Annotated in this window: 107 protein-coding genes, 1 other RNA gene and 1 pseudogene (2 of these 109 cut by a window edge); 67 read left to right on the top strand and 42 right to left on the bottom strand. The window is 61.3% G+C overall.

Features of this window, described 5'->3' with window-relative positions:
- The 8 genes from ACQZ6J_RS01870 to murB form a co-directional block, all read left to right on the top strand.
- Window positions 1-1,445, top strand: the 3' portion of a protein-coding gene (locus tag ACQZ6J_RS01870) for a UDP-N-acetylmuramoyl-L-alanyl-D-glutamate--2,6-diaminopimelate ligase (RefSeq protein ID WP_449081538.1). Its footprint begins 19 nt before the window's first position; only the last 1,445 of its 1,464 coding nucleotides appear in the window; its start codon lies off the left edge, out of view; its stop codon occupies window positions 1,443-1,445.
- On the top strand, window positions 1,442-2,902 hold the full coding sequence (locus tag ACQZ6J_RS01865) for a UDP-N-acetylmuramoylalanyl-D-glutamyl-2,6-diaminopimelate--D-alanyl-D-alanine ligase (RefSeq protein ID WP_449081536.1): 1,461 nt from the start codon (window positions 1,442-1,444) through the stop codon (window positions 2,900-2,902). The genes ACQZ6J_RS01870 and ACQZ6J_RS01865 overlap by 4 nt, the downstream gene beginning before the upstream one ends.
- A gap of 11 nt (window positions 2,903-2,913) precedes the next feature.
- Window positions 2,914-4,035, top strand: a complete 1,122-nt coding sequence (gene mraY / locus ACQZ6J_RS01860) for a phospho-N-acetylmuramoyl-pentapeptide-transferase (protein WP_163987711.1) — start codon at window positions 2,914-2,916, stop codon at window positions 4,033-4,035.
- Between the two features lie 7 nt (window positions 4,036-4,042).
- Complete coding sequence (gene murD / locus ACQZ6J_RS01855; RefSeq protein ID WP_449081533.1) at window positions 4,043-5,455, top strand: UDP-N-acetylmuramoyl-L-alanine--D-glutamate ligase; 1,413 nt, start codon at window positions 4,043-4,045, stop codon at window positions 5,453-5,455.
- A 1-nt stretch (window position 5,456) separates the two neighbouring features.
- Complete coding sequence (ftsW, locus tag ACQZ6J_RS01850; protein WP_112797987.1) at window positions 5,457-6,611, top strand: putative lipid II flippase FtsW; 1,155 nt, start codon at window positions 5,457-5,459, stop codon at window positions 6,609-6,611.
- A gap of 180 nt (window positions 6,612-6,791) precedes the next feature.
- Window positions 6,792-7,913: an undecaprenyldiphospho-muramoylpentapeptide beta-N-acetylglucosaminyltransferase gene (gene murG / locus ACQZ6J_RS01845; RefSeq protein ID WP_449081531.1), complete on the top strand. Its 1,122-nt coding sequence runs from the start codon at window positions 6,792-6,794 to the stop codon at window positions 7,911-7,913.
- Window positions 7,910-9,325 (top strand): UDP-N-acetylmuramate--L-alanine ligase, encoded by a 1,416-nt coding sequence (gene murC, locus ACQZ6J_RS01840; protein WP_449081529.1) that lies wholly within the window; start codon window positions 7,910-7,912, stop codon window positions 9,323-9,325. Before murG ends, murC begins: the two co-directional genes overlap by 4 nt.
- Window positions 9,322-10,296 carry a UDP-N-acetylmuramate dehydrogenase gene (gene murB / locus ACQZ6J_RS01835; RefSeq protein ID WP_163987707.1) on the top strand — a complete coding sequence of 325 codons (975 nt, stop codon included), beginning with the start codon at window positions 9,322-9,324 and terminating at the stop codon, window positions 10,294-10,296. Before murC ends, murB begins: the two co-directional genes overlap by 4 nt.
- A 92-nt stretch (window positions 10,297-10,388) precedes the next feature.
- On the opposite strand, the gene ACQZ6J_RS01830 is transcribed toward murB, so the two are convergent.
- Window positions 10,389-11,720, bottom strand: a complete 1,332-nt coding sequence (locus ACQZ6J_RS01830; protein WP_163987706.1) for an MFS transporter — start codon at window positions 11,718-11,720, stop codon at window positions 10,389-10,391.
- A gap of 254 nt (window positions 11,721-11,974) precedes the next feature.
- Between ACQZ6J_RS01830 and aqpZ the strand changes: the two genes are divergently transcribed.
- The 9 genes from aqpZ (at window position 11,975) to ligA (ending at window position 24,375) form a co-directional block, all read left to right on the top strand.
- Window positions 11,975-12,661, top strand: coding sequence for an aquaporin Z (aqpZ, locus tag ACQZ6J_RS01825; protein WP_163987705.1), 687 nt, complete (start codon window positions 11,975-11,977; stop codon window positions 12,659-12,661).
- 299 nt (window positions 12,662-12,960) lie between these two features.
- Complete coding sequence (locus tag ACQZ6J_RS01820; RefSeq protein WP_163987759.1) at window positions 12,961-13,887, top strand: D-alanine--D-alanine ligase; 927 nt, start codon at window positions 12,961-12,963, stop codon at window positions 13,885-13,887.
- Window positions 13,875-14,807 carry a cell division protein FtsQ/DivIB gene (locus ACQZ6J_RS01815; protein ID WP_163987704.1) on the top strand — a complete coding sequence of 311 codons (933 nt, stop codon included), beginning with the start codon at window positions 13,875-13,877 and terminating at the stop codon, window positions 14,805-14,807. Before ACQZ6J_RS01820 ends, ACQZ6J_RS01815 begins: the two co-directional genes overlap by 13 nt.
- Entirely contained in the window at window positions 14,804-16,135 is a 1,332-nt protein-coding gene (gene ftsA / locus ACQZ6J_RS01810) for a cell division protein FtsA (RefSeq protein ID WP_163987703.1), read from the top strand. The genes ACQZ6J_RS01815 and ftsA overlap by 4 nt, the downstream gene beginning before the upstream one ends.
- Window positions 16,136-16,238: 103 nt before the next feature.
- Window positions 16,239-17,975, top strand: a complete 1,737-nt coding sequence (ftsZ, locus tag ACQZ6J_RS01805) for a cell division protein FtsZ (RefSeq protein ID WP_449081525.1) — start codon at window positions 16,239-16,241, stop codon at window positions 17,973-17,975.
- Window positions 17,976-18,303: 328 nt separating this feature from the next.
- Entirely contained in the window at window positions 18,304-19,260 is a 957-nt protein-coding gene (gene lpxC / locus ACQZ6J_RS01800; RefSeq protein WP_163987701.1) for a UDP-3-O-acyl-N-acetylglucosamine deacetylase, read from the top strand.
- Between the two features lie 288 nt (window positions 19,261-19,548).
- Complete coding sequence (locus tag ACQZ6J_RS01795) at window positions 19,549-20,418, top strand: outer membrane protein assembly factor BamD (protein WP_204326612.1); 870 nt, start codon at window positions 19,549-19,551, stop codon at window positions 20,416-20,418.
- A gap of 12 nt (window positions 20,419-20,430) precedes the next feature.
- Window positions 20,431-22,104 (top strand): DNA repair protein RecN, encoded by a 1,674-nt coding sequence (gene recN, locus ACQZ6J_RS01790; protein ID WP_449081523.1) that lies wholly within the window; start codon window positions 20,431-20,433, stop codon window positions 22,102-22,104.
- A gap of 120 nt (window positions 22,105-22,224) precedes the next feature.
- A complete protein-coding gene (gene ligA, locus ACQZ6J_RS01785; protein WP_163987698.1) occupies window positions 22,225-24,375 on the top strand; it encodes an NAD-dependent DNA ligase LigA in 2,151 nt (716 codons plus the stop codon).
- A 43-nt stretch (window positions 24,376-24,418) separates the two neighbouring features.
- On the opposite strand, the gene ACQZ6J_RS01780 is transcribed toward ligA, so the two are convergent.
- On the bottom strand, window positions 24,419-24,955 hold the full coding sequence (locus ACQZ6J_RS01780) for a GNAT family N-acetyltransferase (protein WP_163987697.1): 537 nt from the start codon (window positions 24,953-24,955) through the stop codon (window positions 24,419-24,421).
- 341 nt (window positions 24,956-25,296) lie between these two features.
- On the opposite strand from ACQZ6J_RS01780, the gene ACQZ6J_RS01775 reads away from it, so the two are divergent.
- The 3 genes from ACQZ6J_RS01775 (at window position 25,297) to ACQZ6J_RS01765 (ending at window position 26,787) form a co-directional block, all read left to right on the top strand.
- Window positions 25,297-25,620: a metalloregulator ArsR/SmtB family transcription factor gene (locus ACQZ6J_RS01775; RefSeq protein ID WP_163987696.1), complete on the top strand. Its 324-nt coding sequence runs from the start codon at window positions 25,297-25,299 to the stop codon at window positions 25,618-25,620.
- Between the two features lie 36 nt (window positions 25,621-25,656).
- Window positions 25,657-26,100 (top strand): SRPBCC family protein, encoded by a 444-nt coding sequence (locus ACQZ6J_RS01770; protein WP_449081520.1) that lies wholly within the window; start codon window positions 25,657-25,659, stop codon window positions 26,098-26,100.
- Window positions 26,101-26,292: 192 nt separating this feature from the next.
- Window positions 26,293-26,787, top strand: a complete 495-nt coding sequence (locus ACQZ6J_RS01765) for a CreA family protein (RefSeq protein WP_449081518.1) — start codon at window positions 26,293-26,295, stop codon at window positions 26,785-26,787.
- 268 nt (window positions 26,788-27,055) lie between these two features.
- Here ACQZ6J_RS01765 and ACQZ6J_RS01760 read toward each other — a convergent pair whose 3' ends face one another.
- On the bottom strand, window positions 27,056-27,520 hold the full coding sequence (locus ACQZ6J_RS01760; protein WP_047633896.1) for a chemotaxis protein CheW: 465 nt from the start codon (window positions 27,518-27,520) through the stop codon (window positions 27,056-27,058).
- 451 nt (window positions 27,521-27,971) lie between these two features.
- Between ACQZ6J_RS01760 and ACQZ6J_RS01755 the strand changes: the two genes are divergently transcribed.
- From ACQZ6J_RS01755 to ACQZ6J_RS01745, 3 genes are read left to right on the top strand one after another with little or no spacing between them, the layout of a single operon-like run.
- Window positions 27,972-28,574: an SCO family protein gene (locus ACQZ6J_RS01755; protein ID WP_449081516.1), complete on the top strand. Its 603-nt coding sequence runs from the start codon at window positions 27,972-27,974 to the stop codon at window positions 28,572-28,574.
- Window positions 28,575-28,581: 7 nt separating this feature from the next.
- A complete protein-coding gene (locus tag ACQZ6J_RS01750; protein ID WP_449081514.1) occupies window positions 28,582-29,730 on the top strand; it encodes an FAD-dependent oxidoreductase in 1,149 nt (382 codons plus the stop codon).
- Window positions 29,731-29,750: 20 nt separating this feature from the next.
- A complete protein-coding gene (locus ACQZ6J_RS01745; protein WP_449081512.1) occupies window positions 29,751-30,629 on the top strand; it encodes a 50S ribosomal protein L11 methyltransferase in 879 nt (292 codons plus the stop codon).
- Between the two features lie 199 nt (window positions 30,630-30,828).
- Here the strand turns inward: ACQZ6J_RS01745 and ACQZ6J_RS01740 are convergent, their stop codons facing one another.
- Window positions 30,829-30,969, bottom strand: coding sequence for a hypothetical protein (locus tag ACQZ6J_RS01740; RefSeq protein ID WP_204326611.1), 141 nt, complete (start codon window positions 30,967-30,969; stop codon window positions 30,829-30,831).
- A gap of 343 nt (window positions 30,970-31,312) precedes the next feature.
- Here ACQZ6J_RS01740 and ACQZ6J_RS01735 point away from each other — a divergent pair, with 343 nt between their 5' ends.
- Window positions 31,313-33,148 carry an aminopeptidase P family protein gene (locus ACQZ6J_RS01735; RefSeq protein WP_449081510.1) on the top strand — a complete coding sequence of 612 codons (1,836 nt, stop codon included), beginning with the start codon at window positions 31,313-31,315 and terminating at the stop codon, window positions 33,146-33,148.
- A gap of 51 nt (window positions 33,149-33,199) precedes the next feature.
- On the opposite strand, the gene ACQZ6J_RS01730 is transcribed toward ACQZ6J_RS01735, so the two are convergent.
- Both ACQZ6J_RS01730 and ACQZ6J_RS01725 read right to left on the bottom strand, forming a co-directional pair.
- Entirely contained in the window at window positions 33,200-33,490 is a 291-nt protein-coding gene (locus ACQZ6J_RS01730) for an AzlD family protein (RefSeq protein ID WP_449082734.1), read from the bottom strand.
- A 23-nt stretch (window positions 33,491-33,513) separates the two neighbouring features.
- Window positions 33,514-34,236, bottom strand: a complete 723-nt coding sequence (locus tag ACQZ6J_RS01725) for an AzlC family ABC transporter permease (protein ID WP_449081508.1) — start codon at window positions 34,234-34,236, stop codon at window positions 33,514-33,516.
- Between the two features lie 227 nt (window positions 34,237-34,463).
- Here ACQZ6J_RS01725 and ACQZ6J_RS01720 point away from each other — a divergent pair, with 227 nt between their 5' ends.
- Entirely contained in the window at window positions 34,464-34,715 is a 252-nt protein-coding gene (locus ACQZ6J_RS01720) for a DUF2164 domain-containing protein (RefSeq protein ID WP_163987687.1), read from the top strand.
- 7 nt (window positions 34,716-34,722) lie between these two features.
- On the opposite strand, the gene panB is transcribed toward ACQZ6J_RS01720, so the two are convergent.
- The 3 genes from panB to ACQZ6J_RS01705 form a co-directional block, all read right to left on the bottom strand.
- On the bottom strand, window positions 34,723-35,544 hold the full coding sequence (panB, locus tag ACQZ6J_RS01715; RefSeq protein WP_449081505.1) for a 3-methyl-2-oxobutanoate hydroxymethyltransferase: 822 nt from the start codon (window positions 35,542-35,544) through the stop codon (window positions 34,723-34,725).
- Window position 35,545: 1 nt separating this feature from the next.
- Complete coding sequence (gene panC, locus ACQZ6J_RS01710) at window positions 35,546-36,421, bottom strand: pantoate--beta-alanine ligase (RefSeq protein WP_449081503.1); 876 nt, start codon at window positions 36,419-36,421, stop codon at window positions 35,546-35,548.
- Between the two features lie 175 nt (window positions 36,422-36,596).
- On the bottom strand, window positions 36,597-37,544 hold the full coding sequence (locus tag ACQZ6J_RS01705) for a hypothetical protein (RefSeq protein WP_449081501.1): 948 nt from the start codon (window positions 37,542-37,544) through the stop codon (window positions 36,597-36,599).
- A gap of 211 nt (window positions 37,545-37,755) precedes the next feature.
- Here ACQZ6J_RS01705 and ACQZ6J_RS01700 point away from each other — a divergent pair, with 211 nt between their 5' ends.
- Together ACQZ6J_RS01700 and ACQZ6J_RS01695 are read left to right on the top strand one after the other, a co-directional pair.
- Window positions 37,756-38,307, top strand: coding sequence for a DUF805 domain-containing protein (locus tag ACQZ6J_RS01700; RefSeq protein ID WP_449081499.1), 552 nt, complete (start codon window positions 37,756-37,758; stop codon window positions 38,305-38,307).
- A 172-nt stretch (window positions 38,308-38,479) separates the two neighbouring features.
- The gene (locus ACQZ6J_RS01695; protein ID WP_449081497.1) at window positions 38,480-39,865 is read left to right on the top strand and encodes a hypothetical protein; all 1,386 of its coding nucleotides are present in this window, start codon (window positions 38,480-38,482) and stop codon (window positions 39,863-39,865) included.
- A gap of 6 nt (window positions 39,866-39,871) precedes the next feature.
- On the opposite strand, the gene ACQZ6J_RS01690 is transcribed toward ACQZ6J_RS01695, so the two are convergent.
- The 4 genes from ACQZ6J_RS01690 to ACQZ6J_RS01675 form a co-directional block, all read right to left on the bottom strand.
- Window positions 39,872-40,957 carry a glycosyltransferase family 4 protein gene (locus ACQZ6J_RS01690; RefSeq protein ID WP_449081495.1) on the bottom strand — a complete coding sequence of 362 codons (1,086 nt, stop codon included), beginning with the start codon at window positions 40,955-40,957 and terminating at the stop codon, window positions 39,872-39,874.
- Window positions 40,958-41,038: 81 nt separating this feature from the next.
- Window positions 41,039-41,662: a bifunctional nicotinamidase/pyrazinamidase gene (pncA, locus tag ACQZ6J_RS01685; protein ID WP_449081493.1), complete on the bottom strand. Its 624-nt coding sequence runs from the start codon at window positions 41,660-41,662 to the stop codon at window positions 41,039-41,041.
- Window positions 41,663-41,773: 111 nt separating this feature from the next.
- Window positions 41,774-43,057: a sugar MFS transporter gene (locus ACQZ6J_RS01680; protein WP_449081491.1), complete on the bottom strand. Its 1,284-nt coding sequence runs from the start codon at window positions 43,055-43,057 to the stop codon at window positions 41,774-41,776.
- Window positions 43,058-43,339: 282 nt separating this feature from the next.
- A complete protein-coding gene (locus tag ACQZ6J_RS01675; protein WP_449081489.1) occupies window positions 43,340-43,870 on the bottom strand; it encodes a TetR/AcrR family transcriptional regulator in 531 nt (176 codons plus the stop codon).
- Window positions 43,871-44,120: 250 nt separating this feature from the next.
- Here ACQZ6J_RS01675 and ACQZ6J_RS01670 point away from each other — a divergent pair, with 250 nt between their 5' ends.
- Window positions 44,121-44,858 (top strand): SDR family oxidoreductase, encoded by a 738-nt coding sequence (locus ACQZ6J_RS01670; RefSeq protein WP_449081486.1) that lies wholly within the window; start codon window positions 44,121-44,123, stop codon window positions 44,856-44,858.
- 105 nt (window positions 44,859-44,963) lie between these two features.
- Here ACQZ6J_RS01670 and gstA read toward each other — a convergent pair whose 3' ends face one another.
- On the bottom strand, window positions 44,964-45,599 hold the full coding sequence (gstA, locus tag ACQZ6J_RS01665) for a glutathione transferase GstA (RefSeq protein ID WP_449081484.1): 636 nt from the start codon (window positions 45,597-45,599) through the stop codon (window positions 44,964-44,966).
- Between the two features lie 148 nt (window positions 45,600-45,747).
- Between gstA and ACQZ6J_RS01660 the strand changes: the two genes are divergently transcribed.
- Window positions 45,748-46,110 carry a winged helix-turn-helix transcriptional regulator gene (locus tag ACQZ6J_RS01660; protein ID WP_449081482.1) on the top strand — a complete coding sequence of 121 codons (363 nt, stop codon included), beginning with the start codon at window positions 45,748-45,750 and terminating at the stop codon, window positions 46,108-46,110.
- Here the strand turns inward: ACQZ6J_RS01660 and ACQZ6J_RS01655 are convergent.
- The 4 genes and pseudogenes from ACQZ6J_RS01655 to ACQZ6J_RS01640 form a co-directional block, all read right to left on the bottom strand.
- Window positions 46,090-46,269, bottom strand: a pseudogene (locus ACQZ6J_RS01655) (GIY-YIG nuclease family protein); the annotation flags it as partial. The gene ACQZ6J_RS01660 and the pseudogene ACQZ6J_RS01655 overlap by 21 nt on opposite strands.
- Window positions 46,269-46,988: a type VI toxin-antitoxin system SocB family DNA replication inhibitor toxin gene (gene socB, locus ACQZ6J_RS01650; RefSeq protein ID WP_449081480.1), complete on the bottom strand. Its 720-nt coding sequence runs from the start codon at window positions 46,986-46,988 to the stop codon at window positions 46,269-46,271. The gene socB and the pseudogene ACQZ6J_RS01655, both read right to left, overlap by 1 nt.
- Complete coding sequence (socA, locus tag ACQZ6J_RS01645; protein ID WP_449081478.1) at window positions 46,966-47,505, bottom strand: type VI toxin-antitoxin system SocA family antitoxin; 540 nt, start codon at window positions 47,503-47,505, stop codon at window positions 46,966-46,968. Before socA ends, socB begins: the two co-directional genes overlap by 23 nt.
- Before the next feature lie 43 nt (window positions 47,506-47,548).
- Window positions 47,549-50,014 (bottom strand): ATP-dependent helicase, encoded by a 2,466-nt coding sequence (locus ACQZ6J_RS01640; protein WP_163987673.1) that lies wholly within the window; start codon window positions 50,012-50,014, stop codon window positions 47,549-47,551.
- Between the two features lie 364 nt (window positions 50,015-50,378).
- On the opposite strand from ACQZ6J_RS01640, the gene ACQZ6J_RS01635 reads away from it, so the two are divergent.
- The 4 genes from ACQZ6J_RS01635 to ACQZ6J_RS01620 all read left to right on the top strand — a co-directional run bounded on the left by ACQZ6J_RS01635 (window position 50,379) and on the right by ACQZ6J_RS01620 (window position 56,814).
- The gene (locus ACQZ6J_RS01635) at window positions 50,379-51,545 is read left to right on the top strand and encodes an efflux RND transporter periplasmic adaptor subunit (protein WP_449081475.1); all 1,167 of its coding nucleotides are present in this window, start codon (window positions 50,379-50,381) and stop codon (window positions 51,543-51,545) included.
- A complete protein-coding gene (locus tag ACQZ6J_RS01630) occupies window positions 51,545-54,700 on the top strand; it encodes an efflux RND transporter permease subunit (RefSeq protein WP_449082732.1) in 3,156 nt (1,051 codons plus the stop codon). The genes ACQZ6J_RS01635 and ACQZ6J_RS01630 overlap by 1 nt, the downstream gene beginning before the upstream one ends.
- Before the next feature lie 248 nt (window positions 54,701-54,948).
- Window positions 54,949-55,956 carry a flagellin N-terminal helical domain-containing protein gene (locus tag ACQZ6J_RS01625; protein ID WP_449081473.1) on the top strand — a complete coding sequence of 336 codons (1,008 nt, stop codon included), beginning with the start codon at window positions 54,949-54,951 and terminating at the stop codon, window positions 55,954-55,956.
- 189 nt (window positions 55,957-56,145) lie between these two features.
- Window positions 56,146-56,814 (top strand): OmpA family protein, encoded by a 669-nt coding sequence (locus ACQZ6J_RS01620; RefSeq protein WP_163987670.1) that lies wholly within the window; start codon window positions 56,146-56,148, stop codon window positions 56,812-56,814.
- Window positions 56,815-56,867: 53 nt separating this feature from the next.
- Here the strand turns inward: ACQZ6J_RS01620 and ACQZ6J_RS01615 are convergent, their stop codons facing one another.
- On the bottom strand, window positions 56,868-57,275 hold the full coding sequence (locus ACQZ6J_RS01615; RefSeq protein WP_449081471.1) for a DUF2000 family protein: 408 nt from the start codon (window positions 57,273-57,275) through the stop codon (window positions 56,868-56,870).
- A gap of 14 nt (window positions 57,276-57,289) precedes the next feature.
- On the opposite strand from ACQZ6J_RS01615, the gene ACQZ6J_RS01610 reads away from it, so the two are divergent.
- The 3 genes from ACQZ6J_RS01610 to ACQZ6J_RS01600 all read left to right on the top strand — a co-directional run bounded on the left by ACQZ6J_RS01610 (window position 57,290) and on the right by ACQZ6J_RS01600 (window position 63,750).
- The gene (locus ACQZ6J_RS01610; RefSeq protein WP_449081469.1) at window positions 57,290-58,186 is read left to right on the top strand and encodes an AraC family transcriptional regulator; all 897 of its coding nucleotides are present in this window, start codon (window positions 57,290-57,292) and stop codon (window positions 58,184-58,186) included.
- Between the two features lie 164 nt (window positions 58,187-58,350).
- On the top strand, window positions 58,351-59,763 hold the full coding sequence (locus ACQZ6J_RS01605; protein WP_449081467.1) for an FAD-binding oxidoreductase: 1,413 nt from the start codon (window positions 58,351-58,353) through the stop codon (window positions 59,761-59,763).
- A 249-nt stretch (window positions 59,764-60,012) separates the two neighbouring features.
- A complete protein-coding gene (locus ACQZ6J_RS01600; protein WP_449081465.1) occupies window positions 60,013-63,750 on the top strand; it encodes an AsmA family protein in 3,738 nt (1,245 codons plus the stop codon).
- Window positions 63,751-63,831: 81 nt separating this feature from the next.
- Here the strand turns inward: ACQZ6J_RS01600 and ACQZ6J_RS01595 are convergent, their stop codons facing one another.
- From ACQZ6J_RS01595 to ssrA, 4 genes are all read right to left on the bottom strand, one after another.
- Window positions 63,832-64,044 (bottom strand): ribbon-helix-helix domain-containing protein, encoded by a 213-nt coding sequence (locus ACQZ6J_RS01595; protein WP_163987665.1) that lies wholly within the window; start codon window positions 64,042-64,044, stop codon window positions 63,832-63,834.
- A gap of 104 nt (window positions 64,045-64,148) precedes the next feature.
- Window positions 64,149-64,343, bottom strand: a complete 195-nt coding sequence (locus ACQZ6J_RS01590) for a DUF4169 family protein (protein WP_449081462.1) — start codon at window positions 64,341-64,343, stop codon at window positions 64,149-64,151.
- A 54-nt stretch (window positions 64,344-64,397) separates the two neighbouring features.
- A complete protein-coding gene (locus ACQZ6J_RS01585) occupies window positions 64,398-64,907 on the bottom strand; it encodes an SspB family protein (protein ID WP_449082730.1) in 510 nt (169 codons plus the stop codon).
- 118 nt (window positions 64,908-65,025) lie between these two features.
- Window positions 65,026-65,395: a transfer-messenger RNA gene (gene ssrA, locus ACQZ6J_RS01580) on the bottom strand.
- Window positions 65,396-65,595: 200 nt separating this feature from the next.
- Here ssrA and ACQZ6J_RS01575 point away from each other — a divergent pair.
- Window positions 65,596-66,519 carry a thymidylate synthase gene (locus ACQZ6J_RS01575; RefSeq protein ID WP_449081460.1) on the top strand — a complete coding sequence of 308 codons (924 nt, stop codon included), beginning with the start codon at window positions 65,596-65,598 and terminating at the stop codon, window positions 66,517-66,519.
- Here ACQZ6J_RS01575 and ACQZ6J_RS01570 read toward each other — a convergent pair.
- Window positions 66,516-67,043: an N-acetyltransferase family protein gene (locus tag ACQZ6J_RS01570; protein ID WP_449081458.1), complete on the bottom strand. Its 528-nt coding sequence runs from the start codon at window positions 67,041-67,043 to the stop codon at window positions 66,516-66,518. The genes ACQZ6J_RS01575 and ACQZ6J_RS01570 overlap by 4 nt on opposite strands.
- A gap of 299 nt (window positions 67,044-67,342) precedes the next feature.
- Between ACQZ6J_RS01570 and ACQZ6J_RS01565 the strand changes: the two genes are divergently transcribed.
- The 7 genes from ACQZ6J_RS01565 to ACQZ6J_RS01535 all read left to right on the top strand — a co-directional run bounded on the left by ACQZ6J_RS01565 (window position 67,343) and on the right by ACQZ6J_RS01535 (window position 73,622).
- Window positions 67,343-67,909 (top strand): helix-turn-helix domain-containing protein, encoded by a 567-nt coding sequence (locus ACQZ6J_RS01565; protein ID WP_449081456.1) that lies wholly within the window; start codon window positions 67,343-67,345, stop codon window positions 67,907-67,909.
- A gap of 102 nt (window positions 67,910-68,011) precedes the next feature.
- Window positions 68,012-68,848 carry a DUF1932 domain-containing protein gene (locus tag ACQZ6J_RS01560; protein ID WP_449081454.1) on the top strand — a complete coding sequence of 279 codons (837 nt, stop codon included), beginning with the start codon at window positions 68,012-68,014 and terminating at the stop codon, window positions 68,846-68,848.
- A gap of 110 nt (window positions 68,849-68,958) precedes the next feature.
- Window positions 68,959-69,477: a dihydrofolate reductase gene (locus ACQZ6J_RS01555; RefSeq protein ID WP_163987659.1), complete on the top strand. Its 519-nt coding sequence runs from the start codon at window positions 68,959-68,961 to the stop codon at window positions 69,475-69,477.
- A gap of 177 nt (window positions 69,478-69,654) precedes the next feature.
- The gene (gene hflK / locus ACQZ6J_RS01550; RefSeq protein ID WP_449081452.1) at window positions 69,655-70,779 is read left to right on the top strand and encodes an FtsH protease activity modulator HflK; all 1,125 of its coding nucleotides are present in this window, start codon (window positions 69,655-69,657) and stop codon (window positions 70,777-70,779) included.
- Window positions 70,779-71,717 (top strand): protease modulator HflC, encoded by a 939-nt coding sequence (hflC, locus tag ACQZ6J_RS01545; RefSeq protein WP_163987657.1) that lies wholly within the window; start codon window positions 70,779-70,781, stop codon window positions 71,715-71,717. The genes hflK and hflC overlap by 1 nt, the downstream gene beginning before the upstream one ends.
- Window positions 71,718-71,733: 16 nt before the next feature.
- The gene (locus tag ACQZ6J_RS01540) at window positions 71,734-71,910 is read left to right on the top strand and encodes a hypothetical protein (RefSeq protein WP_449081449.1); all 177 of its coding nucleotides are present in this window, start codon (window positions 71,734-71,736) and stop codon (window positions 71,908-71,910) included.
- Complete coding sequence (locus ACQZ6J_RS01535) at window positions 71,910-73,622, top strand: DegQ family serine endoprotease (RefSeq protein WP_449081447.1); 1,713 nt, start codon at window positions 71,910-71,912, stop codon at window positions 73,620-73,622. The genes ACQZ6J_RS01540 and ACQZ6J_RS01535 overlap by 1 nt, the downstream gene beginning before the upstream one ends.
- A 14-nt stretch (window positions 73,623-73,636) precedes the next feature.
- On the opposite strand, the gene ACQZ6J_RS01530 is transcribed toward ACQZ6J_RS01535, so the two are convergent.
- Genes ACQZ6J_RS01530 through serB form a run of 3 tightly spaced genes read right to left on the bottom strand, consistent with a single transcriptional unit; the run spans window position 73,637 to window position 75,687 of the window.
- Window positions 73,637-74,203 (bottom strand): GNAT family N-acetyltransferase, encoded by a 567-nt coding sequence (locus tag ACQZ6J_RS01530; protein ID WP_449081445.1) that lies wholly within the window; start codon window positions 74,201-74,203, stop codon window positions 73,637-73,639.
- Complete coding sequence (locus tag ACQZ6J_RS01525) at window positions 74,200-74,763, bottom strand: GNAT family N-acetyltransferase (protein WP_449081443.1); 564 nt, start codon at window positions 74,761-74,763, stop codon at window positions 74,200-74,202. Before ACQZ6J_RS01525 ends, ACQZ6J_RS01530 begins: the two co-directional genes overlap by 4 nt.
- A 33-nt stretch (window positions 74,764-74,796) precedes the next feature.
- Window positions 74,797-75,687, bottom strand: a complete 891-nt coding sequence (gene serB / locus ACQZ6J_RS01520) for a phosphoserine phosphatase SerB (RefSeq protein WP_449081441.1) — start codon at window positions 75,685-75,687, stop codon at window positions 74,797-74,799.
- Here serB and miaA point away from each other — a divergent pair.
- Entirely contained in the window at window positions 75,686-76,582 is an 897-nt protein-coding gene (gene miaA / locus ACQZ6J_RS01515; protein WP_449081439.1) for a tRNA (adenosine(37)-N6)-dimethylallyltransferase MiaA, read from the top strand. The two genes, serB and miaA, sit on opposite strands and share 2 nt — an antisense overlap.
- Window positions 76,583-76,592: 10 nt before the next feature.
- Here the strand turns inward: miaA and ACQZ6J_RS01510 are convergent, their stop codons facing one another.
- Window positions 76,593-78,623: an ATP-binding protein gene (locus ACQZ6J_RS01510; protein ID WP_449081437.1), complete on the bottom strand. Its 2,031-nt coding sequence runs from the start codon at window positions 78,621-78,623 to the stop codon at window positions 76,593-76,595.
- A gap of 330 nt (window positions 78,624-78,953) precedes the next feature.
- On the opposite strand from ACQZ6J_RS01510, the gene ACQZ6J_RS01505 reads away from it, so the two are divergent.
- The 3 genes from ACQZ6J_RS01505 to ACQZ6J_RS01495 all read left to right on the top strand — a co-directional run bounded on the left by ACQZ6J_RS01505 (window position 78,954) and on the right by ACQZ6J_RS01495 (window position 82,533).
- Window positions 78,954-80,747: an acetolactate synthase 3 large subunit gene (locus ACQZ6J_RS01505; protein WP_449081435.1), complete on the top strand. Its 1,794-nt coding sequence runs from the start codon at window positions 78,954-78,956 to the stop codon at window positions 80,745-80,747.
- Window positions 80,748-80,836: 89 nt separating this feature from the next.
- Window positions 80,837-81,409, top strand: coding sequence for an acetolactate synthase small subunit (gene ilvN / locus ACQZ6J_RS01500; RefSeq protein ID WP_449081433.1), 573 nt, complete (start codon window positions 80,837-80,839; stop codon window positions 81,407-81,409).
- Window positions 81,410-81,501: 92 nt separating this feature from the next.
- A complete protein-coding gene (locus ACQZ6J_RS01495; protein WP_449081431.1) occupies window positions 81,502-82,533 on the top strand; it encodes a capsular polysaccharide export protein, LipB/KpsS family in 1,032 nt (343 codons plus the stop codon).
- Window positions 82,534-82,543: 10 nt separating this feature from the next.
- Here ACQZ6J_RS01495 and ACQZ6J_RS01490 read toward each other — a convergent pair whose 3' ends face one another.
- A complete protein-coding gene (locus tag ACQZ6J_RS01490; protein ID WP_449081429.1) occupies window positions 82,544-83,389 on the bottom strand; it encodes an aldo/keto reductase in 846 nt (281 codons plus the stop codon).
- Window positions 83,390-83,596: 207 nt separating this feature from the next.
- On the opposite strand from ACQZ6J_RS01490, the gene ACQZ6J_RS01485 reads away from it, so the two are divergent.
- Genes ACQZ6J_RS01485 through ACQZ6J_RS01470 form a run of 4 tightly spaced genes read left to right on the top strand, consistent with a single transcriptional unit; the run spans window position 83,597 to window position 85,875 of the window.
- Entirely contained in the window at window positions 83,597-84,190 is a 594-nt protein-coding gene (locus ACQZ6J_RS01485) for a LysE family translocator (protein ID WP_163987645.1), read from the top strand.
- A gap of 23 nt (window positions 84,191-84,213) precedes the next feature.
- A complete protein-coding gene (gene nthA, locus ACQZ6J_RS01480) occupies window positions 84,214-84,861 on the top strand; it encodes a nitrile hydratase subunit alpha (protein ID WP_449081427.1) in 648 nt (215 codons plus the stop codon).
- Complete coding sequence (nthB, locus tag ACQZ6J_RS01475) at window positions 84,858-85,517, top strand: nitrile hydratase subunit beta (RefSeq protein WP_449081425.1); 660 nt, start codon at window positions 84,858-84,860, stop codon at window positions 85,515-85,517. Before nthA ends, nthB begins: the two co-directional genes overlap by 4 nt.
- A complete protein-coding gene (locus ACQZ6J_RS01470; protein WP_449081423.1) occupies window positions 85,504-85,875 on the top strand; it encodes a nitrile hydratase accessory protein in 372 nt (123 codons plus the stop codon). The genes nthB and ACQZ6J_RS01470 overlap by 14 nt, the downstream gene beginning before the upstream one ends.
- 231 nt (window positions 85,876-86,106) lie before the next feature.
- On the opposite strand, the gene ACQZ6J_RS01465 is transcribed toward ACQZ6J_RS01470, so the two are convergent.
- From ACQZ6J_RS01465 to ACQZ6J_RS01455, 3 genes are read right to left on the bottom strand one after another with little or no spacing between them, the layout of a single operon-like run.
- Window positions 86,107-86,910 carry an anti-sigma factor family protein gene (locus ACQZ6J_RS01465; RefSeq protein ID WP_449081421.1) on the bottom strand — a complete coding sequence of 268 codons (804 nt, stop codon included), beginning with the start codon at window positions 86,908-86,910 and terminating at the stop codon, window positions 86,107-86,109.
- Window positions 86,907-87,461, bottom strand: coding sequence for an RNA polymerase sigma factor (locus tag ACQZ6J_RS01460; protein WP_449081419.1), 555 nt, complete (start codon window positions 87,459-87,461; stop codon window positions 86,907-86,909). The genes ACQZ6J_RS01465 and ACQZ6J_RS01460 overlap by 4 nt, the downstream gene beginning before the upstream one ends.
- On the bottom strand, window positions 87,445-87,825 hold the full coding sequence (locus tag ACQZ6J_RS01455) for a COG4315 family predicted lipoprotein (protein WP_163987639.1): 381 nt from the start codon (window positions 87,823-87,825) through the stop codon (window positions 87,445-87,447). The genes ACQZ6J_RS01460 and ACQZ6J_RS01455 overlap by 17 nt, the downstream gene beginning before the upstream one ends.
- A gap of 151 nt (window positions 87,826-87,976) precedes the next feature.
- On the opposite strand from ACQZ6J_RS01455, the gene ACQZ6J_RS01450 reads away from it, so the two are divergent.
- A complete protein-coding gene (locus ACQZ6J_RS01450) occupies window positions 87,977-89,104 on the top strand; it encodes an ATP-dependent DNA helicase (protein ID WP_163987638.1) in 1,128 nt (375 codons plus the stop codon).
- Window positions 89,105-89,288: 184 nt separating this feature from the next.
- Window positions 89,289-90,041 (top strand): pyridoxine 5'-phosphate synthase, encoded by a 753-nt coding sequence (locus tag ACQZ6J_RS01445; protein WP_449081416.1) that lies wholly within the window; start codon window positions 89,289-89,291, stop codon window positions 90,039-90,041.
- A gap of 249 nt (window positions 90,042-90,290) precedes the next feature.
- Here the strand turns inward: ACQZ6J_RS01445 and ACQZ6J_RS01440 are convergent, their stop codons facing one another.
- The gene (locus tag ACQZ6J_RS01440) at window positions 90,291-91,178 is read right to left on the bottom strand and encodes an SDR family oxidoreductase (protein WP_449081414.1); all 888 of its coding nucleotides are present in this window, start codon (window positions 91,176-91,178) and stop codon (window positions 90,291-90,293) included.
- Between the two features lie 138 nt (window positions 91,179-91,316).
- On the opposite strand from ACQZ6J_RS01440, the gene ACQZ6J_RS01435 reads away from it, so the two are divergent.
- The gene (locus tag ACQZ6J_RS01435) at window positions 91,317-91,733 is read left to right on the top strand and encodes a winged helix-turn-helix transcriptional regulator (protein ID WP_449081412.1); all 417 of its coding nucleotides are present in this window, start codon (window positions 91,317-91,319) and stop codon (window positions 91,731-91,733) included.
- Between the two features lie 10 nt (window positions 91,734-91,743).
- On the top strand, window positions 91,744-92,991 hold the full coding sequence (locus tag ACQZ6J_RS01430) for an FAD-dependent monooxygenase (protein ID WP_163987633.1): 1,248 nt from the start codon (window positions 91,744-91,746) through the stop codon (window positions 92,989-92,991).
- Here ACQZ6J_RS01430 and ACQZ6J_RS01425 read toward each other — a convergent pair whose 3' ends face one another.
- From ACQZ6J_RS01425 to ACQZ6J_RS01405, 5 genes are all read right to left on the bottom strand, one after another.
- Window positions 92,992-94,206: an MFS transporter gene (locus ACQZ6J_RS01425; protein ID WP_449081410.1), complete on the bottom strand. Its 1,215-nt coding sequence runs from the start codon at window positions 94,204-94,206 to the stop codon at window positions 92,992-92,994.
- Between the two features lie 54 nt (window positions 94,207-94,260).
- The gene (locus ACQZ6J_RS01420) at window positions 94,261-94,878 is read right to left on the bottom strand and encodes a TetR/AcrR family transcriptional regulator (RefSeq protein WP_449081408.1); all 618 of its coding nucleotides are present in this window, start codon (window positions 94,876-94,878) and stop codon (window positions 94,261-94,263) included.
- An 88-nt stretch (window positions 94,879-94,966) separates the two neighbouring features.
- The gene (locus tag ACQZ6J_RS01415) at window positions 94,967-95,473 is read right to left on the bottom strand and encodes an N-acetyltransferase family protein (protein ID WP_449081406.1); all 507 of its coding nucleotides are present in this window, start codon (window positions 95,471-95,473) and stop codon (window positions 94,967-94,969) included.
- Window positions 95,474-95,550: 77 nt separating this feature from the next.
- Window positions 95,551-96,480, bottom strand: a complete 930-nt coding sequence (locus ACQZ6J_RS01410) for a bifunctional helix-turn-helix transcriptional regulator/GNAT family N-acetyltransferase (RefSeq protein ID WP_449081404.1) — start codon at window positions 96,478-96,480, stop codon at window positions 95,551-95,553.
- A gap of 71 nt (window positions 96,481-96,551) precedes the next feature.
- Window positions 96,552-97,271, bottom strand: a complete 720-nt coding sequence (locus ACQZ6J_RS01405; RefSeq protein WP_449081402.1) for an aspartate/glutamate racemase family protein — start codon at window positions 97,269-97,271, stop codon at window positions 96,552-96,554.
- Window positions 97,272-97,432: 161 nt separating this feature from the next.
- Between ACQZ6J_RS01405 and ACQZ6J_RS01400 the strand changes: the two genes are divergently transcribed.
- On the top strand, window positions 97,433-97,897 hold the full coding sequence (locus ACQZ6J_RS01400) for an Lrp/AsnC family transcriptional regulator (protein WP_163987628.1): 465 nt from the start codon (window positions 97,433-97,435) through the stop codon (window positions 97,895-97,897).
- 108 nt (window positions 97,898-98,005) lie between these two features.
- The gene (locus ACQZ6J_RS01395; protein ID WP_449081399.1) at window positions 98,006-99,268 is read left to right on the top strand and encodes an NAD(P)/FAD-dependent oxidoreductase; all 1,263 of its coding nucleotides are present in this window, start codon (window positions 98,006-98,008) and stop codon (window positions 99,266-99,268) included.
- A gap of 39 nt (window positions 99,269-99,307) precedes the next feature.
- Here the strand turns inward: ACQZ6J_RS01395 and ACQZ6J_RS01390 are convergent, their stop codons facing one another.
- Entirely contained in the window at window positions 99,308-100,351 is a 1,044-nt protein-coding gene (locus ACQZ6J_RS01390) for an NAD(P)-dependent alcohol dehydrogenase (protein ID WP_449081397.1), read from the bottom strand.
- A 201-nt stretch (window positions 100,352-100,552) separates the two neighbouring features.
- On the opposite strand from ACQZ6J_RS01390, the gene ACQZ6J_RS01385 reads away from it, so the two are divergent.
- Window positions 100,553-101,461 (top strand): AraC family transcriptional regulator N-terminal domain-containing protein, encoded by a 909-nt coding sequence (locus ACQZ6J_RS01385; protein WP_449081395.1) that lies wholly within the window; start codon window positions 100,553-100,555, stop codon window positions 101,459-101,461.
- 26 nt (window positions 101,462-101,487) lie between these two features.
- Here ACQZ6J_RS01385 and ACQZ6J_RS01380 read toward each other — a convergent pair whose 3' ends face one another.
- Complete coding sequence (locus ACQZ6J_RS01380) at window positions 101,488-101,973, bottom strand: hypothetical protein (RefSeq protein WP_449081393.1); 486 nt, start codon at window positions 101,971-101,973, stop codon at window positions 101,488-101,490.
- A gap of 179 nt (window positions 101,974-102,152) precedes the next feature.
- On the opposite strand from ACQZ6J_RS01380, the gene ACQZ6J_RS01375 reads away from it, so the two are divergent.
- The 3 genes from ACQZ6J_RS01375 to ACQZ6J_RS01365 all read left to right on the top strand — a co-directional run bounded on the left by ACQZ6J_RS01375 (window position 102,153) and on the right by ACQZ6J_RS01365 (window position 104,741).
- Window positions 102,153-102,803 carry a TetR/AcrR family transcriptional regulator C-terminal domain-containing protein gene (locus ACQZ6J_RS01375; RefSeq protein WP_163987624.1) on the top strand — a complete coding sequence of 217 codons (651 nt, stop codon included), beginning with the start codon at window positions 102,153-102,155 and terminating at the stop codon, window positions 102,801-102,803.
- 44 nt (window positions 102,804-102,847) lie between these two features.
- Complete coding sequence (ilvC, locus tag ACQZ6J_RS01370) at window positions 102,848-103,867, top strand: ketol-acid reductoisomerase (protein WP_163987623.1); 1,020 nt, start codon at window positions 102,848-102,850, stop codon at window positions 103,865-103,867.
- 118 nt (window positions 103,868-103,985) lie between these two features.
- The gene (locus tag ACQZ6J_RS01365; protein ID WP_449081390.1) at window positions 103,986-104,741 is read left to right on the top strand and encodes a hypothetical protein; all 756 of its coding nucleotides are present in this window, start codon (window positions 103,986-103,988) and stop codon (window positions 104,739-104,741) included.
- 103 nt (window positions 104,742-104,844) lie between these two features.
- On the opposite strand, the gene ACQZ6J_RS01360 is transcribed toward ACQZ6J_RS01365, so the two are convergent.
- Window positions 104,845-105,432 carry a class I SAM-dependent methyltransferase gene (locus tag ACQZ6J_RS01360; protein WP_449081388.1) on the bottom strand — a complete coding sequence of 196 codons (588 nt, stop codon included), beginning with the start codon at window positions 105,430-105,432 and terminating at the stop codon, window positions 104,845-104,847.
- Between the two features lie 158 nt (window positions 105,433-105,590).
- On the opposite strand from ACQZ6J_RS01360, the gene ACQZ6J_RS01355 reads away from it, so the two are divergent.
- Window positions 105,591-106,820, top strand: a complete 1,230-nt coding sequence (locus ACQZ6J_RS01355) for an aminotransferase-like domain-containing protein (protein ID WP_449081386.1) — start codon at window positions 105,591-105,593, stop codon at window positions 106,818-106,820.
- Between the two features lie 94 nt (window positions 106,821-106,914).
- Here ACQZ6J_RS01355 and ACQZ6J_RS01350 read toward each other — a convergent pair whose 3' ends face one another.
- Window positions 106,915-107,973, bottom strand: a complete 1,059-nt coding sequence (locus tag ACQZ6J_RS01350) for an aldo/keto reductase (protein WP_449081384.1) — start codon at window positions 107,971-107,973, stop codon at window positions 106,915-106,917.
- Between the two features lie 173 nt (window positions 107,974-108,146).
- Between ACQZ6J_RS01350 and ACQZ6J_RS01345 the strand changes: the two genes are divergently transcribed.
- The 4 genes from ACQZ6J_RS01345 to ACQZ6J_RS01330 all read left to right on the top strand — a co-directional run.
- On the top strand, window positions 108,147-109,127 hold the full coding sequence (locus tag ACQZ6J_RS01345) for an ABC transporter substrate-binding protein (RefSeq protein WP_449081382.1): 981 nt from the start codon (window positions 108,147-108,149) through the stop codon (window positions 109,125-109,127).
- Window positions 109,128-109,143: 16 nt separating this feature from the next.
- Complete coding sequence (locus tag ACQZ6J_RS01340; RefSeq protein ID WP_449081380.1) at window positions 109,144-110,838, top strand: ABC transporter permease; 1,695 nt, start codon at window positions 109,144-109,146, stop codon at window positions 110,836-110,838.
- The gene (locus tag ACQZ6J_RS01335) at window positions 110,826-111,857 is read left to right on the top strand and encodes an ABC transporter ATP-binding protein (protein ID WP_449081378.1); all 1,032 of its coding nucleotides are present in this window, start codon (window positions 110,826-110,828) and stop codon (window positions 111,855-111,857) included. Before ACQZ6J_RS01340 ends, ACQZ6J_RS01335 begins: the two co-directional genes overlap by 13 nt.
- 77 nt (window positions 111,858-111,934) lie before the next feature.
- Window positions 111,935-112,003, top strand: the start of a protein-coding gene (locus ACQZ6J_RS01330; RefSeq protein ID WP_449081376.1) for an isopenicillin N synthase family dioxygenase. Its footprint extends 927 nt past the window's final position; 69 of the gene's 996 nt are visible here — the first part of the coding sequence; it begins with the start codon at window positions 111,935-111,937; its stop codon lies off the right edge, out of view.

The following is a 112,003-nucleotide window of genomic DNA, read 5'->3' as shown; positions in this document are numbered from 1 at the left end:
CCGGAAATGTATTTCCGGAACTCAACACACAAATTGACGGTGCGCTCGGCGAGCTTGAAATAAGCGGGATCTCCGCCGACAGCCGCAAGGTTTCGCCCGGCATGGCGTTTGTTGCCGTGGCCGGCACGAAGGCTGACGGAGCGAGTTTTATCGCAGATGCCGTATCGCGCGGGGCCTCCGTCGTGGTTGCCGGTCATCAGGCCGACGCCGGCAGTGTGCCCGTGCTGCAGGTTTCAGAGCCGCGCCGGTTTCTCTCCATCGCCGCTTCGCGGTTTTTCGGACGGCAGCCGGAAACGATGGTGGCCGTGACGGGGACAGCCGGCAAGACTTCGGTGGCTTCCTTTACCCGGCAGATCTGGGCTCACGCCGGCCATCCGGCGGCCATGATCGGCACGACCGGCGTCGTTTCGCCGACCCGCAACGAGTATGGTGCGCTGACGACGCCCGATCCGGTGTCGCTGCACGAGCTGCTTGCCGAACTCGCCGAGGAAGGCGTCACGCACGCGGCGATGGAAGCATCCAGCCACGGTCTCGATCAATTCCGGCTCGACGGCGTCAGGCTTGCCGCCGCCGCCTTTACCAATCTCGGCCGCGACCACATGGACTATCATCCGACGGTCGAGGATTACATGGCCGCCAAGATGCGGCTGTTCCGGGATCTACTGCCGAAGGGCTCTCCGGCCGCCATTTTCGCCGACGATGCCTGGTCGGCTCAGGCAATTGCCGCCGCCCGCGATGCCGGGCAGGATGTCCGCACCGTCGGGCGCAAGGGCAGCTTCCTGACGCTGAAGCGCGTCGAACATTTTCGCCACAAGCAGATCGCCGAGGTCCATATCGGCGGCGACATCTTCGAGGTTCACATTCCGCTGGCCGGCGATTTCCAGATCGCCAATGCGCTCGTGGCGGCCGGTCTGGCCATTTCTACGGGCGTTGCGGCACCGGTTGCCATGGCGGCCCTTGAGAAACTCATCGGCGCATCGGGCCGGCTCGAGCTCGTCGGCCACACGCATGACGGCGCGCTTGCTTATGTCGACTATGCCCATAAGCCGGATGCGCTTGAAAATGTTCTGAATTCCGTCCGTCCGTTCACGACGGGCCGCGTGGTTGTCGTCTTTGGCTGCGGTGGGGATCGCGATCGCGGCAAACGTCCGATCATGGGTGAAATAGCCTGCCGGTTGGCCGATGTCGTCATCGTCACCGACGACAATCCGCGCTCGGAAGATCCGGCGGCGATCCGTTCGGAGATCATGGCGGCTGCTGCCTGCGCGACGGAGATCGGCGATCGGGCCGAAGCGATCCGTAACGCAGTCGGGCTGCTGAAATCCGGCGACACGCTGATCGTCGCGGGGAAGGGCCACGAGGAAGGTCAGACGATCGGCGGAGTCACGCTGCCGTTCTCCGATCATGCCGAATTGCGCAAAGCACTGGAGGGTTTGACGTCTTGAACTGGCTATGGACTTCTGAGGATCTGATCGCCGCTATCTCGGGCCGCTTCGTCGGATCGCTGCCCGCGGGCATTACGGGCATTTCCATAGACAGTCGCTCCATCAAGCCGGGCGAGGCTTTCTTTGCCATCAAGGGCGATCGCGTCGATGGGCACGACTATGCCAATCTGGCCATGGCGAACGGCGCCGCGTTCATCGTGATCAGCGAGGCGCGTCTGCCGGCGATGGGCAGCCTCACCGTGCCGAAGGTCGTCGTGGACGACGTATTGGCGGCGCTTGCGCGGCTTGGCGTTGCCGCGCGCAAGCGTAGCCAGGCGAAGATCGTCGCCGTGACGGGTTCGGTCGGCAAGACGACCACGAAGGAGATGTTGCGCCGGGCGCTCACCCCGTCGGGCAAGGTGCATGCATCCGTTGCTTCCTTCAACAATCATTGGGGCGTTCCGCTTACTCTGGCGCGGATGCCGGAAGATACCGATTTCGGGATTTTCGAAATCGGCATGAACCATCCCGGGGAAATTCGCCCGCTCGTCAAAATGGTACAGCCGCATGTGGCGATCATCACCACGATCGCGCCGGCCCATCTCGGCAACTTCAACAGCATCGGTGAAATCGCCGCCGCGAAAGCGGAAATTTTCGAGGGCGTCGTGCCGGGCGGTCATGCCATTCTCAATCATGACAACGACCAGTTCGAGATGCTGGAGCAGGCTGCCGTCGCGGCCGGTATCGAGCATGTGCATAGCTTCGGCCAGCATGCGAAGGCGGACGTGCGTCTCGCGGAATTCAACGCTTCTGAGGAGAATTCGACGCTTTGGCTGACGATCGGCGGCGAGACCATGGAAGTGGCGCTCGGCGCGCCGGGCCGCCATATCGCCGAAAACGCGCTTGCCGTGCTTGGCGCGGTCATGCTCCTGGAGGCCGATCTCGACAGCGCCATCGACGCCCTGGCGGATCTTCAGCCGGAAAAGGGCAGGGGACAACGCCACAAGCGCGCGGTCGGCAGCGGCTATTTCACGCTGATCGACGAGAGTTACAACGCCAATCCCGCATCCATGCGCGCGGCTATCGCGCTGCTGGCGACCACGTCGCCGCATGAGGGACCGGGCGGACGGACGGGCCGGCGGATCGCCGTGCTCGGCGACATGTTGGAAATGGGGGATTATGCCCAGCGCGTGCATGCAAATCTTGCCGGGCCGCTGCTTGCGGCCGGCATAGAGCATGTCTGGCTGGCGGGTCCGGAGATGGCGGCTTTGAGGGATGAGCTGCCGGAAAGTGTTCATGTCGAATATCGGGAGACGACGGAGGAACTCTCGGAATTCGCGCTCAATTCTGTCGCCCCCGGCGACGTGTTGATGGTGAAATCGTCGCTGGGGATGGGGTTTGGAAAGATCGTTGCGGGCTTGCTTGACAAGTTTCCCGCATTTTCCGACACGGGCCCTCACACCCATCAGGGGCTTTAGAAAGGGCTCTTATGCTGATCTGGCTTGCCGAACTGTCGGACCACGTTCATTTTTTCACTACTCATTTCAGATTTCTCAATCTGTTCAGATACATCACGTTCCGTACCGGCGGCGCTCTGTTCACGTCAGCGTTGATCGTCTTTCTTTTCGGGCCGCGAATCATCTCCTCCCTGCGCGTGCGTCAGGGCAAGGGGCAGCCGATCCGTGCCGACGGCCCGCAGACGCACTTCAAGAAGGCCGGCACCCCGACCATGGGTGGCCTGATGATCCTTGCCGGCATCGTCGTTTCGTCCCTGCTTTGGGCGGATCTTGCCAATGTCTACGTCGTCGCCACGCTGCTGGTGACGCTCGGATTCGGCGCTATCGGCTTCTATGACGACTATCTCAAGGTGACGAAGCAGAGCGACAAGGGCTTTTCCGGCCGCGCTCGTCTCGGCATTGAATTCGTCATCGCCGCTATCGCCGTCTACTTCATGATGACCACGGCGCTCGCCTCCGGTCCGGCCGGCTCCACCTTCGGCTCGTCGGTCGCCTTCCCGTTCTTCAAGAGCCTGCTGCTCAATCTCGGCATGTTCTTCGTGCTGTTCGGTGCCTTCGTCATCGTCGCCGCCGGCAATGCCGTCAATCTGACCGACGGTCTCGACGGGCTTGCCATCGTGCCTGTGATGATCGCCGCGGCCTCCTTCGGCGTCATCTCCTATCTGGCCGGCAACTTCGTTTTCGCCGACTATCTGGCGATCAATTTCGTGCCCGGCACGGGTGAACTCGCCGTCGTCCTCGGCGCGGTCATCGGTGCCGGTCTCGGCTTCCTCTGGTTCAATGCGCCACCGGCAGCTATCTTCATGGGCGATACGGGCTCGCTGGCGCTTGGGGGCATGATCGGCTCGGTCGCGGTTGCCACCAAGCACGAGATCGTCATGGCGATCATCGGTGGTCTCTTTGTGCTCGAGGCGCTCTCGGTCATCATCCAGGTCGGCTTCTTCAAGATGACCAAGCGCCGTGTCTTCCTGATGGCGCCCATCCACCATCACTTCGAAAAGAAGGGCTGGACGGAAAGCCAGGTCGTCGTGCGTTTCTGGATCGTCGCCGTCATCCTGGCGATGGTCGGTCTGTCCACCCTGAAGCTGCGGTGAGGCAGAAATGATCCCCGTCACCACGCTGAACGGAAAAAAGGTCGCTCTCTTCGGCCTTGGAGGCTCGGGATTTGCCACGGCGCGCGCACTCGTTGCCGGTGGCGCCGAGGTCACGGCCTGGGACGACAATCCGGACAGCGTGGCCAAGGCGGCTGCGGAGGGAATGGCGGTCGCCGATCTCAGGACGATCGACTGGAACAGCCTGTCGGTCTTCGTCCTGTCGCCCGGTGTGCCGTTGACCCACCCGAAACCGCATTGGACCGTCGATCTCGCTCGCGCCGCCGGCGTCGAGGTTATTGGCGATATCGAGCTTTTCGTGCGGGAGCGGCGGGCACATGCGCCGGATTGCCCCTTCATCGCCATTACCGGAACGAACGGCAAATCGACGACGACGGCTTTGATCGCCCATATCCTGCAATCGAGCGCGCGCGATACGCAGCTCGGCGGCAATATCGGTACGGCCGTGCTGACGCTCGATCCGCCGAAGGCAGGGCGCTTTTATGTCGTCGAATGCTCCTCCTATCAGATCGACCTGGCACCGACGCTCAATCCTTCGGCCGGTATCTTGCTGAACCTGACGCCCGACCATCTCGATCGGCATGGCACGATGCAGCACTATGCCGATATCAAGGAGCGGCTCGTCGCGGGCAGCGGCGTTGCCGTGGTGGGTGTCGACGACAGCTATTCTTCGCTGATCGCCGACCGCATCGAGCGGGCGGGCGGCAAGGTCACAAGAATATCGCGCCGGCATGCGCTGGCTGATGGCCTTTACGCAGAGGGCAGCCGCATCATGCAGGCATCGAGCGGGGCCGCAAGCGAGATTGCCGATCTCGACGGTATCCAGACCTTGCGCGGTGGCCACAACGCACAGAACGCCGCGGCGGCAATTGCCGCCTGCCTGGCGGTCGGTGTCTCCGCCGACGAGATTCGGGCCGGGTTGACATCCTTCCCCGGCCTCAAGCATCGCATGCAGCCTGTCGGAAGACGCGGCCGGGTCGTCTTCGTCAACGATTCCAAGGCGACCAATGCGGATGCGGCGGCGCCCGCGCTTTCGAGCTACGAGAATATCTACTGGATCGCCGGCGGCCTGCCGAAAGAGGGCGGTATCACCAGCCTGGCGCCGCTCTTTTCGCGCATAACCAAGGCCTATCTGATCGGCGAGGCCGCTCCGGCCTTTGCCGCGACGCTCGGCGACCGGGTGCCGTACGAAATTTCCGGCACGCTGGAGCGCGCCGTCGCGCATGCTGCCGCCGATGCGGACGGCGACGAACATGAGGCCGCGGCCGTGATGTTGTCACCGGCTTGCGCAAGCTTCGATCAGTATAAGAATTTCGAGGTCAGGGGCGACGCCTTCGTCAGCCATGTAGCTGCGATCGATGGCGTCACCATGCTGATCGGTTCAGCAGCTGGAGGCAAATGATATGGTAAGCCGCGTTGAACGTGGGGCCTTGGCCGAGTGGTTCTGGACCATCGACCGCGTGTTTCTCGCCCTTTTCATCCTGTTGATCGGCATCGGTTTCATGCTTTCCTTTGCGGCGTCGCCTGCTGTTGCGGAACGCATCGGGCTTGAGCCGTTCCACTTCGTCAAGCGCCATGCGCTGTTCCTCGTCCCGGCGATCGCGACGATGATCGGCATTTCCTTCATGACGCCCAGACAGGTGAGGCGGACGGCGGTCATCCTGCTGATCGTGGCGCTGGCGATGATGCTGTTCGCGCTCTTCTTCGGCGTCGAAGTCAAGGGCTCCCGGCGCTGGGTCAACATCGCGTCCTTGTCCATTCAGCCTTCGGAATTCATGAAGCCCGCCTTCGTCGTCGTCTGCGCCTGGCTGTTTTCCGAACATGCACGCCAGCCGGAAATCCCGGGCAATCTCTTCGCCATCATCCTCTTCGGCATCGTCGTGGCGTTGCTCGTCGCGCAGCCCGACCTTGGCCAGACGATCCTGACCACCGCCGTCTGGGGTGGCATGTTCTTCATGGCCGGCATGCCCTGGCTTTGGATCATCGTGCTTGGCGGTCTTGGCGCCGGTGGTTTCGTCACCGCCTATTACGTCTTCGATCACGTCGCGCAACGCGTGAACAAGTTCCTGACGGGCGAGGGCGATACGTTCCAGGTCGATACCGCCAAGGAAGCGATCGTTCACGGCACCTGGTTCGGCGTCGGTCCCGGCGAAGGCACCGTCAAGCGCATCATTCCGGACGCCCATACCGACTTCATCTTCTCGGTCGCGGCTGAGGAATTCGGCGCCATCTTCTGCATGGTGCTCGTGCTCATCTTTGCCTTCCTCGTGCTGCGCGGCCTGTCGCATGCCTACAAGGAAAAGAACGATTTCAACCGCTTTGCCGTCGCCGGCCTCGTGCTGCAGATCGGCATCCAGTCGATCATCAACATCGGCGTGAACCTGCAGCTGCTGCCGGCAAAGGGCATGACGCTGCCGCTCATTTCCTACGGCGGCTCGTCGATGACCGCGATCTGCGTAACTGCCGGCTTCATCCTGGCGTTGACGCGTCACAGGCCGGAAAAGCGTGCGCAGGATCGCACCATGTTCCGCGTGACGCACGGATTGCCGGCGGAGTGATCGTCTTGGGACCATCGACCATTTGCTCCCGCTATCTCCTGCCTGCCCTTCATTCTGCGGTCGCTTTTCAGAAAGCGGCGAGCTATGAGGGAGGCTTGGCCTGCGTCGATGACGCGGCCGTGGCGACTTCCTATATTAGGGAGATGCCCCGAGTAATGGGGTGTTCGCGGGAGCGAAATTATGAGTAAAGGCATTGTCCTTCTTGCCGCCGGCGGAACCGGCGGTCACGTATTTCCGGCCGAGGCACTGGCCTATAAGCTGAAGGAGCGCGGCTATTCCTTGCACCTCGTCACCGACAGCCGTGCCGAACGCTATGCCGGCAAGTTTCCGGCCGACGAGATCCATGTCGTCCCCTCGGCAACGATCGGTTCGAAGAACCCGTTGAAGGTTGCGCGCGCCCTTTGGACGCTGTGGACCGGCATGCGCGCGGCGCGCAAGCTGATCCAGCGGATCAAGCCCGTTTGCGTCGTCGGCTTCGGCGGTTATCCGACCGTTCCGCCGCTTCTGGCTGCGACGCGCATGGGCGTGCCATCCATGCTGCATGAGCAGAATGCGGTCATGGGCCGGGCCAACAAGATGCTGGCAACGCGCGTTCGCGCGATTGCGGGCGGCTTCCTCACGGAAAACGGCGCGTTTGCCGAAAAGACGGTGACGACAGGCAACCCCGTGCGTCCGGCTGTCATCGAGGCTGCCAAGCGTCCCTATGTGCCGTCCGGTCCGGACGATCCGTTCAATCTCGTCGTCTTCGGCGGCAGCCAGGGTGCGCAATATTTCTCGAAGGCGGTCCCCACGGCGATCAGCCTGCTCGAGGAGCCGCTGCGCAAGCGCCTGCGGGTTACGCAGCAGGTGCGCCCCGAGGATATGGAAACGGTCAACAGCTGCACGAGAAAGCTTGAGATGGGCGCCGATGTCGCGCCGTTCTTCAACGATATGGCCGAGCGTATCGGCGCCGCGCATCTGGTTCTCTGCCGCTCCGGCGCCTCGACCGTCTCCGAGCTTGCCGTCATCGGCCGCCCGGCGATCCTCGTGCCTTATCCGCATGCGCTCGATCACGATCAGGCGGCCAATGCCGCGGCCCTGGCGGCGACGGGCGGCGTCAAGGTCATCGTGCAGTCGGAGCTGACCTCGGAGAAACTTTCCACCATTCTGCGCGGCGCCATGACCATGCCGGAAAAGCTCGCGAAGATGGCTGCGGCAGCCAAGCAGGCGGGCAAGCCGGATGCGGCAAACTTGCTTGCCGACATGGTTGAGGCTATTGCCGCGGGACGTTCAATTCAGCAATTCAAGGGGGCAGGCGTATGAAGCTGCCGAAGGCAATCGGCCTTGTGCATTTTATCGGTATCGGCGGTATCGGAATGAGCGGCATAGCCGAGGTGTTGCATAACCTCGGCCATCGCGTTCAGGGTTCCGATCAATCGGAGAGCGCCAACGTGCAGCGGCTGCGCGACAAGGGCATTCCGGTCCATATCGGCCACAAGGCGGAAAACCTCGGCGATGCTGAAGTCGTCGTCGTCTCCACCGCCATCAAGAAGAACAATCCGGAGCTTGTCGCCGCGCGCGAAAAGCTGCTGCCGGTCGTGCGCCGTGCCGAGATGCTCGCCGAGCTGATGCGCTTCCGCAACGCGATCGCCATCGGCGGCACGCACGGCAAGACCACGACGACGTCGCTCGTTGCGACGCTTCTGGAAGCCGGCGGTCTCGATCCGACCGTTATCAACGGCGGCATCATCAATGCCTATGGCACGAATGCGCGCATGGGAGCCGGCGAGTGGATGGTGGTCGAGGCCGACGAGTCGGACGGCACCTTCCTGAAGCTGCCGGCCGATGTCGCTGTCGTCACGAACATCGATCCGGAGCACCTCGACCACTACGGCAATTTCGATGCCGTTCGCGCCGCTTTCCGGCAGTTCGTCGAGAACGTGCCTTTTTACGGCTTCGGCGTCATGTGCATCGACCATCCGGAAGTGCAGGCGCTTGTCGGGCGCATCGAGGATCGCAAGGTCATCACTTACGGCGAGAATCCGCAGGCAGACGTGCGTTTCTCGAATGTGCGAATCGATGGAACGCGTTCGCTGTTCGATGTCGAAATCCGCAGGCGCCGCACGGGCAAGGTGATCCAGATCAAGGATCTCGTCATGCCGATGCCGGGCCGGCATAATATTTCCAATGCGACCGCCGCCATTGCCGTTGCCAACCGGCTCGGGATTTCCAGCGAGGCGATCGCAAAGGGGTTGGCATCCTTCGGCGGCGTCAAGCGCCGCTTCACGCTGACCGGAGAATGGAACGGGATCAAGGTTTTCGACGACTACGGCCATCACCCTGTCGAAATCAAGGCTGTGCTGAAGGCAGCGCGAGAAGCCTGCAAGGGCCGGATCATCGCCGTTCACCAGCCGCACCGCTATTCACGTCTGTCGAGCCTGTTCGAGGAGTTCGCCGCCTGCTTCAACGATGCCGACAGCATCTTCCTGGCGCCTGTCTATGCCGCCGGCGAGGATCCCATCGAGGGTGTGGATTCGCAGACGCTGGTTTCACGCATCAAGGCCGGCGGCCATCGCAATGCGCGCTACCTGCCATCGCAGGAAGATCTTGCCGCGATGGTTGCGGAGATTGCGCAGCCGGGTGATTTTGTGGTTCTGTTGGGGGCTGGCAGCATCACATATTGGGCAGCATCATTGCCAAAGGAATTGGAAGGCCTCTCGGGTAAGTCCGCATGAAACAGGTAAATGGGGAAAAGCTTCTGGCGTCGCTCGGCGACAGTGTAAAGGACATCAGGGGTCGGCTGACGCCGGACGCACCGATGGATCGTGTTACGTGGTTCCGCGCCGGCGGATTGGCGGAACTGATGTTCCAGCCGCATGACACGGACGATCTCATCGCATTCCTGAAGATCCTGCCGGAAGAAGTGCCGCTGACCGTGGTCGGCGTGGGTTCGAACATATTGGTGCGCGACGGCGGCATTCCGGGCGTCGTCCTCAGGCTTTCTGCCAAGGGCTTCGGCTCGGTCGAGCTTGCCGGCGAGAATCGCATCCTGGCCGGCGCCATTTGCCCGGACAAGCACGTCGCGGCCATGGCGATGGACAACAGCATCGGCGGTTTCCATTTCTACTACGGCATTCCGGGCAGCATCGGCGGCGCGGCGCGGATGAATGCGGGCGCCAATGGCGCCGAGACCCGCGAGCGCGTGGTCGAGGTTCACGCGGTCGACCGGAAGGGCGACAAGCATGTGCTGACCAATGCCGAAATGGGCTACAGCTACCGTCATTCGGACGCATCCGAAGGGCTGATCTTCACGCATGTCCTTTTCGAAGGCTATGCCGAGGATCGGGCCAAGATTCGTGCGGAGATGGACGCCGTGCGCGCGCATCGCGAAACGGTGCAGCCGATTCGGGAAAAGACCGGCGGCTCGACCTTCAAGAACCCTGAAGGCCTTTCCGCATGGAAACTGATCGATGAAGCGGGTTGCCGCGGTCTCGTCATCGGCGGTGCGCAGATGTCGTCGCTGCACTGCAACTTCATGATCAACATGGAGCAGGCGACAGGCTACGATCTGGAATATCTCGGCGAGCAGGTGCGTCGCGAGGTTTTCGAGAATTCCGGCGTCAAGCTGGAATGGGAAATCAAGCGTCTCGGCCGCTTCATGCCGGGCCGGGAGGTTCGTCCGTTCCAGGGCGTCACCACGGAGTAGGCTCGCGCTGCAAGCCGCTCAAACCTCATGAAATGATTCAAGAAAAAGGCCGGGTTAAAACCCGGCCTTTTCAATTGGTTATCTCGACGTCCTCAGACTTCCTCATTGCCCGACAGCAGAATGCCGATCAGCGAGAGCAAGGCGGCGGCCGCCAGATAATAGCCGACATAGACAAGGCCGTAATTCGTTGCGAGCCATGTGGCGATGTAGGGAGCCAGTGACGCGCCGACGATGCCGCCGAGGTTGAAGGTCATCGATGCGCCGGTATAGCGCACGGTGGTCGGGAAGGGCGCGGCAAGTGCTGCGCCGATCGGACCGTAGGTGAAGCCCATCAACGCCAGGCCGATGATCGAGCAGGCGAAGGCGCCGGCAAGCCCGGCCGTCAGCAGCGACGAGTAGAACAGGCCGAAGATAAGGATACCGACGGTCGTCAGGCTCAGAACCAGCCGGCGCGAATAGCGGTCGGACAGCAGGCCGGAGATCGGAATCGTCAGGCCGAAGAAGACGACGCCGACGAGCTGGACGACAAGGAACTGGCCCTGCGAGAAGCCGAGGCCGGCCGGCAATGGTCCATTGCCCGGAGGCCGGGTGCCCCAGCTCAGGGTGAAAGCCGTCATCAGATAGAACAGCACGAAGGTCGCGACGGCGATGATCGTGCCGAGAATGAGGCTGCGGAGATGCGAGCGGAAGATGACCGCGATCGGAACCGAAACGCGTTCTTCCTTCTCGATCGCGCGCTGGAATTCCGGGGTTTCCGTGATCTTCAGGCGGACGTAGAGGCCGACGACGACCAGCACGAGGCTGATGAGGAAGGGGATACGCCAACCGTAGCTGAGGAAGTCCGCATCGGCCATGCTTTCGCGCAGAATCAGGAAAAGGCCGGCGGAGAGGATGAAGCCGATCGGCGCGCCGAGTTGCGGGAACATGGCGTACCAGCTGCGCTTGCCTTCCGGAGCGTTTTCCGTTGCAAGCAATACCGCGCCGCCCCATTCGCCGCCGAGGCCCAAACCCTGGCCGAGGCGGCAAAGCGCCAGCAGAATCGGTGCGAGAACGCCGATCGATTCATACGTCGGCAGTATGCCGATGATGACGGTCGAAAGACCCATGGTCATCAGAGCCGCGACAAGCGTCGCCTTGCGGCCGATCCGGTCACCGAAATGGCCGAAGATCATCGCGCCGATCGGGCGTGCGAAGAAGGCGATGGAGAAGGTTGCGAAGGATTGCAAGGTTGCCGAAGTCGGATCGCTCGCAGGGAAGAACAGTTTCGGGAAGACGATAACCGCCGCCGTCGCATAAACGTAGAAATCGAAGAATTCGATGGTTGTGCCGATGAGGCTCGCGATCAGAACGCGTGCCGGAGAATTTGCCGCAGCGTTGCTCGATGACGAGGGGGGCGGCGATAGGGGAGATATCGCGTCAGTCATGATCCCACCATTTAGAGGGTTCTAAGGTTTGCTTATTAGGTAAGCCGTGTCCTTAGCGTAATTTTTGTTCGACGCAAACGCCAAACGCGCAAGAAATCAGCGGTTGCGTGCTATTATTTAGCCGCAATTGTTGATTCGTGAGCAATTGGGCGGACGTTTATCGTCGAGTGGGCGTATCTCCGGAGAGTCCTTCCCGGATCTTTTTCATCGATGGTCGATCTTCGCTTCGATTGAGGGCAAAGGAGAAGGGTTTAATGCAGAAAAAACTCATCGCTGAGTTTCTTGGGACATTCTGGCTCGTATTTGGCGGCTGCGGCAGCGCAATCTTTGCCGCGGCGTTTCCGGGCCTCGGTATCGGTTTTCTGGGTGTGGCCTTTGCGTTCGGCCTGACCGTGCTGACCATGGCTTTCGCCGTCGGCGGCATTTCGGGAGGGCATTTCAACCCAGCCGTTTCGGTTGGTCTGACGGTAGCCGGCCGCTTTCCCGGCGGGCAGCTCATTCCCTATATCGTCGCGCAGGTCGTCGGTGCCATCGTCGCTGCCGCCGTGCTCTACCTGATCGCGAGCGGCAAGGCCGATTTCCAACTCGGTGGCTTTGCTGCGAACGGCTATGGGGAACATTCGCCCGGCGGTTATTCGCTGGTCTCGGCATTGGTGGCCGAAATCGTGCTGACCTTGTTCTTCCTCGTCGTGATTCTCGGTGCGACGAGCAGCAAGGTGCCTGCGGGCTTCGCGCCGATCGCCATCGGCCTGACCTTGACGCTGATCCACCTGATCTCGATCCCGATCACCAATACGTCGGTCAATCCCGCCCGTTCGACGGGGCAGGCTTTGTTCGTCGGAGGCTGGGCGCTGCAGCAGCTTTGGCTGTTCTGGGTTGCTCCCATCATCGGCGGAGCATTGGGCGGTCTGGTCTGGAAACTGGTCGACGACAGCGAGTGATATCGGCCTCACTTTAACGCTCTCAGGCCCGCATCGACCCCTCGATGCGGGCCTCTTTGTTTAAAAAAATCCAAATGTAGCACTTTCAAAAGTAGCAACTCTCTGATTCCAATGGCAGAATTCTTTAAGTCGATTTGATTCGTATCATCCGGCCATCCGTGGAGCGGCGGAAAGTTAACGAAAGTAAACGCTTCATTAACCTTAATGTCGTTCTAATCGACCTATTGAAAGCGGGGCGAGAATCGCTGTTAGCGATGCCCGGCAAGCGCAGAGCAGAGACCGTGAAGTCGGGGGTATTGATGGGTGGCAAGCATGTGGCTGTCCTTTTGGGCGGATTTTCCTCGGAGAGGCCTGTCAGCCTTTCTTCGGGGAAGGCATGCGCCGATGCCCTCGAAGCGGAAGGCTTTGAGGTTACCCGCGTCGATGTGGATCACGACGTTGCCAGCCGCCTGGCCGAGCTGAAGCCCGACGTCGTCTTCAATGCGCTGCATGGTCCCTTCGGTGAAGACGGGACCATTCAAGGCATCCTCGAGTATCTTCAGATTCCCTATACGCATTCCGGCGTGCTTGCGTCGGCGCTTGCGATGGACAAGTCCCGCGCGAAAACGGTTGCGGCTGCCGCCGGCATTCCGGTCGCAAGCTCGATCGTCATGGATCGCTTCGATATCGTCGGAGAGCATCCGATGAAGCCGCCTTACGTCGTCAAGCCGGTGCGCGAGGGGTCGAGCTTCGGCGTGGTGATCGTCAAGGAAGATCAGGCGCATCCGCCGCAGATCGTTACGTCGGCCGAATGGCGTTACGGCGACGAGGTGCTTGTGGAGCGCTATATCCATGGGCGGGAGCTGACCTGCGGGGTCATGGGCGACAGGGTTCTCGGCGTCACTGAGATCGTGCCGCTGGGTCATAGCTTCTACGACTATGATGCCAAGTATGCCAAAGGTGGGTCAAAACACGTCTTGCCGGCGGAAATTTCACCGAATCTTTACCAAAAGATACAAACATTATCGTTAAGGGCGCATGAAGCTATCGGCTGCCGCGGCGTCAGTCGATCTGACTTCCGCTTCGATGATCGCTTTTCCGAAGAAGGTGAACTTGTCTGGCTTGAGGTCAATACCCAGCCCGGCATGACCCCTACCTCGCTGGTGCCTGAAATGGCCGCGCATGCCGGCTACTCGTTTGGTGAATTTCTCCGGTGGATGGTGGAGGACGCGTCTTGTTTGCGCTGACGCTCAAAAATATGAGGCGGTCCCGCCATCGCGTTCCGCTCGCCATCGATGATGTCGAGGATGCGTTCGTCCTGCCGCGTCCGCTGCGCCGCGCCGTTCGTTTCCTGGTCAGCCTTGGCTCGGGTCGCGTCAATATTCCCGCTCATACGGGCACGGTTTCCGCCTTCGCGCTCCTCGCTGCGACGGGGCTTTACGGTATGTCGGTCGGCGGCCATACGCAGGACGTTGCGGAAGCCACCACGTCTGCTGCGGGGTTCGCCATCGAAGACGTCAAGGTTTCCGGCAACGACGAGACTTCCGAAATCGAGATCCTGCAGCTTCTTGGCCTGGACGGCACGACGTCGCTCGTTGCGCTCAATGCCGATGCGGCCCGGCAGAAGATTGCGAATCTGCCCTGGGTGCAGAACGTCGAAGTCCGGAAGGTCTATCCGAAGGCCGTTGAGGTGAAGCTCAAGGAGCGCAAGGCCTATGCCATCTGGCAGCATGGTTCCGAGCTTTCTCTGATCCAGAAGGATGGCAGCGTGATTGCGCCGTTGCGCGACAACAAGTTTGCGAAGCTGCCGCTTTTCGTCGGTCGCGACGCTGAAATCGCGGCGGCATCCGTGGAAGACGAGTTTGGCAAATGGCCGGATATCCGCAGCCATGTGAAAGCTTTCGTCCGTGTCGCCGGCCGCCGTTGGGATCTCTATCTCGACAATGGCGTCATCATCAAATTGCCGGAGGACAATATCGATGGCGCGCTCGCTCGGCTGACCACGCTCGACAAGGATGAGAACCTTCTGCAGCGCGATATCGCTGCGGTCGATCTCCGTCTCGACGATCGCACCGCGATCGAACTCACCCCGGATGCCACAACTCGCCGTCAGGCCGCCGTCGATGCAAGAAACAAGGCTTTGAAGAAAGCAGGGCAGGATACATGAGCTTATTCGGTTCGTCCCATTTCGGCCTGCCTCGGTTGAAGCCGCTTTCGTCGAAGCGGTCGCATATCGTTTCCGTTCTCGACATCGGCTCGACGAAAGTCGTCTGCATGATCGGCCGGTTGACGCCGCGCGAAGAAAGCCAGGTTCTGCCGAACCGCACCCATAATATCGAGATTATCGGCATCGGCCATCAGCGTTCCCGCGGGATCAAGACCGGTGTGATCGCCGACCTCGATGCTCTGGAAGGTGTCATCCGGCTCGCCGTCGATGCCGCCGAGCGCATGGCAGGCCTTACGGTCGACAGTCTGATCGTCAACGTGTCGGCCGGCCGTCTCGGCAGCGACATCTATACCGCCACCATCGATCTCGGCGGCCAGGAGGTCGAGGCCAACGACCTGAAGAAGGTTCTTGCCGCGGCCTGCCAGCAGTCGATCCGCCAGGAGCGCGCTGTGCTGCATTCGCTGGCGACCGGATACTCCCTCGATGGCGAGCGCGGTATCCGCGATCCGCTGGCGATGTTCGGCGACGCGCTCGGTGTCGACATGCATGTGGTGACGGCGGAGCGGGCGGCGCTTCGCAATCTGGAGCTCTGCATCAACCGTGCCCACCTTTCGGTCGAAGGCATGGTGGCGACACCTTACGCCAGCGGTCTTGCGGCTCTCGTCGATGACGAAGTCGAGCTTGGCTGCGCCGCCATCGACATGGGTGGCGGCACGACGACGATCTCGGTCTTCGCCGAGGGCAAGCTGGTGCATACCGATGCCGTCAGCCTTGGCGGCCACCACGTCACGACGGACCTTGCCCGCGGCCTTTCCACCCGCATCGAGGATGCGGAGCGCCTGAAGGTCGTCCATGCCTCGGCGCTGGCGAACTCTTCGGAAGAACGTGAACTGATTTCCATCCCGCCGATCGGTGAAGATGAGCGTGACCAGCCGACGCAGGTGCCGAAGGCGCTCGTGTCGCGCATCGTCAAGGCTCGTATCGAGGAAACCCTCGAGCTCATTCGCGATCGCATCCAGCGTTCGGGCTTCAGCCCGATCGTCGGCAAGCGCGTCGTCCTGACGGGCGGTGCCAGCCAGCTGACCGGCCTGCCCGATGTGGCGCGCCGCGTTCTTGCCCGCAATGTCCGTATCGGCCGTCCGATGGGCGTGTCCGGCTTGCCGACTGCAGCCAAGGGGCCGGCTTTTTCGACGGCGGTCGGTCTGATGATCTATCCGCAGGTCGCAGACATGGAAACACATGCGCCGAGCAGCGGTCTGCTCTCGTCGCTTGGCGGTAACAACAGCCGGATCGGCCGTGTCGGCCAATGGTTGAAAGAGAGTTTTTGAGTGCCTGACCCGGAGATGTTTCTTCGGGGTAAGCGTCAGACAAGTGAAATCGAGTGAATTGGCCGGCGTGGCGATGCGGCCATAAAGAGAAGGAACGGGTACAATGACTATCAAGCTGCATAAGCCAGATATCACCGAGCTTAAGCCGCGAATCACCGTGTTCGGTGTTGGTGGCGGTGGCGGCAATGCCGTCAACAACATGATCACGGCAGGCTTGCAGGGCGTCGATTTCGTCGTCGCCAACACCGATGCGCAGGCGCTGACCATGACGAAGGCGGAGCGAATCATCCAGCTCGGCGTCAACGTCACGGAAGGCCTCGGCGCCGGTTCGCAGCCGGAAGTCGGCCGTGCAGCTGCTGAAGAATGCATCGATGAAATCATCGATCACCTGAACGGCACGCATATGTGCTTCGTCACCGCCGGCATGGGCGGCGGCACGGGCACCGGCGCAGCGCCCGTTGTCGCACAGGCAGCCCGCAACAAGGGCATCCTGACCGTCGGCGTTGTTACCAAGCCGTTCCACTTCGAAGGCGGCCGCCGCATGCGCCTCGCCGAAATGGGCATCCAGGAGCTGCAGAAGTCGGTCGATACGCTGATCGTCATACCGAATCAGAACCTGTTCCGCATCGCCAACGACAAGACGACTTTCGCCGACGCGTTCTCGATGGCCGACCAGGTTCTCTATTCGGGCGTTGCCTGCATCACCGATCTGATGGTGAAGGAAGGTCTCATCAACCTCGACTTCGCCGACGTCCGTTCGGTCATGCGTGAAATGGGCCGCGCCATGATGGGCACCGGCGAGGCTTCCGGCCAGGGCCGTGCGATGCAGGCCGCCGAGGCCGCCATTGCCAACCCGCTGCTCGACGAAACCTCGATGAAGGGCGCACAGGGCCTGTTGATCTCGATCACCGGCGGTCGTGACCTCACCCTGTTCGAAGTCGACGAAGCCGCGACCCGCATCCGCGAAGAAGTCGATCCCGACGCCAACATCATCCTCGGCGCCACCTTCGACGAATCGCTTGAAGGCATCATCCGCGTTTCCGTCGTCGCAACCGGCATCGACCGCGCGATGAACGAAGCCGCCGACCGGGGCATGGAATTCCGCCCGGCCGCGAAGCCGGCTATGCGTCCTTCCGCGGCCGCCGCTCCGGTAGCGGCCGCAGCTCAGCCTGCCCACGTCGCGCAGGCCCATACCGCACAGGCTGCCGCGCCGGCTCCTCGCACAGTGGACCCGGTCGCCCAGACCATTCGTGCGGCAGAGGCCGATCTCGAGCGGGAGCTGGAAATCCAGATGGCTCGCCAGGCTCATGCTCAGCAGCAGCAGCCCGCGATGCAGCAGGCTGCCGCGCCGGAAGATAACTTCCGTCCGCAGAGCCGCATCTTCGCGGCAGCGCCGGAAGCTCAGCCGGTCCGTCAGGCTCCGGTTCAGCCGCAGCAGCAGGCACCGGTCATGCATCAGCAGCCGATCATCCGTCAGGCTCCCGAGCAGGTCCGCATGCCGAAGGTGGAAGATTTCCCGCCGGTCGTTAAGGCCGAGCTGGAGCATCGCGCACAGCCGGCAGCCGCTCAGGCTACCGAAGAGCGTGGTCCGATGGGCCTGCTGAAGCGAATCACCAATTCGCTCGGCCGCCGCGAAGAAGATCCGGCTTTCGACGACATGATGGCCCCGACGAACAATGCGGCGCCGCAGCGTCGCGCACCGTCGCCGGAAGCCAGCCTCTATGCTCCGCGTCGCGGCAACCTCGACGATCACGGTCGTCAGGCTCCGCAGGCACGCATGACGAGCCATGAGGACGATCAGCTCGAGATTCCGGCGTTCCTGCGCCGCCAGTCGAACTGACCCGAGATAGGGCGACCTTTTAATAGGTTGCTAACCATCCTGATGAAATCCGGGGCCGAAAGACCCCGGATTTCCTTATTTTAGACCTGATGTCGTATCTGAAATTATCCAACGAATTCAACCTGCTGCTTTCGTAACAAAACGAAAGAAACAGTGATTTGGAATGCGATGCCTCGGCGCGTATGTAGTACCCAGCAAGCCTGCGGAATCACATTCAACGATGAATGTATGTGACGTGCGCAGCATAGTTAACAGACTGAACCGGCGATAAGGGTAAGCGTCCGAAGAGACCGCCCGGCCTGGATCAGATAGACGAAGGCAGAATTACATGGCAATCGGATTGCTTGGTTTTCAGACCACCATTGCAAACCCTGTGACACTTTCGGGTATCGGCGTTCATTCCGGCGCCAATGTGTCGATCACCTTTTATCCCGCCGAAGCCGGCACCGGCGTTGTTTTCCAGCGTCTGCACGATAATGGTGATGTAAGCGAGTTTCGCGCCGTTTCCTCCCAGGTCGGCAATACGGATCTCTGCACGGTTCTGGGCTTCTCTCCGGCGCGCTCCGTCGCGACGGTCGAGCACGTCATGGCAGCGATCTACGCGATCGGCCTCGATAACGTCGTCGTCGAAGTGAGCGGCGCGGAAATGCCGATCATGGACGGCAGTTCCTATCCTTTCATCGAAGCGATTGAGCAGGTCGGCGTCGTGCCGCTTGGCGCCAAGCGCCGCTATATCCGCGTTACCAAGCCGGTGCGTATCGAAGCCGGTGGTTCCTGGTGCGAGTTCCGTCCTTATGACGGCACGCGCTTCGAAGTCGAGATCGATTTCGAATGCCCGCTGATCGGCCGCCAGAAGTGGGAAGGCGACCTGACCGCCGAGACGTTCAAGAGCGAACTTTCGCGCGCCCGCACCTTCGGCTTCATGCGTGATGTCGAGCGCCTCTGGGCTTCGGGCCATGCGCTGGGCTCGTCGCTGGAAAACTCCGTCGTCATCTCCGACGACAACACGGTCATCAACGTCGAAGGCCTGCGCTATGCCAAGGACGAGTTCGTCCGCCACAAGACGCTGGATGCCGTCGGCGACCTGGCGCTTGCCGGCGCGCAGTTCATCGGCTGCTACCGTTCCTATCGCGGTGGCCATCGCATGAACGCCAACGCTCTGAAGGCCTTGCTCAGCGATCCTACGGCCTACGACGTCGTCGAAACTTCGGCGCCGCGTCAGCGCGCCCACAGCCGCGAATTCGTTGCGATCAACGCTCCGGAATTCGCTCCCTGGTCGGCGTGATCGTTCAGGACTGGAATGAAAGAAAGCTGCCGCTCCGATGAGGAGCGGCTCTTTTTTTGACGGGCGACTCGCATGGTTTGCCTTCGATCCTTGCTCGATGGCGAGACAGCGCGGACCTCAATGGGAATTCCCTGTCAAAACAGTGATTAAAGGCTGCCGATATGCGGCCTTTGCCACAAAAATGCGTTAATGCATCATCAATGCGTTGCCCTGATGGTGTTTTTGCGGCTAGAAACGCCAGCGAGAGAACGCCGCCTCCGCAACGACGGTTAGTGGGACAGTCATTCGATGGGTTATGCAAGGTCTGAACGCATGAATATCACAGCACGGGCTTTGCTCGTATCGCTCCTTCTGGCAGGCACCGGTGCGGTGGTGACAGGTTGCAATACGAAGAAGGATATCGACATCACCAAGCTCGGTGTCGATACAGATCCGCCGGAAATGCTCTACAACCAAGGCCTTGCCAATATCAAGGCAGGCAACATGACGGAAGCCGGCAAGAAGTTCGACGCCATCAACCAGCAGCAGCCCTTCTCCGAATGGGCGCGCAAGGCGATGGTGATGAGCACGTTCGTCAAGTATCGCACGGGCCGATATGACGATGCCGTGCAGACGGGCAACAGCTATCTCAAGCAGTATCCCGGTTCGGAAGATGCCGACTACGTCCAGTATCTGGTCGGCTCGTCCTATGCCAAGCAGATCGTCGACGTGACGCAGGACCAGCGTGCGGCGCAGCAGACGATCGAGGCGATGACGAAGCTCGTCAACACCTATCCGAAGTCGCAATATGTCAGCGACGCGCAGGAAAAGATCCGCTTTGCGCGCGACCAGCTCGCCGGCAAGGAAATGCAGATCGGCCGCTACTATCTGGAACGCAAGGATTACCTCGCGGCAATCTCCCGCTTCCGTATCGTCGTGGAGCAATATCCGACCACGAACCAGATCGAGGAAGCGCTGGCGCGCCTGGTCGAAGCCTATTATGCGATGGGCATCGTGCAGGAAGCGCAGACGGCAGCCGCCGTTCTCGGCCACAATTATCCGGACAGCCGCTGGTATAAGGATTCTTATCAGCTGCTGCAGAAGGGTGGCGTGGAGCCGAGCGAAAATTCGGGCTCGTGGATTTCCAGAGCGGGCAAGAAACTTCTTCTCGGGACGTGAGATTGAGCGCAGATGCTGATCCAGCTTTCGATCCGCGATATCGTTCTGATCGAGCGGCTGGATCTCGCCTTCGAGTCCGGGCTCTCGGTGCTGACCGGCGAGACGGGTGCAGGCAAATCCATCCTGCTTGACAGTCTGTCGCTGGCCCTTGGCGGGCGCGGCGATGGCGGTTTGGTGCGTCATGGCGAAGACCGGGGCCAGGTGACCGCGGTTTTCGATGTCGGCACGCAACATCCGGCCCGCAAACTCCTGCGTGAAAACGGCATCGACGATGACGGCGACCTGATCTTTCGCCGCGTCCAGTCCGCTGACGGCCGTACCAAGGCTTTCGTCAATGACCAGGCGCTCAGCGTCCAGCTCATGCGCCAGATCGGGCAGCTTCTCGTCGAAATTCACGGCCAGCATGACGACCGCGCGCTCGTCGATACCGACGCGCATCGCACATTGCTCGATGCCTTCGCCGGTCTCGCCGACGAGGCGCAGGAGGTCGGCAGGCTTCACAAGATCTGGCGCGATACCGACCGCACCTTGAAGAAGCATCGGGAACAGGTGGAGAAGGCCGCACGCGAAGCGGACTATCTGCGCGCTTCCGTCGAGGAGCTGGAGAAGCTCTCGCCGCAGGATGGCGAAGAGGACGAGCTGGCCGAAAAACGCTCGCGGATGATGAAGACCGAGCGCATTGCCGGCGATATCGCCGAGGCTTCGGAGTTCCTCAATGGCAATGCATCACCCGTACCGCACATAGCATCGCTGGTGCGCCGGCTGGAGCGCAAGAGCCATGAAGCGCCCGGCCTGCTTGAAGATACGGTGGCGCTGCTCGATGCCGCTCTCGACCAGCTTTCCAACGCACAGATGGAAGTCGAGGCGGCGCTGCGCAAGACGGAGTATGATCCGCGCGAGCTGGAAAAGGTCGAGGAGCGCCTGTTTGCGCTGCGGGCCGCCTCGCGGAAATATTCGGTGCTGGTCATTGAACTGCCGGCGTTGGCCGAGCGCATGGTTTCGGATCTTGCCGATGTCGATGCGGGCGAGGAGAGGCTGGCACGGCTCGACGCCGAGCTCGCCGCCGCCAAGGCGGACTATGATGTTGCGGCGCGCGGCCTTTCGGAAAAACGCCACCGTGCCGGCGAGGCGCTTGCCGGGGCCGTCATGGCGGAATTGCCGGCGCTGAAGCTTGAGCGGGCGCGTTTCATGGTGGAGATCACCAGCGATCCCGAAGCGGGGACCGCGGACGGCATCGACGTGGTCGAATTCCATGTGCAGACCAACCCCGGCACCCGTCCGGGCCCGATCACCAAGGTCGCGTCCGGGGGCGAACTATCGCGTTTCCTGCTGGCGCTGAAGGTGGCGCTTGCCGACCGCGGCTCGGCGCCGACCCTGGTCTTCGACGAAATCGATACCGGCGTCGGCGGTGCGGTGGCCGACGCGATCGGCCAGCGGCTGAAGCGCCTCTCCGACCGCGTGCAGGTGCTTTCCGTCACGCATGCGCCGCAGGTCGCCGCACGCGCCGCCACGCACCTGCTGATTTCCAAGGGACCAGTCGCTGACGGCTCGGAAAAGATCTCCACGCGTGTTGCGACCATGGAGCCGAAGGACCGCACCGAGGAAATCGCCCGTATGCTCGCAGGCGCTTCGGTGACGGAAGAGGCAAGGGCTGCCGCCAAGCGCTTGCTGGCCGGCAACGGCTGATCGCGGCACTCTTTGTATCGCCGATTTTTCCCTTTGTTTTACGCCTTCCAGTTTGAAAACCGCTTCACACTTTTCCTGGAAGTGCTCTAAAACATCTCCAAAATCGGGGAGTGTAGATTCATGAGCACCGAACAGAGACCCGTCGAAGATTTGACCGAAGAGGAAGCGGCTGCGGCACTTGCCTATCTGGCCGCGGAGATCGCGCGCAACGATGCGCTTTACCATGGCAAGGATGCGCCGGAGATTTCTGATGCGGACTATGATGCGCTGAAGCGGCGTAATGACGCCATCGAGGCGCGGTTTCCGGCTCTGATTCGCGCCGACAGCCCGTCGCGCCGGGTCGGTGCCGCGCCGTCGGAGACGTTTGCGCCCGTCGTGCATGCAAGGCCGATGCTGTCGCTCGACAACACGTTCTCGCAAGAGGACGTCGAGGATTTCGTGGCCAGCGTCTATCGCTTCCTCGGCCGTCTTCCCGACAACTCGATTGCTTTTACCGCCGAACCGAAGATCGACGGCCTTTCCATGTCGATCCGTTACGAGAATGGCCGCATGGTGAATGCCGCGACGCGCGGCGACGGCACGACGGGCGAAAACGTCACCGCCAATATCAGGACCATCAAGGAGATTCCCCAGATCCTGCCGGCCGGGGCGCCTGCGGTCGTCGAGGTGCGCGGCGAGGTCTATATGGCCAAGAGCGACTTCCTGGCGCTGAACGCGCAGATGGAAGCTGAGGGCAAGCAGACTTATGTCAATCCGCGCAATACGGCGGCAGGCTCGCTGCGTCAGCTCGACGCGAAGGTCACGGCAAGCCGCAAGCTGAGATTCTTTGCCTATGCCTGGGGCGAGATGTCGGACATGCCGGCCGATACGCAATACGGCATGGTGCAGGTCTTCAAATCCTGGGGCTTTCCGGTCAACCCGCTCATGGAGCGGCTGCATTCGGTTGCCGATATTCTCGGCCACTACGAGGAGATCGGCCTGCAGCGGCCCGATCTCGACTACGATATCGACGGCGTCGTCTACAAGGTCGATAGCCTGGAGCTGCAAGCACGCCTCGGCTTTCGTTCTCGCTCGCCGCGCTGGGCGACCGCGCATAAGTTCCCGGCGGAACAGGCGTTCACGCGCCTGGTCGATATCGATATCCAGGTCGGCCGCACGGGGGCGCTGACGCCGGTCGCGCGACTGGAGCCGATCACGGTCGGCGGTGTCGTCGTGACCAATGCGACGCTGCACAATGCCGACTACATCAAGGGTATCGGCAACAAGGGTGAGCCGATCCGGGATGGCCGCGATATCCGCATCGGCGACATGGTGATCGTGCAGCGGGCAGGTGACGTCATCCCGCAGATCGTCGATGTCGTGCTGGAGAAGCGCGAGACGTCGAGCACGCCTTACGAGTTCCCCAAGGTCTGCCCGGTTTGCGGCAGCCATGCGGTGCGCGACATCAACGAAAAGACCGGCAAGGTCGATGCCGTCACCCGCTGCACCGGCGGCTTCATCTGCCGTGCGCAGGCGACCGAGCATCTCAAGCATTTCGTCTCGCGCAACGCCTACGATATCGAGGGGCTGGGTTCCAAGCAGATCGACTTCTTCTTCGAAAGCGAGGATCCGGCGCTGCAGGTGCGGACCGCGCCTGACATATTCACGCTGGAAAGGCGGCAGCAGGCTTCGCTCGCCAAGCTGGAAAATATCGATGGTTTCGGCAAGGTCAGTGTCGCGAAGCTCTATGCCGCGATCAACGAGCGGCGGCAGATCGCCTTGCATCGCTTCATCTTCGCGCTTGGCATCCGCCATGTGGGCGAGACGACGGCCAAGCTGCTGGCGCGCTCTTACGGCACGTACAACGCCTTCGAGGCTGCGATGAAGGAAGCCGCACCGCTCGCGGGCGATGCCTGGAACGACCTCAACAATATCGAGGGCATCGGCGAAGTCGTGGCGCGCGCCATCGTCGAATTCTACAAGGAACCGCGCAATACGCAGGTGATCGCGAAGCTGCTGGAGGAGGTTCAGCCTCAAGAGGCCGAGCAACCGCTGACCTCGGGCAGTCCCGTTGCCGGCAAGACAGTCGTGTTTACCGGCTCGCTGGAGAAGTTTACCCGCGACGAGGCCAAGGCGAAGGCCGAGAGCCTCGGCGCCAAGGTTTCCGGGTCGGTTTCGAAGAAGACCGACATCGTCGTCGCGGGGCCGGGCGCAGGCTCGAAGCTCGACAAGGCTCGGGAGTTCAACGTCCAGGTCATGACCGAGGACGAGTGGCTGGATCTGATCGGCTGATGATGGATGGCGACGGGCTCACAACCCGCCGCCAGTATCGTTGTCAGACTATCAGGCGCGCCATGGTGAACGCATCGACATATTCGCCGTTACGGAATGCAAAGGCGCGCAGCCGGCCTTCGGTTTCGAATCCGAATTTCTCGTAGAGCCGGACCGCGGGCGCATTGTCGACATAGACGGTCAGTTCCAGGCGCTTGATCGCCAGCCAGTTGTCGGCGCTGTCGACGAGCGCCGCAAGAAGCGCGGAGCCGATGCCGCAACCCGTGAAATCGTCGTGTACGCCCATGCCGATCTGGCCGATGTGGATCCGTCGGCCGGCGAGCCGGTTCAGGCCGGCATTGCCGACGACCTGTCCGTCTACCTCGGCGACAAGGCCGATCGAGTTGGGCGCCGGCTTCTCCAGCCATTGCCGCGTTTCCTCGACGCTTTGGAAGGGCAGGCGCAAGGTGCCGGCGCGGAAGCCGGGGAGGTTGGCGATCGCGGCGATTGCCTCGGCATCGGACGGGCGCGTTGCGCGAATCTCGATTGGACCGATCGTGCCCGATCGTCGTTTAACGGGGTCTTGCTCTTCGAAGGACATGGGCTCTCCTTGATAGTGATGAGGAGAGCAAGGAGCCTTCAACCCTGCTCGCCTCGGCAGGGTTGAGATGGATCGCGGTCAGCTCAATGCAACACGCCGTCCACTCGCCCCGCAAAGGGAGAGATGGTGTGAAGGTGCATTGTGACGATACGCTTTGCCATTATGGCGCGTATGATCCGATGCAGCGTCGTCATTGTCAATCGCCTCTGCCGATTTCCGTTGACGATGCCACCGTGCTTTCGGAGCGGAGCAAGATTGCCGTTCTCTCTCAATATGGCTTGACAGGCAACCATTTGGTTGCCTATAAGAAGGATAATAGGCAACCAAATGGTTTCGTATCTGTGAATGATGATGCAGTCTTCAAGGCGTTGGCGGATGCCAGCCGACGACAGTTGCTCGACAGGCTCTACGAGCGCAACGGGCAGACCTTGAGTGCGCTCTGCGAAGATCTGGAAATGACCCGGCAGGCGGTGGCCAAGCATCTCGCCATTCTGGAGGAGGCCAATCTGGTGTCGGCCGAGAAGCAGGGGCGCGAGAAGCTGCATTTTATCAATGCGGTCCCGATCAACGGCATTGCCGAACGTTGGATCAACAAGTTCGAGCGCCGGCATCTGAGCGCGCTTTCGGCCTTGAAGAAGGCGCTGGAAGACGAGGGCGGTCAGTAGCCGGCAAGCGTGAATATGCAAACAAGGAGCAATGACATGGCTGGAAGCAAATTCGTCTACGTCACCTTCATCCGTACCACGCCGGAGAAACTCTGGTCGGCGCTGACGGCGCCCGAATTCATCAAGCAGTATTGGTTCGACATGACCCACGATACCGAGTGGAAAGTCGGATCATCATGGAGGATGATCTTTCCGGACGGCCGCGTCGCCGATACGGGAGAGATCGCGGAGTTCGACCCGCCGCGACGGCTCGCCATAAAATGGCGCAACGAGTTTCGTCCGGAACTGAAGGCCGAAGGCTGGTCGCGATGCGTGATGGAGCTGGAGCCGGCGGACAATGCCGTGAAGCTGACCGTCACTCACACGATCGAGGTCGAGAATTCCAAGTTCATCGAGGCTGTTTCCGGTGGCTGGCCGAAGATTCTGTCGAATCTCAAATCGCTGCTGGAAACCGGAACGGTCGCAATCAGCCAGAGATAGCACAGGCTGCTAGCGATTTTCCGCGGACGCCGACGCGCCGATGGGCAAAGCCGTGCCGTTTTCCGCCGGCGAGGGTTCGTTTGTCGGCGGCGGCACGCGGCGGGATGGCAATCCTATCTTGCATCGCCCGTCCGTCATCTTACCTTAGCGATGCCGCTCTCGCTCCCGGCGGCCGTAGTTGGAGGATGATTGATGCGTTCACCCAAGTTGTTTACCGCCATTGCCGCGTCCTTTCTGGCCCTGGCGCCCGTTACCGCTTCCGCCGAGGTTGTCGGCAAGGTCGGCGTGGACTGGACGGGCAATGATATTCTGGTCGATGCGGTGGCGGATCCGGAGGTCGCGGGCGTGACCTGCCATGTGACCTATTTCGACCGCAGCGTTATCGACCGGCTGCGCAAGGGCAACTGGTTCGAGGATCCCTCCAACAATTCCATTGATTGCCGCCAGACCGGCCCGATCGAGATCGGCGACATCAATCTCTCCCAGAGCGGGGAGGAGGTGTTTCGCGCCGGATTGTCGCTGATCTGGAAGAAGCTGGTGGTGACCCGGATCTACGACAAGAAGAACGACACTTTGGTCTATCTCATCCATTCGCGTCAGCTGGTGAACGGTTCGGCCAAGATGGCTATTTCGACGATACCTCTGTTCGGTCAGCAGGTTACGTGGAAGAAGGGTAAGCCCGATTAGCGTTACCAGGATACCGCAGAAACAACCCGTAAAGGAATAATACCAAAAAAAGTCTTACTCTTGGGTTGTCGAATTCCTTCTGGTTGCTTTCGGTTTGCACCTTTTTGATGCAATTTTGCAAACGAACAGGGAGGCGACTCTTGCCCCTGTTCACGGCCTGCATACCGGCGTCATTGGCTACACCCCTGCCAAGGCCGGCTACACGAAAAACGATCGCCCTGAAGCTTGGCTCCAGGGCGATCTTCTTTTTATGGCTAACTTGTTGAAATTAGGCGGCTTGTGCCAGCTGATCCGCAATGACCGTATCGAGGTTGAGGAAGCAGACCATGGTCTTTTCCAGCGCCACGATGCCGCGGCAGAAAGCGCGCTGGGCTTCCGGGATGATTTCCGGTGCTGGTTGCAAATCCTCGCTCTTGATCGACATCATGTCCGATACCTGCTCGACCAGGAGACCGACGAGCTTGCCGGCAATATCCGTGACGATGATGGCCGAGCGCTCCGAAGGCTCCGTCATCTTCATGCCGAGGCGGCAGGCCATGTCGATGACCGGGATCACCGCGCCGCGCAGGTTGATGAGGCCGAGCACGTAAGGCGGCGTATGCGGCATCGGCGTCACCGGCGCCCAGCCGCGGATTTCGCGGATGGCCATGATGTCGATGCAGAATTCCTGATCGCCAAGGTGGAAGGAGACGATTTCCAGATAGGCGCCGGATTGCTTGATGGCGTTCGTCATATTCGAAGACTTCCCGGTTGGCATCGCCGGCAAGCGACGCTCTCGATTGAAAAAGAGTGATCGGCTGGAGCAGCTTGGGCAGCGACAGCGTCCGGTGCTTCGGCGCGAGGCGCCTGGCTTGTCCGGCGGGCGTCATGCCCTTCTGAGATAAAGAAGCTTGCCGGACTTTCCGTCGGCGAGCGAAGTGGAGTTCGATCCTTATCCGGAATGTTGGCGCGGACAGGTTAGGATTGGTTTAACATCGATGTAGATTTCGTCCCGCTAGGCCGCGAAGAGCGGAAAAACGGAATGATCGTGCCCTGAAGGACCTCGAAGCTCATGCTGCGACGATTTCGGCCTCTTCTGAACATCTTCTTGAATTGCGTCCTCCACTTCGAGCCGTTACATCGGCTAGGAGGCCGACCGTGCTGCTTTTGAGGCGCGGTCGCCGGGTCTGGTGAGGAATGCAGTCATGAGAAGCGTGCGGATTTTGGTTTGGGTGGCCGTGTTGGTCGTGGCCGGAATATTGGGTTGGCTGAGCTTTGGCGGCGGCAGATCGCCCGAGGTGGCGGCATCCGGGCCCTATGGCGTGCCTTTCACGCTCGTCTCGCAGAGTGGCCAGCCGATCAGCGAGCAGGCGTTTCGCGGCAAGCCATCGGCCATATTCTTCGGCTATACGCATTGCCCGGACGTCTGCCCGACGACGCTGTTCGAGCTGAACGGCTGGCTGGAGAAGATCGATCCGGATGGCAGCAAGCTCAATGCCTATTTCGTGACCGTCGATCCCGATCGTGACACGCCGGCCATCATGGACCAGTATGTCTCCAACGTTTCCAAGCGCATCACCGGCATTTCCGGGGATCCTGCGAAGGTGATGGACATGGTGAAGGGCTTTCGTGTCTACGCCAAGAAGGTGCCGGTGGACGACAAGCAGCCGAATGGCGACTATACGATGGATCATACCGCTTCCGTTTTCCTGCTGGATTCGGCAGGCCGTTTTGCCGGAACCATCGCCTACGAGGAGGATCCGGATGTGGCGGTGAAGAAGCTGGAGAACCTGATCAAGAAGGGATAGGCGCCGCATGGCCGTAGGGATCGGCGAAGAGGGGAAGTCCAGATCCATATTGATTGCAGGGGCGGGGCCGGTCGGCCTTGCTGCCGCACTGGAACTTGCCCGGCGCGGCTTCTCGCCACGCATTGTCGATGATGGAGCAGGCCCGACGCCGCTGGAAGAAAGCCGCGCACTCGGTGTCAACGCGCGTACGCTGACGCTCCTGTCTCCCTCCGGTGTTGCGGACCATATCATCGCTGCCGCGCAGCCGATCGAGCATTTTCGCGTTCACTCGGGCGAAAAGATGCTCATCCAGCTTGATACGAGACAGGTGCCCGGCCGCGTCAGTGCCATTCGTGCCTTGTCGCAGGGCAATACCGAGCGGCTGTTGCTGGAGGCACTCTCCACCCATGGCATCGTGCCCGAATGGCAGACGGCGGTCGTCGCCGGCGCCATAGCCGATTTTCGGAAGCCGGAGGTCGTTTTGCACAAGGCCGATGGGTCGGCGGAGACGGTTCGGCCGGATATCCTGATCGGCGCCGACGGGGCGCATTCGGTCATCCGCAAGGCGCTGGGCGCCGGTTTTCCGGGCGAGGCGCTCGAGGCCTCCTTCTATCTCGTCGATTTTCGTTATGCAGGCCCGGTCGACACGCATTACGGCGAGGTATCGATATTCGATCCCGGCATGGTCGCGCGCTTGCCGGTGGCGGCCGACATCATCCGCTATCTTTCGACGCTGGAGGATTTCGAAAGCCGCATCGTTCATCCGGCTCCGGTTGCCGAGAAGACGTGGACATCGCAATTTCGCATCAACTTCCGGCATGTCGAGCCGATGGCCAAGGGGAATGTGTTTCTTGCCGGCGACGCCGCGCACATCCATTCGCCTGCCGGCGCACGGGGCATGAATCTCGGCATCGAGGATGCTTGCTGGCTTGCGTGGCTCATTGCGGAAGGCCGCGAACAGGAGTATTCGGGCCTCAGAATTCCCGCCGTGAAGCAGGTTTTGAAGCAGACCTACGGCCTGACGCGGCTGGTAACCATGAGAAATCCGCTTGCGATCGCAGCGCGCAATCTCCTTGCGCCGCTGCTTTTGCGTTTCGGTCCGGCGCGTAGGGCTCTCCTTCAGAGCATAGCCGGCTATGACACGAAAAGACCGCCCTGGATCGACTGGGCCGAATAGAAACGAGAAAGAGCGACGAGTTGAGCGAGATTCGCCTTTATGTGACGACGACCGAGAAAAGGGCCGAGCAGATCCTGGATTTGATGACGCCGGTTTTCGAGGACGAAGAGTTTCCGATTGCAACGACGGAAATCGACGAGAAGAACGATGTCTGGGAAGCTTCGATCTATCTGTATGCTACGGATGAAGACGAGGTATACGGCCGGTTCGAAGCTCTTCTAAAGCCTCAGTTTGCTGAACTTGCCATTCAAAGGGAGGTGCTTCCCGATATCGACTGGATCGCCAAGTCGCTGGAAGGGCTGAAGCCCGTGCGTGCCGGCCGCTTCCTCGTTCATGGTTCGCATGATCGCGACAAGGTCGGTGCCAGCGATATCGCGATCGAGATCGAGGCCGGCCAGGCCTTCGGCACCGGCCATCATGGGACGACGGCAGGTTGCCTGGAGACGATCGAGACGGTTCTTGCCAGCCGCCGCGTGCGCAATGCGCTCGATCTCGGCACCGGCAGCGGCGTTCTGGCGATTGCCGTGCGCAAGCTGCGAAACATTCCGATTCTGGCGACCGATATCGATCCGGTTGCCGTCCGGGTCGCCCGCGAGAATGTTCGCGGCAATGGAATCGTTTCGGGTATCGCGTTGGAGACCGCGCCGGGCTTTCACTCCACGGCCTTTTCCCGTCACGGGCCCTTCGACCTGATTATCGCCAACATTCTTGCGCGTCCGCTCATCAAGATGGCGCCACAGCTTGTCGCCCATCTGGCGCCGGGCGGCTCGGTCATTCTATCGGGCATCCTCGCGGAGCAGCGCTGGAAGGTTCTTGCCGCCTATAATGGCGCGAAGCTGCGTCATGTGCGCACGATCTGGCGCAATGGCTGGGTTACCATCCATCTCGACCGGCCTTGAGCCGGTCACTTTCCTGATACGATCGCAGACAAAAAAAGGCGGTGCCGAAGCACCGCCTTGAAGATCGACTTTCGCCGATCTTGCCCGCGAGCGTGTGGAGGAGGAGTGCTCAAGCGGGCTCTAGCGTTCTGATCGCGATCCGGGAGGGAGGAGGAGAACCGGATTGCGGTCGGCTTAGAACGCGTAGCTCATAAATCTCTTAGCGGTGACCGCCACGGCTTGCGCCGATTGCCTTGGCGGTTTCGACTTCGAGCTGACGAAGCGAGCCGACAGAGTGGCGTACGGTGCGACGCTCGCCAGCCAGCGCCGGGCTAACATATGCGGAGCGGGTGATAGGCATTGTTTTCAGTCCTTAGTTTGAGCTGGTTCTTCGTGAACCCCGTTTGATGACGCGGATATAGCGACTCGTCCGTCGGCGTGGCAGGGGGGCGGCCTCATGGGAGCTATGCGCGTTATGCATATTGCCTGCCGTGAAGATGTCATATTTGGCCAGCCATGCTCATGAAATGGGCGGATTCGTTAACGGTGAGAGACCGGTCAGGGCGCTGGAGGAGGGGGAGACGTGGCCCTTGTCGCGCATATTGCCATCGTGACCGAAAATCACGTCGCACTTCGCGCAATCATGCTCTAACATACTGGCAGCATTCAGTTTCGCGGATTCTTCACCAGTCTTGGATCAGGCCATGTTTCAGTCTTTCGACGTCACTTCCACCCCGCAATTCGGTCGCGAGAGGGTCGCCGGTCTGCGCGCCGCTTTCAGCGATCTCGGCATTGACGGCTTCCTCGTACCGCGTGCCGACGAGTATCAGGGCGAGTATGTACCCAGATGTTCGGAGCGCCTTGCGTGGCTCACCGGCTTCACGGGATCGGCAGGTGTTGCTCTTGTGACACAGTCCGAGGCAGTCGTCTTCGTCGATGGCCGCTATGTGACGCAGCTTGCCGAGCAGGTGGACCGAACCGTCTTCACCGGCGGCGATCTGGTGAACGAGCCGCCGCATCTCTGGCTGCCACGCCATGCGAAGAAAGGCTTCCGGCTCGGCATCGATCCGTGGCTGCATACCGGCGCAGAGGTGCGCCGGCTGGAGAAGGCACTGGCTGAAATCGACGGCAAGCTCGTCTTTCTCCCGCACAACCCGCTCGACAAGCTTTGGACGGACCGGCCGGCTGAGCCGCTCGGCGGCGTCATCATTCAGGATATCGCGCAGGCTGGCGTCCTGGCGAAGGACAAGCTTGCGACCATCGCCGCCAATCTCAAGGAAAAGAATTTGAAGGCGGTGCTGATTACCGATCCGTCTTCCGTCGCCTGGATTTTCAACATCCGTGGCAGCGACGTGCCGCATACGCCGCACCCCTTGGCGCGCGCCATCATCTATGCGGAAGGCGAGGCCGAACTCTTCCTCGACAAGCGCAAGACCAAGGTTGAGGCGGAAGCCTATCTGACTCAGATCTGCAAGCAGCTGCCGCCGTCCGAACTCGTCAAGCGGCTGGCCATTGCCGCCGCCAATGGCGGACGCATCCTGATCGATCCGGATCTTGCTTCCCACGCGCTTACGGACCTCATTCGCCACGAGGGCGGCGATGTCGTGGAGGGCAATGATCCGGCCAAGCTGCCACGCGCCTGCAAGAATGCCGCCGAAATCAACGGATCGGCAGCCGCCCATCTGCAGGATGGCGCCGCCATGGTCGAATTCCTCTACTGGCTGGAGACGAGCAAGCCGGGAACCGTGACGGAGATTGCCGCCGCCGAACGGCTGGAAGCCTGCCGCGCCCGAGTCGGCGAAAGCATGCAGAACCCGCTGAAGGACATTTCCTTCGATACGATTTCTGGCGCCGGCGAACATGCCGCCATCATGCACTACCGCGTGACGACGGCGAGCGACCGGCCGATACAGGCCGGCGAACTGTTTCTGATCGATTCGGGTGCGCAATACATCAACGGCACCACGGACATCACTCGCACCGTCGGCATCGGCCTCGTCTCCGAAGAGCAGAAGCGCCTGTTCACGCTGGTGCTGAAGGGGATGATCGCCATCAGCACGGCGCGTTTTCCGAAGGGCACGCGCGGCTGCGACCTCGATCCGCTCGCGCGCATCGCGCTCTGGAAGGCTGGCGTCGATTTCGCCCACGGCACCGGTCACGGTGTCGGCTCCTATCTTTCGGTGCATGAGGGACCGCAGCGCATAGCGCGGCTCGCGGTGCAGGAGCTGCTGCCGGGCATGATCCTCTCCAACGAACCCGGCTACTATCGCCCCGGCCATTTCGGCATCCGCATCGAGAACCTGATCTATATCCGCGATCCCGAGGAGATCGAGGGCGGCGATATGCCGATGCTGGGTTTCGAAACGCTGACCTTCTGCCCGATCGACCGCAGTCTCGTGCTTGTCGAGCTGCTGACGCATGAGGAGCTGCACTGGCTGAACGAGTACCATGCCCGGACGCGCGAGGCGCTCATGCCGTTGATCCACGATCATGACATCCGGGCCTGGCTTGAAAATGCCACGCTCGAGCTCAGCCACTGAGAAACGCTGACCCCATTCGGCTTTGAAAGCCGGATGGGGTCCTGGAACGTCTCAAGCGCCGATGGAATGGCGCCATGCCATCACGACGACCCAGCCCGCGACCAGCATATAGGTCGACGGATAGCGCAGGCCGACGAGAAGGGCTGCCAGCATCGCTACCTTGGTGTCCCAGCCGCCGATGAAGAAGGCGGGCGCGACGAGGGTGGTGAGCACGGCGGCGGGAACGGCATTCAATGCCGCTTCGACGCGCGGCGGAATGCGGGTCATCTTGACGATGAGGATGTAGCCGCCGATGCGGGTCAGGAAGGTCACCACGGCCGCGGCCGCAATCAGCAGGACCATGTGCGGGTTGAAATCGAGCACGGTCAGACCTCGTGGTTTTCGTGAGCGAGGTCTGGCTTGCGGTTGGCTTTGATCGGCGGCAGCATGGCGGCAAGCGCAACGCCGGCGAGCGCGCCGATGCTGACATGCCAGGGCGAGCCGACATAACGATACGCGATGGCCGATGCCACGGCGCTGGCGGCCACGACCGGCAGGAAGTTGTCGCGCTTGCGGAAGCCCAGGACGATGCCGAGGAAATAGATCGGCAACAAGATATCGAGGCCGATGGCCCTCGGATCGCCGATCAGGCTGCCGAGGAGGCCGCCGATCAGGCTTATGAGCACCCAGGGAATGTAGACCATCGTCGCAAAGCCCATGTACCAGACGAAGGTGATGGGCTTGCCGCTTTCATGGCGTTTGATCGTTTCTGCAAATTGCGGATCGACCAGCAGGAAGAAGGTGAAGAATTTTTCCACCAGGCTAAAGTGCCTGATATAGCGCGCGATTGCAGCCGAATAGAGCACATGGCGGAAGTTCACCGCAAGGATCGACAGCACGATAAGCCAGGCCTGGACATTGTGGCCGAAGAGATCCAGCCCGACCATCTGGCTGGCGCCGGCATAGACCGTGCCGCTCATCAAAGTCAGCTCGCCGAGCGACATGCCCTGATCGCGCGCCAGCGCGCCGAACAGGGCGCCGAAGGGCGCTGCGGCAAGGCCGACGGGAATGCCACCCTTCAACCCTTCAAGAAATTCCGCGCGACTCATGGTCCGCTCTGCCCTTCATGGAAAACCCGGCATATGCCGGATGCTATATTTGCATTCCGTGGCGCGAATCGTGTGCGGCAGGGGCGCAGCCCCGCGCACCGGCTCCTCCCGCCGCTCAATGGCCGGAGCAGTAAGCCGTGCGTACAAAGCCGGCAATTGAATTTCCTTGATGGATCAATTGATTTCCTTGAAGCAGTTCCCTGAACGCATCAGAAAGTGGAGCGAGGATGAAGAAGATCACGTTTTCGAAGGAAGAGAAGGCTGCCATCGTCGCCCGTCTTCAGCGTTATTTTGCCGATGAGCTCGACCAGTCGATCGGCGCGCTGCCTGCCGAATTCCTGCTGGATTTCTTCACGGCGGAAATCGGCCCGTATTACTATAATCAGGGCCTGCGCGATGCCCATGCCGCCCTGGTGAGCAAGATGGAAGATTTCGGCGAAGCGATCTATCTCTTGGAGAAGGAGCCGGCCAAAGGCTGACTGAGCCTCATTTCTTCGGCTGGAACGTATGCTCCAAAGCCGGGAAGGTGCGAGCCCTCACGTCCTCGGCATAGGCCTCGGCCGCCTTTGAGACCAAGGGTGCCAGCTGCGCGAAATGCTTGACGAAGCGCGGCTTGAAATCGTTGAACAGGCCGAGCATGTCGTCGGAAACGAGGATCTGCCCATCGCAAGCCGCAGAGGCGCCGATGCCGATGGTGGGGATAGGGACTGCGGCGGTGATCTCGCGGGCGAGCGGCTCAATCGTGCCTTCGATCACCATTGCGAAGGCGCCGGCCTCGGCGATCGCCCTGGCATCGCGCCGGATCTTGTCGGCTTCCTTGTCCGTGCGTCCAAGGGAGCGGTAGCCGCCAGTCGTATTCACCTGTTGCGGCATCAGCCCGACATGGCCGAAGACCGGAATACCGCGGCTGGTCAGGAAGGTGACGGTTTCGGTCATTTCCTCGCCGCCCTCCAGCTTGACGCCATCGCAGCCGGTTTCCTTCAGAATGCGCGCAGCGCTGCGAAAGGCCTGCTCCTTTGATTCCTGATAGGAGCCGAAGGGCAGGTCGACGATAACGCAGGCGTGCTTCGCGCCGCGCATGACGGCCTGGCCGTGGCCAATCATCATCTCCAGCGTGACGCCGACGGTCGTTTCCATGCCGTAGAGCACCATGCCGAGTGAGTCGCCGACCAGCAGCAGGTCGCAATGCGGATCGAGCAGGCGGGCGATCGGCGTCGTATAGGCCGTCAGGCTGACGATCGGGCGTGTGCCCTTCATCGCTTCGATCGCTGCAGGCGTTACACGCTTGGTCTGTCCGACGGTGCTCATCTCAGACGGTCCTTTCATTGGCGGCCGGCCGGCGGCCGATGACGCGATTGTCGAGCAGGCGGGTGCTGCCGATGCGGACGAAGAGCGCGATGAGCACGGGATGGCCCTGCAATGTCGTCAATGGTTCCAGCGTATCGGGATGGCGAACGGCGGCCACTTCCGCTGTCGCGAGCGGTTCTTTGTCAATGAAGGCGCGCAGCGCCTCTTCCAGCGCCGCAGGGTCGTTCGCGCCGAGATCGTAGAGCCTTTCCGCCTCCGCCAATGCCCTGGGGACGATGACGGCGGCTGCACGTTCTTGCTTCGAGAGATAGACGTTACGCGAAGAGAGCGCCAGGCCATCCGCATCGCGAACTGTGGGCACCGGCACCACACGAACAGGCTGTGCCAGATCCTCGACCATCCGGCGGATGATCGCGACCTGCTGATAATCCTTCTCGCCGAAATAGGCGCTGTCCGGCTGGACGATGTTGAAGAGCTTGGTGACGACGGTGGCAACACCGGCGAAATGACCGGGGCGAACCGCGCCCTCCAGCTCACCGCCGAGCTTCGGCACGTCGACGACCGTTTCCATCGGGCGCGGGTACATGTCGCTGACGCCGGGCGCAAAGAGAAAATCGACGCCGGCTTCGCGCAGCATGGCGCTGTCGCGCTCGAGATCGCGCGGATATTTCGCCAAGTCCTCATTGGCGCCGAACTGCAGCGGATTGACGAAGATGGATGTGACGACGATATCGTTCTCGGCCTTGGCGCGGGAGACCAGTTCCATATGGCCGGCATGCAGGAAGCCCATGGTCGGCACGAGACCGACGCGTTTCCCGGCCTTGCGGTGCCCGCCAAGCTTTTCGCGCAAGGCCGCTATCGTGTTGACGATCTCCAAATTCGCTCCTCCGCCGACAACGCCTTCCCACGCCGCCTGCTTCCATCCCATGAATTTTGCGGGGTCTTCTAACGTGTGCAGTGCAAAAAAGCAATTCGAGGCGCGGGCGAGCACCCGATGGGGCTGACGATATGAGGGAGCGAAAGGCCGCTCACCCGCGCGCAGCCACTATACTTCAGAAGGAAACGCTTGGCCGCATGTCAGACTTCATATCCTGTAGACCGATCTCACCCCGGCGTTTGCTTGCTGGTTTCCATTCGAGATCGAGCGCCTTTGCGACCAGCGCCGTTGCATCTTTCGCCGCGCCGAGCGCGGGCATCGAAAAAATGCGCAAGGGACCGAAAAAGCAGGTCGGCTTGTGCCGCCCTTCGCCATAGAAGCAGCCGCCAATCGGCATGGGAATCCATGTCCACGGCGTTGCCTCCGCGTACGAAAGTCTTGCCGCATTTCCCGTCTCGTCGGCGATGGTGATGATTTGCGTCTTATACGGCAGGAGAAAACTCTGATGCTCTATCGGTTCGGTAACTGTGAGGGTCACGATCCGGCCTGCTGGCTTTTCGACCAGCCGATACATGCACATACCGGCAACGAGTTTGCCGTTCTCGAGCAATCCGAACGGAACGATGCGAAGATTGTTTCCGTTCCTGTCCGCCCAAAGCTTGCTGCACAAGGGGTCCGTGCCGATTTTCCAGGCCCTGATCGGCTCATCATCAGACTCGGATTTTTCGTACACTTTCGAAACAACGAAATTCTTTACGAGCGATACCGGCAGCCCGAGAACGGGCGCTGTTTCGGTGTTGACGACGAGCGCATCGCTTCCTGAAAATGCAAATGCTTGATTGGCATTTTTTGCTTGGATTTCGCGAGACAGCTGCAGAAATTTATACTCGCTAATGCCTGCGAGAACGAGGTTTCCGCCGAAATAGAGAAGCGGCAGAATGAGCCAGACGCGATAATCCCTGTCAGTCAGAGCCTCCATCGCAAGCGAGGCAAATGCAAGGTTGATCGTAAGGATTGGCCAGACCGAAGCGCCCAGGATCATCAATATCGGGCCTATGATCGGCACGTACTGCAGGACGAGAACGATCCAAGTAAAAGCAAAGAGCCAAAGGGATTTCGTCATATGCGACCTCACTTTGTTTCGCTTTTCTCTCACGTCTGTTGATTAAGTCTTAATGTGATGGGCTCCGCTTTACCTGTTTATCTGCAAGTTTGCCGGGCTCGTTGCGATCAAAAAAAGAGCGTTCTTCAGGTAAAATTTGAAAAATATCCTTCATGGAGCTTAAGGGTCTGCGTGCTGTATTGCCGTGGGATAACGGTTCGTGGGGGATCGCGTGATTGACATTCTTTTCGGATTCCGGGGGCAACTGGGGAGACGGCAGTATTTTTTATGGCATATTTGCGGGGGTTTTCTTGCGGGGTTCCTGCTCTCCCTCGTTTTCATCGCCATGGCGTTCGCCGATAAGGGGAGGCAAACGCTTATCCATCCCGCGATCATGCTACCTTTCCTAGTATTCTTTCTTCCGTTTATCTGGATGGGTTTCAGTATCCAGTCCGCAAGAATACGAGACATCGGGTTGCGGGCCCTTGGTGTCATGCTGACGGTTGCGTTGATTTTCGTCGTTGCCGCAGTTGCCGGGATCGTCATGCCTGACGGCGCGGTGCCGAGGGCGCTTACTTTGCTAAACCGCGGCGTAGGAATTGTTTATTCTGTTTTGCTTCTCTTCGCGCCCGGTGGTTTCGTCTCGCAGCGGACGTCGCCTGCTCCCGAGGATACGGATAAAAACGGACGGCGGGCTCCAGTTGCGGCCTATGTTGCCCCGACCAAGGTCGCAGCCGGCAGCAACAAGAACAGCTTCGGTCGGCGGGGATTGAACGGAACCTGATCCCACCCGCACCGGCTCTCCGGCGCGAAGCAGCTCGCAGGGGGGCGTCGCCGGGTTTGAAGTAATATGATGGCAAGTCAGCGTCGCGACTGGTGTCGTCTGCAGAGATATGCCGCTTGCGATTAGCGCTTTCCTCAATCTTTTGCTGTTAGCTGCCGCCATGGCGAAGATCGTGGCATTGGCTGCATATTTCTATCAGGCGGCGGTGGCTTTCGGGCTGCTGATCGCGGTCGCGCATCTGCTGACACCGGCGGATTATGCGGCCTATTCGCTGTTCATCTCGATCAGCCAGTTCGCAGCGATCTTCTGTTTCGAATGGGTTCGCTTTGCCTGCAGTCGTTTCTATCCCGGGCAGGGGGCCGGTAGCGAAGCGCTGGAGCGCAAGGCGCTAGGCGTGGAATTTGCGGCCTGCTCGGTGATCTGCCTGATTGCCGCTTCCGCTTCGATCCTCTTTTCGGTGCCGACAGAGATTGCCATGCTTGGCGGCCTTGTCGCGATTTTCCAGGGCGGCAGCGACCTGCATCTCACCATGCTCCGCTTCCGTCAGGAGTTTCGCATTTTTTCGCGGCTGCAAGGCTCGCGCGCCACCATTCTCGCGGTCGGCACGCTCGCGGGCGCTGCCGTCGCCCCGACGTTCACATGCACCGTCATCGGCCTGATGGCCGGCTATCTCGCTTATGGGCTGCTGGCCTTGTTCCTGACCCGCAACAGCCTGCGCGAGGCCGCGCGTTTCGAGCCGCCGCTGGTTCGCAAGCATTTCGTCTATGGCAGTGTCGCCGCCTCGGCATCGGTCATCGGCCTTCTGACACCATTGGGGCTGAAGGCGATCCTGACCGCCGTGCTTGGAGCAGGGGCCGCCGCCGGCGCGTTGCTCGCCCTCGATTTGCTGCAGCGGCCGTTCGTTCTGATCGTCTCCGCCTTGCAGGCGATCCAATATCCCGACGTCGTTTCGACCTATGATCGTGAAGGCGCGACGCCGACCTTCAGACGGCAGCTCGGAGAGTATTATTCGCTGCTCACAGGCTTAACACTGATGACGGCTGCCGGCATTTTTGCGCTGCTGCAGCCCATTGGACAATTCGTCATCGCGGCCGGCCTGCGTGACGGATTTCTGGCGGCGGCGCCTTTCGTCATCGGCCTCGCCACATGCCGGGCGCTGACGTTCAACATGCTGCCGACGCCGGCGCATCTGCAGCATCGGCTGTTGGCGATCTTCCTGCTCGCGGTCCTGGATTGTGTGCTGCTGAACATCGGCGTGCTGGCCGGCGGTCATCTCGGCTCCTACAATGATGCGGCGCTCATGGCCGGCGGCATGATCGGCGCGCTTTGCGCGATGGCGATCGGCCTGAAGGTCATGATGTCTCTTTCCTTCGACTTCGTCTGGCCGCCGGTCGTCTTCTCCGCCATCGGGCTGGCCGTGCCGGTGCTGGCGACGGCCGGTTTCGGCTATTCGCTCTGGATATCGGTGGCGGTCGGCGTTGTCGGCGGCGCGCTCTTCTGCCTGCTCGGTCTCTACAGCTACTTCATCACCATGTTCCGGCCGCAGGCGCGGTCGTGAAATCTCTCAGAGATCTTCCAGAATGGTCAGCACGCGGTCGGCGCTGCCGTCCCAGGAAAAACGGGTGACGTTCTCGTAGCCGCGCCGGCGCAAATCCTTGCGCAGCGCGTCGTCCGTCGCGATCCTGCGCATGGCCGCAATGAGCTCATCCTGCCGGAAGGGATCGAAGTAGAGTGCGGCATCGCCCGAGGCTTCGCGCACGGCAGGAATATCGGCCGCAAGCACCGGGCATCCCTGTGTCATCGCCTCCAGCGGCGGGATGCCGAACCCTTCATAGAGGCTCGGGAAGACGAAAGCGGTGGCGTGCCGCTCCAGGGCCGCGATCTCCGCATCGCTGAGCCGGCCGGGAAAGAGCAAGCTGCCGTTGGACGTCTGCCCATCCGATTTGAACACCGTCGGCGCGGAACCGCCGACGACCACCAGCTTTTGGTTTTCGTCATTGAGCGCCTCGAAGGCACGGATGGCGAAGTCGAGGTTCTTGTTGGGCTTCATCGTCCCGACGAGCAGGAAAAAGCCGTTCGTCTTCAGGCCAAGCCGCTGTATCACCGCATCCTCGGGCTCGATGGCGGCGAAATGATCGACGGCATTGTAGACGACGTCGATGCCGGCTGAAGAAACCCGGAAAACGGAAGCGAGTTCCTGCCTCGAGAATTCTGAGACCGTGCCGATCTTGGCAGTGCGCGTCAGCACCGTACCCAGTGCGCCGTGCAGCAGGCGGTAGCTGCGCTTGAAGGATTGCGGGTGGCGGAAGATCGTCACGTCATGGATGACGACGGCCTGGCGGCGGTGCAGAAGCGGGCCGCTGCCGCCGAAGCCGATGAGGCGGCTGCCGCGCGAGCGCGAAAGCAGCGACGTCTGCTCCCAGACGTGGCCGGGACCGGACCCGAAACTGTCGATCTCTATGGCGGAGAGCCTGATGTCGATGGGCGTATTGCGCGGTACGGCCAAGCGCCAGCGCGCGCCTTTCAAGGAGGCGGGAAGAGCGCCCGCGGAGATCTTGCGGTCGAGCGCCAGCGTCAGTTCGCGCGCGAAGCGCTGCACGCCGGAGAGCGGCTGGCCGAGGAAACGCCCGTTGATGACAATCGACTGCACGCGAGAGGTCCCGATATTTCTTTGATCGGGAACAGCTTGCACCATTTTGTTTAGAGAAGGTTTAGCTTGGCTCGCGCGATTTTACGCAAGCGCATCCTTACTGTCGATCACGGTGACGCCGCGGGTTCGCATTTCGTCGATTGCCGCCTTGACGCCGGCAGGGTCGATGCCGCGGCTCGCATCTTCGATGAAGCGAACGGTGACGCCGGGCAGCATGTCCACGGCGTCGAGGGCCGAGAATTTCACGCAGTAATCCGTTGCCAGCCCGCAAAGATCGAGCTCGGTGACGCCTTTGTCGCGCAGATAGGCCGCCAGGCCGGTAAGGGCCGCCTGATCGTTGTCGCGGAAGGCGGAATAGCTGTCGACCGAGGGGTTCTGGCCCTTTTGCTGGATGAAATCGATGTCGCCGACATGAAGGTCGGGGTGCAGTTCGGCATCTGCGGTGCCCTGGACGCAATGATCCGGCCACATCATTTGCGGCTTGCCCGAGAGCGTGCCCATCTCGAACGGCTTCTTGCCGGGATGGGCGGAGGCGAAGCTGCCGTGACCGGCCGGATGCCAGTCCTGCGATGCGACGATGAGATCGTACTGGCCGCTGTCGATGAGGGTATTGGCGACGGGCACTACCTGATTTCCATCCGGCACGGGAAGGTTGCCGCCGGGGCAGAATCCATTCTGGATGTCGATGAGCAGCAGTGCTTTCATGAGGCCTGTCCTTCTGTCTTGGTGCGCCGCACGATGCCAAGCGGCGCGCCTGGGATCAAGCCCTTTGCGCCCCGCCGGGAAACCAGGCGGGGCGCGATGGTTGGCGAAGGCTTACGCGGGCTTGTGGCCCTTGAGGCCATAGAAGGCGATATAGACGTAGCAGATGATCGGCATCAGGAAGGCGAGATGGATGCCGATCGTATCGGCAAGGCCGCCCTGGATCACTGGAAGGATAGCGCCGCCGACGATGGCAAGGCACAGAATTCCCGAGCCTTGGCTGGTGTATTTGCCGAGGCCGTGCAGAGCCAGGCTGAAGATCGTCGGGAACATGATCGAGTTGAACAGGCCGATCGCCAACACGGACCACATGGCGACATGGCCGGTGGTGAGTACGGTGACGATGAGCAGGACGATGGCCACGGCGGCGTTGAAGGCAAGCGCCTTGCCGTCATCGATATGCCGCATGATCAGCGAGCCGACGAAGCGGCCGATCATGGCGCCGCCCCAGAAGTAGGAGACGTAGTGCGCGGCATCGGCTTCGGAGAGATGGGCGATGTCGGGCTGGCTGAGGAAGTTGACGAGGAAGCTGCCGCCGCTGACTTCTGCGCCGACATAGACGAAGATGCCGACAGCGCCGAGCACGAGATGGCGATATTGCCAGGCGGAGCCGCCGCCGCGCATCGGCTCGACCGTTTCCTCATCCTCGACCTCGGGAAGCTTGAGAGCCGCGAAGACGGCGGCGAGGACCAGGAAGGCCACGGCGAGAAGCAGATAGGGGAATTTCACCGCGCCGGCTTCGGCAAGCCGCATGGCGTCGAGTTGCTCCGGCGTCGCATTGGCGGCGGCGACCGTCGCGGCGGACAGGATCAGCATCGCGCCGAAGTAGGGGGCAATGGTCGTGCCGAGCGAATTGAAGGCCTGCGTCAGGTTCAGGCGGCTGGCGGCGGTATCGGGCGGTCCCAACACGGTGACATAGGGATTGGCGGCGACCTGCAGGATGGTGATGCCGGTGGCGAGCACAAAGAGCGCGCCCAGGAAAAGAGCATAGACGCGATAGCTGGCGGCCGGAATGAAGAGGGCGCAGCCAACTGCCGCGATTGTCAGGCCGACGACGATGCCCCACTTGTAGGTGATACGCTTGACCAGTGCTCCGGCCGGCAGCGATACGATGAAATATGCGCCGAAAAAGCAGAGCTGGATGAGCATCGCTTGAGTGTAGTTGAGCTGGAAGACGCTCTTCAGGTGCGGGACCAGAATGTCGTTCAGGCAGGTGATGAAGCCCCACATGAAAAAGAGTGAGGTGAGTGCGATAAGCGCGAATTGGTAATTGCCCTGGCCATGGTGTGCGGATGCACGGGCGCTGGTGGGCGCAGAGCTTGTTGCTGAGCCAGCCACTTTTTTATCCTCGGTTCTTGTTGTTGCCAGGCTTCGAGATTCGATCCGGGCGAAAGCCCGAATGGGCCAGAAGAACAGCTGGCAGCGGCTTGCCGAGATGCCCGCAGGAAATGCAGAATCCCGAAGCCGTTTAAATCGATATAATCGATTGGATCGCTATTGGTAGCTTGCTAGGGATGCGGATTTTGCAATGCTGCAATGCAATCATTTGCAGCAGGGGCATACCAGGCGAAGCTCGCCAGCTTTGTGGTGATGCGTTCGATTTGCCGCCAGCCGCCTGTATCAGCCGTCGTTGTTCAAATAGCCGAGCACAGCTCGCTTTACGCGTAGCGCCAATTGGCTTCTGTCCTGGTCGCCATGTTCTCCTGCTGCGTCGATCATCCCCTTGATGATTGCCACCACGTCGCGGCTTGCGACATCGACATCGGGCTGCGGCGGCAGATCCGATCGCAGAAGCGTTGCCCGCGTGAGCTCGAAAAATCGCATCTTGACCTCTTGGGTGGCAGCGTCGAGCGGCAGGCGCGCTTCCTCGAAGTCGAGCAAGCGGGCAAGGGCGGGGCGGCGAAGCTGCTGCTCGACGCAGGGAAGAATGAGGGCCGACAGTGCCTCGCTGCCGGTGAGCCTGGTGGTTGCGCTTTCCGCCTCTTCGACGAGGCGGGACGTCTCGCGAAAGATCAGGGCTCCGATCAATGCGTCCTTGCGCGGAAAGTATTGGTAGAGCGAGCCGACGCTGACGCCGGCCCTTTCCGCGACGGCGTTGGTGGAGAAAGCTTCATGGCCGCGCTCTTCCAAAATGCGAGCCGCTGCCTCCACGATCGCCTCGACGGTAGCGAGCGAGCGGGCTTGCTTTGGTGCTTTTCTCGGCGCGGGGCGGCTCTTTAGAGGGCTTTCGGACATGTTCCTGGAATGCGAGTAGCGAAAAGCGAATTATCGCTCATATTACAGGTCAAGGCCCAACGAAACAAGCGTTTCGGCGACGTCAGGGGATTGAGTTCTCCGGCGAGCGCGAGAGCGCGTGCGCGCGATGCTGCTCGTTCGGGTCGGATGACAAGGAGATCCATGCATGACCAGTGAAATCAGAACCGCAATCGTAACCGGCGCATCGAAGGGCATCGGGGCCGCCATTGCGAGACAGCTTGCCGCCGATGGCTTTCAGACCATCGTGAATTACGCATCGAGTTCCGATGAGGCGGCGGTAATCGTTTCGGGTATCGCGGAGGCCGGTGGCCGAGCGCTTGCGGTCCGCGCGGATGTTGCCGATGCCCGAGCGCTAACCGCATTGTTCGATCGCGCCGAAGCGGAGTTCGGACGGATCGACGTGCTCGTCAACAATGCCGGGATCAGCAAATTCTCGCCATTGGCCGAGGTTTCGGATGAGGACTTTCAGCAGCAGGTCGCCGTCAACCTGACGGGCACCTTCAATGGAATGCGTGAAGGAGCGAGGCGGCTGCGCGATGGCGGCCGTATCATCAACCTGTCGACGAGCATCATCGGCCATTATTCCCCCGGTAATGGCGTCTATGCGGCGACGAAGGCGGCGGTGGAGGCGATGACGTATACCCTCGCGAAGGAACTCGGCACACGCGGCATCACCGTCAATGCGGTGGCGCCGGGGCCAATCGCCACGGAGCTGTTGTTCAAGGGGCGGTCCGAGGAGCTGATTCAGCGCCTGATAAACGATATCCCGCTCGGCCGCCTCGGGTTGCCGGAAGACATCGCCCGGATCGTGTCGTTTCTCGCCAGCGCCGAGAGCGGTTGGATCAACGGCCAGATCATCCGGGCAAACGGCGGGCGCAATTGAAATCGGGTCGTGGCGGAGCTCGAGCCTTTGTGGTGCTACGCGTGGCGCTGCCGCGAGACCGACAGCGTCTCGCGGCAGTCCGCCCATTGCTCACCGCTGCTGAGGTCAGTCGAAAGCCAACCCTTCTTCCGCGATGGATTTCCGCACGGCATCGCGTTGCCTCATGCGGGCGTACCAGTCCTTGAGATTGTCGAGTTCATCGAAGTGGATGCCGGCCTTGTAGTAGGATTTGAGCCACGGAGCCTGCCCCCATCCCGTCAGCGCAAACAGATAGGCGTCGGCAACCGTGAAGCTCTCGCCCATCAGGAAGGGGCGGTCGGCAAGATGGGCATCGATCCATCGATATCGCGCTTCGAGTTTCGGTCTCGCTGTCTCGACATAGTTTCCCGCCAGCCGTGCATAGAGAAGCGGAATGAAACCCTTGTGGATTTCCGTCGACAGGAAGCCGAGGATCTCCTGCAGCTGGTAGCGCTCCATCGTGCCGGCGGCGGGCGCCAGCCCGGATTCGGGCCTCAGATCCGCCAGATATTGGACGATGGCCGGCCCCTCACGCAGAAGATTACCGTCGCCGAGTTCGAGGACGGGGACATAGCCGTGCGGGTTGATGCCGTAGAAGTCCAGCCCCGTCTCGGTCCTGTGGCTGGTGTGATCGACCTTGACCAGGTCTACGTCCAAACCGAGTTCGTTGATGACGATATGGGGCGAGAGCGAGCAGCTTGCGGGCATATAATACAGTTTCACGAGAGGTCTCCATGGCGTTTCCGGTGCCAGCTTTCGCTTGGAAAGACTGTCGCTGAACCATGTAGTCTGCTCGGTATGGAATAGTAAGAACGGAAAAGTTTGACATCTAGGTACAAAAACTATACCGCCTCGACATGAGGTATGCGCGATGAAGAAGACCGTGACTGGATGCTCCGTCGAGGAGGCCATGCATTTGCTGGGAGGCCGCTGGCGGCTGCTGATCGTGTCCTATCTCGTCGATGGTCCCCAACGCTTCAACGAGCTTCGACGGCTGATGCCGGGCATTTCGCAGAGAATGCTGACGCTTGACCTGCGCGCGCTGGAAGAGGCGGGCCTTATCAGGCGGACCGTTTATCCGACCGTTCCTGTCAAGGTAGAGTATTCGCTGACGGAGGATGGGCGTCGCCTGGAAAAGGTGGTGGCCGTGGTCAAGGAATTTGGTCTGTGGCTGAAAGATCGGGATGCACGGGTGCTCGGAGAGCATGAGCCTTCACCAGAGCTCATAGTATAAATCCCGCCAATCGGGATTTGTTTTTTCAATCAGCTCGATCTTTCACCGGCGATACCAGCGTTTCAGCGATTTTTCGTGCTGTATGGCCGAAGTGATGTCGGCGTGATCCTCATGCCAGACGAGCCGCGTGCAGCTATACTTCCACGCGAAGCCGGGTGTCAGAATCTCATTGGGTTACTGTTACTATTCGCCGCTCTTCTATCATCTTCTTCTCTCTCGATAAGTATCTGTTCCCATATGCGATACGTCGTCGAGATCATTTCGTTAAGCTGATCAAAGCTAAATAATTCCAACCCATCATCGGTACGGCGCTGCAGTATCCGGGTTCCATCATCCAATTTTCTAAACTGATAGATGGCCAGGGCTACATTCTGTAGGTCTGGATCAAGAGCCCGCGTGCGCTCATGCATAACGGAAAACGCAAAGCGCCTAGCTTCTTTATTCAAACGCTTGGTAAGGCGATAATCGTGAAAACTGACCTCTGGCTGCTCGCCTACAATTGAAATGTAATCCGCCCAAAAGCGTACGGACTGTCCGAAACCAATCGCCCAGTTGGGCATCAAGCGGTCGCGTGAGAATACCCGTTCATGCTGAGCAAAATCGTAGAGGGCCTTTGCGACACTTAAATTATGCTCATACTCAGCAGTATGACGAGAGTGTTTCTGAATAATCTCGCAAACCTTCTGCCAAGGCGTAGGCTCGGCTCTGCCAAATAGAGGTATTTGACGATTGAGAATATCCGGCTGCGCCCTTCGAACGGGATCATAAGTATGAGGAGGGCGTCCAAACTTATGTTTTCGCAAAAGAACCCATTGGTCGGCGACCGGTAGAACAGCGATCCGCGCGAGGTCAGTTTCAGCCAAACGGCGCGTCTTCATCGGGTTCCCTTTGTGTCGACGATTTTCCAATTGCCAATTTTAAGAACTTGAATCTCTTCTTTGTAACATCGTCCGTGATTCGTAACCCAAGATTTGCGTTAATTTTTGAGTTTTCCACAGTATAATGCCAAGGCCCATTTGGCGCGTGCGATAGATCGACTAATTGCCCTGCTGATAAACTAGAGAAGTTCACCATTACCGATCTAATTACTCTTCGTGCAGATTTGTCCGAAATTGGCTCGATCACGAAGCTGGTCCCAGAAACAATGTCATATCTGGAAGCCCTACCTTTAATTGGACTGGCACCGAACTCTTTGAAGGATTTGTATAAAGCTGGATGAACCGGGCCGTAAGTCCAAGCCTCAAAGTAACCGCTTACCAGCGGCCTCTCATGTTCAAGTAAGAAAAATGCGTGACAAAAATATATTAGTTTTTGCAGAACAATGTTCGTCACCGGGCGCGCATCTTCCTCTGCGAGCTCCAGAACGTAGTTAGCGATAGCTCTCGGATCATGCATTTTATATATCTTGCGGTAGTCAGCTAAAAATGAGATCGCTCCCTTATACCCTCTCCACGAACCCGTCCAGCACACGCTTCTGGCCAGCGCGATCGAATTCGATGGTCAGCTTGTTGCCCTCGATCCCCGAGACGTTGCCGTTGCCGAACTTGATGTGGAAGACACGGTCGCCGATGGCGAATTTGGAGGGTTCGGAGGAGGTGGATTTGGCCACCAGCTCGCCATCGATGGTGCGCACCTTCGGGCCGCTTTCGCCGTAGCCGATGCGCTCGACGGCATGGCCGGAGCGGCTGCCCCAGTTGTCGCGCGTTGCGTCGTTGCGGTTCGCCTGCGCGCGTTTCCAGCCGGGCGTGGAATAGGAGTTGGCGAAGGGTTCGGCCTTGTCGAAGCGCGACTGGCCGTAGCCGCCGCGGCCGTAACCGCCATAGGACTGCTCGACCTCGGCGACTTCGACGTGGGTGACCGGCAGTTCGTCGAGGAAGCGGGACGGAATGGTCGACTGCCATAGGCCGTGGATGCGGCGGTTGGAGACGAACCAGATGTGGCAGCGGCGCTTGGCGCGGGTGATGCCGACATAGGCGAGGCGGCGCTCTTCCTCCAGGCCGGCGCGGCCGCTCTCGTCGAGCGAGCGCTGGTGGGGAAACAGGCCTTCCTCCCAGCCGGGCAGGAAAACGGTTTCGAATTCCAGGCCCTTGGCCGAGTGCAGCGTCATGATCGAGACGGCATCGAGATTTTCATTTTGCTCGGCATCCATGACGAGCGACACATGCTCGAGGAAGCCGCGCATGGATTCGAAGCTGTCCATCGAACGGATGAGTTCTTTAAGGTTTTCCAGCCGTCCGGGCGCTTCCGCCGATTTGTCGTTCTTCCACATGTCCGTATAGCCGGACTCTTCGAGGATCTGCTCGGCAAGCTCGGTATGCGGCGTGTTTTCAAGCAGGCCCTGCCAGCGGCGGAAGGATTGCACGACGTCGAACAGCGCCTTGCGCGCCTTCGGCTTCATCTCGTCCGTTTCGATGATATCGGCCGCTGCCGCCAGCATCGGAATGTCCCGAACGCGGGCATAGTCGTGCAGGGCGCGGACCGTGGTGTCGCCGAGGCCGCGCTTCGGCGTGTTGATGATGCGCTCGAAGGCGAGATCGTCGGCCGACTGGCAGACGAGGCGGAAATAGGCCATGGCATCGCGGATTTCGAGGCGCTCGTAGAAGCGCGGGCCGCCGACGACGCGGTAGTTCAGGCCGAGCGTCACGAAGCGGTCTTCGAACTCGCGCATCTGGAAGGAGGCGCGCACGAGGATCGCAATGTCGTTGAGATTGTGCTTGCCGCGCTGCAGCTGCTCGATCTCTTCGCCGATCGCGCGGGCTTCTTCCTCTGAATCCCAGGAGGCATGCACCTGCACCTTGACGTCGTCGGGATCGGAGCGGTCGGTGAACAGGGTCTTACCGAGACGGCCCTCGTTATGGGCGATCAGATGCGCGGCGGCACCGAGAATATGCTCGGTGGAGCGGTAGTTGCGCTCCAGCTTGATGACCTTGGCGCCGGGAAAATCCTTTTCGAAGCGCAGGATATTATCCACTTCGGCGCCGCGCCAGCCATAGATCGACTGGTCGTCGTCGCCGACGCAGCAGACATTCTGCAGCTCGCCCTTCGGCCGCTGCGCCAGCAGGCGAAGCCACATGTACTGCGCCGTGTTGGTGTCCTGATACTCGTCGACGAGGATATAGCGGAAACGCTGGTGATAGTCCTTCAGGATATCGGGGTTCCGCCGGAACATATTGATCGGATGCAGCAAAAGATCGCCGAAGTCGCAGGCGTTCAGCGTCTTCAGGCGGCTCTGATAGGCGGCATAGAGTTCGCGGCCCTTGCCATTGGCAAAGGCGCGGGCGTCACCCTCGGGAATATCGGCAGGGCTGAGGCCCTTGTTCTTCCAGGTGTCGATCATGCCGGCGAATTGCTTGGCCGGCCAGCGCTTGTCGTCCAGCCCCTCCGCCTGGATCAGTTGCTTGATCAGGCGGATGACATCGTCGGTATCGAGAATGGTGAAGCTGGAGGTAAGGCCGACCAGCTCCGCATGGCGGCGCAACAGCTTGACGCCGATCGAGTGAAAGGTGCCGAGCCAGGGCATGCCTTCGACTGCGCCGCCGACGAGCAGGGCGATACGTTCCTTCATTTCGCGCGCCGCCTTGTTGGTAAAGGTGACGGCGAGGATCTGGCTGGGGAAGGCGCGGTTGGTGGAGAGTATATGGGCGATGCGGGTGGTCAGCACGCGTGTCTTGCCGGTGCCGGCACCGGCAAGCACCAGAACCGGCCCGTCGAGCGTTTCGACCGCTTCAGCCTGCTCCGGATTGAGGCCGGAGAGATAGTCCGGCCGGCGACCGCTGTCGCGTGCCGCCATGGCGCGGGCCGCAATGCCGCCGCCGATGCCGCCGGCAGCCGGCGCGGAACGGCGCGGCGCCATGTGCTCCGGCTCCTCGTCAAAGAAGGGAATGTCGTCATGTCCAATGGTCATGCGGCCCAATGTAATGATTCTACCCTGAAAGGCAAAAGAAACGGGCCGAAATTAGAACAAAAAGTGCACATTCACAGGCGTGCCGCGCCTGCGGAAAGTTCGATTCGGGGCCTGAACGGGCTTGCGGATGCGCAAATGAAACGCCTCGTTGTCCACTTCAAGATTACAACTTTGTCATAATCCGCCCCAAAGCTTGCCGCATATGCTCAAAAACACGATATTGCAGCAAATCGGGCACAATCTTGCGTTATAGAACCGCCCGACATGAAATTTGGTCCCTTTAAGTGCGCTGGGTGTGACAGGGACCATACCAAAATCAACGACGCGATTTCATCGCCTCTGACACAACGAGCCGGAGACGTGCATGACCGCCTGGAAGCAGCTTTCCTTGTCTTTTCTTTTGCTGGTGGCAGGCATTGCCGCTGTCGTGGCTTTCGTGCCCGGCGCGACGGGCCTGCTGCAGAAAGCCGGGGTCCCCGAGACGCTCGTGGCAGCCATCACGCGCAACGGGGATGCCAGCGCCGGGAAGAGTGGCGATGCGGCCGGTGGCGGCGCGCGACGCGGTCAGAACATACCGCTCGTGGTGACGGAACCTGTCGTGAGCGGCATTGTCAACGACCGCCTCAGCGCGATCGGCACCGGCGATGCCATCCGCTCGGTTGCCGTCATGCCGCAGGCGGCAGGGACGATTCGGGAAATTCTCATCAAGTCCGGCGACAGGGTCAGGCAGGGGCAGGTGCTGGCGCGTCTTGACGATGACGAGCAGATCATCGCTCGTGGCCAGGCGGAAGTGGCGCTGAAGAGCGCTGCCGAGAAGGCGCAGCTCTACCACACCATCAAATCCAGCGTGTCCCGCATGGATGTCTTCGATGCCGAGATTGCCGAGCAGGGGGCGAAGCTGGCCCTGCAGTCGGCGGAGCTGGCGCTCTCGCGCCGCAACATCGTCGCGCCGATCGATGGGATTGTCGGCATCGTGCCTGTCGTCATCGGCGACAACGTCACGACGACGAGCAATATCGTGACGCTGGACGACCGTTCCGAAATCCTGGTGGACTACTGGGTGCCGGAACGCTTTGCCAACACCGTCAAGGTCGGCCAGCCGGTCGAGGCGACCTCGGTCGCACTGCCGGGGCGCGTCTTTTCCGGCGTCGTGGAAGCTGTCGACAATCGCGTCGATGGCGCCAGCCGGACGCTCCGCGTGCGCGGCCGCATCGACAACCCTTCCGACGAATTGCGGGCGGGCATGTCCTTCAATGTCGGCATGCGCTTTTCCGGTGAATCTTATCCCTCGGTCGATCCGCTTGCGGTCCAATGGGATGGCGCGGGCGCGCATGTCTGGCGTGTCGTCGACGGCAAGTCGTCGAAGGTGCGTGTCAGCATCGTGCAACGCAATCCGGATGCGGTTCTGGTTCGCGGCGATCTCCGCAACGGCGATCTTATCGTTATCGAGGGGTTGCAGCGCGTGACCGAAGGCGGTGAGGTTCGCTTTGCCCGCGATGTCGCGGAAGCCAAGGAGGTCGTCATCCAATGATGTCCCATGGCGGTAATGAGACGACGGATGCTGGCGCGACTGCGGGCAAGCAATCCTTCACGGCGCTTTTCGTACGCCGGCCGATCCTGGCACTGGTCTTCAATACGCTGCTGGTCGTCGCCGGTCTCGCGGCCTATTTCGGCGTCGAGGTTCGCGAGCTGCCGGATGTCGATCGCCCCGTCGTGACCGTGCGAACCGTGTTCGACGGTGCATCGCCCCAGACGGTGGATCAGGAGCTGACCAAGATCATCGAAGGGGCGGTGGCCCGCGTCAGCGGCCTGAAATCCGTCTCTTCCAGCTCGTCCTTCGGCCAGAGCAGGGTGACGCTCGAATTCTCCGACGCCACGGATCTCTCGGTCGCCGCCAACGATGTCCGCGATGCCATCGGCCGTATCACCGAGCAATTGCCGGATCAGGCGGACGCGCCGCAGATCGTCAAGGCGGATTCGGATTCGCAGCCGATCATGCGCCTTGCCGTCACATCGAGCACCATGACGATGGACGACCTGACGCAGCTCGTCGACAAGGAAATCACCGACCGGCTGGCCTCCGTCGAAGGTGTTGCCGATGTCGAGCTTTACGGCGATCAGGAAAAGGTCTTCCGTATCGACGTCGACCAGGCGGCCCTTGCCGGCCGCGGCCTGACGATCGGCGATCTGACGACGGCGCTTGCGACCTCGGCGCTCGATGTGCCGGCGGGATCCTTGAAGAGCGCGCGTCAGGATATCGTCGTGCGCGCCACGGCGGCATTGCAGACCCCGGAGGATTTCTCCCGGCTGATCATCAAGGATCGCGTGCGGCTCTCCGATGTCGCGACCGTCACGCTTGGGCCAAGGGACGGCACGACCGCGCTGCGCTCGAACGGCGTGCAGGGCGTCGGCCTCGGCATCATCCGCCAGGCGCAGTCGAACACGCTGAATATCTCCGAAGGCGTGAAGGCCGTTGTGGCGCAGCTGTCGAAATCATTGCCGGAGGGGACGCGAATCGTCATCACCAGCGATGACGCGCTGTTCATTCAGGGCGCGATCCATGAGGTGGTGCTGGCGCTCGTGCTGTCGGCGCTGATCGTCACGGTCGTCATCTATCTTTTCCTGCGTGACTGGCGGGCGACACTGATACCGGTCGTCACCATGCCGGTGGCGCTCATCGGCACGCTGGCCGCGCTCTATATGGTCGGGTTCTCGGTCAACATCCTGACGCTGCTGGCCATCGTGCTGGCGACCGGCCTCGTGGTCGATGACGCCATCGTCGTGCTCGAGAACATCGTGCGCCGCAGGGCTGAGAAGATCGGTCCGCGCGCCGCCGCCGTGCTCGGCACCCGCGAGGTCTTCTTTGCGGTCATCGCCACGACGGCGACGCTCGCCGCCGTATTCATTCCGCTGTCCTTCCTGCCGGGGCAGGTGGGCGGGTTGTTCCGGGAGTTCGGCTTTGTGCTGGCCTTCTCCGTCGGACTGTCGTCGATCGTCGCGCTGACGCTCTGCCCGATGCTCGCCTCGCGGATGCTGACCAAGGAGATGCGCGAGGAACACGGGGCGCTCGGCCGTTTCGGAGAGCTCTTTGCCGCCGTCTATCGCCGGACGCTCAGAGCCTGCCTGAACGCGCCGTTGGTCGTCATCATCTTCTGCGCCCTGTTTTCGGCTGCCGCCGTCCTGGCCTTCGTCAATGTCAAAAGCGAGCTGACGCCGAGCGAGGACCGGGCAATGGTCATGCTGCGCCTGACCACGCCGCAGGGTGCCGGCCTTGACTATACGAAGGATCAGCTGCAGCGCGTCGAGGAGCGGTTGCAGCCGCTGCGCGACAGCGGCGATATCCGCAACATCTATGCGATTTCGGGTATGAGCAGCCAGAAGAACAGCGGCTTCATGGTGTTGACTCTGGCACCCTGGAGCGAGCGCCATCGCACGCAGCAGGACATCGTCGCCGATATCAACCAGGCCATGGCTGACGTTCCGGCCCTTCGCGGCAACGTCGTTCAGGCCAACAGCCTGCGCATTCGCGGCGCCGGCAGCGGCGTGCAGATGGCGCTTGTCGGCAACGATCACGAAGCGCTGACCGAGGCGGCCCTGAAGCTGGTGCAGGCGCTTGACGCGACCGGACGGTTCGACACGCCGAGGCTCAACAACGAGCCGACGCAGGCCCAGGTCTCCGTCACCATCGACCGCGAGCGTGCGTCCGACCTCGGGGTCGATATAACAGGCCTTTCGGTCGCGCTGCAGTCCTTGCTGGAAGGGCGTTCCGTTGTCGATGTTTTCGTCGCCGGCGAATCCTATCCGGTGCTGCTGACCTCGACCATGCGCCCGATCGATGATCCGACGGACCTTGAAAACGTCTATCTGAAGACCGGCGACGGCAAGATTGTGCCGATGTCGGTGATCGCAGCGCTGAAGGAGAATGCGGTGGCGCCGCAGCTGACCCGCGAGCAGCAGCTGGCGTCGGTCGCGATCACGGCCGGTCTCAAGAACGGCATGTCGCTCGGGCAGGCGGTCGAGGACGTTACCCGGATCGCGACACCGCTCTTGCCGCCGGGATCGCGGTTGATGCCACTTGCCGAAGCGGCGACGCTTGAGGAGAATTCCAGCGGCATGGCGCTGACCTTCGGTTTCGCCATCGTCATCATCTTCCTGGTGCTCGCAGCCCAGTTCGAAAGCGTGCTGTCGTCGCTCATCATCATGTCCACGGTGCCGCTGGGCCTTGCCTGCGCCATTTTTGCTCTCGTCATCACCGGCTCGAGCCTCAACATCTACAGCCAGATCGGCCTGGTGCTGCTGGTCGGGGTCATGGCCAAGAACGGTATCCTGATCGTCGAGTTCGCCAACCAGCTGCGCGACAAGGGCGAAGGCGTGCGCGAGGCGATCGAGAAGGCGTGCGCCCTGCGCCTGCGCCCGGTCATGATGACGATGATCGCGACCATCCTCGGCGGCGTGCCGCTAGTCTTTGCGGAAGGCGCGGGCGCGGAGGCGCGTATCGCGCTCGGCTGGGTGATCGTCGGCGGCCTTGGTTTCGCGACCCTGGTCACGCTCTACATCACGCCGGTCGCCTATCTCCTGATTGCCCGCTTCGCCAAGCCGCAGACGCATGAAGAGCAACGGTTGCATGAGGAAATGTCCGATGCGGCGCTGCGCTCGAAGCTGACCAATCTGCGCGCCGCGGAGTAGGGCGAGCACGGGCGGGTTGCGCCCGCCGCATTTAATGCGCTTATTTATGGTAAATCATGCGTATCGCTTAGCGCTTTTTTAAGCATGTTTGCTAATCATAGCGGCATGTAACCGATGGAGCGCAGGCGTTGTTTTTGCCTGTCTCCCTGTTTGCCGACACGGTCGGCCCGCGCGCATGAGCGCCCGCGGCAAGGTTTCAATGTCTTCTTGTATTTGTTGCGTATTGTTGCGTCCGGAGTTCGTGTGCCGTGAGTATTTTTTCGACCTTCATCAGGGTCAGTCCCTCTGTGAATACAGCACTGGAAGTGCTGAAGGACACCCAGACCAAACTGACCAACGCGGAACGGCAGATGTCGTCGGGTCTGCGGGTGCAGACGGTCAAGGACAATGCCACTTACTGGAAAATCTCGACTTTGACGCATACCGACATCGGCGCGATTTCGTCGGTGCAGGATGCGCTCGGTCTTGCCGCCTCGACGGTCAGTACGGCCTCCACGGGCGTCAGCAGCGCGATCGACGTCGTGACGGAAATCAGGACGAAGCTCGTCAGCGCTTATGAGACAAGTATCGACAAGTCCAAGCTCAACGACGAGATTACCCAGCTCAAGCAGCAGCTGCGCAGTATCGGGGAGTCGGCGACCTTCAATGGCGTCAACTGGACCGTGTTGCAGGACGGCGCGGACCCGACCGCTCCGCACGAGGTTCCGGGCTCCCTCATTCGCGGTTCCAATGGCACCGTCAGTATCGGCATGCTGAACTACGCAGGTGTGAGCTCGACGACCGGCCCCATCATGTCAAGCGACGCGCGTTATCTGATCGACGATCAGTCTAGCGGCACGGGTGGATATGGGGTGCTGACCTCAACCGCCTTTGCGACCGAGGCCGGTTCCGCGAAGAACTATGTGTTGATCGGCACCAAGAACGGGGACACCAGCGGACAGGTGGAAATCTCGCTCGATGCGAATACGACCCAAGGCGCCATCGTCGACATGGTCAATACCGTGACGGGGATGCTGAACCAGCTCAAGACGATCGGATCGGCCTTCGGCTCTCTCGAATCGCGCATCAACCTTCAGACCGAATTCGCCAAGAATCTCAGCGATTCGCTGACCAGCGGCGTCGGCAAGCTGGTGGATGCCGATATGGAGCAGCAATCGAGCAAGGTTCTGGCGCTGCAGGCCCAGCAGCAGCTCGGACTGCAATCGCTCTCGATCGCCAATGCGAGCTACAACACGGTGCTGCAGCTCTTCAAGTGATCGCGGATGGGGGTATCGCGGAGCCGCGTTGACGGGCGGCTCCATGCATCCGGCTGACACGTTCGCGGGCTGAAAGCTTTGCTGCGGCTCTATGCACAGGGGACAAAGGCCTCGATAAGATTTCTCTTCTTGATATTGCCGCAATGCTTCATATCTGCTGCGGCCATCGAACCGGAGAGCGACGATTCTATGATCAAGAAAATTGCCATGCTTGCCCTAGCGGCAGCCTTTTTGAACGCATGCACGACCACCGATCCCTATACGGGGGAGCAGAAAGTCTCCAACACGGCCGGCGGTGCAGCGATCGGCGCCGGCGTGGGTGCGGTTGCCGGCCTTCTCATCGGCCACTCGCCGGCCTCGCGCCGCAATGCCGCGCTGATCGGCGCCGGCGTTGGCGCACTCGCGGGTGCCGGTATCGGCAACTACATGGACCAGCAGGAGTCCGAACTGCGCGCGCAGCTGCAGGGCACCGGCGTTTCGGTGACCCGCGTCGGCGACCGTATCATTCTGAACATGCCGTCGGCGATTACCTTCGATATCGACCAGGATGCGATCAAGCCGGAATTCTTCGCGACCCTCAATTCCGTCGCCATCGTTCTGCGCAAGTTCAACCGCACGCTGATCGACGTCAACGGCCATACGGATTCGACGGGCAGCCTGCAGCATAACCAGGATCTGTCGGAACGCCGCGCCGGCTCGGTCGCGTCCTATCTCGGCAGCCAGGGTATCGATCAGCGCCGCATGTCGGCTATCGGCTTCGGCCCGTCGCAGCCGGTCGCATCGAATGCGACCGAAGCCGGCCGCGCCCAGAACCGCCGCGTCGAGATCCAGATCGCGCCGATCACGCAGAACGGCTAGGCTTTTTCAACAGAGGCGGCCGGATCCAACGATCCGGCCGCTTTCCAGTCCGATCATCGATGCATGCTCGCGCCCTTGGTGATCTTGTCGACGATTTTCTTGTCCGCGCGCAACGCGATGCCGACGACCTTGGCGTCTTCGGGCGCAAATTCGGAAAAGACGGCGCGATTGGCTACGTCATGGCCGGTTGAAAACATTTCCTCGATGAAGACGGAAGAGATGACGCCGCGCTCCAGCGAGCGGCGGTGAATGGCGGCGATATCGTCCGGATCGGCCGCAAGGACGATTACCGGCTGGACCGACAAAGCGTTGTAGACGTTGCCGGCCCGATCGCGATAGGGTTCGCCGATGATTTCCGGATGTTGTCCGGCAATGCCTGTCGACAGGAACGCGGTTACATTCAGCTTCTGCCAGGACTGAAGGTCGCTTCGCAGAACGATTGCGATTTTGGTATCGAACATCGGTGGTCACTTTCATGCAGTCTGGGAATGGGACGTTGCGCGAGGATGTAGCCGGACAGATCGCCACGGGTCTTGAACGTTTGTGCGTGACGCACGAAGCCAACCGCATCCTGTCCGCGCCGGCCTATCCGGGCATCGAGCGCATCCAGGCGCAGTTTCGGGGCGATGCGTTCGATCTGCATCGGCACGATACCTATGCGCTCGGCGTTACCCTGCGTGGCGTGCAGACATTTCGCTACCGCGGCGAGCAGCGCTATAGCATGCCGGGGCGGGTGATTATCCTTCATCCGGACGAGTTGCATGATGGCGGGGCCGCGACCGAGGACGGGCTTGTCTATCGCATGCTGTATCTGGAACCTTCGATGCTGTTCCAGTGCCTGGAGGCGGCACGCATCGGCCTGCCATTCGTCGACGATCCGGTCGTGGAGGATGATCGTCTCGCAGGCTTGTTGCTGGCGGCGCTGGGGGAACTCGATCGCGAGCTGGATGAACTCTTCGTCGACGATTTCGTTTCGCGTCTGGCCGATGGCCTCGTGCAGCACGCCCGCCTACCGCAGAGGCCCCTGGGCAGCATCGCCTGGGGTCAGGTGAAAACCGCCCGCGATTATCTCGAGGCGCATGTCATGCGCGGCGTGCGGTCTCAGGAGCTGGAACGGATCACCGGCCTTGACCGCTTTGCACTTGCCCGGCATTTCCGCGCTGCCTTTGCCACCAGTCCGCATCGTTTCTTGCTGATGCGCAGGTTGCAGCAGGCAAAGACGCTGATCGGCGAGGGCGAGTCGATCGCCGAAGTCGCGGCCGCAACCGGATTTGCCGATCAGAGCCATTTGACGCGACATTTCAAGAAAGCTTTCGGTATTCCGCCGGGCGCATGGGGCAGCATGGTGCGCGGCGCGCAAGCGCACGGCTGACCGCTCGACGACGGGTAGCAGGCCCGCTTGAACCTATCGCGTGCGTCGTGGTCGGGACCGCGCCAGGTGCGGCCTTTTCTTGACTGGACAGCGCCGCGCCGATGTCCCATAGAACCGATTAAAAGGTTAACGCCTTTTGGTGATCGCGATGGGAGATTCGGACTATGGTTCTGGCTGATGCGAAGGCGGGAACACGCAACGAGGCGGGGATATCTGCCGTTCTCGGCGTTCTGAAACAGGCTTTCGGAGAACGTTTCCAGACTGGCGAGAGTTTTCGCGCCCAGCACGCGCATACGACGACCTATATTCCCTCGCAGCTACCGGACGGTGTGGTTTTTGCCGAAACGCGCGAAGACGTGCAGGCCGTCGTCAAGGCGTGCGCCGAACACAGGGTTCCCGTCATTCCCTTCGGCACGGGTTCGTCGCTGGAGGGGCAGGTGAATGCACCGCAAGGCGGTATTTCCATCGATTTCAGCCGCATGAACCGTATTCTCGAAGTCAATGCCGAGGATCTGGATTGCACGGTCGAGCCTGGCGTCACGCGCGAACAGCTCAACACCTATCTCCGCGATACCGGATTGTTCTTTCCGATCGATCCGGGCGCCAATGCCTCGATCGGCGGCATGGCGTCGACGCGCGCTTCGGGAACGAATGCCGTGCGTTACGGTACGATGAAGGACAACGTGCTCTCCGTGACCGCCGTCACCGCCAATGGCGAGGAAATCCGCACCGCCCGCCGCGCCAGGAAATCCTCGGCCGGCTACGATCTGACGCGGCTTTTCGTCGGCGCCGAAGGCACGCTTGGCGTTTTGACCTCGATCACGCTCCGCCTGCAGGGCATTCCCCAGAAGATCGCCGGCGGTGCCTGCGCCTTTCCGGATGTCAAGTCGGCGTGCGATGCCGTCATCATGACGATCCAGATGGGGGTGCCCGTTGCGCGCATCGAGTTGCTGGATGCCATGCAGATGCGGGCCTGCAACCGCTACTCCGGCCTCACATACGACGAGAAGCCCACGCTTTTCCTCGAATTTCACGGCACGGACGAAACCGTTGCGCTGCAATCGGCACAATTTGCCGAGATTGCTGCGGAATGCGGTGGCGGCGAGTTTCTGTGGACCAGCAACGCGGAAGAGCGCAACAAGCTCTGGAAGGCCCGCCACGACGCCTATTGGGCCTGCCGCGCGCTGGCGCCTGAACTGAACGCCCTGTCGACGGATGTGTGCGTGCCGATCTCGCGCTTGGCCGAATGCGTCGCGGAAACCCAGGCCGATATCGAGGCGCATGGCCTGCTGGCGCCGATCGTCGGCCATGCCGGCGACGGCAATTTTCATGTGCTGGTGCTGTTCGACGACAAGACCGCCGAAGGGATCGCCGTCGTCGAGAATTTCGTTGCGCGCCTCAATGCGCGCGCGCTGGCGATGGACGGCACCTGCACGGGCGAACACGGGATAGGGCAGGGCAAGATGGCGTTTCTCGAGCAGGAGCTCGGCGATGCCGTCGATTTGATGCGCCAGATCAAGGATGCGCTTGATCCGGATGCTATCTTCAATCCCGGAAAGATATTCCGTGGGCACTGAAAGATGGAATATTTTCATGATCTTGGCTTGCTACGCACGCGAATGACGCTAGGCTGCAGCCGCTCTTTTCCGGTTTTTGTCATGAAAAGCCGCATGTGTGCCTTAGATGGGTGGCAAGCCTCTGAAAAAGAGCTGCTGTCGCGGGCAGGGATCGGGTAGAACTGTGCATATTCCAGGCTATGTCGTGTATGTGCCTGGATAAACGGCAGCTTGGCATGTGTTGGGAATGAAGATTGGAGACGGTGCGCGTTGTTAGGTAAGGTCCTGGTTTTTCTGGGTGGATTGCTCGTGGTGGTGCTCTTCGTGGCGCTGCTCGCTCCGCTCTTCATAGACTGGACCGATTTTCGCAAGAATTTCGAGGATCAGGCGAGCCGCATCATCGGCAAGAAGGTGACCGTCCACGGCACCGTCGATGCCCGTCTTCTGCCGTTCCCGTCCGTGACGCTGCACGATGTCCGTGTCGGCCAGGAGGCGGATGGTACGCCGCTGGTGCAGATTGCCGAATTCTCCATGGATGCCGAACTTGCGCCTTTTCTTTCCGGCGAAGCGCTGATCTTCGACATGCGCGTGTCCAAGCCCCAGGTCCGCCTGCGTCTGCTGAAAGACGGTACGCTGGACTGGATGCGCGGCAGCCAACCTGAGATTCCCGCCAAGTCGGTGGTGCTCGAAAGCGTTCATGTCGAAGACGGCGATGTCCTCTTTATCGACGAGCAGACAGGCCGGACCCGGCATGTCACCGGCCTGAACGCACAGATGTCGGCAAGGTCGCTTGCCGGTCCCTGGCGCATCGAGGGCGATGCGGCGCTCGACAGCGAGCACGGCAATTTCACGATTTCCAGCAGTCAGCCCGACGACAACGGCGTCTTGCGCGTCCGCACCCGGCTGATGCCGGACCGCCATCCTCTCAATGTCGATCTCGACGGCGAATTGAAGCTCGTCAACAGCAAGCCCGATTACATGGGCTCCTTCACGGCCGGCGTCAGCGACAAGCAAGTCCACGATGTTGCCGATCAAAAGGCGCAGCCACGTATCAAGGGCCGCTTCGAGTTGACGAATGATCGCATTCGCGTGCCGGAATACCGGCTCGAAGTCGGTGCCGATGACGATCCCTATGTGGTAACCGGCGAGGCGACGCTGGATACGGGCTCAAAACCGGAGTTTCTGTTGACTGCCGATGGCCAGCAGATCGATGTCAATCGGCTCGGCAACAACAAGGGCGCCAACGGCAAGACGAACCGTAACCCGACAATCTCCGCCCGCCAGCGCCTGAACAGCCTGATCGCGATCGCCGCCGAAATCCCGGTGCCGCAGGTTCCCGGCAAGGCGACGTTCCGGCTGCCGGCGATCGTCGCCGGTGACACGACCATCCGTGACGTGCGGCTCGATCTCGAGCCGGCGGGGACGGGATGGAAGATCGACCATGCCGTCGGCACGCTGCCGGGGCGCACGCAGGTCGAGGCGCGCGGCAATCTGATGCTGCAGGGCGAGCCGAACTTCATCGGCAATCTGGTCGTCGCATCCAACCAACCCTCTGGATTGGCTTCCTGGCTTGTCGGGTCCGTGGATCCGGCGATCCGCCAGCTGCGGCAGGCCGGTTTTTCCGCCGATGTCAGCCTGCGGCATGAGGAGCAACGCTTCGAGAATCTGGAAATCGCAATCGGTTCGGCCACGCTCAAGGGCCGGCTCGATCGTCAGGGCGCCGCGGACAAGAACCCGCCGAAGCTTGCCGTCGATCTGACCGGAGACGCCCTCGATCTTGACGCGCTGCGGGCACTGACGGGGCTCTTTACGGGCCAGGACAACGGCGAGGCCCTGTTCGATCACCGGATTACTGCGCATCTGCAGGCCGGCAAGTTCATGGCCTTCGGCGTGCCGGCCGACAATGTCGATACATCGTTTTCGGTAGCCGGCGGCGCGCTGACCCTCGACAAGCTTTCGGTAGGCAACGTCGCCGGTGCTGAAATCACCGCGACGGGTCGTGCTGACGGTTCGCCTTCCGACTATAAGGGGTCGGGAGAGATTACCTTCAAGGCCGCTGATCCCGGACCGTTCTTCGAGATGCTGCGCCAGCATCTGCCGCATCATCCCGTCATGGACCGCCTGGTGCGCAACGCCGCCTGGTACGGAAATACGGCCCTTCGCGGCGCGGTGACGCTCGGCGGCGATCAGGACAATGCGTTGACGGTAACGCTGGCAGGCGTCTCCAACGGCAGCCGTGTCAATTTCGACTATCGCATGTCCGATCTCTCGGCTTTCGCGGGCAAGGGCACGACGACCCTCGAAGGCACGCTGGAAAATTCGGTCACGTCGATCCTGTTCGGCCAGGCTGGCCTCGATCCCTTGCCGGTCGAGGCGGACGCCAATGGCCGTTTGACGTTGAAGGTATCCGCCAGCGGCACCGATCCGGCGGATGCGGCGCTGACCTTTGCGACGGATAAGACATCGTTCACCGCGAACGGCAAGGTCGACGTGCGACCGGATACTTTCCTCAACGGCAACATGGCGCTATCGCTCGAAAGCGCCGATATCGATCCCTATTTCGTCATGAACGGTATCGGCGTCCCGCAGATGGGGGCCGGCCTGCCGGTGAAATTCCAGGCCAATGCCGCGCTGAACCCGGACAAGATCGTGTTTTCCGACATGAAGGGAGTGTTTGCCGACAATAACATGTCCGGCACGCTGACCTTCGATCGAAAGGCGCCGAACCTCAAGGCAACGGGCGAGCTGACGCTCGACAAGGCGGATCTCGATTGGCTGGCGGAAGCGATCTACGGGCCGATGACAGACCCGAAAACAGGCGCCCTTAACCAGGAAAAGCTCGGATTGCCTGCTTTCACCGGCATGGATATCGGCGTCAAGCTTTCTGCAAAGCAGGTATGGCCCGGCATATTCGGCCCCATTTCGAACTTCACCGCCAATGCGGCCTACAAGGGCGAGGAACTGCGGCTGAACGATCTGACCGGCGGCTGGAACGGCGGTACGCTGAACGGCAGCGTGATGCTCGCCAATTCGGATGGCACGGGCCTGCTGCAGACGAAGCTCAATCTCGCCAATGGCGATCTTGCCGCCGTTGCCTGGCAGCGTGACGGAGCGCCGCTTGCGAGCGGCCGCTTCGGTCTCGCGATGAATGCCGAAGCGAGCGGCAAGAGCATCGCCGAGCTTGCCGCCAATGCGAGCGGCTCGGGCGAGCTTCAGCTTGGCGAGACGCATGTGCGCGGACTTAATCTCTCCATTCTGCCGCCGTTATTGTCGGCAACGGACCAGATCCAGGGCGACATTACCGCCGCCAACGTGCTGCCGATCGTGCAGACTTTGCTCAACAACGGCGAAGCGGTCCTTCCGGCGACGGCCATCCCCTTCAACATTTCGGCGGGCGTCGCCCGGGCGACGAATATCGCAGCCGGCAACGGTGTGGCGAAGCTCTCGGGCAATGCCGAAATCAGCCTGCCGGATGAGCGCCTGCGCGGATCCCTCGGTATCGATTTCAATGCCGGCGCGGAAGCGCAGAGCGGTGCAGAGCCGGCCTTGCGCCTCGATTTCGGCGGGCCGCTGGCGACACCGGGCCGTACGATGGACGTGACCGACGTAACCAGCTTCCTGTCGGTTCGCGCATTCGAGCGGGAACGCCGCCGTGTCGAGCGCTTGCAGGCCAATGTGCTTGAAAAGCAGCGGCTCAGGCGGGAGGTGGCACTCTACAAGTATGTAGCAGGCGTTCGCGAGGCCCAGCGCCAGCGGGATGCCGCCATCGAGCAGCAGCGTCGCGCCGAAGAGCAGCGCCTGCGCGATCTGGCACGGCAGGCAGCTGCGCAGAAGCAGGCGGAAGAAGAGGCGCGAGCCAAACAGGCAGCGGAAGAGGCGGCAAAGGCCAAGGCGGCTGCGGAGGCCCGAGCCAAGGCCGAAGCCCAGCGCGCGCCTTCGCCCAACAGTCCTGTTCCACAAACGGCAGCGCCGTTGAACTTCAATGAATTGCCGGGAGTTGCCCAGTAATAGACCGGGCACTTGCGAGCCGATCCTTGCCGGGTCGGTCGGACGCGCCTGCAAGACTGCGGTGCGCCTTCCTGCAATCGCTTAATTGCGATCCTTCAGCCATCTGAGGACATAGAGGCGCAGCGCGGAGGAGAGATTGCTGCCGGCCTCGCGGCCGTCGTCGATCTCGGAGATCAGCGCTGCAAGCGATGTGCCGCGCGCATTGGCGATAGCCTTCAGTTCTGTCCAGAAGGCATCCTCAAGGGAAAAGCTCGTGCGATGGCCATGCAGCGTCGCGGAATGTTTGCGGATCATCGGCGGATCGATCAAAAATCGTAAATGGAGGGATATTTGTAAAACTGATTCAAAATGCAGGAGTAAGCAACTGATTTCGGAAGATTTTTATGTCGGGCAAGTAACTAGTCGTCGGTCTCCGGGGTTTCGATCCGGCCTGCTTCATGGTTTTTTGCAGTCTTCTCGTTGAGTGCTTTCGTCAAGTTCTTTTCCGTCTTGGTCCGCCCGAAGCTGATGCGATTCTGCTCAGCCTGTTTTTCCTTGTCCGAGCGGGCCTGCTTCTTGCGAAACTGCCGCAGATTGACGATTTCGGCGCTCATCGATCTCCCCGTGGCTGATATGCGAAGGGGAAGCGAATGCTCCCCCCATCATGCCTACTGCTTCTTGCGGAATGCGTCGAGAGAGACGACAGATCCCGGCTTCTTTTCCTCGCCTTCCTTGGCGGCTGCCACCGGCGCTTCTTCGCCCTCGGCCGGCACTGGATAGGCGGTGATTTCGCTGGAGGAGACTTCGTCCTCGTCGGCCAGCGGCACGTCGAATTCCAGCTCGAAGTTGACGGAAGGGTCGTAGAAACCACGGATGGCGTTGAAGGGGATTACCAGCTTTTCCGGAACGTCGGAGAAAGACAGGCCGATCTCGAACTGGCTCTCGGTAATTTTCAGATCCCAGAACTGATGCTGGATGACGATGGTCATCTGCTCCGGATACTTCGCCTTGAGGTGCTGCGAAATGCGCACGCCGGGAGCGCCTGTCAGAAAGGTGATGAAGAAATGATGGTCGCCGGGCAGTCGGCCTGCGGCGCCGACCTCGGTCAACACCTTGCGGATCACTCCACGCAGGGCGTCCTGTGCCAAAATGTCGTAGCGGATATGATCCTGCCCCATGCTTTCCTGTCTTTCGTTGGCCATGTTTTTTTAAGGCTTATGCCACGCTGAACGCCGCCGGAAAAGCCCTATGCGCGAGTCATCGCTTGGTCACCTATAATATAGCACTGGAGAAGAAGGTGAAGGCTTCTGTTGCCAGGTGCCTTCGAACCCCGCCTAAGAGTGCGACCCCTTAGGACTTTATTTGAAGTGTCACACCGCGATTAAGCAGCGAGACGAGCTTCCGCATAGTTGTCGTTTGCAACTACAATTTTAGCCCGATAACGGTGGTACAATGCCGAGCAAAAAGTCGATCTTTACACCCTTGTCGATCCTGTTTCGCCCCCATCAAAAGCCGGTCTGCCGCAAGCTTGCCGGCCGGTTTTTGGTGGAGGCGCCGGGTACCGCCCCCGGGTCCAATAGGTTTATTACACCGCTCATTTATCGCCATAGCCGGCCCGAAGACCGGCATGGCTGATATAGTGTTTTCCGCAGGCGAAGGGAAGGGGAATTGTCATAAATGCTTCGCGGAAACATCGGTTTGAGTGCGAGGCTGCGAGATTTGCCTGTATTATGTAGCGGCGCGGTTGGTTTTGTGCCGGCTTGTCACTAAAATCGCCAAACAAGGAATCGGCCGGGCACGCGGCGGCGGGCAGCCGTTGGCGGCAACCGCGCCATCCGGAAACTTCAAGCGATTTCGGAGCGGAAGATGGCTCGTCACCCGGAGTATCAATATCTCGACCTGATGGCGCACCTGCTCGAGCATGGTGACCGCCGGATCGACCGGACCGGCGTCGGCACGCTGAGCGGCCTCGGCGCGATGATGCGCTTCGACCTTTCCAAGGGGCAGATCCCGATCTTCACGACGAAGCGCGTCTACTGGAAGCTCGCCGTCAAGGAAATGCTCTGGTTTCTGACCGGCGATACCAACATCCGCAATCTCCTGAAGGAGAACGTGCGGATCTGGACGGACTGGCCGCTGGCGAAATATCGCAAGGCGACCGGTGAGGATATCGATCAGCTGGCCTTCGAGAAGCGGGTTCTGGAGGATGAGGCTTTCGCGCTTCAATGGGGCGATCTCGGTCCGGTCTACGGCAAGCAGTGGCGGCAATGGCGCGACGCCGAGGGGCGGGTGCATGACCAGGTCGCCTCGGTAATCAGCGATCTCAAGACCAATCCCAGCAGCCGCCGCATGATCTTTCATGCCTGGAATGTCGGTGAGCTGGCCGATATGGCGCTGCATCCGTGCCATATGGTCTATCAGTTTCATGTGTCGAACATATCGGCTGCCGCGGAAGGGAAGCGCCCGCGACTGAGCCTGATGGTCTTCCAACGCTCCTGCGACCTGTTCCTGGGCAATCCCTTCAATATCTGCCAGCAGGCGGCCTTGCTGGCCATGGTTGCGCAGCAGGTCGATATGGATGTCGGCGAGGTGGTTTGGTCCGGCGGCGACGTCCACCTCTATCTCAACCACCTGGATGCGATCCGCGAACAGCTCAGCCGCGAGCCGCGGCCGTTCCCGACCTTACGCCTGCTGCGCCGGCCCGACAGCATCGACGGCTATCGCATAGAGGATTTCGAGGTTCTGGGATACGAGCCGCATGCCGCGATCGCGGCCGAAGTCGCGGTCTAGGCGGTCGGCCTGGAATCGGGCTCCGTGCGCCGATCGAGGAGCAGCTGCAAGAAGGCCAGGTCGAGCCAGCGGCCGAATTTGGTGCCGACCTCCGGAAGAAGGCCCACCTGCTGGAAGCCGAGCTTTTCGTGAAGCCTGATCGAGGCGGCATTGCCAGCCTCGATGCCGGCGACCATGGCATGTTTTCCGATCGCGCGGGCGCGCTCGATCAGCTCGATCATGAGCGCCTTGCCGATGCCGCCTCGGTGTTGGTCGTTGCGGACATAGACGGAATGTTCGACCGTATGGCGATAACCGTCGAAGGCGCGCCAGTCGCCGAACGAGGCGTAGCCGACCACATCGCCGTGATCGCCGACAGCCACCAGCACCGGATAGCCCAGTTTGTGCCGATCCTGCAGCCATCGCCTGCGGTTGTCGATATCGACCTGCGTCTCGTTCCAGATCGCGGCGGTATTGGCGACGGCATCGTTGTAGATCGCGGTTATTCCGGCGAGATCTTCCTCTCTCGCATCGCGAATTTGCATCGGCGGCTCCGTTGACCATCCACTAAACTGGATGGATCTGTCGTTTCTGGTGTCGCCTGTCATACACCGATTTGTATGTCTGTCCACTATATTGTTACATGGGCTTTGGCGAGTCAAAAGCCGGCCTGATGGTTGAGGTCATTCCCATGTTTGCGAAATATCGCGTGATTTCAGCAGAGTATGATTTCTCGATTGGATGGCAAGTTTGCCTTTGTGCCGTCGAGTTTGTCCGCGCGAGTTGCTCAACGAGGTAGTCGGGTCGATTGCCATTCTCATGGGCGTCTACTATAGTAACACGCATGTCTCAACTTGATGATATCGACAGGCGCATCGGCGCCCGCATCCGCATAGAACGCGAGAGCCGAGGCTGGTCGTTGACGGAGCTGGCCGGGCGCTCAGCCGTTTCCCGCGCCATGATCCACAAGATCGAGCGTGGCGAGAGCAGCCCGACGGCGATGCTGCTCGGCAAGCTTTCCGGCGCCTTCAGCTTGAGCATGTCGGCCTTGATGGCGCGCGCGGAGATGCAGCAGGGCCGGTTTCTCAGGAAGGAAGAGCAACCCGTCTGGGTCGATCCGCAGACAGGCTATGAGCGCCGGCACGTCTCCCCGAAATCCGATCTGCCGCTGGATCTCGTCCGCATCGAATTGCCCGCGGGAGCGGAAGTGCCCATGCCCGCATCGGCTTACGCGTTCATGCGGCAGCTCATCTGGGTGCTGGAGGGACGGCTGACCTTTCTCGAAGGCGATGTCAGTCACTTCATGACGGCCGGCGACTGCCTGGAGCTCGGTCCGCCGACGGATTGCGTCTTCAGGAATGAAAGCCAAGAACCGTGCACCTACGCCGTCCTCGTTCTTCGCAACGGATAAGGATGGACGCTAAACTTAGCGTTACTGCACGGCATTCTGCTCGTCCGGTCGAGGGATAGACGATATGCTGCCGACTTCCCCATGCGAAGAAGGAGATTGGCCGTGGAGATCGCAGTCATCGGAGCCGGCGCGATGGGCAGCGCCATCGCCGGACGCCTGGTCGAAAATGGGGCGAGGGTGGTCACCTATCTCGAGGGGCGATCGGCTTCGACCATAGAGCGGGCGAAAGCGGCTGGCATGGAGCCGGTCGGCCTGGATGCCGTGGCCGCATCACGCCTCGTTCTGTCCATCGTGCCGCCCGCCGAGGCCGTTGCCGTGGCCGAGCAGATCGCCGTCGAGCTACGCCGGACAGGTAGACGGACGACGTTCATGGACTGTAACGCGATTTCCCCGAGGACCATGGCCGAGGTTGCGGCGATCTTCGGCAGCGACTGTGGCGTGGTTCTCGACGGCTCCATTATCGGCGGACCGCCGAAACCCGGGCAGAAAGGGCCGAAACTCTACGTCAGCGGCGATGAGGCCAACGATAGCAGCGTGCTGGTGGAGCACGGACTGCGGGTCCGCCGCATCGAGGGGTCGATCGGCGCGGCCTCCGCATTGAAGATGTGCTATGCCGGTATCAACAAGGGCGTAACCGGTCTCGGCACGGCCATGCTGCTGGCCGCGATCCACTCGGGCGCCGATGAGTCCCTGAAACGCGAGCTTCAGGAAAGCGTGCCCGATCTCTATGCGAAGCTGGTCCATGGCATTCCGGACATGTATCCCAAAGCCTATCGCTGGGTTGCGGAGATGGAGGAGATTTCGGATTTCCTCGGCAAGGACGATCCCGCCGCGCTGATATTCAGGGGCATGGCCGGGCTCTATAGGAAGATGGCGAAGGATCGGGAAGATGGAGGGCTTTTGGCCGGCCAGCTCGATGAGCTCAATAGCGGCGCCTAATGCGGCGGTGCTTGGGACGGGACGCCTTTCACCTCCCGTCGTGACCATCATGATGTAAAGTCTTCGCGCCGACTCGCTTCGGCGCCGGTGAGATAGCCTGAGGGAGACGCATGACCCAACCGATCAAAACCATCGTCGTTGCCGTATCGCGCAACGGCATCATCGGGCGCGATGGCGATATGCCCTGGCGGTTGTCATCCGATCTCAAGCGTTTCAAGGCGATGACCCTGGGCAAGCCGGTCATCATGGGGCGCAAGACCTTTCAGTCGATCGGCAAGCCGCTGCCGGGCCGGCCAAATGTCGTCATCAGCCGCGATACCGGTTTCTCTGCCGAGGGGATAGCGGTGGTGCATTCGCTGGCCGAGGCGATCGAGGCTGCGTCCCGCCTTGCCCGGGAGAGCGATGTCGACGAAATCTGCATCATTGGCGGCGGTGAAATCTATCGGCAGGCGATCGGTCTGGCCGACCGGTTGCTGGTGACCCATGTCGAGGCGGATGTGGAGGGCGACACGGCCTTTCCAAAGATCGATCCCGGCATCTGGCAGGCCGACAGCGAGCTGGCCGTGCCGGCTGGAGAGAAGGACACTTATCCGACGCGGTTCGTTAGCTATTCCAAGCGAAAAACATAAAAGCTGCCCCCGAAAAGCAAATATTTTCCAATGAATCCGACGAACTTCCTGAAGTCGCGTTGAAAGCAGGTGCTTCGATACCTATAACGGGAAACAATCGCTGCCGCCTGCGGATTTCGAGCCATGAGGTCCGTGGATTCGGCGCGATGCTGGGAGTCAACAAACAAAGAGGTTTTGATGCCTTGGAGCAATCAGAATGGCGGCGGCGGTGGCCCATGGGGCGGCGGTGGCGGCGGAAATAATCAGGGACCTTGGGGGCAAGGACCGAACCGGCCGCGGGGAAGCGGCAACGGAGGGCCTCCGGATCTCGAGGATATTATTCGTCGCGGTCAGGACCGATTGAAAGGCTTTGTGCCTGGTGGCTTCAATGCGGGCGTCGTCCTCATCATCATCGCTGTAATCGCCGTTTTCTGGCTGATTCAGTGCATCTATACTGTGCAGCCGGACGAGCGCGGCGTGGAACTGCGCTTCGGCAAGCCGCGCGAAGAAGTCTCGATGCCCGGCCTGCATTTCCATTTCTGGCCGATAGACCGCGTCGAATTCGTGAAGATCACGGAACAGCAGCGAAACATCGGCGGACGCTCCAGCGCCGGTTCGACTGCCGGCCTGATGCTGACGGGCGATCAGAACATCGTCAACGTGCAGTTCTCGGTCCTCTATGCCGTGACCAATCCGCAATCCTATCTCTTCAACGTCGAAAGCCCTGACGAAACACTGCAGCAGGTGGCCGAAAGCGCCATGCGCGAGATCGTCGGTCGGCGTCCTGCACAGGACATCTATCGTGATAACCGTCAGGAAATCGCGGTCCAGGTGAGAAACATCATCCAGGATACGATGGACCGCTACGGTGCCGGCATTTCCATCAATGCCGTGCCGATCGAAGACGTGTCGCCGCCGCGCGAGGTCGCAGACGCGTTCGACGAAGTGCAGCGTGCCGAGCAGAACGAAGACCAGCAGGTGGAAGAGGCCAATCAATACGCCAACCAGAAGCTCGGTCAGGCGCGCGGTCGCGCGGCGCAGATTCGCGAAGAAGCTGCGGCCTACAAGGATCGTATCGTGAAGGAAGCCCAGGGTGAGGCGCAGCGCTTCATCTCCATCTACGACGAATACGTCAAGGCTCCGGGAGTGACCCGCAAGCGGCTGTTCCTTGAAACCATGGAGTCCGTCATCGGCAATTCCAACAGCATCATCATCGACGACAAGCAGGGCGTCGTGCCTTACCTGCCGCTGAATGAAATCGGCAAGCAGCCCGCGACGCAGGCAGGCACGCCCGCCTCTGCAACTCAGCCGGAGGCCAAATAATGACGTCCAGCCGTTTGCCAGCCATTCTCATCGCGCTTGCGGTGATATTGCTACTCGTCTATTCGTCGGTGTTCGTGGTCAATGCCCGCGAACAGGCCATCGTCCTGCGCTTCGGCCAGATCCGCGAGGTCAAGACGGAGCCGGGCTTGTACTTCAAGCTGCCTTTCGCCTTCATGGATGCCGATCGCGTTCAATACATCCAGCAGCAGGAACTGCGCTTCGATCTGGACAACATCCGCGTCCAGGTCTCGGGCGGCAAGTTCTACGAAGTCGATGCTTTCGTCGTCTACAAGATCGCCGATGCCCGGAAGTTCCGGGAAACGGTGTCGGGTGACCGCGATGCGGCGGAATCTCGTCTCAGAACCCGCCTCGATGCCTCGCTGCGCCGTGTCTACGGTCTGCGCAGCTTCGATGCGGCTCTCTCCAGCGAGCGTGCGTCCATGATGACGGAAGTGCGTGACGACCTGCATCGCGATGCGGAAACGCTCGGCCTCAATATCGAGGACGTCCGCATCCGCCGCACCGACCTGACGCAGGAAGTGTCGCAGCAGACCTACGATCGCATGAAGGCCGAACGTCTGGCGGAAGCCGAACTGATCCGCGCCCGTGGTAACGAAGAAGGCCAGCGCCGCCGCGCGATCGCGGATCGTCAGGTCGTCGAGATCGTCGCGGATGCGCAGAAGGATTCGGAAATCCTTCGCGGTCAGGGTGAAGCCGAGCGCAACGGCATCTTTGCCGATGCATCGCAGCGCGATCCGAACTTCTACGAGTTCTATCGCTCGATGGCCGCCTACAACAAGGCGCTTGGCTCGGGTGGCAAGACGCTGGTTCTGCCTCCCAGCAAGTCGGACTTCTTCAAGTTCTTCGACAGCCCTGCGGGCTCCGCGCCCAATTCCGCGGCGCCGGCGCTTGCCAATCCGACGGCGCCTGCGAACTAAGCCGTCAGTTCAGGAAATGAAAGGGCTGCCTTCGGGCGGCCCTTTTCTTTATGACGGCTTGCATCACCTTTACCATGCCGGCAGCAACGGCGCCGAGGTCCGGGGATTTCGCAAAAAGGTGATTTCACGCTTCATCATTCCGCCTTATGTTGATGCTTATACAAGTTTTCCCTTTCTCGATGAGGATGCCTGATGGCTTCGACCAATCGCCTGCCTTTCGGCCGTTCGTTTGCCTTGCTCGCGAGCATTGCGCTGATTGCTGGCCCTGTTGTGGGCGTCACCGAACAGGCTTACGCACAGGCGCAGAATAGCGGGGCGGCCGCAGGTGCTCAGGCGCCGGCTACCACCGGCAACCAGACGCCGCCGGCAGCATCCCCCACGGTCACGATGAACCCGGCGATGAGCGCCGGGCCGGCTTCGGTTGCCGATCTCGCTTCCGGATTGCTCGACGCGGTCGTCAATATTTCCACATCGCAGAAGGTGAAGGACGAGGGCGACGGGCCGGCGACGCCGAAGGTGCCGGACAATTCGCCCTACCAGGACTACTTCAACGACTTCTTCAACAACAAGAAAGACGACAACAGCAACCGTAAGGTGAGCTCGCTCGGCTCCGGCTTCGTCATCGATCCTGCCGGCTACATCGTCACCAACAATCACGTCATCGAAGGCGCCGACGATATCGAGGTCATCTTCCCCAACGGCACCAAGCTGAAGGCGAAGCTCATCGGCACCGATACGAAGACCGATCTTTCGGTCCTCAAGGTCGAGTCGAAGCATCCGTTGACGGCAGTGAAGTTCGGCGATTCCTCGAAGATGCGGATCGGCGATTGGGTGATGGCGATCGGCAATCCCTTCGGTCTTGGCGGCTCCGTGACCATCGGCATCGTCTCGGCGCGGGGCCGCAACATCAACGCCGGCCCCTATGACAACTTCATCCAGACGGACGCCGCGATCAACAAGGGCAATTCCGGCGGTCCGCTCTTCAACATGAAGGGCGAGGTGATCGGCATCAACACCGCCATCATCTCCCCGAGCGGCGGTTCGATCGGCATCGGCTTTGCCGTTCCGTCCGAGCTGGCTCAAGGCGTGGTCGATCAGCTCAGGGACTTCGGCGAGACGCGCCGGGGCTGGCTCGGCGTGCGTATCCAGCCGGTGACGGACGATGTCGCCAACAGCCTCGGCCTTGCCGACGCCAAGGGCGCGCTGGTGGCCGGGGTCATCAAGGGCGGCCCCGTCGACAACGGCTCGATCAAGGCGGGCGACGTCATCCTGAAATTCGACGGCAAGGATGTGGACGAGATGCGCGATCTGCCGCGCGTTGTTGCCGAAAGCCCTGTCGGCAAGGAAGTCGATGTCGTTATCTACCGCGACGGCAAGGAGCAGACCGTCAAGGTCACACTGGGCCGGCTGGAGGACAGCGATCAGGCGGCCGCTGCCAGCACCGACAAGAACAAGAAGCCGCAACTCGCGCCCGACGACAACGGCAACAACGGTGGCGTCATCAATCCCGACGACGGCGACGAGGGCAGCGATGACGGCATGGATGGACAGGATCAGGGCGAGGACCCGCAGCAATCTCCTCAGGCTCAGCCACCGGCCCAGGCGACCTCGAACATACTGGGCATGAAACTCGCGACACTGTCGGCCGAGAACCGCAAGAGCTTCGGTATTGCCGATAGCGTCGACGGCGTCGTCGTCACCGAAGTGGCGCCGGGTTCCGCTGCGGCCGAAAAAGGACTGAAGCCCGGCGACGTCATCGTCGAGGTCGCGCAGGAATTCGTGCAGACCCCGAGTGCCGCTTCCGAGAAAGTGGCTTCGCTGAAGCGCGAAGGCCGCCGCAACGCACAGATGATGATCGCATCTCCGAATGGTGACTTGCGTTTCATCGCCGTTGCGCTGGAGTAAATTCAGGCCTTGCCTTATTGCCCGTGCTGCGCGCGCCATTCGGCGGCGCTCAGGCGATAGACGCGGTGCGGCTTCAGGTGCGGGTGCGTATCCGGAATTTGCGGATGGTCGAAATCGCAGGCAGGATCGGGCTGCATGCCGATCCTGCGCATCACCGCCAGAGCGCGCTTGTTATCATGCACGGCGATCGACAGAATTTCTTCGAGCGTCAGGACATCGAAGGCGTAGCTCAAAAGCGCCATGCCGGCCTCGGTCGCATAGCCTTTGCCCCAATGGCATGCTGAGATCCGCCAGCCGATTTCGACGGCATCTTTCGGTAAAAGAGGCTCGATCCGCAATCTGGACAGCCCGCAGAACCCGATTGCCTCGCCGCTATCCCTCAGCACCATGACGAGAAGATCGAAGCCAGGTTCGGGTGTGGCGTTCCTGATCAGGTCGAAGACGGCATCGGCATCCTCGCGGCTGCGGCGGAAGGGAAAGAACTCAAGGACGGCCGGATCGGCGCTGAGTTCATGGAACAATCCGCGATCTTCTTCCAGGCATGGCCGCAGCATCAGTCGCGGCGTTTCGATGAAGGTCATCGCCCGGAGCGCCATTCCGCGGCCGTGAGGCGATAAAGCACATGGCGCTTCAGATGAGGGTGAGTATCCGGGACGTTCGGGTGATCGAAATCGCCGCCCTCGACGCGATGCATACCGATCCGCTCCATCACCGCCGTCGACCTTACATTGTTCCGGACGGCGAAGGAAACGATCTCGCCGGCGCCGAGCCGCTCGAACGCATGGGCGAGGAGCGCGCGTGCCGCCTCGGTCACGAAGCCCTTGCCCCAGAAACGCGCGGCCAGCCGCCAGCCGATTTCCAGTGTGCCTTTGGCGACGTGGGGTTCGAGATGATCGACACGCGCCAGCCCGCAAAAACCGATCGTTGCGCCGGTCGCCTTTTCCTCCAAAGCAAAGAAGCCAAGCCCGGTTTCGGCGATCATCGCGTGAACGCGATCGAAGAAGATGTTTGCTTCCTCACGATTGCGGCGAAACGGAAAGAATTCCATGACGGCTTCGTCGGAGTTGATCTCGTAGGCCAGATCGCGATCCGTCTCGCGCCAGTTGCGGATGATGAGCCGGTCGGTTTCGGTGATGATCATCTTTGTACCCCGATGTCAGCGACCTGCGCCGGTCTATGGTTTGATGAAGTCCGTCTTGCGATAGCCCTGGATGTAGAGCAGGGCGGTCAGGTCGCCGTGGTCGATACGCATTCCGGCCTGCGCCGAGACCGTCGGCTTGGCGTGAAGTGCGACGCCGGAGCCGGCAAGCTGAAGCATGCCGAGGTCGTTGGCGCCGTCGCCGACGGCCAAAGCGTCATCCGCGGAAATGCCGAGCTTCTCGGCGATGTCGTTCAGCGCGTCCACCTTGGCCTGCTTGCCGAGGATCGGCTCCTCGACGAAGCCGGTGAGTATGCCGTTTTCTTCCAGCAGGATATTGGCCCGGTTTTCGTCGAAGCCGAGCGTGGCGCCGATCCGGGTGGTGAAGACGGTGAAGCCGCCGGAAACGAGCGCCGTGTAATGGCCCTTCGCCTTCATGGTGGCGATCAGTTCGGGGCCGCCCGGCGTCAAGGTGATGCGTCTGGCAATGACATCGTCGACCACGGACAGCGGCAATCCCTTCAACAGGGCCACGCGCTCGCGCAGGGCCGGCTCGAAGGCAATCTCGCCATTCATGGCGCGGGCGGTGATATCGGCGACCCTGTCCTTCAGGCCGACCTCGGCTGCCAGTTCGTCGATGCACTCCTGGCCGATCATGGTGGAGTCCATGTCGGCAATCAGCAGCTTCTTGCGGCGGCTTTCCGTTTCCTGGATCACGAGGTCGATCGGTTCCCCGCCGATCGCGGCCAGAATGTTGGCCTCGGCTGCCTGCAGATCTGTATCGTCGCGTAGCGCGATATCGCAGGCAATGCCGTCGGCCAGCCAGTAGAGCCCGGACGCCTTGACGGCTTCGGCCGCCTGTTCGGCGATGGCCGGAACAAGAACGGGGTTTGACGGATTGGCAATAAGCGTGGCAACGAAGGCCATGAGCAGAAACCTTATGAGCAATATCGACGCGATCCTGATAACCGGGCCGACCGCGAGCGGCAAGTCCGCGCTGGCGGTTGAATTGGCTCGTTCGCATGATGGCGTCGTCATCAATGCCGACAGCATGCAGGTTTACGACACCTTGCGCGTACTGACCGCGCGGCCCTCCGAAGCCGATATGGAAGGCATTCCGCACCATCTCTATGGCCACGTTCCGGCGGGGCAGGCTTATTCCACCGGCGCCTGGCTGCGCGAGGCGGGCGCACTGGTCGAGCGCCTTCGCGGCGAGGGGCGCATGCCTGTGTTCGTGGGCGGTACGGGACTCTATTTCAAGGCGCTGACGGGCGGACTTTCCGACATGCCCGAGATTCCGCCCGAGGTTCGCAATCGTCTTCGCGGCCGGTTGCTGGCGGAAGGGGCGGAAACGCTGCACCGCGAGCTTTCGCAACGCGACGGTGCCGTTGCCGAAACGCTGAACCCGCAGGACGGGCAGCGCATCGTCCGCGCGCTCGAAGTGGCCGAGGCGACGGGCCGGTCGATTGCGGCCTTTCAGGGCAAGACCGGGCCGATGGTCATCGATCCGGATCGCGCGCGAAAGATCGTGGTGCTGCCGGAGCGGGCCTTGTTGCACGAGCGCATCAACAGCCGCTTCGAAAAGATGCTGGCGATGGGTGCCGAAGATGAGGTGCGGGCGTTGCTGGCTCTCGATCTGCCGCCGGAAATGCCTGTCATGAAGGCAATCGGCGTATCGCAGATCGCTGCGATGCTGAAGGGCGAGATGACGCGCGCCGACGTCCTTGAAACCGGAGCGGCCGCGACGCGGCAATATGCCAAGCGGCAAATGACGTGGTTCCGCAATCAGATGGACGAGAGCTGGGAGCGCTTGAGCCCGTGAGCCCGATGCGTCATTCCTTGTCGTAGAGGCTGCTCAGCGGCTTCTTCAAGATGCTGTCGCGCAGCGAAAGGCCGGGTTCCCGCCGCAGCGACGGCAAGGGCTCCCTTGTCGGCATCGGGCGTGGGCTTGTCGCGTCGTCGCTGCGGAATTCGCGACGCAGTTCGGCAAGCCTGCTGTCGATCGACGTCGGTATCGAAGCAGTGGCCTGTGGCGGGGTGCGGGGCAGCATGTCGGGACGATAGGGTTCGCTCGATGGCAAGTCAGGTTCCGCCCGATATTGCGCTGCCTGTTCGGCGGGCAGATCATCGAACTCGTTCCTGATCTCGGCTATGGCCTCCGCGGCGGCACTGTAGTTTTGTTGCAAGCCGCCGATATCGGGCGTTGAAATCGAGCGCATGCGACCAATGATGGTGCGCAGATCGACGGTATCCGGCGAATCCTCGCTGATCTTTGCCGCGCTGCCGCTGGCCTTTGGTACGAGATACTCGTCGACGCGAGCGAAGCGCATGCGCATCGGCACGGCAATGGCTTCGCCGAAGGCGATCGCTTCGCCATTGCCTATCGATGACAGGAAGCTGGTTGTCGAGATCGAGGAGTTCGGGATGGCCGAGCGGATGATTTCCTGGTCGTGGTCGTTGGCGAGACGCATGGCGAAAAGCGTCGAGCACTGCGACAGGATCGTCTGGTCGAGTTCGCCCGGGCGCTGGGTGATGATGCCGAGCGATACGCCGTATTTGCGGCCTTCCTTGGCGATGCGGGCGATGGCCTGCCGCGTCGGAAGGAAGCCGAGGTTCGGATCGGCGGGAATGTAGCGATGCGCTTCCTCGCAGACGACGAGCATATGGATCGCGCCTTCGCTCCAGAGCGCCAGTTCGAATGCCATGCGGCACAGTACCGAGGCGACGGAATTGATGACTTCCGAAGGAATGCCGGCAAGCTGGAACGTGCAGATCGGCTTACCGTCACCCGGAATGCGGAAAATCTTGGCGATCGTCTCCATGATCGTATCGGTGATCGTGTTGTTGGAGAACATGAAGTGATAGCGCGGATCGTTGATCGCCGAGATAATGCGCATCTTCAGTGAACGCAGGTGCGGCTTTTCCTGCCGGCCCTCAAGCCGGCCGATGCGCTCGTCGATGAGGGCGAGAAGGTCGGCCATGCGGTAGGGGATCGGCGTATCGGCCGTCACGGAGGACTTTTCCGTCTGGCGGCGCATCAAGGCTGAATCGCTGCCCCGGAACGCTCGCCGCGCTTCCGGAATGAGATCGCGCAGCGCGTCGAGCTCTTCGGGCACCGCCGGGCGGCCGCGGAAGACGACTTCGCTGAATTCCTCCAGCCGCATCAGCCAGAAGGGCAGGTCGAGCGTATCGGTGTCGATGACGATAGCATGCCGGGGAAAGGCGGCGGCGAACTCGTTGTGCGGGTCGAGGATCAGCACGCGCAGCTTCGGATCGGTGCTGATCGCCTTGTGCAGCAGCAGCGAGACAGCGGTGGATTTGCCGACGCCGGTCGAGCCGACGACGGCGAAATGCTTCGACAGCATCGAGGGAATGTGGATGGCGGCGTCGATGCTCTCGTCCTGCGTCAGCTTGCCGATGACGCAGCTGCTGCTCTTGCCGGCATCGAAGATACGCATGAGGTCGGCGGCGCGGATGCGATGCGCGATGGCGCCGAGATAGGGGTATGCGGAAATGCCGCTCGAGAACTCTTCCCGGCCGTCGGGTCCGATGCGGACTTCGCCCAACAGCTCGACTTCGATGCGGAAGAGGTTGTCCTGTCCTTCGCCCCAGCCTGTATTGTCGGTATTCATGGAATAGACGAGGGCGGCAACGCGGTTCTTCCCGACACTGATGGAAATCAGCCTGCCGACCGACCAGAGCTCCGTGAGATCGGTGCCCCCTGCCTCGGCGACGGCGGCAATCGTCGCCCGCGATCCGCTGCACGCGACAACGCGGCCAAGGAAGCGATTTCCCGGCTTCAACTTGTCACGGCGGTCTAAATCTCCAGCCTTGCCGGACGTCTGCAGATCGTTGTTCAGCAAACAGCTACCCCAAGCGTTTAGGGGCCGGAGCATAGAGGCGGTGGCTTAACAAAACCCTGTCGGTTACCCGTGCTTTTTATGGGGTTCCGCAACGGCGGCGATTTTTTATTGCTTGACGCGTTGACGCTTCGAAATTTTCTGTCTATCACTTCGCCCCATGAAAAACTCGATTATTCTTATCGTGGTGGGAAAGCGCATGGGCAGGATGGTGTAACCATCCGGCGATAGCCACCCATGCGCTAGATGACAGGCTCCCCAAGGGGCCTTTTTTTATGCCCGAAATCGAGATTTCATCTTTTCCAAACCTCCAGCAGACAGCGGAACAAACGTATGACCGGCACAGATAATCAGGCGAGCGGCAATCGAATGACAGGCGCGGAGATCGTGTTGCAGGCGCTCAGGGACAATGGCGTCGAACATATCTTCGGTTATCCGGGCGGCGCTGTGCTTCCGATCTACGACGAGATCTTCCAGCAGGAGGACATCAAGCACATTCTCGTCCGCCACGAGCAGGGCGCCGGCCATGCGGCCGAAGGCTATGCCCGCTCCACCGGCAAGGTCGGCGTCATGCTGGTCACCTCGGGTCCGGGTGCGACGAATGCCGTCACGCCGCTGCAGGACGCCTTGATGGATTCGATCCCTCTCGTCTGCCTGAGCGGCCAGGTTCCGACCACGCTGATCGGCTCCGACGCTTTCCAGGAATGCGATACGGTCGGCATCACGCGGCCCTGTACCAAGCACAACTGGCTGGTCAAGGATGTCAACGAACTGGCTGCCGTCATTCATGAGGCGTTCCGCATCGCGCAGACGGGCCGTCCCGGTCCGGTCGTCGTCGATATCCCGAAGGACATCCAGTTCGCGACCGGCACCTACACGCCGCCGGAAGCGCACAATGTCCAGAAGAGCTATCAGCCGAAGGTCCAGGGCGATCTCAACAAGATCACCCAGGCGATCGAGCTGATGAAGAACGCCCGTCGTCCCGTCATCTATTCCGGCGGCGGCGTCGTCAATTCCGGGCCGGAAGCCTGCAAGCTGCTGCGCGAGCTGGTTGAGCTGACCGATTTCCCGATCACGTCGACGCTGATGGGTCTCGGCGCCTACCCGGCCTCCGGCAAGGGCTGGCTCGGCATGCTCGGCATGCATGGTTCCTACGAAGCCAACATGGCGATGCATGATTGCGACGTCATGGTCTGTATCGGCGCGCGCTTCGACGACCGCATTACCGGCCGCCTGAATGCCTTCTCGCCGAATTCGAAGAAGATCCACATCGATATCGACCCGTCCTCCATCAACAAGAACGTCCGCGTCGATGTCGGCATTCTCGGCGATGTCGGCAATGTTCTGGAAGACATGGTTCGCCTGTGGCGGGCGCTGCCGCAAAAGCCCGCTGCGGAGCGGCTCGGCGACTGGTGGAGCGATATCGCCCGCTGGCGCGCGCGCAACTCCTTCGCCTATAAGCCGAGCGACGACGTCATCATGCCGCAGTATGCGATCCAGCGTCTCTACGAGCTGACGAAGCATCGCGATACCTACATCACGACCGAAGTCGGCCAGCATCAGATGTGGGCGGCGCAGTTCTACGGTTTCGAGCAGCCGAACCGCTGGATGACCTCGGGCGGCCTCGGAACCATGGGTTACGGCCTGCCGGCCGCGCTCGGCGTGCAGATCGCACATCCGGAAAGCCTGGTCATCGATATTGCCGGCGATGCCTCGATCCAGATGTGCATTCAGGAAATGTCGGCGGCGATCCAGCACAACGCGCCGATCAAGATCTTCATCCTGAACAACCAGTATATGGGCATGGTTCGCCAGTGGCAGCAGCTGCTGCACGGCAATCGCCTGTCCAATTCCTATACGGAAGCGATGCCTGATTTCGTCAAGCTCGCCGAGGCCTATGGCGCTGTCGGCCTGCGCTGCGAGAAGCCGGGCGATCTCGATGCCGCTATCCAGGAGATGATCGACGTCAACAAGCCGGTCATTTTCGATTGCCGCGTCGCCAATCTTGCCAACTGCTTCCCGATGATTCCGTCGGGCAAGGCGCACAACGAAATGCTGTTGCCGGACGAAGCGACCGACGAGGCCGTCGCCAACGCGATCGACGCCAAGGGTCGCCAGCTGGTCTGATCGGATGGCCGGGGCACGGCGGAAGCAGCGCCCCGGCCGCCCATCGCGCTGGCATACCGAACAAGAACCGAGGAAACGGAACAAGGATCATGAACGCACACCTTCAACCCACCGGCTCCGCCTATTTCATTTCGCCGGAAACCGCGATGGCGGAAAGCCATACGCTTTCCGTGCTTGTCGACAACGAGCCCGGCGTTCTCGCACGCGTCATCGGCCTCTTCTCCGGCCGGGGCTACAATATCGAAAGCCTCACCGTCTCGGAGACCGAGCATCAGGCCCATCTTTCGCGCATCACCGTCGTCACGCGCGGCACGCCGCAGGTGCTGGAACAGATCAAGGCGCAGCTTGAGCGCATCGTTCCTGTCCACCGCGTCGTGGATCTGACGGTACGCGCCCGCGAACTCGGCCAGGAACGGCCGATCGAGCGCGAAGTGGCGCTGCTCAAGGTGACCGGAAGCGGCGAGACCCGCGCGGAAACGCTGCGGCTGGCCGATGCCTTCCACGCCAAGGTGGTGGACGCGACGGTCGAGCATTTCATTCTGGAGATCACCGGCAAGTCCTCGAAGATCGATCAGTTCATTGCCATCATCAAGCCGCTCGGTCTCATCGAAGTCTGCCGCACCGGCATTGCTGCGATGAACCGCGGTCCGCAGGGCATGTAAGAAACCTCCGTCGTTGACCGGCCTGCGGGCGTCGCTTAGCTTTCGCGACGCCTGGTCCGGATTGCCGGCCTCATTTGCAGCGGGGGAAGAAGGTGGCAGTCGTTGCCGGCGAGATTTTGCCCGATACCGGCGCCAAGCCGTGGCATCCGCCGGCCGGGATGCGTCTTGGCGCGGCATTCTTCGTGCGCGGCGATTTCCCCTGGCTCGGGCACTATTTCGGCTCGCGGAAGCTGGCATCGATCCTTTCTCCTGATATAGGCGGCATCGTCTCGTGGGGCGGCCGCTCGCCAGCGAAGATGGCGGCGCGGATCGCGCGGTTCCGCCGATTGCCGCATTGGCATCTGGAGGACGGCTTCCTGCGATCCATGGGACTTGGCAAGACCGGCGCCATCCCGCTTTCCATCATCATTGACGATCTTGGCCTGCCCGTCGATGCCAGCCGGCCGTCGCGGCTTGAGCGCCTGATTGAGGAAGGCGCGGAAACGGCGGAGCTCGGCCGCGCCATTCGAGAGCAGATCGTCCTCAACAGGCTGTCGAAATACAATCATCTTCCTCATCAGCCGCCTCGCATCGAACGAACGGCAAAGCGTCGTATCCTGCTGGTCGATCAGGTCGTCGGCGATGTTTCCGTCGGCAGGGCTCTCGGCTCAAAGGCCTCGTTCGAGAAGATGCTTGCCGATGGGCTGGCCAGCGATGCCCAGTGCATCATCCGCACCCATCCGGATGTGATGGCGGGACTTCGTAAGGGTTATCTTACGAATGGCGTGTCGACGGGCGATGTGCTGTTGCTTGACGACGCTGTGTCGGTGGCGTCGATCCTCGATGTCGTCGACGAGGTCTGGACGGTATCGAGCCAGTTCGGTTTCGACGCATTGCTGCGCGGTATTCCGGTTCGCTGCTATGCCGCGCCTTTCTATGCGGGCTGGGGCGTGACCGAAGATCATTTCGGTGTTTACACGAAGGCCGCGCTTGCCGGACGCCGGACGAGACGGCGGACCGTCGACCAGATCGCCGCCGCTGCCTTTTCGCTCTACCCGACCTATCGCGATCCCGCGGACTGGCGGGAGATCGACGTCTTTCGGGCGATCGAGCTTATCGTCGCGCAGCAGAAGGCGGCCGCGTAATATCTAAAGGCTACAGCATCTCCAGCGACTTCTTGCGCGATGGCGGCGGGAAGGCGGCGTCGATGACGGCCCAATCCTCGTCGGTCATGTCGATGTCGATGGCGTCGCGGTTTTCCTCGACGCGCTGCGGGTTCGAGGATTTCGGGATCGATATCACGCCGTCACGTTCCAGCAGGAAGGCAAGCGCGATCTGGGCCGGCGTTGCCTGATAGGTCTTGGCGATGCGGATCAGCTCGGGGTGATGGAGCAGGCGTCCCTGTTCGATCGGGGAATAGGCCATGATGGGAATGCTGCGCTCCTGGCACCATGGCAGCAGGTCATATTCGATGCCGCGGCGCGCGAGGTTGTAGAGCACCTGATTGGCCGCGACGTTGCCGCCGTTCGGCACGGAAAGCAGCTCGTCCATATCGGCTACGTCGAAATTCGATACGCCCCATGCCTCGATCTTGCCGGCGGCCTTCAGGCCTTCGAAGGCTTCCACCGTCTCCTCCAACGGATGGTTGCCGCGCCAATGCAGCAGATAGAGATCGATGCGATCGGTGTTCAGGCGCTTCAGGCTGCGTTCGCACGCCTCGACCGCGCCTTTGCGGCTGGCATTGGCGGGATAGACCTTGCTGACGAGGAAGACCTCGTCGCGCCGCCCTTCGATCGCCTTGCCGACGATCTCTTCGGAGCCGCCATCGGCATACATTTCGGCCGTGTCGATCAGCGTCATGCCGAGGTCGAGACCGGTTTTGAGGCTGGCGATCTCGTCTCGGGCAGTCGCGGCATTCTCGCCCATGTTCCATGTCCCCTGGCCGAGCGCCGGAACCATGATGCCGGAGGGGAGGGTGACGGTGGGAATGGGCTCGCGCATGGTCTGTCCTCGCTGCAGAAAGCCGAAGGATAGGTCCATCCTCGCGGAATTCAATCGATGTCCTTCATGTCACTGTGACAAACGTCCTATGGCTTTCCGAATACCGGCGAATTATTGTCGCCCCCGGATGTGCGTCGCCGGATCTGGCGCGCACGAGACATATTTTGGATGCCGCCCTTTGTCACATACGGTGTCCAGGGAGGCATTATGGCGCTGGATACATTTCTGGCTCTTTTACTATTCGCATTCACGACCTCGATCACGCCAGGGCCGAACAACATGATGTTGTTTGCTTCGGGCGTGAATTTCGGTTTCCGGCGCACGATTCCGCACATGCTCGGCATCGGTGTTGGCTTTCTCTCGCTGCTGCTCGGCGTTGGCCTGGGTCTGGGCGCGCTGTTGCATACCGTGCCGCTGCTCTACACCGTGCTGAAATTCGCCGGCGGCGCCTATCTGGTCTGGATCGCCTGGAAGATCGGCACATCCCGCAGCCTTGCGGAAAGCGAAGGCTCGGCGCAGCCGATGAGCTTCATGAGCGCTGCCGCGTTCCAATGGGTCAATCCCAAGGCCTGGGTGATGGCGGTCACCGCCATGGCGACCTACACCAACGAGCAGCTCTATCTGCTCACAGTCCTTCTCGTCGGGCTGGCATTCGCCGCGGTGAACTTGCCGAGCGTTTCGACCTGGGCCGGTTTCGGCTCGGTGCTGCGCGACTGGCTGGCCGATCCCGTTCGGCTCAAATGGTTCAACATAACCATGGCCGTCCTTCTGGTGCTCAGCCTCTGGCCGATGTTAAAGTAGTCCGGAAGAGACAGGAGGCAGCCATGTCCCACGGACACTCCCACGATGACGACGATCATCATGACCATCACCATCATGACAACCACTATTCGGACATGCAGGCGCGCGTGAAGGCGCTCGAGACGCTGTTGACGGAAAAGGGGCTGATCGACCCGGCCGCGATCGACCGGATCGTAGAGACCTATGAGACGAAGGTCGGGCCGCGCAACGGGGCGCAGGTGGTGGCGAAGGCCTGGAGCGATCCCACCTTTGCCGACTGGCTGCGGCGCGACGCGACGGCGGCGATCGCGAGCCTCGGCTTCACCGGCCGTCAGGGCGAGCATATGCGCGCGGTGTTCAACACGCCGGAAACGCACAACCTGATCGTCTGCACGCTTTGCTCCTGCTATCCGTGGGCCGTGCTGGGGCTGCCGCCGGTCTGGTACAAGGCGCCCGCCTACCGGTCCCGCGCGGTGATCGACCCGCGCGGCGTGCTGGCCGAGTTCGGACTGACGCTGCCGCGGGAAACGAAGATCCGCGTCTGGGATTCGACGGCGGAACTTCGCTATCTGGTGATTCCGCAGCGGCCCGCCGGTTCCGAGGGCATGGATGAGGCGGCGCTGGCGGATCTCGTCAGCCGCGACGCCATGATCGGAACCGCGGTCGCCAAAGCACCGGAGGCTGCGCTATGAACGGCCCGCACGACCTCGGCGGCCAGATGGGATTTGGCCCTGTCGCGCCGGAACCGAACGAGCCCTATTTCCATGCCGAATGGGAAAAGCGTGCGCTCGGCATCACGCTGTCCTGCGGCGCCTTCGGTGCCTGGAGTATCGACGAAAGCCGGCATGCGCGCGAAAACATTCCGCCGGCGAGCTATCTTGCCGCCAGCTATTACGAAATCTGGACCCGTGCCGTCGACACGCTGCTGGAGCGGCACGGCTTTGCGACCGCCGAGGAGTTGCGCACCGGCCACGCGCTCGAACAGGGCAGGGCGCCGAAGCGGATTCTGAAGGCGGATATGGTCGATGGCGTGCTGGCCAAGGGCGGTCCTTGCGACCGGCCGGTCGCTTCAGCGCCGCTCTTTGCCGTCGGCGACCATGTGCGCACGAAGAATTTCAACCCGACCGGCCACACGAGATTGCCGCGTTATGCCCGCGCCAGGACAGGGGTCGTCGAGGCCGTGCAGGGCTCCTTCGTCTTTCCCGACGACAACGCGCACGGCCGGGGCGAGAACCCGCAATGGGTCTACACGGTGGTCTTTGACGGCGCCGAGATCTGGGGCGAGGGGGCCGATCCATCGCTGACGGTGTCGATCGATGCCTGGGAGAGCTATCTTGAGCGCGTGTGAGGTCGTCTCGCCTCTGGCGCAATCGCCTGAACTGCCGAAATCCGCCGATGGCGAGCCGGTGTTTACCGAGCCCTGGGCGGCAGACGCCTTTGCGATGACCGTTCATCTGCATGAGAAGGGCCTGTTTGCCTGGAGCGAATGGGCGGAGCGGCTGTCGGCCGAATTGCACAAGCCCGGCCGCGCGCCCGACGGCAGCGACTATTTCGATTGCTGGGTGGCGGCGCTTTCCGGTCTGCTTGTCGCGAAGGGCATTGCCGATGCCGAGGCGATCCTGGCGCTGCAGCAAAGCTGGCAACGGGCGGCGGAGGCTACGCCGCACGGCAAGCCGATCACGCTGGAAAACGATCCCCGGCGTTAAAGGACTGGCTCCCTTAGGACCCTCCTCGTCCTTCGAGGCTTCGGTCTGCGACCTCCGCACCTCAGGATGAGGATGGATCGGGTGCCATATTCGATGAGCGTCATCTTATCGACATGCGCAAAAGACCAGTCCTCATGTTGAGGTGTGAGCCCGTGGGGCCGTCTCGAACCACGAGGGCGGGGGGCTGGTCTCCCAATCTTCATGTCGTATGCAAGTGTTTCTAAAGGAAGGCTAGGACGAGAACTGCTTGTAGCACTCGTCCGCCACCTGTCGCAGCATGTCGCGGGAGATCTCGCCGGTGACGGCATAGCCGAGATCGCCGTCGATCCAGTAGAAGGTTTCGACGTCGCCGCTGCTGGCGAAACGGAAGCTGGTCGTGCTGTTGCCGCTATTGCGCCCCACCAGCACGGTCAGGCGCTGGCCGCTGGCATTTTCATACATGAACAGCGCTCCCGGTGTGCCGTTGATCGGCAGCAACCGGCCGCCGACCAGCTGGAAGCCCAGCGTCTGCAGGCTCGGCACCTTGAGGCCGGCGATATTCATGCGCTTGCCGAGCCAGGTGGCGAGATGCGCTTCCTGATCCGCACCAACTTCGACGGGATGGCGGACATCGCTGGCATAAACGACGAAAGCCGAATGCGCCTGCTGCGGCAGTGCCTCGATCGCGGTCAGCTGCAATTCGGGCCTGGCGAAAAGATCGGGGCCAAAGCGACCGGCGGCTGCACCGGCGAAGAACAATGCGAGCGAGGCGGCAAGCATCATCAGCCTGCGGCTTCGTTGCGGCGTAGCCGTTCGCCCAGCGGAGATCTTTCTGCCTTTCAGGACAAGGTCCGCGTCGCCATCCTGCGCTGTCGCGTAGGGTGCGAACATGGCGCGGATGTCATCGTTCTGGGCCTGCCATGCCGCAACCGCGGCGGCGTCTTCCGGGTTCCCGGCCAGCCATGCTTCCAGCTCCGTCCGCTCTTCCGGCGGCAGAAGGCCGTCGGCAAAGGCGTGAAGATCCGCTTCGGTCACGGTCGGTTTGCGGTCGTTCATCTTGGTCTCCGAAGCGTGACGACATTGTCGGAACTCAACAGGCTGGTCATCTTCTGGCGGGCGCGCGACAGGCGCGACATCACCGTGCCGATGGGGATATCGAGCATGTCGGCGACATCCTGATAGCTGTAGCCCTCGACGACGACGAGCATCAGCACCACCCGATAGTCTTCACCGAGGCTGTTCAGCGCCAATTCCAGGCGTGAGCGTTGCAGCGGGTCGTTGTCCGTCTCGGCTGCGGGCAGGTGGTCGTTTTCATCGATACCGACGAAACTGCGGTTGGCCTGCTGACGCCGCCCGTTGCGATAGAGATTGGTCATGATGGTGAGGACCCAGCCGCGCAGGTTCAGGCCGCGCCATTGGCCGCGCCGGGTCAGGACCTTTTCGACGCAATCCTGAAGCAGGTCCTCGCCATCGGCGTCCGAGCGGGTGAGGCTGCGCGAATAGCGTCGCAACGAGGGGAGGAGCGCGAGCACCTCCGCCTCGAAACTATCGGGCGCGGGGGCGGCTCCCGCCGCGCCATTTCCGGTCCGGTCAGGGCCGTGCGGCATCCCAAACGCCCTTGAAGCCGTCGCCGGCGACATCACCGGACTTTGCGTCCTTGACGAAGAAGTAGAGCGGCATGCCGTCCTTTGCCCACTGTTTCATCCCGTCCTTGCGGGTAATGATCGAATATGCACCCTCCGCCTTGGCTTTGTCATCGGCCATGAGCGGCGGCCAGGCCTTCTCGCAATCGCCGTTGCAATTGGATTCGCCAGCCTTGTCGTTCTTGAAGGTGTAGAGCGTCTTGCCGTTTTCGCCGGCGAGGACCTTGCCCTTGGTGCTGTCGACCGTCTTGACGGGGGCTGCGGCGAAGGCGGCCGTGGCAAAGGCCGATGCCGCGGCGAACGCGGCCAGGAATCTCATAGTCTTCATGATGTCTCTCCTCGGGTGGTGAGCGGTGGTAGCCCAGGCGTCGCATTTTGCGTTGCCGGACATGAGACACGGGTACGCCGGATTTTATTCCCCGCGTGCCGGGTATTTTTTACTGCTTGCTTCCTGCGGCCGAATCCTGCCAATTCGGCCCATGCAATTCGCGCCGCAACAAGATGAAGCGCTCAAGGCCGTCGCCAAATGGCTGAAGGAAGGGCGTACACCGCTGTTTCGCCTCTTCGGCTATGCCGGCACGGGCAAGACGACGCTTGCGCGGCATTTTGCCGAGAATGTCGATGGCGAGGTGCTGTTTGCGGCCTTCACCGGCAAGGCGGCGCAGGTGCTGCGCTCGCGTGGCGCTTCGAATGCCAAGACCATCCATTCGCTGATCTACCGGCCGCGCGGCGAGGAAGCCGTCGAGGACGAAGAGACGGGCAAGACATCGATCGCCCCGATGTTCACCATCAACCGCCAGAGCCCGGTTGCCAAGGCCGCGCTGATTATCGTCGACGAATGCTCGATGGTGGACGAAGCGCTCGGCAAGGATCTGATGAGCTTCGGAACGCCCATTCTGGTGCTTGGCGATCCCGGGCAGCTCCCGCCTGTTTCCGGCGGCGGTTTCTTTACGAACGAGGAGCCGGATTATCTGCTGACGGATATTCATCGTCAGGCCCGCGACAATCCGATCATCCAGCTTGCCATGCAGGTGCGCGAGGGCAAGGAGATCATGCACGGCGACTATGGCACCGCGCAGGTCATCTCGAAGAACGAGGTCACGCAGCCGCTGGTGCTGGAGGCGGATCAGGTCCTGGTCGGCACCAACAGGACGCGGCGGCGCTACAATCAGCGTTTGCGCGAGCTTAAAGGTTTTACGGCCGACTATCCGCAATCCGGCGACAAGCTGGTCTGCCTGCGCAACGATCCGGCCAAGGGGCTGCTCAACGGCTCGCTCTGGCAGGTCATGACCTCTTCCAGAGAAACCACGAAGCCGGGCATCAACCTGCTGGTGCGGCCGGAAGACGACGACATGGATCGCGGCGCGGCCAAGATCAAGCTGCTGAAGCAGGCCTTCGAGGATGTCGAGGGGGAGATTCCGTGGTCGACCCGCAAGCGCTATGACGAATTCGACTATGGCTACGCGCTGACGGTGCACAAGGCACAGGGTTCGCAGTGGAACAATGTCGTCCTGTTCGACGAGAGCTGGGCATTTCGCGACACGCGCGAGCGCTGGCTTTACACCGCGATTACCCGCGCCGCCGAAACGCTGACGATCGTTCGATAGGGCGGCGCCTTCGGCAAAAATATCCGAAAAAGGTCAGCTCGTCGCCAGGTCATCGCATGGTGATGCCGATGAAGGGTGCCCATCAAACTTTTGCATGGGTTGATGTCGGAATCTCGTTGGTTTTGCTGGCCATAATGGCATAAAACGGCGCTATCATCCGCTTTGAAAATCAGGGATTTCGATCATGCCCGCCAAGCTTTCCGTGAACCTCAACGCCATCGCGATGCTGCGCAATCGGCGTGATCTTCCCTGGCCGAGCGTCACGGGCTTCGGGCGCATCGCACTGGCTGCCGGCGCAAGCGGCCTGACGGTTCATCCGCGTCCCGATCAGCGCCACGTCCGCTTTTCCGACCTGCCCGAGATCCGCGCCTTGATCGATGACGAATTTCCGGAGGCCGAGTTCAATATCGAGGGCTATCCGACCGATGAGTTTTTCGATCTCTGCGCTTCCGTCGAGCCCGAGCAGGTGACGCTCGTGCCGGACGATCCGACGCAGGCGACGTCGGACCATGGCTGGGACTTCCGCAGGAATCGCGAGCTGCTGGTCGATGTCGTCGCCAGGTACAAGAAGATCGGCTGCCGCGTTTCGCTGTTTGCCGATGGCGACGGCGATGCCGAGGCCGTGAAGATCGCCAGGGAGGTCGGGGCCGACCGCATCGAGCTCTATACCGGCCCCTATGGCGGCTGCTACGACGCCCCTGAGAAGGCTGCCGTCATTCTCGAAGCGCTCGGCAAGACCGCCGATGCCGCGTTTGCCAACGGCCTCGACGTCAACGCCGGCCACGATCTGACGGTCGCCAATCTGCCTGCGCTTCTCAAGCGTATTCCGAAGCTCGCCGAGGCTTCGATCGGTCACGGACTGACCGCCGATGCGCTGGAATATGGCATGGCCGAGACGGTGCGCCGCTTCCGGCGGGCTTGTGGGCAGGCGGTTTGAACGGGATAGTTTTAGGGCTGGTCAGGCGAGAATGTCGCTGACGCGCCATAGTGCCTGGCCCCTCATCCTAGCCTTCTCCCCGTATCGCGGGGAGAAGGGACGATAGCGGACAAGCGGGACCTATCGCACCAATTGGAGTTCATGCGTGAGGCATGAAAGCTCCCTCTACCCGCAAGCGGGGAGAGGGTTGGGGGTGAGGGGCCATGCATGAACGTGCGGCAATGGCGCACCGACCTGACCTTCGCAAACTCAGCCGAGCAACGCGGCCTTGTGTTCCTCGATGAAGCTGCGCAGCGTCTGCGGCTCCTTGCCGGTCAGCTTGTTGAAGTCGTTCGAGAGGAGGTCGAAGTTGCCGGCGCGGGTGTTGGCGTCGGCGGAGACGAGCATGTCGACGACGAATTTCGGCAGGCCGGCGCCGGTGAGGCCCGCGGCGAACTGTTCGTCGTTGACCTGCACGACCTCAAGCGGGCGGCCGGTGATCTTGCTGACGACGCTTGCCACGTCCTCAATGGTGAGAGCGGTAGAACCCGTCAGCGTATACGTCGCGTTATCGGTCGTATCGGATGCGAGCGCTGCAGCGATGGCAAGCGCGCAATCGTTGCGGCTGATGTTGCTGACGCGACCGGTGCCGGCTGCGGTGTACCACTTGCCGACTTCGAGGCTGTGCGGCAGACCCATCAGATAGTTGTCGAAGTACCAGGCGTCACGCAGGATCGTGTAGCCGATGCCGCTTGCCTTGATGGCGTTTTCCGTGCCGAGGTGGTCGGGCGCGAAGGTGACGAGCGACGTTTCCGGAGCGGGCATGGAGGTATAGAGAATGTGTTTTACGCCAGCCTTCTTGGCGGCCTCGATGGCGGCCGTGTGCTGCTTCAGCCGCAAGCCGGGGACGGCGAGCGCATCGGTGCTGATGATCAGCAGGCGATCGACGCCGGCAAAGGCGGCCGACAGGGTGGCGGCATCGTCGAAGTCGGCCTTGCGGATGACGACACCCTTCGCGGCGAGATCGGCAAGCTTCTCCGGGCTGCGCGTTGCGGCGATGATGCGGCCGGGCGCGACCTTGTATGTCTCCAGCAAGTGATGGATGACGCGCTGGCCGAGCTGACCGGCGGCGCCGGTGACGAGAAGAGTGCTGCTCATGTCTTTATCCTTGTTTGACCGCCACGTATTTGCGGGGGCCTGGTTGCTCTCAAAAAGAGACTAGCACTAGAATAGGAATTGACTTCGCGGTGTAAAGGAGGCAGTTTTTCGGCTCCAAGTTACCAAAAGGGAACCGGCATGAGCGCCAGCACCGTCGTCAACCTGCGCAGCATAGACCCGCCATTGCGCGACGTCGACCTCAGCAATCTCGATTTCGGCAACTGTCCGGTGCGTGACCTGATCTCGCAGATCGGCGGAAAGTGGTCGGTGCTGCTGCTGGAAACATTGGCAAAGCGGCCATATCGCTTCGGCGAATTGCGCCGGCTGGTGCCCGATATTTCCCAACGCATGCTGACGCAGACTTTGCGCGATCTGCAGCGCGACGGCTATGTCGATCGCGAGGTGTTTCCCACTAAGCCGCCGAGCGTCGAATATCGGATGACGGAGCTCGGGCGTTCGCTCTATGTGCCGCTGGCGCAACTTCTGAACTGGGCGGAAGCCAATCACGAGGCCGTCAGGGCCGCGAGAACGCGTTTCGATCAATCGCCGAACTGAGCATCGCAGAGTGAAGCCTTTCAAGATTGCCATCGTCGGCGCCGGGCCTGCCGGTCTTGCCGCTTCCCTTCTTCTCTCCCGCGCCGGCCATGCGACCGACATTATCGAGCGCTTTGACAGCCCGGCTCCTGTCGGCTCCGCTTTGATGCTTCAGCCGACCGGATTGACCGTCCTTGAATCGCTTGGGCTCGGCCCGGCCATTCACGCTGCCGGCAACCGCATCGACCGCTTGTTCGGCACGGAAACCACCCATGGCCGCATCGTGCTCGATGTGCGCTACAGCGCCTTGCCCGGTGGCCGCTACGGGCTTGGCGTGCATCGCGCCGCCCTGTTCGACACGCTTCACGACGAGGTCTCCGCCCGGCGACATCCAATTCACACCGGGTTGCGTGTCATCGGCGTGACGGAGGAGGCGAGCGGCAGCTATCTTTCCGTCGAAGGGGGCGACCGTCTCGGACCCTATGATCTCGTCATCGATGCCAGCGGCGCGCGCTCGGAGCTGGTGGCGTCGTCGCCCGTGGCGCCGCGTGCACGCAATCTCGTCTACGGCGCCTTCTGGGCGACGCTCGAGTGCCCGGACGGTTTGGTGGATCAGGCGGCGCTGACGCAGCGCTATGACAAGGCGAGCGTGATGATCGGTGTTTTGCCGGTCGGCAGCAGACGGCCGCAAATGCCGAAACAGGCGGCCCTGTTCTGGAGCCTGAAGGTCGCGGATGCGGACGACGTGCGCAAGCGCGGGCTCGATCGCTGGAAGCAGACGATCCGCGGCTATTGGCCGGAATGTGAGCCCTTGCTGGAGCAGATCACCGATTGGGATCAGTTGACGCTGGCCCGTTATGCTCACCGTACCGTGAGAACGCCCTTCAGCGGGCGAACGGTTTTTGTTGGCGATGCGGCTCATTCCACCAGCCCGCAGCTGGGGCAGGGCGCCAATATGGCGCTGCTCGATGTGGCGGCGCTGGCGCACGCCCTTGCCGGACATGAAAGCATCGAGGCCGCGCTTTTGGCCTATGCCAGAGCGCGGCGGATGCATGTGCGGCTATTCCAGCTGCTCTCGGCAGCATTCACACCTTTCTATCAATCGGATGCGGCGGCTCTGGCATGGATCCGGGACCGGCTGGTCGCCACCATCGCCAAGGTGCCGCCGGCCCCGCAAATTCTCGCGGGCATCGTTTCCGGCACGCTGATCGATCCGTTTAACGGAGCGGGTTTGCGGGAATGCGACTGGCTGCGGCGAGCCGCGCCGCAGCCGTCCTGATCAGTTCTTGCGCTCGGTCAGGAAGGCAAGTAGCGCAATGACCGGGAAGGCGACGCCGATCCAGGACGCCATGGTCCAGCCGCCGGTCGCATAGGCCCAGCCGCCGAGCGCGGAACCGAGGGCGCCGCCGCCAAAGAAGGTCGCCATATAGAGGCCGTTGAGGCGGCTGCGGTGTTCGGCGCTGAGCGCGAAGATGGCGCGTTGGCCGAGCACGAGGTTGGTCTGCACCCCGAAGTCGAGCATGATGCCGGAGAGCGTCAGCGTGATCAGCGCCAGCAACGAGCCGCTACCGGAAAAATGGCCGATCAGGAAGGCGACGATCGCCAGCACCAGGGCGAAGGTGGTGGCAAGCTTCGTCCAGCCACGGTCGGCAACGCGCCCGGCGATCGGCGAGGCGACCGCGCCGGCCGCACCGGCAAGGGCGAAGAGAGCAATGCCGTTCTGCGTCAGCCCAAAGGCCGGGCTCGCCAGCAATAGCGGCGTCGTTGTCCAGAAAAGGCTGAAGGAGGCGAACATGCAGGCCTGATAGAGCGCGCGACGCTGCAGGACCGGCGTGTGAAGCGCGAGATGCCCCATGGAGGACAGCAACTGTCCATAATGCAGCTTGGTGTGCGGTATGCGGGTCGGAAGGACTGCGCGCAGGATGACGATCAGCCCGACCATGATCCCGGCCGAGATGATGTAAACCGCGTGCCATGACAGAAGCTCGGACAGGAAACTCGCGGCCGGACGGGCCAGCATGATGCCGCAGAGCAGGCCGCTCATGACATTGCCGACCACCGCGCCGCGGCTTGCGTCAGGCGCCATATGGGCCGCGAAGGGGACGAGGACCTGCACTGCGACGGAGGCCAGGCCGATACAGAGGGAGGCCAGCAGAAACAGCGACGGCGACCACGCGAAGGCCGCGCCGACCAGCGCGACGGCGGCAAGCGCCACCAGCGTCAGCACCAGCCTGCGGTTCTCCAGAAGGTCTCCCAGCGGCACGATCAGCAGCAAGCCGAGGCCGTAGCCGATCTGCGTCAGCGTCACGATGAGGCCCGTGGCGGCCGGCGTGAAGCCGAGCGATTGGCTGATCGGGCCGGCAAGAGGCTGCCCGTAGTAGAGATTGGCGGCGACCAGCCCGCAGGCGGCGGCGAACATGAATGTCAGCAGCGGCGAAATGGTCTTTTCAGGGAGCGGCGTGCTCTCCCGTCTGGCGGCGGCAGTTACGGGCATGACTCGTCCTCGATGTGGGCAGGGGGATGCGTTCCCCGAAAATTTGGATGAAAATCAGTTCAGCAGTTTCATGGCCGCCTCGGCGACGGCGAGCATATGTTCGGTCTTGCGGCCGGTCTTTCCGATCACGCGCATGCCCTTGGTGAGGGCAAGCAAGGCGCAGGCGGTGCTTTCCGGGTCGACATGCTCGGCAATGGAGCCATCAGCCTGACCCAGGCGGATGAGATCCAGAATGCGGCGTTCGTCGAAATCGAACGCCACGCCGACGCGGCTGGCGACTTCCTCATCGAAAAGCGCAAGCTCGGTCGCGCTGCCGACCACGAGGCAGCCTCGGCGGCCGATCTCGCCACAGGAGGCTTCGGCGAAGAACTTCACCAAGGCGCGCAGCTTTTCATAACCGTTCGGAGCCTCGGCGAGAGTGTCGTCGATCATGTGCTGACGGACGTGGCGATACCGTCCGAAAGCGGCGAGGAAGACGCCGCGCTTGTCGCCGAACGCCTTGTAGACGCTGCCGGCGGTCAGGCCCATGGCCTCGGTCAACTCGCTGATCGAGGCGGCGTAATAGCCGCGCTCCGAAAAGACGCACAGCGCTTCGTCGAGCGCGGAATCCATGTCGAATTCGCGCGGGCGTCCACGAAGCTTCGGTGCGATGTCGAGCGTGCCTGTTGTCATGCGACTCTTTTAGGAAATGATCGTTTCCAAATCAAGCGAATTTTTGCGATGCAAAAAAATCCGATCGAAATTGTGGGTATTGATCCTGTTATTCCTGGAGCAGCGCCATATGGATCGCGTCCTTGTAACGACCATCTATGCGAACGGATTTGCGGGCCAGACCCTCGCGGACGAAGCCGATTTTCTCATAGAGCGCTATGGCCCTTTCATTGTCGGCATGTACGCTGAGTTCGACGCGTTCCATTCCCGCATCATGGGCAGCCTGCAGAGTGGCTTCTATCAATCGACGGCCCAACCCCTTTCCGCGATAGGTCGGGATGATGCCCATGCCGAGACGACCGGCATGGGCGTGGGAAGGAAATGTGTGGCGGCTGATGTCGCACCAGCCGACCACCGTCCCATCGGCCAAGGCAACGAATTGCGGATTGCCGTTCTCGATCATGCCGAGCACGAAGGCGCGGGTTTTCTCCAATGGAGAGGCCTCGAGCAACGTCAGATATTCCCGCTCGCGCGCGACCGTATCGAGCGCCTTGTGAAAGCCTTCGATATATTCGGCGGCAATCGGCAGTATCCGGATTTCGGCATTCGTCATCATCAGCTGATATCTCGACACAAATGTGGGTGTATCGAGAATATGGCTCAACCCTGGGCTTGTCTATGCGCCCGACAGGTTCACAGGTCGAGCACCCATGTCTGACCGTTCAGCTCGGGGCCGAACATGCGATGCCTTTCCTCCGCGACGAGCTTGAATCCCGCCCTGATATAGATGGCTCGCGCGGCGTCGAGGATGTCGTTGGTCCAGAGCGAGAGCTTCTTATAGCCGGCATCGCGCGAGAAGCGGATGCATTCGTCGACCAGCAGCTTGCCGAGGCCGAGGCCGCGTGCGGCCTTGTCGACATAGAGCAGCCGGAGCTTCGCCACGCCATCGCCGCCATCGGCGATCATGGCGGAGCCGACATTCAGGCCGCCTCTTTCGGCGATCCAGCATCGGTCTTTCTGCGGATTGAAATTGGAGAGGAATTTTCCGGCGACTTCGGCCACCAGTCCTTCGAAGCGATGATCCCAGCCATATTCCTCGCTGTAGAATCGTGCCTGGCTTTGCACGATCCAGCCGATATCGCCGATGCGGTGATGGCGGATAATGGCGGGAGCGGCGGCGGTTTCGTCGGTGCCGAGCGTGTCTTGAATCGTCCGCATCGCCGCAACGACGCGTTCGGGTTCGCCGATTGCGAGCTTTTCGAAATATCCGGCGATCTGCGCGCGCGAGCGGCGGACGAATTCCTCGAACTGCGCCTGTCCCTTGTCGGTGACTTTTATGATCTGGCTGCGCGCATCGATCGGGTCCGGCGTCGTTTCGATCAGCCCGTCCTCGCGAAAGCGCTTGACGATGCGGCTGAGATAGGCGGGATCGAGGTGGAGGTCGCGGGTCAGAGCCGAGGCCGCGACGCCGCCGCGAAAGCCGACTTCGAACAGCACGCGCACGTCCGTCAGCGTGTAGGGGCTGTCGAGATAGGCTTTGTTCAGAACGCCGAGAAAGTTGGTGTAGAAGCGGTTGAAGTCGCGGACAGCATCGATGGTCGCAAATTCGGCGGCAGGAATCATGACATCGTCTCCTCAAATATAGGAGACGATGTCCATCATTTATTGGACTCAGTCAAGTAAATTGATCGAGATCAAGCGGCGCAACTGCTGCTGGCTGTTTCATTCGCCAGCGCAAAGTCGACGGCGGCTTCGGCGTGGATCGTCGTGGTGTCGAAGCCGGGCAGGATCAGCGCTTTCGGATCGAGGATGAGGCAGATCTCGGTGCAGCCGAGAATGACGCTATCGGCGCCTTCGGCCTTGGCGCGCTCGATGATGGCGTTCAGCTTCCGGCGCGACTCGTCCTTGATGATGCCGGCGCAGAGCTCGTTGAAGATGATGTCATGCGTCACGGTGCGATCTTCCGCGCCCGGGACCATGATCGAGACGCCGTTTCTCGCCATGCGCTCGGCATAGAAGCCATGCTCCATGGTGTAGCGCGTGGCGAGCAGGAGGGGCTTTGCACGACCGGCGGCCTTCAGCGCCGCAGCGGTTTCATCGATGATGTGGATGAGCGGCGCGGATACCCGTTCGGCAACCTGGGGCGCGATCAGGTGCATGGTGTTGGTGCAGATGAGCACGCATTCGGCGCCGGCCGTCTGCAGGCGCTGCGCGGCATCGGCAAGCCGGTCGGCGGCGTCGTTCCAGCGCCCAGCCTTCTGCAGGGCGACGATTTCCTCGAAATTGACGGAGTACATGACCATTTCGGCCGAGGAGAGACCGCCCAGCCGCTCGCGGACCATTTCATTGATCAGGCGATAGTAGACGACCGAACTCTCGAAACTCATGCCGCCGATCAGGCCAATAGTGCGCATAATGCTGTTCTCCGCTCCTGGATTGTGGTTGGAGCAATAGTGCTGCGATTCAGCCGCCGCGTGTTTGCATTTTTCGAAACTTATCAGAGCTTGGCTGCAATAGTTTGCGCATTTTTCGAATTATATGCAAAATAGAGGCGCACGGAATAGGATTGCCGCACATGCTTGACGACCGCGACCGAAAGATTCTCGAGTTTTTGCAGGCGGATGCCGGCATATCCGTCACCGAACTGGCCGACCGCGTCGCCCTGTCGGTCTCTGCCTGCTCGCGCCGCATCCAGCGGCTGGAGGAAAGCGGGCATATCGCCCGGCGCATCGTCGTGCTCGATCGCGAGAAGATGGGCGTGCCGACGACGGTCTATGCCCTCATCAAGACGGCGCATCATGCCGACGAGTGGATCGAATCCTTCCGCAAGGCAATCGGCGACATTCCCGAGATCGTCGAGGCGCACCGTCTCACCGGTAATTACGATTACATCCTGAAAATCGTGCTGCCGCGGGTGGAGCATTACGATGTCATCTACAAGATGCTCGTGCGCAAGATCGAGCTTTTCGATGTCTCGGCCTCGATCTCCATGGAAGAGCTGAAAAGCGGAGCGTCAATTCCGGTGAGTTATGCGCAGTAGATGTTTCGCAGTATCGTGGCCGCGCACGGGTGCCATGCATAAAAGAGTGTTGCTGCTTACTCTTCTCAACCCTACGTTTTCGGCGAAACGTAGCCATGAGGTGTTGCCATGCAGGATCATCACGTTGTCGTTGTCGGGGGCGGTTTCGGCGGGGTGCAGCTCGTCAACGATCTGAAAGGCGCACCCGTTCGTGTCACGATGATCGACCGGCGCAATCATCATCTGTTTCAGCCGCTTCTCTATCAGGTCGCGACGACCTTGCTGGCCACCTCCGAGATCGCCTGGCCGATCCGCAATTTCTTCAGGGACAGGCCGGAGGTGACGACGCTGCTTGCCGAAGTCGTCGGTGTCGACAGCGAGGCGCGTCAAGTTCTTCTGAAGAACGGGCAAAGGATTGCTTACGATACGCTGGTGCTGGCGACCGGGGCCACTCATGCCTATTTCGGCCATGACGAATGGGAGCCGGTGGCGCCGGGATTGAAGACGCTGGAGGACGCCACGACCATCCGCCGCCGCGTGCTGCTGGCCTTCGAACAGGCCGAGCTGGAAAAGGACCCGGCCATCCGCGACGCGCTCCTGACCTTCGTCATCGTCGGCGCCGGTCCGACCGGCGTGGAGCTTGCCGGGATCATCTCGGAGCTGGCAAGGACGACCTTGCCGAAGGAATTCCGCAATATCGATACGAGCAAGGCGAGGATCATCCTCGTGGAAGCCGGCCCGCGGGTGCTGGCGGCTTTCGCCGAAGACCTGTCCGACTATGCGCGCAGGGAGCTGGAATCGCATGGGGTCGACCTCCGCTTCGGCAAGCCTGTCACGTCCTGCACCGCGGAAGGGGTGACGATCGGCGATGTCTTCGTGCCGTGCCGCACCATCGTCTGGGCAGCGGGCGTCCAGGCATCGCCGGCTGCAAAGTGGCTGGATATCCCCGCCGACCGTGCCGGCCGCGCCGTGGTCGACAAGGAGTTGAGAGCGCCGGGCAAGGGAGATGTCTTCGTTATCGGCGATACGGCAGCCGTGATGCGTGACGACGGCAGCCCCGTGCCGGGAATCGCACCGGCCGCCAAGCAGCAGGGCGCCTATGTCGCCAAGGTAATCAAGGCAAAGCTTGCCGGCAAACCGGCGCCCGGTCCGTTTCGCTATCGCCATCAAGGCAGCCTCGCGACGATCGGCAAGAGCGCCGCGATCATCGATTTCGGCTGGCTGAAGCTCAGGGGATGGCTTGCCTGGTGGGTTTGGGGTCTCGCCCACATCTACTTCCTGATCGGCGTGCGCTGGCGCATCGCCGTCGCCTGGAGCTGGCTGTGGATCTACATCAGCCGGCAGCACAGCGCCCGGCTGATCACGCAGAGAGAAAGCATACGCGAGGAATGAAGAAGGGCGGCGTCCGACACGACGCCGCCCTTTGTCCGGTTAGGCCAGCGAGGCGATATCGATGACGAAGCGGTAGCGGACGTCGCTCTTCAGCACGCGCTCATAGGCCTCGTTGATCTCCTGAATGCTGATCTTCTCGATCTCGGCGACGATGTTGTGCTCGCCGCAGAAATCGAGCATCTCCTGGGTTTCCTTGATCGAACCGATCATGGAGCCGGAGAGGCTGCGGCGGCCGGGGATGAGCGAGAAGGCATGAACCGGAACCGCATGTTCGGGAACGCCGACCAGGACCATGTTGCCATCATACTTCAGCAGGTTGAGGTAGGCGTTCCAGTCGATGGCGGTGCCGACCGTGTTGATGATGAGGTCGAAGCTGCCGGCGAGCTTGGTGAAGGTCTCGGCGTCGCTGGTGGCGTAATAATCCTTGGCGCCGAGCTTGAAGCCGTCTTCCTTCTTCGACAGCGTCTGGCTGAGAACGGTCACATCGGCCCCCATGGCGTGAGCCAGCTTGACGCCCATGTGGCCGAGGCCGCCCATGCCGACGATCGCGACCTTCTTGCCCGGACCGGCCTTCCAGTGGCGCAGCGGCGAATAGAGCGTGATGCCGGCGCAAAGCAGCGGCGCGCCCGAGTCGAGCGGGATGTTGTCGGGGAAGGAGAGGACATAGCCTTCCTTGACGACGATCGAGTCGGAATAGCCGCCGAAAGTCGGCGTCTTGCCGTCGGCTTCTACGTCGTTATAGGTCTGGACCAGACCCGGCATGTAGTGCTCGTAATCCAGGTCGCGCGTGGCGCAAGTCGTGCAGGAATCGACGAAGCAGCCTACGCCGACGCGGTCGCCGACCTTGAACTTCGACACCTTCGAGCCGACAGCCGTCACGACGCCTGCGACTTCGTGGCCGGGCACCATCGGATATTTCGAGCCGCCCCATTCGTTGCGGGCCTGATGGATGTCGGAATGGCAGACGCCGCAATACTGGACCGAAATGACGACGTCGTCGCCGTTCGGTTCGCGGCGCTCGAAGGTGAAGGGGACGAGCGGTTTGGACGCGTCGGTTGCTGCATAACCCTTTGCGATAGGCATGGGAAACTTCCTTATCTTTTCGGATGGTTCGGGAGTGGAATTGGGATGGCCGACTATGCATCGGGACCGGACCACTGCGTTAGAGCGATCCTGCAAGCTTTATGTACGATCCTGCGAATCTAAATAGGCGGATGCTCTTTTGCCGGCGGCAGAGGCCACCTAGATAAGTGTCGACAGGCTCTCAAAAACAATCGGTTGCGCATGACACTGCCCTTCAATCCCAATCAGGAACTCGCTTCCATCGTTGCACGTTTCGCCGTGGAGGACGGGGAGTTCGCCACGCCGATCCCCAGCGTCACTCTGCATCGGCAATCGGCGGATACGCCGCTGCAGCACAGGGCCTACCGGCCGGCTTTTGCCGTGGTCGTTCAGGGCCGCAAGTCCCTGACGCTCGGCGCCGACACCTTTCACTACGGCGCCGGGCAATATGTGCTGACCGCGCTCGACCTGCCGGTATCGACGCAGATCACCGGCGTTGCCAATGCCACGCCCTATCTCTGTTTCGCCATGTCGCTGGAAAGTGACCGCTTGAACGAGTTGCTGTCACGGGTCAGCATTCCGCGCCAGGCGTTGACCGGGGATGCGATGCGCGGCCTTGCCGTCAGCCATGCCCCGCCGGAGCTTCTCGATGCGACCCTGCGGCTGATCAGGCTGCTGGACACGCCGGACGACATACCGGCCATGGCGCCCTTGATCGAACAGGAAATCCTCTATCGTCTCCTGACCGGTCCGGATGGGCCGCGGTTGCTGCAGATCGCCACGGCGGAAGGGCAGAGCAACAGGGTGGCGCGTGCCGTCAGTTGGCTGCGCAGCAACTTCGCCCAGCCGTTGCGCATCGAGGAGCTGGCCGAACGCGTCGGCATGAGCGTTTCGTCGCTGCATCATCATTTCAAGGCGGTAACCGCGATGTCGCCGATGCAATATCAGAAGCAGCTTCGGCTTCATGAGGCGCGGCGGTTGATGGTCGTCGAGCAACTGGACGTCGGATCGGCCGGTCACCGCGTCGGATATCAGAGCCCTTCGCAGTTCAGCCGCGAATACAGCCGTCTCTACGGCCTGCCGCCCTTGAAGGATGTCGAGGCCATGCGCAGCGCGGCGGCAGCGGAATAGGCTTCGACCCTATCTCCGGCCTTCGATCAACTGATGGGAGTACCGCATTCGCCGCCATCCCAGGTGTAGCTGGGAGCGGCACCCTGCGATCCCCACAGGCCCTCGAAGCGTTGATAGTCCGATGTGAAGCGGATTATCAGGGACCCCATTCCGTATTTGTCGAACCAGCGTAGCGTTCGCGTCGTGCCGCTGGCCGTCCCGACTTCGGACAGCGTTCCGATTGTCGTCGTTCCATCGTCGTCGAAGCGATAAGTCCCTGAGATGTGACCTTGCCCGTCGACTTGCATGGAGGTTTCGGCCTCGAGCAGTTCTCCGCTCGATAGAAGCTTGCCGCAGTAGCGTCCGGCGGGTCCGGCGCCCAGCTCTACCGTTGAGTGGCCTGAGGCGGGCAGGGGAAGCAGGCCGGCTGCAAGGCAAATTCCTGTGATGCGGACGAATATACGCCGCTTGTCTCCAACAGGCCGCGCGAGGCTACCGGATGTTTCGGAGGGAAGCGATTGCTCTATTTTCATCGGGGTTTTCCAGCGGACAAGCAGATGCGTCGCAAGCTCTAGCTGCCGCATGCATCCGCCGACAAGCACTCTCATTTTTTGGCGCAGTGCAGCAACGAATTCCGCTTGACGACCGCTTTGCCGTATAGCATAAAGCGTCGCGAACCGTACGGTACGGTACGCATTTGGGAGTGGCCATCGTGCTGAGCGAAGTAGGACAGTCGAGCGAGTTTTCGCCGCGCCAGAACGCCGTTCTGGAACAGGCGCTGCGTCTGCTCGTCGATGGCGGCGAAAAGGCGCTGACGACTTCGGGCGTCGCACGCGCCGCCAATTGCTCCAAGGAAAGTCTTTACAAGTGGTTTGGCGACCGCGACGGTCTGCTGTCGGCAATGATCGCCTATCAGGCGAGTAAGGTCCGTACCTTCGAGCGCAATGGCGAGCGGCTGAATGCAGCGAGCCTGCACGACCATCTCGTCATTTTCGCCCGCGATCTGCTGGAAGTGCTGGCCGGCGACGTGTCGCTCGCATTGAACCGCCTGGCGATCGGCCAGTCCAATCGCGACGGCTCCAAGCTCGGCAAGCTTTTGCTGGAGCGCGGCCGCCGGCAGATCGACCGCCGCGCCAGCGGTCTGATCGACGCCGGCAAGCGGGCAGGGCTGCTGCGCTTTACAGATGCCGACGAGGCATATCATACGCTTTACGGGCTCATCGTTTCCGACCTGCATGTCCGCATGCTGCTCGGCGAGCCCGGTTTGAAGGATACCAGCCGTCAGGCGGAAAAGGCGGTCAGCGCCTTCCTCCGGCTTTACGGCACGGAAAAGGTACTGGCGGACGCGGCAGCGACCGTCTGACAATTCGAAATCTGTACCCAGACAAGCAAAGGGAAGGACAAACAATGCGCGTCTATTACGATCGTGATGCCGATCTCAACCTCATCAAGTCGAAGAAGGTCGCCGTCATCGGCTACGGTTCGCAGGGCCGCGCCCACGCGCTGAACCTGAAGGACAGCGGCGCACAGAACGTTGCGATTGCGCTCAAGGCCGGCTCGGCTACCGCCAAGAAGGCTGAAGCCGACGGCTTCAAGGTCATGACTGTTGCGGAAGCCGCCGCCTGGGCCGACCTGATGATGATGGCGACCCCGGACGAACTGCAGGCCGACATCTACAAGTCCGAAATCGCTCCGAACATTCGTGACGGCGCTGCGATCGCCTTCGCACACGGCCTCAACGTTCACTTCGGCCTCATCGAGCCGAAGGCTTCGGTCGACGTCGTCATGATCGCGCCGAAGGGCCCGGGCCATACGGTTCGCGGCGAATACCAGAAGGGCGGCGGCGTTCCCTGCCTCGTTGCCGTTCATCAGAACGCTTCCGGCAACGCTCTTGAACTCGCTCTCTCCTACGCCTGCGGCGTTGGCGGCGGTCGTTCCGGCATCATCGAAACCAACTTCCGCGAAGAGTGCGAAACCGACCTCTTCGGCGAACAGGTCGTCCTGTGCGGCGGTCTCGTCGAGCTCATCCGCGCTGGTTTCGAAACCCTGGTCGAAGCCGGCTACGCACCGGAAATGGCCTATTTCGAATGCCTGCACGAAGTAAAGCTCATCGTCGACCTGATCTATGAAGGCGGCATCGCCAACATGAACTACTCGATCTCGAACACGGCCGAATGGGGCGAATACGTCTCCGGCCCGCGCATCATCACGGCTGAAACCAAGGCTGAAATGAAGCGCGTCCTCAAGGACATCCAGACCGGCAAGTTCACCTCGGACTGGATGCAGGAATACCGTTCGGGCGCTGCCCGCTTCAAGGGTATCCGCCGCCTGAACGACAGCCACCAGATCGAAGAAGTCGGCGCCAAGCTGCGCGGCATGATGCCCTGGATCGGCAAGAACAAGCTGGTCGACAAGGCCGTCAACTAAGATTTCTATACAGTGAACTATTGAGTACGGGCCGAGGAGGGAAACTTCCTCGGCCTTTGAGTTTCTGCTGCCTAATCCGAGCTGGCGAGCTATTCGTGAATTCGCTATAGAGTTGTATATGAGAGCGGATGAAGCTAATTTGGTCGGGGCGGCGACCAGGCTGCAGGGGTGCTGGCAGGTAGCCTATGCAGCGTTTGCTGGATATCCATCCCCTGAAAATCTGGATGCATCGCCACTAGGTGATGCAGAGAAGATCTTTCACGACTTGCGTTCGGCACCGCTGGCGAACTTGAGTGGAAAAGCGCTTGGCGGCTATGCCATGAGTGCAATGACCACCGTTGGGGGTGCCGACGACTACAGGCATTATCTGCCGCGCATTTTGCAGCACGCTCTTGCGACACCAGGTGAACCCGGTTTTGATCCGCTGATGATCCTCTCGAAGCTGGAATATGCTGACTGGCGCCAATGGCCGGCAGCAGAGCGCCTCGCAATCGGGAACGTTTTTCACGCGTCGTGGGTTTATGCGCGGTTGCAACATCCCGATGAACTCGACGCGATGAATTGGTTCATATCCGCAATTCGCCTCGAAGAGGATGTCAGATCCGTTCTGGACGCGTGGCTGTCCAATCTGACACCGAATTCCGTCCTACAACTCGCCGATGTCATCAGTCGGTCGGGCGATCTGCCTTATGGCCGCACTTTCTGGGAAGATCTTGATTTGGCGACCAGGCGCACGATTGTCGACTGGCTTTGCGGTGATGCATTGCAAGCTGCCATGATGGCCGTAGTCGACGAGGTAGCCGAGAGAGATATGTGGCGCATCGATTCCATCGAGGCTGCCCTGGTCTTTTTGCGCAGCACGCCCTGCCGCTAACTCGGGTTTGGAGCGGCTGGCAGGGTAAGTTTCGCCTGGGCCAGCGGAGCCGGCTCCAGGCGACTTTGGGTGATGAGAGCAACAATTAAGGTCGCGCCACCCTCTATTTTTGTGCGGAGACATAGAGCCATTTCGTCGGCTTGCCGTCGAAGCCGCCGCCATCTGCTTCGGTCATCGCTATGTCTCGCCAGCCGCCTTTGCTGAGGAGAGCGGTCAGCCATTTGGCCGAGGGATAATTGTAGTAGCGGCCGAGGGTATCGTGCCCTTCTGCATCGCCGGCCTTGAAACTGCTGTGGAAGATGCCGCCGTCCTTCAGAGCACGCAGAATTCGGCCGAAGATATTCGGGAGGTCGGATCGCGGTACATGAAGGAGACTGGCCTCAGCCCATATGCCGTCGAACGCGGCACGGGCGTCGAGCGTCTCGAACCGCATGATCCGGACCGGTCTGCCGATCAGCTTCTCGGCTTCACTTGCAAGCTCCGCCGAACCATCTGTCGGGGCGATGTCGAAGCCGCGCGACAGCATATAGGCCGCATCCTGACCGGCTCCGCAGCCCAGTTCCAGGATGGATGCACCAGCGGGAAGGGCGGCAAGAAAGGCATCGAGCCGGCTTGTCGGGAGGTTGCGTTCGCGTGCCGCATAGATGCTGGCATTGTCGGCGTAGAACGATGATGTCGGGTCCGCGCTCATGATCTCTTTTGTCTCAGTTACTCGGGCTTAGAGGCCCATTCCTATCAGGAAAATTTGTGATTTTCAGAGGCAATGAAAACAAATTAGGTCAGCATTGTTGACTTATCTTTTGTTGCGTGATTTTGTGTCAGAAAGACCAAAAATTACGAGGAAGCCCCATGTTGAATTGGGAAAATATCTTTGCGACGCGCTCGAGCCGTATGCGCGCCTCCGAAATCCGTGAGCTGCTGAAGCTGCTGGAGCGGCCGGATATCATCTCGTTCGCAGGCGGCATTCCCGATCCCGCATTGTTTCCGGATGCGGAATTCAAGCAGGCCTATGCCGACATCTTTTCAGGCCCCACGGTGAACGCGGCGCTGCAATATTCGGTCAGCGAAGGCTACAAGCCGCTGCGGGAATGGTTGGTCGGACAGATGGCCGCGCTCGGTGTGCCCTGTGAGCTCGAAAACGTCTTCATCGTTTCCGGTTCGCAGCAGGGTCTCGACTATCTCGGCAAGCTCTTCCTGTCGCCGAAGGATACGGCACTGGTGACGGCGCCGACCTATCTCGGCGCGCTGCAGGCCTTCAATGCCTATGAGCCGACCTATGACCAATTGACGCCGAACGGCAACCGCACGCCGGATTCCTATAGCGCAGCCGCCACGAAAGCGGGGGGCAGGGTGAAGTTCGCCTATCTCTCGGCCGATTTCGCCAACCCGACCGGCGAGACAGTCGATCTGGCCGGCCGCGAGAAGCTGCTCGATCTTGCCGAAGAGCTGGATATCGCCGTCATCGAGGATGCCGCCTACCAGTCGCTGCGTTATGACGGCGAGGCGATCGCGCCGATCCTGGCGCTGGAGATCGCCCGCAAGGGCCATATCAACGACACCCGGACGATCTATTGCGGCAGCTTTTCCAAGACTTTGGCGCCGGGTCTTCGCGTCGGCTTCGTCGTCGCCAATGCGCCTGTCATCCGCAAGCTGGTGCTGATGAAGCAGGCAGCCGATCTGCATTCCTCGACCATCAACCAGATCGCCATCCATCAGGTTGCCGAACGTGGTTTCGATGCGCAGGTTGCCAAGGTCCGCAAGACCTATAGCCACCGTCGTGACTGTATGCTGGCGGCGCTCGCCAAATATATGCCGGACGGGGTCAGCTGGACGAAGCCGCAGGGCGGCATGTTCGTGTGGATCACCCTGCCGAAGGGCATGGATGGCGCGAAGCTGCTCGCAAGATCGCTGGAGACGGCGAAGGTTGCCTTCGTTCCCGGCCAGGCCTTCTTCGCCGACGGCACTGGTGCGAATACGTTCCGCGTCAGTTTCTCCTGCGCCAATGACGAGATGATCGAAGAGGGCATTTCGCGGCTTGGCAAGTTGATTGCCGGCGAGATCGGGGCGATGGCGGCCTGATCTCAACCTTCTCCCGGAGGGGAGAAGGGCAATCGTATGTGAAATGAAATCGTTGCCGCGCAACTCCTTCTCCCCGAGGGGAGAAGGAGTCTCTTTATTTTGCCAGATGCGGGCCGATCAGCGAGAGATCTGCCTCGCTCAACCTGTCGCCGGCGGTGTTGCGCTGATGCCAGTATGGATACATCAGCGGCGGCAGGCTGATATCATCGAGCCGCTTGCGCTCCTCGTCCGTCAGCTTGAGCTCGGCGCTGGCGAGATTGTCCTTGAACTGGGCTTTCGTGCGGCCGCCGATGATGACCGAGGTCACGCCCTTGCGGCCGATGAGCCAGGCAAGCGCCACCTGGGCAGCCGAGACGCCACGGCCTTCGGCGATTTCCACCAGCGTATCGACGATATTCCACAGGCGATTTTCATCGCGGATCGGCGGTTCCGTCCAGCCGGCGAACTGGCGCGTGCCTTCCGGCGTTGCCTGATTGCGGCGATGCTTGCCCGAGAGGAGGCCGCCGGCAATCGGGCTCCAGACGAGGATGCCAAGACCCTGGTCGATGCTGATCGGTACCAGCTCGTTTTCCGCGTCGCGCGCTTCCAGCGTGTAGTGGATCTGCTGGCTGACGAAGCGTTCGCGCCTGTCGCGCTCGCTGACTCCGAGCGCCTTCATGATGTGCCAGCCGGAAAAGTTCGAGCAGCCGATGTAGCGGACCTTGCCTTGGCGAACCAGTGTGTCGAGCGCTTCCATCGTCTCTTCCAGCGGGGTCTGGCCATCCCATTCATGCAGCTGATAGAGGTCGATGACATCGGTCTTCATGCGCTTCAGGCTCGCTTCGCAGGCCTGAATGAGATGCTGGCGGGAAGAGCCGGTATCGTTGACACCAGGGCCCATCGGGAAGCGGGCCTTGGTGGCGATGAGCACGCCGTCCTTGCGCGGGCCGCCGATGATCTCGCCGAGGATTTCCTCTGAGGCGCCTTGCGAGTAGACGTCGGCCGTGTCGAGCAGGTTGACGCCGGCATCGACGCACATATCCACAAGCTTCTTGGCTTCCTTGACGCCGAGATCGCCGACGGTTTTTGCCCAGCCGACTCCGCCGAAGGTCATGGTGCCCATGGTGATGGTGGAAACTTTGAGGCCGGAGCGGCCAAGCAGGCGATATTCCATCGATCTATTCTCCTCGATCCCATTCTGAAATACGTGCCTCAGAAAATAGCGCCGGATGACGATGGTCAAGTTTCAATCATCATATGAACAGCAATCTGTTCAAATTCAACTGTCACAATCATGTTAAGCCGCGCGTCTACAGAACCTTCCTACAACTCAGCCGAGGACGTTTTATGAAGACCTTTGTTTCCGCCTTTGCCGGCCTGTTGGCCATTGCCCTTTTCTCCGGCGGTGCCAATGCCGCCGATCTCGTTCTTTATACCAGCCAGCCGAACGCTGACGCGCAAGCCACCGTCGACGGTTTCATGGCCGCCAACCCCGGCATCAAGGTCGATTGGGTTCGCGACGGCACGCCGCAGATCATCGCCAAGCTTCAGGCTGAAATGCAGGCCGGCGCTCCCGTTGCCGATGTTCTGCTGATCGCCGATACGGTGACGCTGGAGCGCCTGAAGGAAGCCGGCAAGCTCCTGGCCTACAAGTCGCCGGAAGCCGCGAACTACGACGCCTCGCTCTACGACGCAGACGGCTATTACTATTCCACCAAGCTGATCACGACCGGCATCGTCTACAACACGGCTGCCGCAATGAAGCCGGCAAGCTGGCAGGACCTGGTGAAGCCGGAAGCCAAGGGCCTCGTTTCCATGCCGAGCCCGCTTGCTTCGGGTGCCGCTCTCATCCACGCGCAGACGCTCGCCGGCGTCAGCAGCCTCGGCTGGGACTACTACAAGAACCTTGCCGACAATGGCGCGGTCGCTTCGGGCGGCAACGGCGCGGTTCTCAAGGCCGTCGCTTCGGGCGAGAAGGCCTATGGCATGATCGTCGATTACATGCCGATCCGCGAAAAGGCCAAGGGCGCCCCGCTGGAATTCGTGTTCCCGAAGGAAGGCGTTTCGGCCGTCACCGAGCCGGTCGGCATTCTCGCCGGTACGCAGCACGCCGATGCGGCCAAGAAGTTCGTCGATTATGTCCTGTCCGAAAAGGGCCAGGAAGGCTTCCTTAAGCTCGGCTATATTCCGGCCCGCAACGGCACGCCGCTGCCGGAAGGTTTTCCGGCGCGTGACAGCATCAAGGTTTTGCCGTTGAATGCAGCCGATGCTCTCAAGAATACGGATCAGGACCTGAAGACCTTCTCCACCTACTTCACGTCGAAGTAATCCGCCCGGATTTGGAATGTACGGATATGTGCGTAAGGGAAACAGCCAGCCGGCCTGGCTGTTTCCTTTTGTTGTTGCTGTCGTGCTGCTGCTCAGCGTCCTGCCGCTGGCGCGGCTGGCGCTTGCCGGTATCGAGGCGCTGTTGCGCGGCGGCACCTATGAACTCATCACCGATCCCGCGCTCTGGCGCTCGGCTTGGTATACGATCGAAACGGCCGTGCTCGGCACCATCGTTTCCGTGGCTCTCGGCTGCCTCTTTGCTTTTCTGCTGACATTGACCGATCTTTCCGGCAGGGGGCTTCTCGGCTTTCTTTTCGTGCTGCCGATGATGATCCCGCCGCAGGTGACGGCGCTTGCCTGGGTGCAGATGTCCGGCCCATCGAGCCCCCTGCTGAAAGCGCTGCACATCGCGCCGCCGCTCGGCTCGCCGCAGCCGCTCTATTCGGTCGGCGGTATTGCGCTCCTTTACGGCGTTCAGCACGCGCCGCTGGTCTATCTGGCGCTGCGGGCGGGGCTGATGGCGCTGCCGCGCGACGGCGTCGAGGCTGCGAGGCTCTCGGGCGCGTCCGGCCTGCGCGTCTTCCGCGATATCATCCTGCCCTTGTCGCTGCCCGGTGTCATCGCCGGAGCCGCGATTGCCTTCGTCTCTTCCATCGGCAATTTCGGCATACCCGCGATCCTCGGCATACCCGCCTCGATCTATACGCTGTCGACGCTGATCTTCACCAAATTCTCCAACTTCGGCCCGCGCACGTTCGGCGACATCGCCGTGCTGTCGATGATGATCGCCGTCATCGCCGTGGCTGGGCTTGCCGTGCAGGGCAGGGCCCTGAAGGGGCGGGACTATCGCGTCATCGGCATTTCCGGCGCGACGGCCGCCTTTTCGCTTGGCCGATGGCGCTATCTTGCCATGCCGGTGCTTTGCGGCATCCTGTTCGTGATGCTCGTCGCTCCCTTTCTGGCGCTGGTCGCCGGTGCGCTGGTGCCGACCTATGGCGTGCCGCTGACCTTCAAGACAGCTTCGCTGAACGCGTTTACGGAAATCCTGTTTCGGCAGAGCATAACGCGCATCGCCTTTTCCAATTCCCTGTTCCTGGCGGGCATGACGGCGCTTGGTCTCCTGCTGGTTACAGTTCTCGCCGCCTATGCGTTGACCCGGCGCAAGGACATGCTGAGCCGCATCGTCGGCGGCATGATCGAGATCCCATATTCGCTTCCGGGCATCATCATCGCCGTCTGCTTCATTCTGGTGTTTGCAGCCCCGCTGCCGATCCTCAACGTTACGCTTTACGGCACGATCTGGATCATCCTGCTCGCCTATTTCTCCGCCTACTTCGCCGTCAGCCTGAAGCCGGTCATGAGCGCCTTCCTGCAGCTCGACCCGGCGCTCGAGGAGGCCGCGCGTCTCTCGGGCGCAGGGTTCTTCCGTCGCCTTGCCGATATCATCGTGCCGCTGATCGCGCCGGCGGCCGGCGCATCGGTGATCCTGGTCTTCCTGATTGCCTGCAACGAGCTGACCGTTTCGGCGCTGCTCTGGTCGGCGGGCACGCAGACGCTCGGCGTCGTGATCTACAATCTCGACGATGGCGGCAGCGCCGATCTTGCCTCCGCCATGTCTGTCATCGTCATCGCCATGGTCGTCATCATGATGGTGCTTCTGGAAATCATGGCCAAGCGCCTGCCGAAGGGAGTGGTGCCTTGGCGAAGCTGATCCTCAATCACATCAGCAAGGATTTCGGCACGGGCGGCCGTGCTGCCGTCAACGCCTTGTCGCTCGACGTCCGTGAAGGCGGCTTCCTGGCGCTGCTCGGTCCTTCCGGCTGCGGCAAGACGACCGTTCTCAGAATGATAGCCGGCTTCGAGCAGCCGACGGACGGCTCCATCCATCTCGGCGAGCGGCTGCTGGCCGATGCCGCGAACATGCTGCCGCCGGAACGACGCAACATGGCGATGGTGTTCCAGTCCTACGCGCTTTGGCCGCACATGAACGTCGCCGACAATGTCGGCTATCCGCTGAAGGTGCGCGGCATCTCTGGCGAGCGCTACCGCGAAAAGGTGCGCGAGGCGCTCGTGACCGTGCGGCTTGGCGACTATGCGGAACGCAGACCCGCCGATCTCTCCGGCGGCCAGCGCCAGCGCGTGGCGCTCGCTCGCTGCCTGGTGACATCGCCCGATGTCGTGCTGCTCGACGAGCCGCTCGCCAACCTCGACCGCCATCTCAAGAAGGAGATGGAGGAGACGTTCCGCGAGTTTCACCAGCGCTCGGGCGCAACCATGGTCTACGTCACGCATGACCAGAGCGAGGCCATGGCGCTCGCCACCGACGTCGCCGTCATGTCCGAGGGGCGGCTGTTGCAGGTGGCGCCGCCGGCCGAGATCTATGCGCGGCCCGAGGGGCGGATGGTCGGCGGTCTTGTCGGGCAGGGCGCCATCCTGTCGCTGGCTTTTCGCGATGGCGAGTCGCGCCGCATCGACTGGCCAGCCTTCAGAGGCATGTGGGATCAACAGTCGGAAGCCTGTGGGCAGACGGATATCCTCGTGCGGCCGGAGGATGTGGTTGCCGATGCTGAGGGTATCGCCTGCCGGGTCGTTTCCGTTCTCTATGAGGGCGAGCGCTATGCCATACGGCTGTCGATGCCGGATGGGCAGATGCTGCGGGCCTATAGCCGTGAGGCAGTCGCCGCGGGCGATGTCTATCCGGTCGCCATCCGTTCGGCCTGGCGGCTTTGAGCTGGCGGGGGACAAGAAGGTTGTTCCCTGTCGTCTCCTATGCTTGATTTGCTCGACGTCACGAAGGGGAGTCGCGCATGTCCGATCATAACTTTCCGATTTTCGATCTCGGCGCCTTCGAGGCGGCCGGTCACGACGAAAAAAAG

It is taken from the genome of Rhizobium sp. A37_96 (assembly GCF_053521765.1).
Note: the sequence above shows the minus strand (reverse complement) of the source record. Positions and strands in the feature narration are given on the sequence as shown.

Coding starts and splice junctions, on each gene's coding strand:
- ACQZ6J_RS01730 (WP_449082734.1), bottom strand. CDS start 33,490: ATGGTCCTGCTGATTGCGGCCGCGGCCGTGGTGACCTTCCTGACCCGC.
- ACQZ6J_RS01465 (WP_449081421.1), bottom strand. CDS start 86,910: ATGAACGACCGCAAACCGACCGTGACCGAAGCGGATCTTCACGCCTTT.
- panB (WP_449081505.1), bottom strand. CDS start 35,544: ATGAGCACCGTCGGACAGACCAAGCGTGTAACGCCTGCAGCGATCGAA.
- ACQZ6J_RS01405 (WP_449081402.1), bottom strand. CDS start 97,271: ATGCGCACTATTGGCCTGATCGGCGGCATGAGTTTCGAGAGTTCGGTC.
- ACQZ6J_RS01415 (WP_449081406.1), bottom strand. CDS start 95,473: ATGATGACGAATGCCGAAATCCGGATACTGCCGATTGCCGCCGAATAT.
- ilvC (WP_163987623.1), top strand. CDS start 102,848: ATGCGCGTCTATTACGATCGTGATGCCGATCTCAACCTCATCAAGTCG.
- aqpZ (WP_163987705.1), top strand. CDS start 11,975: ATGCAGAAAAAACTCATCGCTGAGTTTCTTGGGACATTCTGGCTCGTA.
- ACQZ6J_RS01355 (WP_449081386.1), top strand. CDS start 105,591: ATGTTGAATTGGGAAAATATCTTTGCGACGCGCTCGAGCCGTATGCGC.
- ACQZ6J_RS01585 (WP_449082730.1), bottom strand. CDS start 64,907: ATGGGGCAGGATCATATCCGCTACGACATTTTGGCACAGGACGCCCTG.
- nthB (WP_449081425.1), top strand. CDS start 84,858: ATGAACGGCCCGCACGACCTCGGCGGCCAGATGGGATTTGGCCCTGTC.
- ACQZ6J_RS01830 (WP_163987706.1), bottom strand. CDS start 11,720: ATGACTGACGCGATATCTCCCCTATCGCCGCCCCCCTCGTCATCGAGC.
- socB (WP_449081480.1), bottom strand. CDS start 46,988: ATGAAGACGCGCCGTTTGGCTGAAACTGACCTCGCGCGGATCGCTGTT.
- socA (WP_449081478.1), bottom strand. CDS start 47,505: ATGCATGATCCGAGAGCTATCGCTAACTACGTTCTGGAGCTCGCAGAG.
- ACQZ6J_RS01575 (WP_449081460.1), top strand. CDS start 65,596: ATGGCTCGTCACCCGGAGTATCAATATCTCGACCTGATGGCGCACCTG.
- ACQZ6J_RS01615 (WP_449081471.1), bottom strand. CDS start 57,275: ATGTTCGATACCAAAATCGCAATCGTTCTGCGAAGCGACCTTCAGTCC.
- ligA (WP_163987698.1), top strand. CDS start 22,225: ATGAGCACCGAACAGAGACCCGTCGAAGATTTGACCGAAGAGGAAGCG.
- ftsZ (WP_449081525.1), top strand. CDS start 16,239: ATGACTATCAAGCTGCATAAGCCAGATATCACCGAGCTTAAGCCGCGA.
- miaA (WP_449081439.1), top strand. CDS start 75,686: ATGAGCAGAAACCTTATGAGCAATATCGACGCGATCCTGATAACCGGG.
- ACQZ6J_RS01670 (WP_449081486.1), top strand. CDS start 44,121: ATGACCAGTGAAATCAGAACCGCAATCGTAACCGGCGCATCGAAGGGC.
- ACQZ6J_RS01740 (WP_204326611.1), bottom strand. CDS start 30,969: ATGCCTATCACCCGCTCCGCATATGTTAGCCCGGCGCTGGCTGGCGAG.
- ACQZ6J_RS01605 (WP_449081467.1), top strand. CDS start 58,351: ATGGTTCTGGCTGATGCGAAGGCGGGAACACGCAACGAGGCGGGGATA.
- hflC (WP_163987657.1), top strand. CDS start 70,779: ATGACGTCCAGCCGTTTGCCAGCCATTCTCATCGCGCTTGCGGTGATA.
- ACQZ6J_RS01525 (WP_449081443.1), bottom strand. CDS start 74,763: ATGATCATCACCGAAACCGACCGGCTCATCATCCGCAACTGGCGCGAG.
- ACQZ6J_RS01765 (WP_449081518.1), top strand. CDS start 26,293: ATGCGTTCACCCAAGTTGTTTACCGCCATTGCCGCGTCCTTTCTGGCC.
- ftsA (WP_163987703.1), top strand. CDS start 14,804: ATGAGCTTATTCGGTTCGTCCCATTTCGGCCTGCCTCGGTTGAAGCCG.
- ACQZ6J_RS01445 (WP_449081416.1), top strand. CDS start 89,289: ATGCCCGCCAAGCTTTCCGTGAACCTCAACGCCATCGCGATGCTGCGC.
- ACQZ6J_RS01410 (WP_449081404.1), bottom strand. CDS start 96,480: ATGATTCCTGCCGCCGAATTTGCGACCATCGATGCTGTCCGCGACTTC.
- ACQZ6J_RS01350 (WP_449081384.1), bottom strand. CDS start 107,973: ATGGAATATCGCCTGCTTGGCCGCTCCGGCCTCAAAGTTTCCACCATC.
- murC (WP_449081529.1), top strand. CDS start 7,910: ATGAAGCTGCCGAAGGCAATCGGCCTTGTGCATTTTATCGGTATCGGC.
- ACQZ6J_RS01390 (WP_449081397.1), bottom strand. CDS start 100,351: ATGCCTATCGCAAAGGGTTATGCAGCAACCGACGCGTCCAAACCGCTC.
- ACQZ6J_RS01440 (WP_449081414.1), bottom strand. CDS start 91,178: ATGAGCAGCACTCTTCTCGTCACCGGCGCCGCCGGTCAGCTCGGCCAG.
- ACQZ6J_RS01750 (WP_449081514.1), top strand. CDS start 28,582: ATGGCCGTAGGGATCGGCGAAGAGGGGAAGTCCAGATCCATATTGATT.
- ACQZ6J_RS01620 (WP_163987670.1), top strand. CDS start 56,146: ATGATCAAGAAAATTGCCATGCTTGCCCTAGCGGCAGCCTTTTTGAAC.
- ACQZ6J_RS01540 (WP_449081449.1), top strand. CDS start 71,734: ATGAAAGGGCTGCCTTCGGGCGGCCCTTTTCTTTATGACGGCTTGCAT.
- hflK (WP_449081452.1), top strand. CDS start 69,655: ATGCCTTGGAGCAATCAGAATGGCGGCGGCGGTGGCCCATGGGGCGGC.
- murD (WP_449081533.1), top strand. CDS start 4,043: ATGATCCCCGTCACCACGCTGAACGGAAAAAAGGTCGCTCTCTTCGGC.
- ACQZ6J_RS01400 (WP_163987628.1), top strand. CDS start 97,433: ATGCTTGACGACCGCGACCGAAAGATTCTCGAGTTTTTGCAGGCGGAT.
- ACQZ6J_RS01595 (WP_163987665.1), bottom strand. CDS start 64,044: ATGATCCGCAAACATTCCGCGACGCTGCATGGCCATCGCACGAGCTTT.
- ACQZ6J_RS01455 (WP_163987639.1), bottom strand. CDS start 87,825: ATGAAGACTATGAGATTCCTGGCCGCGTTCGCCGCGGCATCGGCCTTT.
- ACQZ6J_RS01770 (WP_449081520.1), top strand. CDS start 25,657: ATGGCTGGAAGCAAATTCGTCTACGTCACCTTCATCCGTACCACGCCG.
- ACQZ6J_RS01555 (WP_163987659.1), top strand. CDS start 68,959: ATGACCCAACCGATCAAAACCATCGTCGTTGCCGTATCGCGCAACGGC.
- ACQZ6J_RS01425 (WP_449081410.1), bottom strand. CDS start 94,206: ATGCCCGTAACTGCCGCCGCCAGACGGGAGAGCACGCCGCTCCCTGAA.
- ACQZ6J_RS01735 (WP_449081510.1), top strand. CDS start 31,313: ATGTTTCAGTCTTTCGACGTCACTTCCACCCCGCAATTCGGTCGCGAG.
- ACQZ6J_RS01380 (WP_449081393.1), bottom strand. CDS start 101,973: ATGAAAATAGAGCAATCGCTTCCCTCCGAAACATCCGGTAGCCTCGCG.
- ACQZ6J_RS01535 (WP_449081447.1), top strand. CDS start 71,910: ATGGCTTCGACCAATCGCCTGCCTTTCGGCCGTTCGTTTGCCTTGCTC.
- ACQZ6J_RS01485 (WP_163987645.1), top strand. CDS start 83,597: ATGGCGCTGGATACATTTCTGGCTCTTTTACTATTCGCATTCACGACC.
- ACQZ6J_RS01460 (WP_449081419.1), bottom strand. CDS start 87,461: ATGCCGCACGGCCCTGACCGGACCGGAAATGGCGCGGCGGGAGCCGCC.
- ACQZ6J_RS01630 (WP_449082732.1), top strand. CDS start 51,545: ATGTCCCATGGCGGTAATGAGACGACGGATGCTGGCGCGACTGCGGGC.
- ACQZ6J_RS01660 (WP_449081482.1), top strand. CDS start 45,748: ATGAAGAAGACCGTGACTGGATGCTCCGTCGAGGAGGCCATGCATTTG.
- ACQZ6J_RS01720 (WP_163987687.1), top strand. CDS start 34,464: ATGAAGAAGATCACGTTTTCGAAGGAAGAGAAGGCTGCCATCGTCGCC.
- murB (WP_163987707.1), top strand. CDS start 9,322: ATGAAACAGGTAAATGGGGAAAAGCTTCTGGCGTCGCTCGGCGACAGT.
- ACQZ6J_RS01345 (WP_449081382.1), top strand. CDS start 108,147: ATGAAGACCTTTGTTTCCGCCTTTGCCGGCCTGTTGGCCATTGCCCTT.
- ACQZ6J_RS01365 (WP_449081390.1), top strand. CDS start 103,986: ATGAGAGCGGATGAAGCTAATTTGGTCGGGGCGGCGACCAGGCTGCAG.
- serB (WP_449081441.1), bottom strand. CDS start 75,687: ATGGCCTTCGTTGCCACGCTTATTGCCAATCCGTCAAACCCCGTTCTT.
- ACQZ6J_RS01340 (WP_449081380.1), top strand. CDS start 109,144: ATGTACGGATATGTGCGTAAGGGAAACAGCCAGCCGGCCTGGCTGTTT.
- lpxC (WP_163987701.1), top strand. CDS start 18,304: ATGGCAATCGGATTGCTTGGTTTTCAGACCACCATTGCAAACCCTGTG.
- ACQZ6J_RS01490 (WP_449081429.1), bottom strand. CDS start 83,389: ATGCGCGAGCCCATTCCCACCGTCACCCTCCCCTCCGGCATCATGGTT.
- ACQZ6J_RS01640 (WP_163987673.1), bottom strand. CDS start 50,014: ATGACCATTGGACATGACGACATTCCCTTCTTTGACGAGGAGCCGGAG.
- ACQZ6J_RS01570 (WP_449081458.1), bottom strand. CDS start 67,043: ATGCAAATTCGCGATGCGAGAGAGGAAGATCTCGCCGGAATAACCGCG.
- ACQZ6J_RS01795 (WP_204326612.1), top strand. CDS start 19,549: ATGGGTTATGCAAGGTCTGAACGCATGAATATCACAGCACGGGCTTTG.
- ACQZ6J_RS01435 (WP_449081412.1), top strand. CDS start 91,317: ATGAGCGCCAGCACCGTCGTCAACCTGCGCAGCATAGACCCGCCATTG.
- ACQZ6J_RS01505 (WP_449081435.1), top strand. CDS start 78,954: ATGACCGGCACAGATAATCAGGCGAGCGGCAATCGAATGACAGGCGCG.
- ftsW (WP_112797987.1), top strand. CDS start 5,457: ATGGTAAGCCGCGTTGAACGTGGGGCCTTGGCCGAGTGGTTCTGGACC.
- ACQZ6J_RS01565 (WP_449081456.1), top strand. CDS start 67,343: ATGTCTCAACTTGATGATATCGACAGGCGCATCGGCGCCCGCATCCGC.
- pncA (WP_449081493.1), bottom strand. CDS start 41,662: ATGAAAGCACTGCTGCTCATCGACATCCAGAATGGATTCTGCCCCGGC.
- ACQZ6J_RS01760 (WP_047633896.1), bottom strand. CDS start 27,520: ATGACGAACGCCATCAAGCAATCCGGCGCCTATCTGGAAATCGTCTCC.
- ACQZ6J_RS01530 (WP_449081445.1), bottom strand. CDS start 74,203: ATGACCTTCATCGAAACGCCGCGACTGATGCTGCGGCCATGCCTGGAA.
- ACQZ6J_RS01705 (WP_449081501.1), bottom strand. CDS start 37,544: ATGACGAAATCCCTTTGGCTCTTTGCTTTTACTTGGATCGTTCTCGTC.
- recN (WP_449081523.1), top strand. CDS start 20,431: ATGCTGATCCAGCTTTCGATCCGCGATATCGTTCTGATCGAGCGGCTG.
- ACQZ6J_RS01635 (WP_449081475.1), top strand. CDS start 50,379: ATGACCGCCTGGAAGCAGCTTTCCTTGTCTTTTCTTTTGCTGGTGGCA.
- ACQZ6J_RS01755 (WP_449081516.1), top strand. CDS start 27,972: ATGAGAAGCGTGCGGATTTTGGTTTGGGTGGCCGTGTTGGTCGTGGCC.
- ilvN (WP_449081433.1), top strand. CDS start 80,837: ATGAACGCACACCTTCAACCCACCGGCTCCGCCTATTTCATTTCGCCG.
- nthA (WP_449081427.1), top strand. CDS start 84,214: ATGTCCCACGGACACTCCCACGATGACGACGATCATCATGACCATCAC.
- murG (WP_449081531.1), top strand. CDS start 6,792: ATGAGTAAAGGCATTGTCCTTCTTGCCGCCGGCGGAACCGGCGGTCAC.
- ACQZ6J_RS01385 (WP_449081395.1), top strand. CDS start 100,553: ATGACACTGCCCTTCAATCCCAATCAGGAACTCGCTTCCATCGTTGCA.
- ACQZ6J_RS01610 (WP_449081469.1), top strand. CDS start 57,290: ATGCAGTCTGGGAATGGGACGTTGCGCGAGGATGTAGCCGGACAGATC.
- ACQZ6J_RS01395 (WP_449081399.1), top strand. CDS start 98,006: ATGCAGGATCATCACGTTGTCGTTGTCGGGGGCGGTTTCGGCGGGGTG.
- ACQZ6J_RS01725 (WP_449081508.1), bottom strand. CDS start 34,236: ATGAGTCGCGCGGAATTTCTTGAAGGGTTGAAGGGTGGCATTCCCGTC.
- ACQZ6J_RS01820 (WP_163987759.1), top strand. CDS start 12,961: ATGGGTGGCAAGCATGTGGCTGTCCTTTTGGGCGGATTTTCCTCGGAG.
- ACQZ6J_RS01360 (WP_449081388.1), bottom strand. CDS start 105,432: ATGAGCGCGGACCCGACATCATCGTTCTACGCCGACAATGCCAGCATC.
- mraY (WP_163987711.1), top strand. CDS start 2,914: ATGCTGATCTGGCTTGCCGAACTGTCGGACCACGTTCATTTTTTCACT.
- ACQZ6J_RS01420 (WP_449081408.1), bottom strand. CDS start 94,878: ATGACAACAGGCACGCTCGACATCGCACCGAAGCTTCGTGGACGCCCG.
- ACQZ6J_RS01450 (WP_163987638.1), top strand. CDS start 87,977: ATGCAATTCGCGCCGCAACAAGATGAAGCGCTCAAGGCCGTCGCCAAA.
- ACQZ6J_RS01590 (WP_449081462.1), bottom strand. CDS start 64,343: ATGAGCGCCGAAATCGTCAATCTGCGGCAGTTTCGCAAGAAGCAGGCC.
- ACQZ6J_RS01780 (WP_163987697.1), bottom strand. CDS start 24,955: ATGTCCTTCGAAGAGCAAGACCCCGTTAAACGACGATCGGGCACGATC.